Source organism: [Rhizobium] kunmingense (assembly GCF_977018605.1).
On the sequence record NZ_CDRNXG010000001.1, the window covers coordinates 1,500,730 to 1,612,470 of the forward strand.

General features: G+C 62.1%; 109 protein-coding genes, 1 tRNA gene and 1 pseudogene (2 of these 111 cut by a window edge). 65 read left to right on the forward strand and 46 right to left on the reverse strand.

What is annotated here, in order from left to right:
• The 4 genes from AC0JZ4_RS07265 to hemC all read right to left on the reverse strand — a co-directional run.
• Positions 1-989, reverse strand: partial view of a heme biosynthesis HemY N-terminal domain-containing protein gene (locus AC0JZ4_RS07265; protein WP_471885727.1) — the 5' portion only. 655 nt of this gene lie to the left of the window's left edge; 989 of the gene's 1,644 nt are visible here — the first part of the coding sequence; it begins with the start codon at positions 987-989; the stop codon falls past the left edge of the window.
• Between the two features lie 15 nt (positions 990-1,004).
• Positions 1,005-2,336, reverse strand: a complete 1,332-nt coding sequence (locus tag AC0JZ4_RS07270) for a COG4223 family protein (protein ID WP_471885728.1) — start codon at positions 2,334-2,336, stop codon at positions 1,005-1,007.
• Between the two features lie 92 nt (positions 2,337-2,428).
• The gene (locus AC0JZ4_RS07275) at positions 2,429-3,076 is read right to left on the reverse strand and encodes a uroporphyrinogen-III synthase (RefSeq protein WP_471885729.1); all 648 of its coding nucleotides are present in this window, start codon (positions 3,074-3,076) and stop codon (positions 2,429-2,431) included.
• Positions 3,077-3,142: 66 nt separating this feature from the next.
• Positions 3,143-4,072: a hydroxymethylbilane synthase gene (gene hemC, locus AC0JZ4_RS07280; RefSeq protein ID WP_471885730.1), complete on the reverse strand. Its 930-nt coding sequence runs from the start codon at positions 4,070-4,072 to the stop codon at positions 3,143-3,145.
• A gap of 71 nt (positions 4,073-4,143) precedes the next feature.
• On the opposite strand from hemC, the gene tsaD reads away from it, so the two are divergent.
• The 5 genes from tsaD to AC0JZ4_RS07305 all read left to right on the forward strand — a co-directional run bounded on the left by tsaD (position 4,144) and on the right by AC0JZ4_RS07305 (position 7,701).
• Positions 4,144-5,241 (forward strand): tRNA (adenosine(37)-N6)-threonylcarbamoyltransferase complex transferase subunit TsaD, encoded by a 1,098-nt coding sequence (gene tsaD, locus AC0JZ4_RS07285; protein ID WP_471885731.1) that lies wholly within the window; start codon positions 4,144-4,146, stop codon positions 5,239-5,241.
• Positions 5,238-6,221: an NAD(P)H-dependent glycerol-3-phosphate dehydrogenase gene (locus tag AC0JZ4_RS07290; RefSeq protein ID WP_471885732.1), complete on the forward strand. Its 984-nt coding sequence runs from the start codon at positions 5,238-5,240 to the stop codon at positions 6,219-6,221. The genes tsaD and AC0JZ4_RS07290 overlap by 4 nt, the downstream gene beginning before the upstream one ends.
• A gap of 75 nt (positions 6,222-6,296) precedes the next feature.
• Positions 6,297-6,599, forward strand: coding sequence for a YciI-like protein (locus AC0JZ4_RS07295; RefSeq protein ID WP_471885733.1), 303 nt, complete (start codon positions 6,297-6,299; stop codon positions 6,597-6,599).
• Between the two features lie 3 nt (positions 6,600-6,602).
• Complete coding sequence (locus tag AC0JZ4_RS07300; RefSeq protein ID WP_471885734.1) at positions 6,603-7,043, forward strand: EVE domain-containing protein; 441 nt, start codon at positions 6,603-6,605, stop codon at positions 7,041-7,043.
• 10 nt (positions 7,044-7,053) lie between these two features.
• Complete coding sequence (locus AC0JZ4_RS07305; RefSeq protein ID WP_471885735.1) at positions 7,054-7,701, forward strand: class I SAM-dependent methyltransferase; 648 nt, start codon at positions 7,054-7,056, stop codon at positions 7,699-7,701.
• A gap of 24 nt (positions 7,702-7,725) precedes the next feature.
• On the opposite strand, the gene AC0JZ4_RS07310 is transcribed toward AC0JZ4_RS07305, so the two are convergent.
• Positions 7,726-8,142, reverse strand: a complete 417-nt coding sequence (locus tag AC0JZ4_RS07310; protein WP_471885736.1) for a hypothetical protein — start codon at positions 8,140-8,142, stop codon at positions 7,726-7,728.
• Positions 8,143-8,423: 281 nt separating this feature from the next.
• Here AC0JZ4_RS07310 and sdhC point away from each other — a divergent pair, with 281 nt between their 5' ends.
• The 14 genes from sdhC to lpdA all read left to right on the forward strand — a co-directional run bounded on the left by sdhC (position 8,424) and on the right by lpdA (position 24,378).
• Positions 8,424-8,813 carry a succinate dehydrogenase, cytochrome b556 subunit gene (sdhC, locus tag AC0JZ4_RS07315; RefSeq protein WP_471885737.1) on the forward strand — a complete coding sequence of 130 codons (390 nt, stop codon included), beginning with the start codon at positions 8,424-8,426 and terminating at the stop codon, positions 8,811-8,813.
• Between the two features lie 12 nt (positions 8,814-8,825).
• Complete coding sequence (gene sdhD, locus AC0JZ4_RS07320; protein ID WP_471885738.1) at positions 8,826-9,206, forward strand: succinate dehydrogenase, hydrophobic membrane anchor protein; 381 nt, start codon at positions 8,826-8,828, stop codon at positions 9,204-9,206.
• Between the two features lie 6 nt (positions 9,207-9,212).
• Positions 9,213-11,084: a succinate dehydrogenase flavoprotein subunit gene (gene sdhA, locus AC0JZ4_RS07325; RefSeq protein ID WP_471885739.1), complete on the forward strand. Its 1,872-nt coding sequence runs from the start codon at positions 9,213-9,215 to the stop codon at positions 11,082-11,084.
• Positions 11,085-11,102: 18 nt separating this feature from the next.
• Positions 11,103-11,882: a succinate dehydrogenase iron-sulfur subunit gene (locus AC0JZ4_RS07330; protein WP_312406349.1), complete on the forward strand. Its 780-nt coding sequence runs from the start codon at positions 11,103-11,105 to the stop codon at positions 11,880-11,882.
• Between the two features lie 212 nt (positions 11,883-12,094).
• On the forward strand, positions 12,095-12,622 hold the full coding sequence (locus AC0JZ4_RS07335; protein WP_471885740.1) for a protease inhibitor Inh/omp19 family protein: 528 nt from the start codon (positions 12,095-12,097) through the stop codon (positions 12,620-12,622).
• Between the two features lie 30 nt (positions 12,623-12,652).
• The gene (gene zapE / locus AC0JZ4_RS07340) at positions 12,653-13,816 is read left to right on the forward strand and encodes a cell division protein ZapE (RefSeq protein ID WP_471885741.1); all 1,164 of its coding nucleotides are present in this window, start codon (positions 12,653-12,655) and stop codon (positions 13,814-13,816) included.
• A gap of 174 nt (positions 13,817-13,990) precedes the next feature.
• Positions 13,991-14,953, forward strand: coding sequence for a malate dehydrogenase (gene mdh, locus AC0JZ4_RS07345; RefSeq protein ID WP_471885742.1), 963 nt, complete (start codon positions 13,991-13,993; stop codon positions 14,951-14,953).
• Between the two features lie 68 nt (positions 14,954-15,021).
• Complete coding sequence (gene sucC, locus AC0JZ4_RS07350) at positions 15,022-16,215, forward strand: ADP-forming succinate--CoA ligase subunit beta (RefSeq protein WP_471885743.1); 1,194 nt, start codon at positions 15,022-15,024, stop codon at positions 16,213-16,215.
• A gap of 17 nt (positions 16,216-16,232) precedes the next feature.
• Positions 16,233-17,138: a succinate--CoA ligase subunit alpha gene (gene sucD, locus AC0JZ4_RS07355; RefSeq protein WP_432295998.1), complete on the forward strand. Its 906-nt coding sequence runs from the start codon at positions 16,233-16,235 to the stop codon at positions 17,136-17,138.
• Between the two features lie 276 nt (positions 17,139-17,414).
• The gene (locus AC0JZ4_RS07360; protein WP_471885744.1) at positions 17,415-20,414 is read left to right on the forward strand and encodes a 2-oxoglutarate dehydrogenase E1 component; all 3,000 of its coding nucleotides are present in this window, start codon (positions 17,415-17,417) and stop codon (positions 20,412-20,414) included.
• 60 nt (positions 20,415-20,474) lie between these two features.
• The gene (gene odhB, locus AC0JZ4_RS07365) at positions 20,475-21,710 is read left to right on the forward strand and encodes a 2-oxoglutarate dehydrogenase complex dihydrolipoyllysine-residue succinyltransferase (protein ID WP_471885745.1); all 1,236 of its coding nucleotides are present in this window, start codon (positions 20,475-20,477) and stop codon (positions 21,708-21,710) included.
• Between the two features lie 128 nt (positions 21,711-21,838).
• Positions 21,839-22,252: an MAPEG family protein gene (locus AC0JZ4_RS07370; protein ID WP_471885746.1), complete on the forward strand. Its 414-nt coding sequence runs from the start codon at positions 21,839-21,841 to the stop codon at positions 22,250-22,252.
• A gap of 12 nt (positions 22,253-22,264) precedes the next feature.
• A complete protein-coding gene (locus tag AC0JZ4_RS07375) occupies positions 22,265-22,909 on the forward strand; it encodes a LysE family translocator (protein ID WP_471885747.1) in 645 nt (214 codons plus the stop codon).
• 62 nt (positions 22,910-22,971) lie between these two features.
• Positions 22,972-24,378, forward strand: coding sequence for a dihydrolipoyl dehydrogenase (gene lpdA, locus AC0JZ4_RS07380; protein WP_471885748.1), 1,407 nt, complete (start codon positions 22,972-22,974; stop codon positions 24,376-24,378).
• 79 nt (positions 24,379-24,457) lie between these two features.
• On the opposite strand, the gene AC0JZ4_RS07385 is transcribed toward lpdA, so the two are convergent.
• Both AC0JZ4_RS07385 and AC0JZ4_RS07390 read right to left on the reverse strand, forming a co-directional pair.
• Positions 24,458-25,528: a TraB/GumN family protein gene (locus AC0JZ4_RS07385; protein WP_471885749.1), complete on the reverse strand. Its 1,071-nt coding sequence runs from the start codon at positions 25,526-25,528 to the stop codon at positions 24,458-24,460.
• Between the two features lie 93 nt (positions 25,529-25,621).
• Positions 25,622-26,557: a tyrosine recombinase XerC gene (locus AC0JZ4_RS07390; RefSeq protein ID WP_471885750.1), complete on the reverse strand. Its 936-nt coding sequence runs from the start codon at positions 26,555-26,557 to the stop codon at positions 25,622-25,624.
• Between the two features lie 137 nt (positions 26,558-26,694).
• Here AC0JZ4_RS07390 and AC0JZ4_RS07395 point away from each other — a divergent pair, with 137 nt between their 5' ends.
• From AC0JZ4_RS07395 to AC0JZ4_RS07435, 9 genes are all read left to right on the forward strand, one after another.
• Positions 26,695-27,624 carry a GNAT family N-acetyltransferase gene (locus tag AC0JZ4_RS07395; RefSeq protein WP_471885751.1) on the forward strand — a complete coding sequence of 310 codons (930 nt, stop codon included), beginning with the start codon at positions 26,695-26,697 and terminating at the stop codon, positions 27,622-27,624.
• A 36-nt stretch (positions 27,625-27,660) separates the two neighbouring features.
• The gene (locus AC0JZ4_RS07400; protein WP_471885752.1) at positions 27,661-28,815 is read left to right on the forward strand and encodes an AAA family ATPase; all 1,155 of its coding nucleotides are present in this window, start codon (positions 27,661-27,663) and stop codon (positions 28,813-28,815) included.
• A 49-nt stretch (positions 28,816-28,864) separates the two neighbouring features.
• The gene (locus tag AC0JZ4_RS07405; protein ID WP_471885753.1) at positions 28,865-31,102 is read left to right on the forward strand and encodes a primosomal protein N'; all 2,238 of its coding nucleotides are present in this window, start codon (positions 28,865-28,867) and stop codon (positions 31,100-31,102) included.
• A gap of 86 nt (positions 31,103-31,188) precedes the next feature.
• On the forward strand, positions 31,189-31,572 hold the full coding sequence (locus AC0JZ4_RS07410; protein WP_471885754.1) for an AGROH133_08824 family phage infection protein: 384 nt from the start codon (positions 31,189-31,191) through the stop codon (positions 31,570-31,572).
• 262 nt (positions 31,573-31,834) lie between these two features.
• Positions 31,835-32,401 carry a F0F1 ATP synthase subunit delta gene (locus AC0JZ4_RS07415; protein ID WP_471885755.1) on the forward strand — a complete coding sequence of 189 codons (567 nt, stop codon included), beginning with the start codon at positions 31,835-31,837 and terminating at the stop codon, positions 32,399-32,401.
• Positions 32,401-33,930, forward strand: a complete 1,530-nt coding sequence (atpA, locus tag AC0JZ4_RS07420) for a F0F1 ATP synthase subunit alpha (RefSeq protein WP_471885756.1) — start codon at positions 32,401-32,403, stop codon at positions 33,928-33,930. The genes AC0JZ4_RS07415 and atpA overlap by 1 nt, the downstream gene beginning before the upstream one ends.
• Before the next feature lie 33 nt (positions 33,931-33,963).
• Positions 33,964-34,851, forward strand: coding sequence for a F0F1 ATP synthase subunit gamma (locus AC0JZ4_RS07425; RefSeq protein ID WP_471885757.1), 888 nt, complete (start codon positions 33,964-33,966; stop codon positions 34,849-34,851).
• A 23-nt stretch (positions 34,852-34,874) separates the two neighbouring features.
• The gene (gene atpD / locus AC0JZ4_RS07430) at positions 34,875-36,305 is read left to right on the forward strand and encodes a F0F1 ATP synthase subunit beta (protein WP_471885758.1); all 1,431 of its coding nucleotides are present in this window, start codon (positions 34,875-34,877) and stop codon (positions 36,303-36,305) included.
• Between the two features lie 131 nt (positions 36,306-36,436).
• On the forward strand, positions 36,437-36,844 hold the full coding sequence (locus AC0JZ4_RS07435) for a F0F1 ATP synthase subunit epsilon (protein WP_471885759.1): 408 nt from the start codon (positions 36,437-36,439) through the stop codon (positions 36,842-36,844).
• A gap of 195 nt (positions 36,845-37,039) precedes the next feature.
• Here AC0JZ4_RS07435 and AC0JZ4_RS07440 read toward each other — a convergent pair whose 3' ends face one another.
• Entirely contained in the window at positions 37,040-37,936 is an 897-nt protein-coding gene (locus AC0JZ4_RS07440; protein ID WP_471885760.1) for a LysR substrate-binding domain-containing protein, read from the reverse strand.
• Positions 37,937-38,005: 69 nt separating this feature from the next.
• Here AC0JZ4_RS07440 and AC0JZ4_RS07445 point away from each other — a divergent pair, with 69 nt between their 5' ends.
• The 7 genes from AC0JZ4_RS07445 to AC0JZ4_RS07475 all read left to right on the forward strand — a co-directional run bounded on the left by AC0JZ4_RS07445 (position 38,006) and on the right by AC0JZ4_RS07475 (position 46,045).
• On the forward strand, positions 38,006-39,193 hold the full coding sequence (locus tag AC0JZ4_RS07445; RefSeq protein ID WP_471885761.1) for an iron-containing alcohol dehydrogenase: 1,188 nt from the start codon (positions 38,006-38,008) through the stop codon (positions 39,191-39,193).
• 13 nt (positions 39,194-39,206) lie between these two features.
• Positions 39,207-40,706 (forward strand): aldehyde dehydrogenase, encoded by a 1,500-nt coding sequence (locus tag AC0JZ4_RS07450; protein ID WP_471885762.1) that lies wholly within the window; start codon positions 39,207-39,209, stop codon positions 40,704-40,706.
• A gap of 5 nt (positions 40,707-40,711) precedes the next feature.
• A complete protein-coding gene (locus AC0JZ4_RS07455; RefSeq protein WP_471885763.1) occupies positions 40,712-41,836 on the forward strand; it encodes a mandelate racemase/muconate lactonizing enzyme family protein in 1,125 nt (374 codons plus the stop codon).
• A gap of 71 nt (positions 41,837-41,907) precedes the next feature.
• Positions 41,908-42,840: an L-lactate dehydrogenase gene (locus tag AC0JZ4_RS07460; protein WP_471885764.1), complete on the forward strand. Its 933-nt coding sequence runs from the start codon at positions 41,908-41,910 to the stop codon at positions 42,838-42,840.
• Between the two features lie 143 nt (positions 42,841-42,983).
• Positions 42,984-43,880, forward strand: a complete 897-nt coding sequence (locus AC0JZ4_RS07465) for a LysR family transcriptional regulator (RefSeq protein ID WP_471885765.1) — start codon at positions 42,984-42,986, stop codon at positions 43,878-43,880.
• 124 nt (positions 43,881-44,004) lie between these two features.
• Positions 44,005-44,832 carry a formate dehydrogenase accessory sulfurtransferase FdhD gene (gene fdhD, locus AC0JZ4_RS07470; RefSeq protein WP_471885766.1) on the forward strand — a complete coding sequence of 276 codons (828 nt, stop codon included), beginning with the start codon at positions 44,005-44,007 and terminating at the stop codon, positions 44,830-44,832.
• A gap of 166 nt (positions 44,833-44,998) precedes the next feature.
• Positions 44,999-46,045, forward strand: coding sequence for an aldo/keto reductase (locus tag AC0JZ4_RS07475; protein WP_471885767.1), 1,047 nt, complete (start codon positions 44,999-45,001; stop codon positions 46,043-46,045).
• 47 nt (positions 46,046-46,092) lie between these two features.
• Here AC0JZ4_RS07475 and AC0JZ4_RS07480 read toward each other — a convergent pair whose 3' ends face one another.
• From AC0JZ4_RS07480 to AC0JZ4_RS07500, 5 genes are all read right to left on the reverse strand, one after another.
• Complete coding sequence (locus tag AC0JZ4_RS07480) at positions 46,093-47,814, reverse strand: methyl-accepting chemotaxis protein (RefSeq protein WP_471887828.1); 1,722 nt, start codon at positions 47,812-47,814, stop codon at positions 46,093-46,095.
• Positions 47,815-48,050: 236 nt separating this feature from the next.
• On the reverse strand, positions 48,051-48,530 hold the full coding sequence (locus tag AC0JZ4_RS07485; protein ID WP_471887829.1) for a chemotaxis protein CheW: 480 nt from the start codon (positions 48,528-48,530) through the stop codon (positions 48,051-48,053).
• A 204-nt stretch (positions 48,531-48,734) separates the two neighbouring features.
• On the reverse strand, positions 48,735-53,231 hold the full coding sequence (locus tag AC0JZ4_RS07490; protein WP_471885768.1) for a translocation/assembly module TamB domain-containing protein: 4,497 nt from the start codon (positions 53,229-53,231) through the stop codon (positions 48,735-48,737).
• Between the two features lie 16 nt (positions 53,232-53,247).
• Complete coding sequence (locus AC0JZ4_RS07495) at positions 53,248-55,173, reverse strand: autotransporter assembly complex protein TamA (RefSeq protein WP_471885769.1); 1,926 nt, start codon at positions 55,171-55,173, stop codon at positions 53,248-53,250.
• Between the two features lie 176 nt (positions 55,174-55,349).
• A complete protein-coding gene (locus AC0JZ4_RS07500; RefSeq protein ID WP_471885770.1) occupies positions 55,350-55,610 on the reverse strand; it encodes a glycine zipper domain-containing protein in 261 nt (86 codons plus the stop codon).
• A 365-nt stretch (positions 55,611-55,975) separates the two neighbouring features.
• Between AC0JZ4_RS07500 and hemA the strand changes: the two genes are divergently transcribed.
• Positions 55,976-57,190 carry a 5-aminolevulinate synthase gene (gene hemA / locus AC0JZ4_RS07505; RefSeq protein ID WP_471885771.1) on the forward strand — a complete coding sequence of 405 codons (1,215 nt, stop codon included), beginning with the start codon at positions 55,976-55,978 and terminating at the stop codon, positions 57,188-57,190.
• Positions 57,191-57,409: 219 nt separating this feature from the next.
• Here hemA and dxr read toward each other — a convergent pair whose 3' ends face one another.
• A complete protein-coding gene (gene dxr / locus AC0JZ4_RS07510; RefSeq protein WP_471885772.1) occupies positions 57,410-58,597 on the reverse strand; it encodes a 1-deoxy-D-xylulose-5-phosphate reductoisomerase in 1,188 nt (395 codons plus the stop codon).
• 128 nt (positions 58,598-58,725) lie between these two features.
• Here dxr and AC0JZ4_RS07515 point away from each other — a divergent pair, with 128 nt between their 5' ends.
• Together AC0JZ4_RS07515 and AC0JZ4_RS07520 are read left to right on the forward strand one after the other, a co-directional pair.
• A complete protein-coding gene (locus tag AC0JZ4_RS07515) occupies positions 58,726-59,955 on the forward strand; it encodes an FAD-dependent oxidoreductase (protein WP_471885773.1) in 1,230 nt (409 codons plus the stop codon).
• A 41-nt stretch (positions 59,956-59,996) separates the two neighbouring features.
• Positions 59,997-60,596: a hypothetical protein gene (locus tag AC0JZ4_RS07520; RefSeq protein WP_471885774.1), complete on the forward strand. Its 600-nt coding sequence runs from the start codon at positions 59,997-59,999 to the stop codon at positions 60,594-60,596.
• Here the strand turns inward: AC0JZ4_RS07520 and AC0JZ4_RS07525 are convergent.
• A complete protein-coding gene (locus AC0JZ4_RS07525; RefSeq protein ID WP_471885775.1) occupies positions 60,569-61,312 on the reverse strand; it encodes a response regulator in 744 nt (247 codons plus the stop codon). The two genes, AC0JZ4_RS07520 and AC0JZ4_RS07525, sit on opposite strands and share 28 nt — an antisense overlap.
• A gap of 116 nt (positions 61,313-61,428) precedes the next feature.
• On the opposite strand from AC0JZ4_RS07525, the gene AC0JZ4_RS07530 reads away from it, so the two are divergent.
• Positions 61,429-62,154, forward strand: a complete 726-nt coding sequence (locus AC0JZ4_RS07530; RefSeq protein WP_471885776.1) for a Crp/Fnr family transcriptional regulator — start codon at positions 61,429-61,431, stop codon at positions 62,152-62,154.
• Between the two features lie 36 nt (positions 62,155-62,190).
• Positions 62,191-64,113: a hybrid sensor histidine kinase/response regulator gene (locus tag AC0JZ4_RS07535; RefSeq protein WP_471885777.1), complete on the forward strand. Its 1,923-nt coding sequence runs from the start codon at positions 62,191-62,193 to the stop codon at positions 64,111-64,113.
• 74 nt (positions 64,114-64,187) lie between these two features.
• Here AC0JZ4_RS07535 and AC0JZ4_RS07540 read toward each other — a convergent pair whose 3' ends face one another.
• The 4 genes from AC0JZ4_RS07540 to AC0JZ4_RS07555 form a co-directional block, all read right to left on the reverse strand.
• Positions 64,188-64,874 carry a Fic family protein gene (locus AC0JZ4_RS07540; protein ID WP_471887830.1) on the reverse strand — a complete coding sequence of 229 codons (687 nt, stop codon included), beginning with the start codon at positions 64,872-64,874 and terminating at the stop codon, positions 64,188-64,190.
• 5 nt (positions 64,875-64,879) lie between these two features.
• On the reverse strand, positions 64,880-65,074 hold the full coding sequence (locus AC0JZ4_RS07545; protein WP_471885778.1) for a hypothetical protein: 195 nt from the start codon (positions 65,072-65,074) through the stop codon (positions 64,880-64,882).
• Between the two features lie 205 nt (positions 65,075-65,279).
• Positions 65,280-65,356: transfer RNA gene (locus AC0JZ4_RS07550), tRNA-Arg, on the reverse strand.
• Between the two features lie 55 nt (positions 65,357-65,411).
• The gene (locus AC0JZ4_RS07555; protein ID WP_471885779.1) at positions 65,412-66,581 is read right to left on the reverse strand and encodes a M20 aminoacylase family protein; all 1,170 of its coding nucleotides are present in this window, start codon (positions 66,579-66,581) and stop codon (positions 65,412-65,414) included.
• Positions 66,582-66,735: 154 nt separating this feature from the next.
• Here AC0JZ4_RS07555 and AC0JZ4_RS07560 point away from each other — a divergent pair, with 154 nt between their 5' ends.
• Positions 66,736-67,833 carry a D-alanyl-D-alanine carboxypeptidase family protein gene (locus AC0JZ4_RS07560; RefSeq protein WP_471885780.1) on the forward strand — a complete coding sequence of 366 codons (1,098 nt, stop codon included), beginning with the start codon at positions 66,736-66,738 and terminating at the stop codon, positions 67,831-67,833.
• 27 nt (positions 67,834-67,860) lie between these two features.
• Positions 67,861-69,033: a CobW family GTP-binding protein gene (locus AC0JZ4_RS07565; RefSeq protein ID WP_471885781.1), complete on the forward strand. Its 1,173-nt coding sequence runs from the start codon at positions 67,861-67,863 to the stop codon at positions 69,031-69,033.
• Here the strand turns inward: AC0JZ4_RS07565 and AC0JZ4_RS07570 are convergent.
• From AC0JZ4_RS07570 to AC0JZ4_RS07590, 5 genes are all read right to left on the reverse strand, one after another.
• Positions 69,023-69,253 (reverse strand): sulfurtransferase TusA family protein, encoded by a 231-nt coding sequence (locus tag AC0JZ4_RS07570; protein WP_471887831.1) that lies wholly within the window; start codon positions 69,251-69,253, stop codon positions 69,023-69,025. The two genes, AC0JZ4_RS07565 and AC0JZ4_RS07570, sit on opposite strands and share 11 nt — an antisense overlap.
• 17 nt (positions 69,254-69,270) lie before the next feature.
• Positions 69,271-70,572 carry a L,D-transpeptidase family protein gene (locus AC0JZ4_RS07575; RefSeq protein ID WP_471885782.1) on the reverse strand — a complete coding sequence of 434 codons (1,302 nt, stop codon included), beginning with the start codon at positions 70,570-70,572 and terminating at the stop codon, positions 69,271-69,273.
• A 179-nt stretch (positions 70,573-70,751) separates the two neighbouring features.
• Entirely contained in the window at positions 70,752-71,705 is a 954-nt protein-coding gene (locus tag AC0JZ4_RS07580) for an acetyl-CoA carboxylase carboxyltransferase subunit alpha (protein WP_471885783.1), read from the reverse strand.
• A 63-nt stretch (positions 71,706-71,768) separates the two neighbouring features.
• The gene (gene xerD / locus AC0JZ4_RS07585; protein ID WP_471885784.1) at positions 71,769-72,713 is read right to left on the reverse strand and encodes a site-specific tyrosine recombinase XerD; all 945 of its coding nucleotides are present in this window, start codon (positions 72,711-72,713) and stop codon (positions 71,769-71,771) included.
• A 13-nt stretch (positions 72,714-72,726) separates the two neighbouring features.
• Positions 72,727-72,882 carry a hypothetical protein gene (locus tag AC0JZ4_RS07590; protein ID WP_471885785.1) on the reverse strand — a complete coding sequence of 52 codons (156 nt, stop codon included), beginning with the start codon at positions 72,880-72,882 and terminating at the stop codon, positions 72,727-72,729.
• A 147-nt stretch (positions 72,883-73,029) separates the two neighbouring features.
• On the opposite strand from AC0JZ4_RS07590, the gene AC0JZ4_RS07595 reads away from it, so the two are divergent.
• The 4 genes and pseudogenes from AC0JZ4_RS07595 (at position 73,030) to AC0JZ4_RS07610 (ending at position 76,932) form a co-directional block, all read left to right on the forward strand.
• A complete protein-coding gene (locus AC0JZ4_RS07595; protein ID WP_471885786.1) occupies positions 73,030-73,617 on the forward strand; it encodes a shikimate kinase in 588 nt (195 codons plus the stop codon).
• Positions 73,617-74,747 carry a 3-dehydroquinate synthase gene (gene aroB / locus AC0JZ4_RS07600; protein ID WP_471885787.1) on the forward strand — a complete coding sequence of 377 codons (1,131 nt, stop codon included), beginning with the start codon at positions 73,617-73,619 and terminating at the stop codon, positions 74,745-74,747. Before AC0JZ4_RS07595 ends, aroB begins: the two co-directional genes overlap by 1 nt.
• 122 nt (positions 74,748-74,869) lie before the next feature.
• Positions 74,870-75,634 (forward strand): annotated as a pseudogene (locus tag AC0JZ4_RS07605) (transporter associated domain-containing protein); the annotation flags it as partial.
• 122 nt (positions 75,635-75,756) lie between these two features.
• Positions 75,757-76,932, forward strand: a complete 1,176-nt coding sequence (locus AC0JZ4_RS07610) for a GGDEF domain-containing protein (RefSeq protein WP_471885788.1) — start codon at positions 75,757-75,759, stop codon at positions 76,930-76,932.
• A 92-nt stretch (positions 76,933-77,024) separates the two neighbouring features.
• Here AC0JZ4_RS07610 and AC0JZ4_RS07615 read toward each other — a convergent pair whose 3' ends face one another.
• Positions 77,025-77,306: a BolA family protein gene (locus tag AC0JZ4_RS07615; RefSeq protein WP_471885789.1), complete on the reverse strand. Its 282-nt coding sequence runs from the start codon at positions 77,304-77,306 to the stop codon at positions 77,025-77,027.
• A 105-nt stretch (positions 77,307-77,411) separates the two neighbouring features.
• Between AC0JZ4_RS07615 and AC0JZ4_RS07620 the strand changes: the two genes are divergently transcribed.
• The 4 genes from AC0JZ4_RS07620 (at position 77,412) to AC0JZ4_RS07635 (ending at position 82,028) form a co-directional block, all read left to right on the forward strand.
• Positions 77,412-78,050, forward strand: a complete 639-nt coding sequence (locus AC0JZ4_RS07620) for a J domain-containing protein (protein WP_471885790.1) — start codon at positions 77,412-77,414, stop codon at positions 78,048-78,050.
• A gap of 62 nt (positions 78,051-78,112) precedes the next feature.
• Positions 78,113-79,105 carry a cobaltochelatase subunit CobS gene (cobS, locus tag AC0JZ4_RS07625; protein WP_471885791.1) on the forward strand — a complete coding sequence of 331 codons (993 nt, stop codon included), beginning with the start codon at positions 78,113-78,115 and terminating at the stop codon, positions 79,103-79,105.
• Between the two features lie 17 nt (positions 79,106-79,122).
• Entirely contained in the window at positions 79,123-81,042 is a 1,920-nt protein-coding gene (gene cobT / locus AC0JZ4_RS07630; protein WP_471885792.1) for a cobaltochelatase subunit CobT, read from the forward strand.
• Between the two features lie 8 nt (positions 81,043-81,050).
• Positions 81,051-82,028: an esterase-like activity of phytase family protein gene (locus tag AC0JZ4_RS07635; protein WP_471885793.1), complete on the forward strand. Its 978-nt coding sequence runs from the start codon at positions 81,051-81,053 to the stop codon at positions 82,026-82,028.
• A gap of 30 nt (positions 82,029-82,058) precedes the next feature.
• Here the strand turns inward: AC0JZ4_RS07635 and AC0JZ4_RS07640 are convergent, their stop codons facing one another.
• Positions 82,059-82,700, reverse strand: a complete 642-nt coding sequence (locus AC0JZ4_RS07640) for a queuosine precursor transporter (RefSeq protein WP_471885794.1) — start codon at positions 82,698-82,700, stop codon at positions 82,059-82,061.
• A gap of 110 nt (positions 82,701-82,810) precedes the next feature.
• Entirely contained in the window at positions 82,811-83,101 is a 291-nt protein-coding gene (gene rpmB / locus AC0JZ4_RS07645) for a 50S ribosomal protein L28 (protein ID WP_148148213.1), read from the reverse strand.
• Positions 83,102-83,343: 242 nt separating this feature from the next.
• Between rpmB and AC0JZ4_RS07650 the strand changes: the two genes are divergently transcribed.
• The 3 genes from AC0JZ4_RS07650 (at position 83,344) to AC0JZ4_RS07660 (ending at position 85,493) form a co-directional block, all read left to right on the forward strand.
• Positions 83,344-84,117, forward strand: a complete 774-nt coding sequence (locus AC0JZ4_RS07650; RefSeq protein ID WP_471885795.1) for a DUF3108 domain-containing protein — start codon at positions 83,344-83,346, stop codon at positions 84,115-84,117.
• Between the two features lie 58 nt (positions 84,118-84,175).
• Positions 84,176-85,063 (forward strand): aromatic amino acid exporter YddG, encoded by an 888-nt coding sequence (gene yddG, locus AC0JZ4_RS07655; RefSeq protein WP_471885796.1) that lies wholly within the window; start codon positions 84,176-84,178, stop codon positions 85,061-85,063.
• Positions 85,064-85,367: 304 nt separating this feature from the next.
• On the forward strand, positions 85,368-85,493 hold the full coding sequence (locus AC0JZ4_RS07660; RefSeq protein ID WP_471885797.1) for a hypothetical protein: 126 nt from the start codon (positions 85,368-85,370) through the stop codon (positions 85,491-85,493).
• A 7-nt stretch (positions 85,494-85,500) separates the two neighbouring features.
• Here the strand turns inward: AC0JZ4_RS07660 and AC0JZ4_RS07665 are convergent, their stop codons facing one another.
• A complete protein-coding gene (locus tag AC0JZ4_RS07665) occupies positions 85,501-85,938 on the reverse strand; it encodes a cupin domain-containing protein (protein WP_471885798.1) in 438 nt (145 codons plus the stop codon).
• Positions 85,939-85,955: 17 nt separating this feature from the next.
• Positions 85,956-86,726 carry a hydroxyacylglutathione hydrolase gene (gene gloB / locus AC0JZ4_RS07670; protein ID WP_471885799.1) on the reverse strand — a complete coding sequence of 257 codons (771 nt, stop codon included), beginning with the start codon at positions 86,724-86,726 and terminating at the stop codon, positions 85,956-85,958.
• A gap of 89 nt (positions 86,727-86,815) precedes the next feature.
• Here gloB and AC0JZ4_RS07675 point away from each other — a divergent pair, with 89 nt between their 5' ends.
• Positions 86,816-87,565 carry a class I SAM-dependent methyltransferase gene (locus AC0JZ4_RS07675; RefSeq protein WP_471885800.1) on the forward strand — a complete coding sequence of 250 codons (750 nt, stop codon included), beginning with the start codon at positions 86,816-86,818 and terminating at the stop codon, positions 87,563-87,565.
• Here AC0JZ4_RS07675 and AC0JZ4_RS07680 read toward each other — a convergent pair.
• Positions 87,556-87,984 carry a nuclear transport factor 2 family protein gene (locus AC0JZ4_RS07680; protein WP_471885801.1) on the reverse strand — a complete coding sequence of 143 codons (429 nt, stop codon included), beginning with the start codon at positions 87,982-87,984 and terminating at the stop codon, positions 87,556-87,558. The two genes, AC0JZ4_RS07675 and AC0JZ4_RS07680, sit on opposite strands and share 10 nt — an antisense overlap.
• 142 nt (positions 87,985-88,126) lie before the next feature.
• On the opposite strand from AC0JZ4_RS07680, the gene hisC reads away from it, so the two are divergent.
• Together hisC and AC0JZ4_RS07690 are read left to right on the forward strand one after the other, a co-directional pair.
• Positions 88,127-89,233 carry a histidinol-phosphate transaminase gene (hisC, locus tag AC0JZ4_RS07685; RefSeq protein ID WP_471885802.1) on the forward strand — a complete coding sequence of 369 codons (1,107 nt, stop codon included), beginning with the start codon at positions 88,127-88,129 and terminating at the stop codon, positions 89,231-89,233.
• Positions 89,233-90,162: a prephenate/arogenate dehydrogenase family protein gene (locus AC0JZ4_RS07690; RefSeq protein WP_471885803.1), complete on the forward strand. Its 930-nt coding sequence runs from the start codon at positions 89,233-89,235 to the stop codon at positions 90,160-90,162. Before hisC ends, AC0JZ4_RS07690 begins: the two co-directional genes overlap by 1 nt.
• An 81-nt stretch (positions 90,163-90,243) precedes the next feature.
• On the opposite strand, the gene AC0JZ4_RS07695 is transcribed toward AC0JZ4_RS07690, so the two are convergent.
• Positions 90,244-91,248: a DUF2125 domain-containing protein gene (locus tag AC0JZ4_RS07695; protein WP_471885804.1), complete on the reverse strand. Its 1,005-nt coding sequence runs from the start codon at positions 91,246-91,248 to the stop codon at positions 90,244-90,246.
• A gap of 41 nt (positions 91,249-91,289) precedes the next feature.
• Here AC0JZ4_RS07695 and AC0JZ4_RS07700 point away from each other — a divergent pair, with 41 nt between their 5' ends.
• On the forward strand, positions 91,290-91,832 hold the full coding sequence (locus tag AC0JZ4_RS07700; protein ID WP_471885805.1) for a gamma-glutamylcyclotransferase: 543 nt from the start codon (positions 91,290-91,292) through the stop codon (positions 91,830-91,832).
• Positions 91,833-91,890: 58 nt separating this feature from the next.
• Positions 91,891-92,400, forward strand: a complete 510-nt coding sequence (locus tag AC0JZ4_RS07705) for an MltR family transcriptional regulator (protein ID WP_471885806.1) — start codon at positions 91,891-91,893, stop codon at positions 92,398-92,400.
• Here the strand turns inward: AC0JZ4_RS07705 and AC0JZ4_RS07710 are convergent.
• The 4 genes from AC0JZ4_RS07710 to ftsE all read right to left on the reverse strand — a co-directional run bounded on the left by AC0JZ4_RS07710 (position 92,393) and on the right by ftsE (position 95,801).
• On the reverse strand, positions 92,393-93,205 hold the full coding sequence (locus AC0JZ4_RS07710; protein ID WP_471885807.1) for a lysophospholipid acyltransferase family protein: 813 nt from the start codon (positions 93,203-93,205) through the stop codon (positions 92,393-92,395). The two genes, AC0JZ4_RS07705 and AC0JZ4_RS07710, sit on opposite strands and share 8 nt — an antisense overlap.
• 72 nt (positions 93,206-93,277) lie before the next feature.
• Positions 93,278-94,012, reverse strand: a complete 735-nt coding sequence (locus tag AC0JZ4_RS07715; protein ID WP_471885808.1) for a YdcF family protein — start codon at positions 94,010-94,012, stop codon at positions 93,278-93,280.
• Between the two features lie 69 nt (positions 94,013-94,081).
• Entirely contained in the window at positions 94,082-95,032 is a 951-nt protein-coding gene (locus tag AC0JZ4_RS07720) for a cell division protein FtsX (protein WP_471887832.1), read from the reverse strand.
• A gap of 109 nt (positions 95,033-95,141) precedes the next feature.
• The gene (gene ftsE / locus AC0JZ4_RS07725) at positions 95,142-95,801 is read right to left on the reverse strand and encodes a cell division ATP-binding protein FtsE (RefSeq protein ID WP_471885809.1); all 660 of its coding nucleotides are present in this window, start codon (positions 95,799-95,801) and stop codon (positions 95,142-95,144) included.
• Positions 95,802-96,029: 228 nt separating this feature from the next.
• Between ftsE and AC0JZ4_RS07730 the strand changes: the two genes are divergently transcribed.
• From AC0JZ4_RS07730 to AC0JZ4_RS07740, 3 genes are all read left to right on the forward strand, one after another.
• Entirely contained in the window at positions 96,030-96,737 is a 708-nt protein-coding gene (locus AC0JZ4_RS07730) for a hypothetical protein (protein ID WP_471885810.1), read from the forward strand.
• 63 nt (positions 96,738-96,800) lie between these two features.
• Positions 96,801-97,343, forward strand: a complete 543-nt coding sequence (gene hpt, locus AC0JZ4_RS07735) for a hypoxanthine phosphoribosyltransferase (RefSeq protein ID WP_471885811.1) — start codon at positions 96,801-96,803, stop codon at positions 97,341-97,343.
• Positions 97,344-97,495: 152 nt separating this feature from the next.
• A complete protein-coding gene (locus AC0JZ4_RS07740; RefSeq protein ID WP_471885812.1) occupies positions 97,496-97,873 on the forward strand; it encodes a response regulator in 378 nt (125 codons plus the stop codon).
• A 252-nt stretch (positions 97,874-98,125) separates the two neighbouring features.
• On the opposite strand, the gene AC0JZ4_RS07745 is transcribed toward AC0JZ4_RS07740, so the two are convergent.
• The 4 genes from AC0JZ4_RS07745 to argH form a co-directional block, all read right to left on the reverse strand.
• The gene (locus tag AC0JZ4_RS07745) at positions 98,126-100,957 is read right to left on the reverse strand and encodes a TIGR02302 family protein (RefSeq protein WP_471885813.1); all 2,832 of its coding nucleotides are present in this window, start codon (positions 100,955-100,957) and stop codon (positions 98,126-98,128) included.
• A gap of 145 nt (positions 100,958-101,102) precedes the next feature.
• The gene (lysA, locus tag AC0JZ4_RS07750) at positions 101,103-102,371 is read right to left on the reverse strand and encodes a diaminopimelate decarboxylase (protein ID WP_471885814.1); all 1,269 of its coding nucleotides are present in this window, start codon (positions 102,369-102,371) and stop codon (positions 101,103-101,105) included.
• Between the two features lie 15 nt (positions 102,372-102,386).
• Positions 102,387-102,584, reverse strand: coding sequence for an LPS translocon maturation chaperone LptM (locus AC0JZ4_RS07755; RefSeq protein WP_471885815.1), 198 nt, complete (start codon positions 102,582-102,584; stop codon positions 102,387-102,389).
• Positions 102,585-102,687: 103 nt separating this feature from the next.
• Entirely contained in the window at positions 102,688-104,088 is a 1,401-nt protein-coding gene (argH, locus tag AC0JZ4_RS07760; RefSeq protein WP_471885816.1) for an argininosuccinate lyase, read from the reverse strand.
• 25 nt (positions 104,089-104,113) lie between these two features.
• On the opposite strand from argH, the gene tlpA reads away from it, so the two are divergent.
• From tlpA to AC0JZ4_RS07775, 3 genes are all read left to right on the forward strand, one after another.
• On the forward strand, positions 104,114-104,782 hold the full coding sequence (gene tlpA / locus AC0JZ4_RS07765; RefSeq protein WP_471885817.1) for a thiol:disulfide interchange protein TlpA: 669 nt from the start codon (positions 104,114-104,116) through the stop codon (positions 104,780-104,782).
• Between the two features lie 70 nt (positions 104,783-104,852).
• Complete coding sequence (locus tag AC0JZ4_RS07770; protein ID WP_471885818.1) at positions 104,853-105,095, forward strand: type II toxin-antitoxin system VapB family antitoxin; 243 nt, start codon at positions 104,853-104,855, stop codon at positions 105,093-105,095.
• Complete coding sequence (locus AC0JZ4_RS07775) at positions 105,095-105,493, forward strand: type II toxin-antitoxin system VapC family toxin (protein ID WP_471885819.1); 399 nt, start codon at positions 105,095-105,097, stop codon at positions 105,491-105,493. The genes AC0JZ4_RS07770 and AC0JZ4_RS07775 overlap by 1 nt, the downstream gene beginning before the upstream one ends.
• 4 nt (positions 105,494-105,497) lie before the next feature.
• On the opposite strand, the gene AC0JZ4_RS07780 is transcribed toward AC0JZ4_RS07775, so the two are convergent.
• The 7 genes from AC0JZ4_RS07780 to AC0JZ4_RS07810 all read right to left on the reverse strand — a co-directional run bounded on the left by AC0JZ4_RS07780 (position 105,498) and on the right by AC0JZ4_RS07810 (position 110,796).
• A complete protein-coding gene (locus AC0JZ4_RS07780) occupies positions 105,498-106,373 on the reverse strand; it encodes a 3-hydroxybutyryl-CoA dehydrogenase (RefSeq protein ID WP_471885820.1) in 876 nt (291 codons plus the stop codon).
• A gap of 150 nt (positions 106,374-106,523) precedes the next feature.
• Complete coding sequence (locus AC0JZ4_RS07785) at positions 106,524-107,453, reverse strand: electron transfer flavoprotein subunit alpha/FixB family protein (RefSeq protein ID WP_471885821.1); 930 nt, start codon at positions 107,451-107,453, stop codon at positions 106,524-106,526.
• 25 nt (positions 107,454-107,478) lie between these two features.
• Positions 107,479-108,225, reverse strand: a complete 747-nt coding sequence (locus AC0JZ4_RS07790; protein WP_471885822.1) for an electron transfer flavoprotein subunit beta/FixA family protein — start codon at positions 108,223-108,225, stop codon at positions 107,479-107,481.
• A 139-nt stretch (positions 108,226-108,364) separates the two neighbouring features.
• Positions 108,365-109,111 carry a rhomboid family intramembrane serine protease gene (locus AC0JZ4_RS07795; protein WP_471885823.1) on the reverse strand — a complete coding sequence of 249 codons (747 nt, stop codon included), beginning with the start codon at positions 109,109-109,111 and terminating at the stop codon, positions 108,365-108,367.
• A gap of 28 nt (positions 109,112-109,139) precedes the next feature.
• The gene (locus AC0JZ4_RS07800) at positions 109,140-109,712 is read right to left on the reverse strand and encodes a cob(I)yrinic acid a,c-diamide adenosyltransferase (RefSeq protein WP_471885824.1); all 573 of its coding nucleotides are present in this window, start codon (positions 109,710-109,712) and stop codon (positions 109,140-109,142) included.
• A gap of 6 nt (positions 109,713-109,718) precedes the next feature.
• Positions 109,719-109,922, reverse strand: coding sequence for a twin transmembrane helix small protein (locus tag AC0JZ4_RS07805; protein WP_471885825.1), 204 nt, complete (start codon positions 109,920-109,922; stop codon positions 109,719-109,721).
• 40 nt (positions 109,923-109,962) lie between these two features.
• Positions 109,963-110,796 (reverse strand): SDR family oxidoreductase, encoded by an 834-nt coding sequence (locus AC0JZ4_RS07810; RefSeq protein WP_471885826.1) that lies wholly within the window; start codon positions 110,794-110,796, stop codon positions 109,963-109,965.
• A 79-nt stretch (positions 110,797-110,875) separates the two neighbouring features.
• Here AC0JZ4_RS07810 and AC0JZ4_RS07815 point away from each other — a divergent pair, with 79 nt between their 5' ends.
• Positions 110,876-111,741, forward strand: the 5' portion of a protein-coding gene (locus tag AC0JZ4_RS07815) for a YihY/virulence factor BrkB family protein (protein WP_471885827.1). Its footprint extends 127 nt past the window's final position; only the first 866 of its 993 coding nucleotides appear in the window; its start codon is at positions 110,876-110,878; its stop codon lies off the right edge, out of view.

Genomic DNA, 111,741 nt, shown 5'->3' on the forward strand with positions numbered 1-111,741 from the left:
TCGACGTTGTTGGGGCGCATCGCCTCCAGCTTGCTGGCGCGCTTCAGGCGATCGAGCGTGCTGTCGCCGCTTCGGGCGCGGACATAGATGCCGGCTATTTCCGGGTGCGGCGAAAGCTTCCAGACGCTCTCGAGCACCGAGGCTGCCTTGCGGACATTTTCCTGCCGCAGCAGTGCCTTGGCGTCGATGATGGCGGCGGGGACGAGGTCCTTTGCCAGTCTGAGCGCATCGGTCGCGTCCTCGCGCGCACCACTCGGGTCGCTTTCGAGTCGTTCGGTCGCGCGGGCAGTCAGCAGCACGGCCTTGAGGCGATCGGCCTCAGACTTGCTGACGATGTTGGCCGCACGCTGTTGGGCAACCGTTTCCAGTGCATCGCCCCAGCGGCCGGCCTTGCTCTGCGCCTCAAGCGTCGCCTGCGAGGCCCAGGGTAGATAGGGCGCGTGTTCGGCCGCCTTTTCTGCATATTGGCGAGCGGCTTCGCTGGCGCCGAGGCGGCGGGCTTCCATGTAGAGACCGCGCAGTCCGAGCTCGCGGGTCTCGGGATCGTTGACCATACTTTCGAACTTGGCGCGAGCATCGTCATGCCTGCCTTCGATCAGTGCGGCCTGCGCATCGAGCAGCAGGATCAGCGGTTCCTGGTCGGCGCGCAGCAGGCTGCGGCTGCGCACGCTCATCTTGCGGGCGAGAAGCGCATTGCCGGCGCCGGCCGCGATGAGGCCGGTCGACAGCGCCTGATAGCCGCGGTCACGCTTCCGAGCGCGAAAATAACGGCGCACCGAATAGGGCGAGGTCCAGATGACGTTGACGATCCACCAGAGCAGCATCACCACGCCGATCAGCGCCACGATCAGGGTGGCGGCCACCATGAGGCTCGTTTCGATCAGCTGATCCTGCCAGGTGATGGACAGAATGCCCGGACGGTCCGCAAGCCAGGCAAAGCCCCAGCCGAGGCCAAGGACGACGAGAAGGAATATGAAAAGTCTGACCATTCCGATTATCCGTCCTCAGCCTTTTGTGCCGGTGATGGCGCGGGTGAGCGTGCCGCTGATGAGGTTTTCCACCTCGATACGGGCATCGAGTTCCTGCTTGAATTCCTGCGAGGCCGCCTTTGCCGGTTCGGGCAGGGCCGCCCATTCGCCTGCGGCGCCTGTTAAGTCGCCGGAGCGCAGCTTGTTCTCGAAGCGGGCGATATAGGCATCCGGCGTTTCACCCTCGACATCGCCGACCTTGCGGACCTTGACGACCGACATGGCCGAGGCAAGGAGGCGTTCACTGATGCTCAAGTTCGGGTCGGGCTGGGTGACGGCGTCGATCATGGCATTCGCCACGTCCGATGCCTGACGCTGCAACTCGACGCGCGACATGACGCCCCTGGTGGCAAGCGGCTGGAGCTGGACGATCGACGGATCGTCCGCGGCAATCGTCTTGTAGGTCTCAAGCTCGGCCTCGAAGGCGCCGCCGCGATCGATGGCGCTTTTCAGTGCTGCGGCTGCGACAGCGCGGGCGGCCATCTGTTCCGGGCCGCGATCGGCGATCTGGGCTTCGGCCTGTTCCAGACGGCCGGAATTGGATTCCGTTGCCGAACGTATGCCGGAGAGTTCGCCTTCAAGCGCCGCAAGGCGCTGCGTCAGGGCTTCGTCCGGGGCGGAGGAATTTGTGGTGCTGCTTTCCAGCGCGGCTATGCGGCTTGCGAGATCACCGGACTGATCCGCCGGGCGACTGGCAAGAGCTGCAATCTCCTGGCGCAGCGAGGCGAGTTCCGCCGTCACGTCGGCATCGGTCGATGCCGAGGATGAGCCTCCCGGCAGAAAGCCGGCATATTGCATGCTGCCGGCCAGAAGCAGGGCGACGAGGCCGCCGAAAATGCCGGATGCAACCAGAGTGGATGTTGCCGGAGTGCCGCGCTGTCCAGAGGCTGGCCTCGGCGCAGGGTTGGGTTCGAACGGTGGTGGTGGAGGCGGCGCTGCCTTTTCCTCGTATGCCGGCTTTTCGTCGAGGATCGGTTTCTCCTCAATCGCGCCTGCTGATGCCTCGACTTGTGGTCCGGCGGGCTCCGGGTCGTCAAAGCGCGGCGTATCCTGAGCCGATTTCACAGTCTCGGCCTTGGTCTCCGTCTCGGCCGCAAAGGCTGCCGTTTCTGCCGCAGCAGAAACGTCGGTAGCGGGCGCTTCGGCGGTGTCCGAGGCAAGCGCTTCCTTTTCAGCCGGCGTCATTGCCTCATCGGTGTCATTGGCGCGAACCGGTTCTGCTACGGCTGCGGTTTCTTCCGCCGCCAGGTCGATCGTGACCGGTTCCTTGTTTGCCTTGGACCGGCGCGGTGGTTTTTCGGATACCATCTCGACCTCTTTATCTGCCTGTATTCACTAAAACCTAGTCGGTGCCCCCGGTTAAGGAAAGGGGCGGAGCCGGATTTTGGAACAGGTCGCGGTTAAAGAAGCGCCAACAGCGCGTCTTCATCCGGGCTTTTGGCGATCACGACATTGTTGCGCAGGTGGTGGGGCACGGCCGAGGCGGTGCGTTCACTGATGCAGAGGATGCGGGTATCGGCCAGGGCGCTACCGACGGGAGCGGCAAAAGCGAAGAAGCGCAGGGCGGTTTCCTGCGAATAGAGCAATACGGCATCGACGGAAGCTGCGGTGATCGGGGCTGCTATTTCGGCGGCTGAGTAATCAACGGGATGCATCGCGTAGATTACCTGCGTGCGGATCGCGATGCCGCGCTCCATCAGCCGTTCCTCGAAGGCCGGTGAGCGGGGTCTGCCGGCGAGGTAGAGGATCGGGTGGTTGCGGTCATCCGCCGCATCGGCGATCAGGTCGGCGAGGTTCCGGCCGGTGCCTTTTCCTGTCTCGACGGAGCGAAAGCCCAATGCCGTTGCAGCCTCGGCCGTGGCGGGGCCGACGGCGTAGATAGGCGTATCGGCGTCGAGGCAGGGCCGGACCTCCGGTGCCGCCAGCACGCGCACGGCTTCGGCGCTGGTGATGGCGAGGGCCGAATGCGGTTGGCGCAAGGCTTCGACTGCGGCCTGCGGATCATGCACGGCTTCACCGAGCGGCAGGGCCACGGGTGTGTGTCCCATGGCTTTCAGCCGCTCTATGGTTCGAGCGGCCGATATGTGCGGGCGGGTGACGAGGACCCGCAAGGTTCAACTCCAACTGTCGAAGAAATCGGTGCCAGCGGCGGCACGCACGGCTTCACCGGCACGCAGGCCGAGCGCTTCGGCATCCGCGCGGTTGCCCTCGATTTCGATGGCGTGCTCATGCGTCCCGTCCGGCGTCAGGATCAGGCCCGAAAACTTCAGGTGATCGCCATCGCACAGCGCGTAGCCGCCGATCGGAGTGCGGCAGGAGCCATCGAGAGCGGCCAGGAAGGCGCGCTCGCAGCTTACCGCATCATAGGTGGGACAGTCGTTGACCGGTTCGAGAAGCCTGGCGATGCGCTCGTCGCCGATGCGGCTTTCGATGCAGATGGCACCCTGTGCCGGGGCGGGCGGAAAATCTGCCGGGTCGAGCAGTTCGGTCACGACATTTTCCATCGCCAGCCGCTTCAGCCCGGCATAGGCCAGCAGCGTCGCATCGACATGACCTTCATCAAGCTTGCGCAAACGCGTTCCGACCGAGCCGCGGAAGATCACGACGTTGATGTCGGGGCGCAAGCGACGGATCAGCGCCTGGCGGCGCAGTGACGCGGAGCCGACGGTGGCAGCGTCGGGAAGCGCCATCAGTGTCGGTGCCGTGCGGCCGATGACGGCATCGCGAAAATCCTCGCGCGGCAGATAGGCGGCGATATGCAGGCCCTGCGGCAATTTCGTCGGCATGTCCTTGGAAGAATGCACGGCGATATCGAGTTCGCCCGATTGCAGCTGGTCTTCCAGCTCCTGGGTGAACAGGCCCTTGCCGCCGATTTCCGAGAGCGCCCGGTCGGTGATGCGGTCGCCGGTCGTCGACAGGACGACGATCTCGAACATATCCTCCGGCAGATTGTGGGCGGCCATCAGCCGAGCGCGGGTTTCCGCCGCTTGCGCCAATGCCAACGGGCTTCCCCGCGTGCCGATCCGGAAAGGTTTTGTTTGCATCCGCTTCATTCCGTTGTTACCGGAAGCTCTCGTAAACCGGATCATCCGGTATCGCAATCAACGAGAGCTTCATGGCCCCATTTCTGCGCATCCTCGGCATCGAAACAAGCTGCGACGAAACCGCCGCAGCCGTTGTTGCGCGCCACGAGGACGGTCGCGGCGAGGTGCTCTCCGATGTCGTTTTGTCGCAGCTCGATGAGCATAGCGCCTATGGCGGCGTGGTGCCTGAAATCGCCGCGCGGGCCCATGTGGAAGCGCTGGACGAACTGGTCGAGGAAGCGCTCAGGCGCGCCGATGTCACCCTCGATGATGTCGATGCGATTGCCGCGACTTCCGGCCCCGGCCTGATCGGCGGGCTGCTGGTCGGCCTGATGACGGCAAAGGCGATCGCCCGCGTTTCCGGCAAGCCGCTTCTTGCGATCAACCATCTGGAAGGCCATGCGCTGACGGCGCGGATGACCGACGGCCTGTCCTTCCCCTATCTGATGCTGCTCGTTTCGGGTGGCCATACGCAGCTCATTCTCGTACGCGGCGTCGATGATTACGAGCGTTGGGGCACGACGATCGACGACGCTCTGGGTGAAGCCTTCGACAAGACGGCGAAGCTGCTCGGACTGCCCTATCCCGGCGGTCCCGCGGTCGAGAAGGCGGCGCAAACCGGCGATCCGGACCGGTTCTCGCTGCCTCGGCCACTGGTCGGGGAAGCACGGCTGGACTTTTCCTTTTCCGGCCTCAAGACGGCCGTGCGGCAGGCGGCGACCGAAATCGCGCCGCTGACGGAGCAGGATATCGCCGATATCTGCGCCTCCTTCCAGAAGGCGGTGTCGCGCACATTGCGGGATCGCATAGGCCGCGGGTTGGTCCGTTTCAGCCAGGAGTTCGCCGGGCTCGACATCGAGCCTGCGCTGGTCGTTGCCGGTGGCGTTGCCGCCAATCAGGAGCTTCGTCGCACGCTGCAGGCGCTCTGCCTGGAGCATGGTTTCCGGTTCATCGCGCCGCCGCTTCGGCTCTGCACCGATAACGCGGCGATGATCGCCTGGGCGGGGCTTGAGCGACTTGCTCAGGATTTTCCGGCCGATGCGCTGAATGTCGCGCCGCGCTCTCGCTGGCCGCTTGACAAGGATGCGAAGACTTTGCTCGGTTCGGGCAAGAGAGGAGCCAAGGCATGAGCCGCGAGAAAATCGCAGTTATCGGTTCCGGCGCCTTCGGGACGGCACTTGCCTGCGTCTTCGCGCTTGAAGGCCGGCATCCGGTGACGCTGGTCGGTCGTCGTCCTGACCTGATGGCCGACCTTCGCGACGACCGCATGCATGATGCCGCGTTGCCCGGCGTGCCGTTGCCGGACAATCTGGAATTCTCCGCCGAGCCGGATGCGGTGGCGGAGGCGAGCACCGTTCTCTTCGTCATGCCGTCGCGGGCGCAGCTCGATGCGGCAAATCACTATGGGCCGTATCTGAAACAGGATGCTGCCGTCGTCATCTGCGCCAAGGGGCTGGATGCTTCCGAGCGATTGCTGACGCAAGTCGTGTCGTCGAAATTGCCGGAAACCGGCATCGCCGTTCTGTCCGGTCCGGGATTTGCCGCCGATATCGCACGCGGCCTGCCGACGGCCATGTCACTCGGGTCTTCCGATCTGGCGCTCGCCGAACGGCTGGCACATGTTCTTTCCGGCCGCAGTTTTCGCCTCTATGCCTCGCCGGATGTCGTCGGTGTGCAGCTTGGTGGGGCGCTGAAGAATGTGCTCGCCATCGCCTGCGGCATTGTCGAGGGAGCGGGTCTCGGCGAGTCCGCCCGTGCGGCGCTGATTTCCCGAGGGCTGGCGGAAATGTCGCGGCTTGTCGAGGCTATGGGGGGCAATGCGGATACCGTGCGCGGTCTGTCGGGCCTTGGCGATCTCGTCTTGACCGGCACCAGCCATCAATCGCGCAACCTGCGTTTCGGCATCTCGCTCGGCAAGGGCGAGCCGGCGCAGACGGCCGGCGGGCCGCTGGTCGAGGGTGCATTTGCCGCCTCCGTCGCCGCTCGTCTCGGCCGCAAGCATGCCGTCGATCTGCCGATTACGGAGGCTGTCGCCGCCATCATCGATGGCCGGCTCGATGTCCGGACGGCGATGGAGCAGTTGATGACCCGGCCGATCAAGGCCGAATAGTAGATTTTTCAAACGCAATTTTGGACGCGAAGCCGCTGATACTTTCGCTGGAATTGCTTCAAGAGGAGAGACCCGATGCTGTTTGCCTTTCTCTGCACCGACAAGCCCGGACACCTGCAGCTGCGCATGGATACGCGTCCGACGCATCTGGAGCACCTGAACAAGCTGAATGCCGAGGGCACGCTGAAATTCGCCGGTCCCTTCCTCGATGACGAAGGCAAGCCGAACGGCAGTCTCGTGGTCGTCGAGGCCGCCGATATCGCCACTGCCCGCACATTGGCCGAAGCCGATCCCTATTACCTTGCCGGTCTGTTCGAAAAGGTCGAGGTGAAGGCCTGGAACTGGGTGTTCAACAACCCCGCTGCCGATGCCAAGTAATCGATGGCATACTGGCTTTACAAATCCGAGCCGAATGTCTGGTCCTGGGAACAGCAGAAGGCCAAGGGCGCTGCAGGCGAGGAATGGACCGGCGTGCGCAACTATCTGGCGCGCAACAACATGCGTGCCATGAAGATCGGCGACAAGGGGTTCTTCTACCACTCCAACGAGGGGCTGGAGATCGTCGGTATCGTCGAGGTCTGCGCGCTGTCTCACCCGGATAGTTCGGCCAAGGGCGATCCGAAGTGGGATTGCGTCGACATCCGCGCCGTCATGGACATGCCGAAGCCGATCACGCTGAAAGACGTGAAGGCCAATCCGAAATTCGAGAAGATGGCGCTCGTCACCTCGATGCGGCTTTCGGTGCAGCCGGTGACGGACGAGGAGTATTTCGAAATCTGCCGTCTCGGCGGGATCGACAATCCGCCGACATCACCCGCCTGAGCCGTGTGACGTGAAGACCGAGCCGAAGGCTTTCATTCTCGACAATACCGACCTCATGCGGCCGCCGCATGTGCCGGAGATCCTGCTGTATCTGGCAACGGAGGCGCATGATCTGTGGCTGAAGACCGAGGAGGATCTGGAGGCTATCGGACTGCCGCCGCCATTCTGGGCGTTCGCCTGGGCGGGGGGCCAAGGTCTCGCGCGGTATGTTCTCGACAATCCTCGGGCGGTCGCCGGCAAAAGGGTGCTGGATTTCGCCAGTGGTTCCGGGCTCGTGGCAATTGCGGCGAAGCTTGCCGGCGCGGCGCACGTGCTGGCGGCCGATATCGATCCCTGGACTGAAAGCGCGGTGGCGCTCAATGCGAACGAGAATGGCGTCGAGGTCGGTTTTACAGCCGAAAACCAGATCGGCCGTGCAGTGGATGCGGACGTCATCCTTGCCGGCGACGTCTTCTACGATCGCGATTTTGCAGTGGTGCTGGTTCCATGGTTCGCCCGGCTTGCGGGTGAGGGCAAGATCGTTCTGGTCGGCGATCCGGGGCGGAGTTATCTGCCGAAGGACAGGCTGGAACAGCTGGCCGTCTATCAGGTTCCGGTGACGCGGGCGCTGGAGGACAGCGAGGTGAAGAAAACGACGGTGTGGCGGTTCACGGCCTAGGCGGATCCAAGGTTCGCGAACGGCTTACTTGCCGCGGATGACGCAGACGCCGACTTCATAGCTGCAGCCATTGACGGGCCTGAAGCTGTTGTCCACCACGTCCTGGCCAACATCGATGATCTTGGCCTTCGGTGCGATATAGGGCTGCTCCATGCGATCTGCGGCCCGATCGACGAAAATCACCCGGTAGCCGCCGGAATAAACATAGGTCGAACCCGAAAAATAGTCTCCCGGCCCGACGATCGAGCCGCGTTGGCGATTGGCGGAAACGATGCGGCTTGCGCCGCCCAGCGTCCGATCGGACAGCCGTTTCAGGTTTGCATGCGCATGATGGTTATCGCCGCCATAATGATGGCCTGCGTCGCGCGCCGATGCCATGGGGGCGAAGGCTGTCACAAATGCTGCGGCGATGGCGACAGGTCTGATGCGATTCGCGATCATGGCGAACTCCGGAAATCATGGTTAACCAAAGATTAACATGATCGGACGCTTGTCGCCTAGACGGCAACCAAATGTTTGGAATTGATGGTTAACGTGGCGCGACGAAATGTCCGAGGGGTTGCCCCTTGCAAATCACAATCGATTAAATTCGGCCTCACTTGGAATTGTTCTTGTGGTCCATGCAATCGAAGATTAAACCGGGCCGATGATGCAATGCACATTTTCTCGGCATAGTGCATTGCCGGGCGCCCGCCCGTTTCAGACGACGCCGCGAGGTAATGATGGCGAATGTAACGAATAACCGGCCCTTGTCGCCGCATCTGCAAATCTACAAGCCAATTCCCACAATGGTCATGTCGATCGTCCACCGCATCACCGGTGCGGCTTTGGCTGTCGGTACGATCCTGCTTGCCTGGTGGCTGGTGGCCGCCGCTTCGGGCGAAGAGTATTTCAACTGGATCAGCTGGCTGTTCGGCACCTGGATCGGTCTACTTGTTCTGTTCGGTTATACCTGGGCGCTGGTCCACCACATGCTCGGCGGCATGCGCCACTTCATGTGGGACATGGGCCACGGTTTCGACAAGCATTTCACCACCAAGATGGCGATCGCCCTGCCGATCGTTTCGATCTGTCTGACCGTGGTGATCTGGATCGTCGGTCTGGCGATCTGAGGGGGTAGAATCATGGATATGCGTACGCCTTTGGGCAAGGTTCGTGGGCTCGGCTCCGCCAAGGAAGGCACCGAGCACTTCTGGGTGCAGCGGATGTCGGCCGTGGCGATGGTGCCGCTTGCCATCTTTTTCATCATTTTCCTAATCCGTTATGCCGGTGCTCCCTATGAGGAAGTCATCGGCGCGCTGTCGAACCCGATCGTCGCCGTGCTGTTCGGCATGATGGTGATTGCGGGTCTCGTGCACATGCGCATCGGCATCCAGGAAATCATCGTCGACTACGTGCATCACGAGGGCCTGAAGTTCCTCGTCCTGATGCTCAACACATTCTTTGCAATGCTGATCGGTGGGCTCTGTCTTTTCGCCGTTCTGAAAATTGCGTTCGCAGGATAATCCGTCATGGCATCCGTAACACCTATCGCTCCCAACGGAGCAAATCAGAACGGCCATTCTCAGGCTCCCAAGGCATATAATTACGTCGACCACTCCTATGACGTGATCGTCGTGGGTGCCGGCGGCGCGGGCTTGCGCGCCACGCTCGGCATGGCCGAACAGGGTTTCAAGACCGCCTGCATCACCAAGGTTTTTCCGACGCGTTCGCACACGGTCGCGGCACAGGGCGGCATCGCCGCCTCGCTGCAGAACATGACGCCGGATAGCTGGCAGTGGCACCTCTATGACACCGTCAAGGGTTCCGACTGGCTCGGCGACGTCGATGCCATGCAGTACATGGTCATGGAAGCGCCGAAGGCCGTCTACGAACTCGAGCATTACGGCGTGCCGTTCTCGCGTAACGAGGAAGGCAAGATCTACCAGCGGCCGTTCGGCGGCCACATGCAGAATTTTGGCGCCGGCCCGCCGGTGCAGCGCACCTGTGCTGCGGCCGACCGTACCGGCCACGCCATCCTGCACACGCTTTATGGCCAGTCGCTGCGCAACAATGCGGAATTCTTCATCGAGTATTTCGCGCTCGACCTGATCATGTCCGATGACGGTCGTTGCACCGGCGTCGTCGCGTGGAACCTCGACGACGGCACGATCCATCGCTTCACCGCCAAGATGGTTGTATTGGCGACCGGCGGTTACGGTCGCGCCTATTTCTCGGCAACGTCCGCTCATACCTGCACCGGCGACGGCGGCGGCATGGTGGCACGTGCCGGCATGCCTCTGCAGGACATGGAATTCGTCCAGTTCCACCCGACCGGCATTTATGGTTCGGGCTGTCTGATCACCGAAGGCGCACGCGGCGAAGGCGGTTACCTCGTGAATTCCGAGGGCGAACGCTTCATGGAACGCTATGCCCCTTCGGCGAAGGATCTTGCCTCGCGTGACGTCGTCTCGCGCTGCATGACGATGGAAATCCGTGAAGGCCGCGGCGTCGGCAAGAACAAGGATCACATCTTCCTGCATCTGGATCATCTCGATCCGGCCGTGCTGCACGAACGTCTTCCGGGCATTTCGGAATCGGCGAAGATCTTTGCAGGCGTCGATGTCACTCGCGAGCCGATCCCGGTCCTGCCGACGGTTCACTACAACATGGGCGGCATTCCGACCAATTACTGGGGCGAAGTGCTGAACGCGGATGCCAACAATCCGGAGCGCATCCTGCCCGGCCTGATGGCTGTCGGTGAAGCGGGCTGCGCTTCGGTTCACGGTGCAAACCGCCTCGGCTCCAACTCGCTGATCGACCTCGTGGTCTTCGGCCGCGCCGCCGCAATCCGCGCCGGCCAGGTGATCGACCGCGAAAGCCCGATCCCGCCGCTCAACATTGCCGCCTGCGACAAGATCATGGATCGGTTCGACAGCCTGCGTCATGCCAAGGGGCAAACGTCGACCGCCGTGCTGCGTGACAAGATGCAGCGCACGATGCAGGACGATGCCGCCGTGTTCCGTACACAGGAATCGCTGGAATCGGGCTGCAAGCGCATGTCCGCCATCTGGAGTGAACTGCCTGACGTCAAGGTTACCGATCGCTCGCTGATCTGGAACTCCGATCTCGTCGAGACGCTGGAACTGCATAACCTGATGGCGAACGCGATCACGACCGTCTATGGCGCGGAAGCCCGCAAGGAAAGCCGTGGTTCGCATGCGCGCGAGGACTTCACCGAGGGTGCATTCGCCGGTCGCGACGACGTGAACTGGCGCAAGCATACGCTCGCCTGGGTCTCGGAAGCCGGCGACGTGAAGCTCGACTACCGCCCGGTCCATACGGACCTGATCGCCGAGGGTATCGATCCTTACAAGATCGAGCCCAAAGCTCGCGTCTATTGATCGGAAGAGGATTGGACAATGGTTGAACTCGCTCTTCCCAAAAACTCGCAGATGTCCGAAGGCAAGGTCTGGCCGAAGCCGGAAGGCGCCAAGAACCTGCGCGAATACCGCATCTATCGCTGGAGCCCGGATGACGGCAAGAACCCGAGCATCGACACGTTCTATGTCGATCTCGACGATTGCGGCCCGATGGTGCTCGACGGCTTGCTCTATATCAAGAACAAGATCGACCCGACGCTGACGCTGCGCCGTTCCTGTCGCGAAGGCATTTGCGGTTCCTGCGCGATGAATATCGACGGCACGAACACGCTGGCCTGCACCAAGGGCATGGACGACATTTCCGGCACGGTGAAGGTCTATCCGCTGCCGCATATGCCGGTGGTGAAGGACCTCGTTCCGGACCTCAACAACTTCTACGCCCAGCACCGCTCGATCGAGCCATGGCTGAAGACGGTGTCTCCGACGCCGGCGAAGGAATGGAAGCAGAGCCATGAGGACCGCCTCAAGCTCGACGGTCTTTACGAGTGCATCCTGTGCGCCTGCTGCTCGACCTCCTGTCCGAGCTACTGGTGGAACGGCGACCGCTACCTCGGTCCGGCCGTTCTGCTGCAAGCCTATCGCTGGCTGATCGATAGCCGCGATGAAGCCAAGGGTGAGCGTCTCGACAATCTCGAAGATCCCTTCCGGCTTTATCGCTGCCATACGATCATGAACTGCGCCCAGGCCTGCCCGAAGGGGCTGAACCCGGCCAAGGCGATTGCCGAAATCAAGAAGATGATGGTCGAGCGCCGCGTCTGACGAGCTTTCTGCGAGGCCGCAGCCTGATGGTTGCGGCCTCGTGACGTATAAGAATGATGCCTGAGCACGCCATTTTGAACACTGCACCGGCCGTGATTGTGCCGGATTGGCTGGATACCCTTGATTAACCAAGGGCGTTTACGATATTCCCCGCCAAACTGTCGTGCCGCGATACGTGGCGCAATGTGACCAAATCCGGACAGGAGTTTTTGATGCAGTTCAAATATGTGGCAACAGGTCTCGTTCTGACCCTGGCGCTGGCTGGTTGCCAGCGGACATCCTACAGCCCGTATAGCGACCTGCCTTCGCAGCCTGCTCCGCTTCAGGCCCAGCCCGTTCAGGGCGTGCAGGGCGGCCAGCTTCCGCCTCCGGGCGGCGCAACGCAGTATCCGGCAGCGCCGCAGGGTGGCCAGAACATGGCGATGACCGATCCGAACGCTTCTGCGCCAACGACTGCGCTCGACGTGACCAAGGAGCAGATGGTCGGCAACTGGCGCGTTTCCAACGGCGGCGCATCCTGCGACATGTTCCTGACGCTCACCAATCTCGGCAGCGGTTCGCGCGGCGGCACGCGCGGTTGCGCCGGCGAGCTGACGACAATGGGTTCCTGGGAAGTCTCCGGCAAGATGGTTCAGTTCAAGAACCGTTCGGGCGACGTCATCGGCCGCGTCTACAAGAGCGCCGACAACCGGTTCGACGGAACGCTCAATTCCGGCCAGCCGCTCGGCCTTAGCCGCTAATCCCTCACCCTTCATGAAGGGGGCTCCCTCGTGGAACCCATTCCCGAATATACGTCGAGTGTCGGCGAGGAGCTGAAAGCCCTTGCCGCATCCGGCGTTCTGACGCCCGATGCCGCGCAGATGGCGGTTGCCGTGAAGCTCGATCACGTGCTTGCAGCGCTCAAGGAAGCGAAGCCTGCGAAGAAGACCAGCGCGCTCGGCTGGCTATTCGCCAAGGGGGCCGGAAAGCCTCGAAAGATCCGCGGCCTTTATGTCTATGGCAGTGTCGGACGCGGCAAGACGATGCTGATGGACATGTTCTTCAAGAAGGCGCCCACGCTGAAGAAGCGTCGGGCGCATTTTCATGAGTTCATGGCGGACGTGCATAACCGCATCCACGACCATCGACAGAAGCTGAAACGCGGCGAGACGAAGCAGACCGACCCGGTGCCGCCGGTGGCGGCTGCCCTGTTCGCCGAGGCGGAGCTGCTTTGCTTCGATGAATTCACCGTCACCGACATCACCGATGCGATGATCCTGGCGCGGCTGTTTACCGAGTTGTTCGATCTCGGCTGCGTGCTGATCGCCACGTCGAATGTCGAGCCGGGCAATCTCTACAAGGACGGGCTCAATCGCGGTCTGTTCCTGCCGTTCATTGGTCTGCTGACAGAGCATGTCGATGTGGTGACGCTGGATTCTCCGACCGACTACCGGATGGAGAAGAATGCCAATCTGCCGGTCTACATCACGCCGCTCGACGGTCGTGCCGATGCGGCGATCGAGGCGGCGTGGCATCAGGTGACGGATGGCGACAAGGCGGAGCCGATCGCGCTGCCGATGAAGGGCCGCAGCATTCATGTGCCGCAGGCGGCTGGCCGGTCGGCTCGGTTCGCGTTTGCCGATCTTTGCGAAAAACCGCTCGGCGCTTCCGATTATCTGGCGATCGCCGCGCGTTTCGATGTCGTCTTCGTCGAACACGTGCCGCAGCTCAATCCCGAGAAGCGCAACGAAACCAAACGCTTCATCAATCTGGTCGATGCGCTCTATGACCAGTCGGTGCGGCTTTTCATCTCTGCTGCCAGTTCGCCGGACGAGCTTCTGGTGGAGCGACGTGGAACCGAAGGCTTCGAATTCGACCGTACGGTGTCGCGTCTTTTCGAGATGCGGAGCGCGGAATATCTTGCGCTGCACAATGAGAAGCGGCAGCAAGTCTGACATATTTATGACGCAAACGCTTACGTTTACGTAAGTTAATATTTATCTAAACGATTGAAATTATTGGTGCCGAAATAATCGGTTGCCATTTTTACGCGATCGGTCTATCGATGCTGCCGCAAGGAGAGCCTGCGCCAACTTGCCGCAGGTCTGGATTCGAGAGGAAGCATTCCGATGTCGCGTAAGAAGATCGCACTTATTGGTTCTGGCATGATCGGTGGCACGCTGGCGCATCTCGCCAGCCTGAAGGAACTGGGCGACGTCGTCCTCTTCGACATCGCCGACGGCATTCCGCAGGGCAAGGGCCTGGATATCGCCCAGTCCGGCCCGGTCGAAGGTTTCAATGCCAAGCTCACCGGTGCCAGCGACTACGCTGCGATCGAAGGCGCAGATGTCTGCATCGTCACTGCCGGTGTCGCCCGCAAGCCGGGCATGAGCCGCGACGACCTGATCGGTATCAACCTCAAGGTGATGGAACAGGTTGGCGCCGGCATCAAGAAATATGCCCCGAACGCCTTCGTCATCTGCATCACCAACCCGCTCGACGCGATGGTCTGGGCGCTGCAGAAGTTCTCCGGCCTGCCGAAGAACAAGGTCGTCGGCATGGCCGGCGTACTCGATAGCGCCCGTTTCCGCCTCTTCCTTGCCGAAGAATTCAATGTTTCCGTCCAGGATGTCACCGCCTTCGTTCTCGGCGGCCATGGCGACACGATGGTGCCGCTTGCCCGCTACTCGACGGTTGCCGGCGTTCCGCTCACCGACCTCGTCAAGATGGGCTGGACCACCCAGGAGAAGCTCGACCAGATCATCCAGCGCACCCGTGACGGCGGCGCAGAGATCGTAGGCCTGCTGAAGACCGGTTCGGCCTATTACGCTCCGGCCGCTTCGGCGATCGAAATGGCCGAATCCTACCTCAAGGACAAGAAGCGCGTCCTGCCGGTCGCCGCTCACCTTTCCGGCCAGTACGGCGTCAAGGACATGTATGTCGGCGTTCCGGTCGTTCTCGGCGCCGGCGGTGTCGAGCGCATCGTCGAAGTCGAATTCAACAAGGACGAAGAAGCCGCCTTCCAGAAGTCGGTCGGCGCTGTCGCCGGTCTCTGCGAAGCCTGCGTCGCCCTCGTTCCTTCGCTGAAGTAATCCGCGTCCGAAATTTTTGCGCTGGCTTTTAGCCAGCGCTCGCGTCATTCAAATAGGGATCAAGCCCCATGAATATCCATGAATATCAGGCCAAAGCTCTTCTGAAGGGCTATGGTGCGCCGGTCGCCGAAGGCGTCGCCATCCTCAAGGTGGAAGAAGCCGAAGCTGCCGCAAAGCAGCTGCCGGGCCCGCTCTACGTGGTCAAGAGCCAGATCCATGCCGGCGGTCGCGGCAAGGGCAAGTTCAAGGAACTCGGCCCCGACGCCAAGGGCGGCGTTCGCCTGGCCAAGTCGATCGAGGAAGTCGTGGCGCACGCCAAGGACATGCTCGGCAACACGCTGGTAACCGCGCAGACCGGCGATGCCGGCAAGCAGGTCAACCGCCTCTACATCGAAGACGGCGCCGATATCGACCGCGAACTCTACTGCTCGCTGCTGGTCGATCGTTCGGTCGGTCAGGTTGCCTTCGTCGTTTCGACCGAAGGCGGCATGGACATCGAAGCCGTTGCCCACGACACGCCTGAGAAGATCCACACGATCGCCATCGACCCGGAAACCGGTGTCACGGCTGACGACGTTGCCAAGATCTCCAAGGCTCTCGAACTGTCTGGCGCGGCTGCCGAAGATGCCAAGGCCCTGTTCCCGGCGCTCTACAAGGCGTTCGGTGAAAAGGACATGGCTCTCCTCGAAGTCAACCCGCTGATCGTCATGAAGGACGGTCATCTGCGCGTTCTCGACGCCAAGATGTCCTTCGACGGCAATGCCCTGTTCCGCCACGACGACGTCAAGGCGCTGCGCGACGAAACCGAAGAAGACTCCAAGGAAATCGAAGCTTCCAAGTGGGACCTCGCCTATGTTGCCCTCGACGGCAATATCGGCTGCATGGTCAATGGTGCCGGTCTCGCCATGGCGACGATGGACATCATCAAGCTTTACGGCAAAGAGCCGGCGAACTTCTGCGACGTCGGCGGTGGCGCCGGCAAGGAGAAAGTCGCGGCTGCCTTCAAGATCATCACCGCTGACCCGAAGGTCGAGGGCATCCTCGTCAACATCTTCGGCGGTATCATGCGCTGCGATGTCATCGCCGAAGGCGTTGTCGCTGCCGTGCAGGAAGTCGGCCTGAAGGTTCCGCTCGTCGTGCGCCTCGAAGGCACCAATGTCGAGCTCGGCAAGAAGATCCTCAACGAGTCCGGTCTGGCGATCACCGCCGCCGACGATCTCGATGACGCGGCGAAGAAGATCGTCGCGGCGATCAAAGCCTAATCTGAGGAACCTGATACATGTCTATTCTCGTCAATAAAGACACCAAGATCCTCGTTCAGGGCCTGACCGGCAAGACCGGCACGTTCCACACCGAACAGGCACTCGGCTATTACGGCACCAAGATGGTCGGCGGTATCCATCCGAAGAAGGGTGGCGAAACCTGGTCGTCGGGCGTCGATGGCACGGCACTGCCGATCTTCGCTTCGGTTGCCGAAGCCAAGGAACGCACCGGTGCCGACGCGACCGTGATCTACGTTCCGCCGGCAGGCGCTGCCGACGCGATCATCGAAGCGATCGAAGCCGAAGTTCCATTCATCACCTGCATCACCGAGGGTATCCCGGTCATGGACATGGTGCGCGTCAAGGCCAAGCTCGACAAGTCGAAGTCGCGCCTGCTCGGCCCAAACTGCCCGGGCGTGCTTACGCCGGAAGAATGCAAGATCGGCATCATGCCGGGCTCGATCTTCCGCAAGGGTTCGGTCGGTATCGTGTCGCGCTCCGGCACGCTGACCTACGAAGCCGTGTTCCAGACGTCGAACGAAGGCCTCGGCCAGACGACGGCTGTCGGTATCGGCGGCGACCCGGTCAAGGGCACCGAATTCATCGACATGCTGGAAATGTTCCTCGCGGACGACGCCACCCAGTCGATCATCATGATCGGCGAAATCGGTGGTTCGGCTGAAGAAGATGCAGCCCAGTTCCTGATCGACGAAGCCAAGAAGGGCCGCAAGAAGCCGATGGCAGGCTTCATCGCCGGTCGTACGGCTCCGAAGGGCCGCACCATGGGCCACGCCGGCGCTGTCGTTTCCGGCGGCAAGGGCGACGCGGAATCCAAGATCGCGGCCATGGAAGCAGCAGGCATCAAGGTTTCGCCTTCGCCGGCACGCCTCGGCAAGACGCTGGTTGAAGTCCTCAAGGGCTGAACCACATGAATAGCTGTCGCCGCCGGCAAGACTGGCGGCGACAGATGTAATGCCTTTCTTCCCGTACCTTTCCCTGCACGCGGGGCGAGGAAGCTCGCATCAGGCGACATGGCGGGGCCAGGCAGCGGTACGACATGCCTCCTTCGATCCGCTTGCGGAAAGAAGGCGCCGCTCGGCGGACGAGGGGCATGAAGCAGATAGCCAAGAGAATGCGGAACCGTGGAGGTCATCGGTTCCGACCACTGAGGAGGCGGGCGCGGCGCCCGCGATTAAGCCATGTCCCGGCAAGAAGCCAACGAGCAGTTTCTCATCACGTCGTTCCTGGACGGTGCGAACGCCGTCTATATCGAACAACTTTACGCCAAGTACGAAGCCGATCCGAATTCGGTTTCCGAAGAATGGCAGGCCTTTTTCAAAGCACTGGCCGACAGCCCCGAAGACGTGAAGAAGGCGGCGCAGGGCGCTTCCTGGAAGCGTTCGAACTGGCCGATCGCCGCTGGCGGCGATCTCGTTTCCGCTCTCGACGGCAACTGGCCGGTCGTGGAAAAGGCGATCGAGACCAAGGTCAAGGCGAAGGCCGAAGCGGCTGCTGCGGCAACCGGTGCGAGCGTCAATCAGGCCGACGTTCATCAGGCGAGCCGCGACAGCGTGCGCGCCATCATGATGATCCGCGCCTACCGCATGCGCGGCCACCTGCATGCCAAGCTCGATCCGCTGGGCATCGCAAGCCCGGTAGACGATTACAATGAGCTGTCCCCGAAGTCCTACGGCTTCGAAGAGAGCGACTACGACCGCAAGATCTTCATCGACAACGTTCTGGGCCTCGAATACGCGACCGTTCGCGAAATGATCGAGATCCTCGAGCGCACCTATTGCTCGACCATCGGCGTCGAGTTCATGCACATGTCGAGCCCTGAGGAAAAGGCCTGGATCCAGGAACGGATCGAAGGTCCCGACAAGGCGATCGCATTTACCCCGGAAGGCAAGAAGGCCATCCTCTCGAAGCTGATCGAAGGCGAAGGCTACGAACAGTTCCTCGACGTCAAGTTCAAGGGCACCAAGCGTTTCGGTCTCGATGGCGGCGAAGCGCTGATCCCGGCGCTCGAACAGATCATCAAGCGCGGCGGCCAGCTGGGTCTCGAAGAAGTCATCGTCGGCATGGCTCACCGCGGCCGCCTGAACGTCCTGACCAACGTCATGGGCAAGCCGCACCGCGCCGTGTTCCACGAGTTCAAGGGTGGCTCGTTCAAGCCCGACGAAGTCGAAGGTTCGGGCGATGTGAAGTACCATCTCGGTGCCTCTTCCGACCGTGAATTCGATGGCAACAAGGTTCACCTGTCGCTGACGGCCAACCCCTCGCACCTTGAGATCGTCAACCCGGTCGTCATGGGCAAGGCGCGCGCCAAGCAGGATCTTCTGACCAAGGTCTGGGAGAAGGACAACATCATCCCGCTCTCCGAGCGCTCCAAGGTTCTGCCGCTGCTTCTCCACGGCGATGCGGCGTTTGCCGGCCAGGGCGTGGTTGCCGAAATTCTCGGCCTGTCGGGCCTGCGCGGTCACCGCGTTGCCGGCACGATGCACGTCATCATCAACAACCAGATCGGCTTCACCACCAATCCCGGTTTCTCGCGCTCGTCTCCGTATCCGTCGGACGTCGCGAAAATGATCGAGGCGCCGATCTTCCACGTCAATGGCGACGATCCGGAAGCGGTTACCTATGCCGCCAAGATCGCCACCGAATACCGGATGAAGTTCCACAAGCCGGTCGTGCTCGACATGTTCTGCTATCGCCGCTTCGGCCATAACGAGGGCGATGAGCCGTCGTTCACGCAGCCGAAGATGTACAAGGTCATCCGCGCCCACAAGGCCGTGGCCGAGCTCTATGCCGACCGTCTGATCGGCGAGGGCGTTCTGACCGAAGCCGAATTCGACAAGATGAAGGCCGACTGGCGCGCGCATCTGGATGCAGAGTTCGAAGCCGGCCAGGCCTATAAGCCGAACAAGGCCGACTGGCTGGACGGCCAGTGGTCGGGCTTGCGCTCCGCCGACAATGCGGACGAGCAGCGCCGCGGCAAGACCTCGATGCCGACGAAGGAGCTGCGCGAGATCGGTCGCAAGCTGTCGACCATCCCGGAAGGCTTCAACGCCCACCGCACGATCAAGCGCTTCATGGAAAACCGGGCGCAGATGATCGAGACCGGCGAAGGCCTCGACTGGGCGATGGCGGAAGCGCTTGCCTTCGGTTCACTCGCCGTCGAAGGCACCAAGATCCGCCTGTCGGGTCAGGATTGCGAACGCGGCACGTTCAGCCAGCGTCATTCGGTTCTCTACGATCAGGAAACCGAGGAACGCTACATCCCGCTCGCCAACCTGCAGGCTGGCCAGGGCAAGTATGAAGTGATCAACTCCATGCTGTCGGAAGAAGCCGTTCTCGGCTTCGAATATGGGTACTCGCTTGCCCGTCCGAATGCGCTGACGCTCTGGGAAGCCCAGTTCGGCGATTTTGCCAACGGTGCGCAGGTCGTGTTCGACCAGTTCATCTCGTCGGGCGAACGCAAGTGGCTGCGCATGTCCGGTCTCGTCTGCCTTCTGCCTCACGGCTACGAAGGTCAGGGTCCGGAACATTCGTCGGCACGTCTGGAACGCTTCCTGCAGCTTTGCGCCGAAGACAACATGCAGGTTGCCAACGTCACGACGCCGGCCAACTACTTCCACATCCTGCGCCGTCAGGTGAAGCGCGACTTCCGCAAGCCGCTGATCCTGATGACGCCGAAGTCGCTGCTGCGCCACAAGCGCGCCACGTCGACGCTTGCGGAACTGGGTGGCGAAAGCTCGTTCCATCGCCTGCTTTGGGACGATGCGGAAGTCATCAAGGACGGCCCGATCAAGCTGCAGAAGGACGCCAAGATCCGTCGCGTCGTGATGTGCTCCGGCAAGGTCTATTATGACCTGCTCGAAGAACGCGAGAAGCGCGGTATCGACGACATCTATCTGCTGCGTATCGAACAGCTCTACCCGTTCCCGGCCAAGGCTCTGATCAACGAGCTGTCGCGCTTCAAGAACGCCGAAATGGTCTGGTGCCAGGAAGAGCCGAAGAACATGGGCGGATGGGCGTTCATCGACCCGTATCTGGAATGGGTTCTGGCGCATATCGATGCCAAGTATCAGCGCGTCCGCTACACGGGCCGCCCGGCAGCAGCATCGCCTGCGACCGGCCTGATGTCCAAGCATCTGGCACAGCTGGAAGCCTTCCTCGAAGACGCTCTCGGCGGCTGATCTTTCAGCCGTCCCCCATAATTGTTCGAAACGAAATATCGAGAAACACGGAAACAGATCATGGCCACCGAAATCCGCGTCCCTACACTCGGCGAGTCCGTCAGCGAGGCAACAGTCGGCACCTGGTTCAAGAAGGTCGGCGATACGGTCAAGGCTGACGAGCCGTTGGTCGAGCTGGAAACCGACAAGGTTACCGTTGAAGTCCCGGCTCCGGCCTCGGGCGTCCTGACCGAAATCGTCGCACAGAACGGCGAGACCGTCGGTCTCGACGCGCTGCTCGGCCAGATCGCAGCTGGTGCTGCCGGTGCTGCGACCTCGGCCCCGGCTGCCAAGCCCGCCGAAGCCGCTCCGGCGCCTGCTGCCGCTGCTGCTCCGGCACCTGCCGCTCCTGCCGGTGGTTCTTCCATGCCGGCGGCTCCGGCTGCCGCCAAGGTTGCTGCCGACAATAACATCTCGACCGCCGATATCGACGGTTCGGGCAAGCGCGGCCAGGTTCTGAAGGGTGACGTTCTGGCTGCCATCGCCAAGGGCCCGTCCGCAGCCGCGGCACCTGCCGCTCCGGCAGCCCCGCGTCCGGTTTCGTCGGCCGACGATGCGCCTCGCGAGGAGCGCGTCAAGATGACCCGTCTGCGCCAGACGATCGCCAAGCGTCTCAAGGATGCGCAGAACACCGCAGCCATGCTGACCACCTATAACGAGGTGGACATGTCGGCCGTGATGGACCTGCGCAACCGCTACAAGGACGTGTTCGAGAAGAAGCATGGCGTCAAGCTCGGCTTCATGGGCTTCTTCACCAAGGCTGTCACCCACGCGCTGAAGGAACTGCCGGCCGTCAACGCCGAAATCGACGGCACCGACATCATCTACAAGAACTACTGCCACGTCGGCATGGCCGTCGGCACCGACAAGGGCCTTGTCGTTCCGGTCATCCGTGACGCCGACCAGCGCTCGATCGCCGGCGTCGAGAAGGAACTCGGCCGTCTCGCCAAGGCAGCCCGTGACGGTTCGCTCGGCATGGCCGACATGCAGGGTGGCACGTTCACCATCACCAATGGCGGCGTCTACGGTTCGCTGATGTCCTCGCCGATCCTGAATGCGCCGCAGTCGGGTATCCTCGGCATGCACAAGATCCAGGAGCGTCCGGTCGTCGTCGGCGGCCAGATCGTCATTCGTCCGATGATGTATCTCGCGCTCTCCTACGATCACCGCATCGTCGACGGCAAGGAAGCGGTCACCTTCCTGGTCCGCGTCAAGGAAAGCCTGGAAGATCCGGAACGTCTGGTTCTGGACCTCTAAGCCCTGCATATCGAAGCGACGCAAACCCCAGGGACCTGCGTCGCTTCAGTTTCTTTTTTGCCGCATGTCGCCATCGCAAAACCGCTTCACATTTTTGCGCGACATGCTCCGGATTAAGGGAGAGCAACATGGAACCCGCTTCGGCAAATGCGACCCATCTCGTGGTGGTGCTTGCCTTAAGTGTCGTCCTGCTGCTCTTTCATATTCTGCTGCAGGGTTTTCTCGCCACGCGAGAGCTGGGTTCCAAATGGAATGCGGGTCCGCGCGATGAAGATCTGGCACCCAGGAATGCGGCGGCGGGCCGTGCGGCGCGCGCCTCCAAAAATTACCAGGAAACCTATCCGGCCTTTATCGGCCTGCTTCTCGGCCTTGCCTTCATCGGCGATCCGAGCGGGCTTGGCATCGGTGGCGCCTGGGTCTGGCTGATCGCACGGATCGCCTATCTTCCCATCTATCTCGCCGGTATCGCCTATGTCCGTTCGCTCGTCTGGCTGCTCAGCCTTGCGGGTCTGCTGATCATGATGGTTGCGCTGCTGTTCTAAGGGATCCATTCAATGCATGCCTATCTGATCGAACTTGTCTCGCTGATGGCGATCTTCTCCTTTGCGATCGTTTCGCCCGGAGCGGACCTCGCCATGGTGATGCGTCAGGCGATCGTGCATGGCAGGCGTCAGGCGATCGTCACCAGCTTCGGCATCGGCGCTGCGCTGATGTTCCATGTCAGCTACACGATCCTCGGGCTCGGATTGATCATCTCCCAGTCGGTCTACCTGTTCAACATCATCAAGTGGCTTGGCGTTGCCTATCTGCTCTATATCGGCGTCAAGGCGCTGAAGGCGGGCAGGACCGAGATCACCGTTTCGGCGCAGCCCAAGGGCGATGGTGACAAGCGCCGCCAATCGGCGTTGAAGGCATTCACGCTTGGCTTTGCCGCCAATGCGCTGAACCCGAAGCCGGTGTTCTTCTTCCTGTCGATCTTCTCTACCGTCGTCAGCGTGCATACGCCGATAGCGATCAAATTCGGCTACGGGCTGGTCATGGCAAGCTGCCTGATCATCTGGTTCGTGGGCGTCAGCGCATTCATGACGACGCCGCGCATGCGGGCGGCGTTCTCGCGCGCCAGCAAGTGGATCGACCGGACGAGCGGCGTGGTGTTCATTGCGCTCGGGCTGAAACTTGCGACTGAAAAAGCGGCCTGAGGGCCATTCTCGAAATGTCGGCGGGGATGATCCTGCCAAAACCAGGAATTAGGAACTAGAACATGGCTTATGATGTCGTCGTTATCGGTAGCGGCCCCGGTGGTTATGTCTGCGCAATCAAGGCAGCGCAGCTCGGACTGAAGGTCGCTGTCGTCGAAAAGCGCGCCACCTATGGCGGCACCTGCCTCAATGTCGGCTGCATTCCGTCCAAGGCGCTGCTGCATGCATCGGAAATGTTCCACCACGCCGCTCACGGCATGGACACGCTCGGCATCGAAGTGTCTGCGCCGAAGCTGAATCTCGACAAGATGATGGCCCACAAGGATGCGACCATCAAGTCGAACACCGATGGCGTCGCCTTCCTGTTCAAGAAGAACAAGATCGACGGCTTTATCGGCACCGGCAAGATCGTCGCCGCCGGCAAGGTGTCCGTCACAGCCGAAGACGGCAAGGTGCAGGAGCTTGAGACGAAGAACATCGTTATCGCCACCGGTTCCGATGTCGCCGGCATTCCGGGCGTCAATGTCGAGATCGACGAGAAGGTCATCGTTTCGTCGACCGGCGCTCTGGTTCTCGACAAGGTGCCGCAGAACCTGATCGTCGTCGGCGGCGGTGTCATCGGCCTCGAACTCGGCTCCGTCTGGATGCGTCTCGGTGCCAAGGTCACCGTGATCGAATATCTCGACAAGCTGCTCGGCGCCATGGATGCCGACGTGTCGAAGCAGTTCCATCGGATGATCGCCAAGCAGGGCATGGATATCCGCACCGAAGCGAAGGTCACGGCCGTCGAAAAGACGGCAACCGGCGCCAAGGTCACCTATGAGCCGGTCAAGGGTGGCGATGCCGTGTCGGTCGAAGCCGACGTGGTGCTGATCTCCACCGGCCGCAAGCCCTATACCGAGGGCCTCGGGCTGGAAGCTGCGGGCGTTGCGCTCGACGATCGCGGTCGTGTCGAGATCGACCACGGCTTCAAGACCAATGTCGCCGGCATCTATGCGATCGGCGACGTCGTGAAGGGTCCGATGCTGGCGCACAAGGCGGAAGACGAGGGTGTGGCGCTTGCCGAAATCCTCTCCGGCCAGCATGGCCATGTGAATTACGATGTCATTCCGGGCGTCGTCTACACCCAGCCGGAAGTCGCCTCGGTCGGCAAGACGGAAGAAGAACTCAAGGCCGCAGGCATCGCCTACAAGGTCGGCAAGTTCCCGTTCACTGCAAACGGCCGCGCCCGTGCGATGCAGGTGACCGACGGCTTCGTGAAGATCCTGGCCGACAAGGAAACCGATCGCGTTCTCGGCGGCCATATCGTCGGCTTCGGCGCCGGCGAGATGATCCACGAGATCACCGTGCTGATGGAATTCTCCGGTTCGTCGGAAGATCTCGGCCGCACCTGCCACGCGCATCCGACCATGTCGGAAGCGGTCAAGGAAGCGGCTCTTTCGACCTTTGCCAAGCCGATCCACATGTGATCCGGTTGGGCAGGATATGAAAAAGGGGCGGTCCTTGCGACCGCCCCTTTCGCGTTTCCGGTGTTTTTTGGATGCGGGCTCAGTTGACCGCCGTGACCGTGAACCCCTGGCTGCGGAACAGTTCGACCAGGCCGTCCTTGCCCGGCAGGTGCAGCGCACCGACGGCCACGAAAACGTTGCCGTTGGCGAGGATCGGCACTGCGCGCTCTGCCATCGTGTGGTTACGCTTGGTGACGATCAGTTCCTCGAACTCGGCGTAGCCGGCATCGTCGCTTCCATCGGGCGCGACATGCTTGAGAAGCGGCATGGTGAGGCCGATCTCGCCCGTCAGGTAGAGTTCGGTCATCGTTTCGAAGACATCGTTCATCCGGTCGCCGAGCCTGATCGTCTCGATCAGCGATTTCAGGTGCATGTCGATCGGAATGGATGCCATGGCGGCAAGCTGCTCGGCCAGCGTTTCCAGCCCCTTGACGTCCTTGCCGCCGGCAACCGCGTCGAGCGCCAGCTGCTTGTCCAGAAAGGCGGCGTTCTGCGCCTTGCGGGCCAGCTCGCAGGCCGGCAGCGAGACGAGCGACATCAGCATCCAGGGCTGCATGCGCGAGACCGCCGAGAGCGGCACGCCGCGCTTCTTCAGGCCTTCTTCCAGGATGGCCAGATCGTCGGGCTTCAGAAGCTTCTCGATCGAATTGCCATCGGTGAGCATGGTCAGTTCCGGCCGCGTCAGCATGCCGGCCATCGCCTTCTTGTCGTCCAGCACTTCGTCGGATTCGATGACCAGTGTTTTGGCGCTTTCGAACGCCGTATCGGCGCCCGCCGGCATCTTGAGCACGCGCGGGTCGGTGACGTGCATGGTTCCCATAAGCCATGAGGGGGGCAGACCGGGCTTTTCCAGTTTCCAGAAAATGCCCTTGCCATTCGGCACTTTAGCACCTTCCGCCAGAACCGTTTCATAGGCGCTGGGGTTCTCCGCCTTCATCTCATCGAGAAGATTGGCGCCATGGCAGGCGATGTCCTGCGCATTGGCGGTCGTCAGCATGCCGATGACGAGAAGGAGGGATGCCAGGGCGACCACGTGAATGGAGGCTATCAGCCACAGGACGAAGCCCTGCAAACGATCGAGAAGGCGGCTTTCGAGGAGCGTTGGGTTCATCTCACCAATCCGAAATTTTCGATGCGGAGGTTAGCAGCCCGGCTTGCACAGCTGCTTAACGGGGGTGGTTAGCAAATGGTTGCCCTTGTCGATCTAAGCCCGCGGATGGGCGCGATCGTAAACATCGAGAAGCCGTGCAGTATCGACGCCGGTATAGACCTGGGTGGTCGACAGGCTGGCATGGCCGAGCAGTTCCTGGATGGTGCGCAGGTCGCCGCCGCCGGCCAGAAGATGGGTGGCGAAGGAGTGACGCAGCGCATGCGGCGTGGCGGTGTCCGGCAGGCCGAAGGCGCTGCGCATCCTCTGCATCTGCCGCTGGATGATCGCCGGCTGCAATGGCCCGCCGCGCGCGCCGCGAAACAGCGGCTTGTCACCCGTCAGGTGAAACGGGCAGATGTCCCGGTAGCGGGTTACGGCTTCCGATACGACCGGAAGGAGCGGCACGATGCGGGTCTTGCCGCCCTTGCCCCTGATGCGCAGCGTCGTCGTGCCGGGTTCGATTTCGCCCGGCAGCAGGCCGAGCGCTTCGGAAATACGCAGGCCGCAGCCATAGAGAAGCGCCATCACGGCGGCGTCGCGCGCGGCGATCCAGGGCTCCTCGTGCAGCTGGGTCTCGGCCGTGGTGAGGCTGGTTGCCTGACGGTCGGTCAGCGGCTTGGGCAGTGATTTCGGCTGTTTCGGCGCCCGCACTGCGCTGGCGGCCGCTGCATTGATCAGGCCCTGGCGCTCCAGGTAGGACAGCAGCGAACGCAATCCGGCGAGATGCCGGCCGAGCGAGCGGGCGCCGGAGCCATCACGGCGGCGCTGGGCCAGAAATGCACGCAGATCCGCGGGGCGCAGCGTGTGGATGTCGGCGATTTTCGGCGGCCCAGCGAGGTGGCCGGTGAGAAAGGTGAGGAACTGGCGGGTGTCGCGCTCATAGGCGTCGAGCGTGTTTTTCGACAGTCGTCGCTCGCCCTTGAGGCTTTCCAGCCATTCGTGGCGCTTGGCTGCAAGCTCGGGTGAGGCGATGATCAGCAGTTCGTTCAAAGGCTTTAACCGTTGATTTTGGTGGAAAGCCGCACCAGATTGCTATCGGCAGCGTTGTGGAGATCCTAAACCGCGATGGTTGCCAAAGTTTTATCATACAGGGCTGCGACAAGAGCTGCCTTGCCCAAGGAGTACGTATGGCCCGCCGTGATAGTTCGACGACGCTCAGTCAATTCGCGGAGACCATGACCCTGAACTCCCGCGGCCGCCCCGGCCATATCGTCGATACGCTGATTGCCGAGCGGGGACAGCGCATCGTCGGAAGCCCGCTGTGGCCGGTCATGCGGCCGTTTCTCTATACACTTTTGCGCTATGGACGGGCCATCGAATTTGCCGATGACATCGCGCCGAAAAGTGGCTTCCAGTGCTTCGAATACATGAGCGATCTGTTGAGGCTCGAAATCGGGGCGAAGAATGTCGAGCGCATACCGGAAAAGGGCGGTTTCATCCTGGTCTCCAACCATCCGACCGGCATTGCCGACGGTGTCGCCGTGTTCGATCTTCTGAAGGCGACGCGGCCGGACCTGATGGTGTTTGCCAATCGCGATGCCGTGCGCGTCAATCCGCGTTTTGCCGAGATGATCATTCCGGTCGAATGGCGTGACGAGCACAAGAGCAAGCTGAAGACGCGCGAGACGCTGTTGCTTACCAACAAGGCGGTCGAGGAGGGCAAGGTGATGGTGCTGTTCCCCTCCGGCCGCATCGCCTACTGGGAAAACGGCAAGCTCAACGAGCGGCCGTGGAAGACATCGGCCGTCAGTCTGGCGCGCAAATACAATCTGCCGATCCTGCCGATCCACATCACGGCCCGCAATTCCGGTCTGTTCTACTGGCTGGCCAAGTGGTCGACGGAACTGCGCGACATGACGGTATTTTACGAGCTGCTCAACAAGAAGGGCAATCGCTTCGACTTCACCGTCGGCAACATGATCCTGCCGGAGCAGCTGGAAGGCGATCCGGCCGAAGTGACGAAGGCCCTGGAGCATCACACCGTCTTTAACCTGGCGGCGGATGGCGACGCTGAATTCTCCGGCCTGACCAAACCGGCGGTGGTTTCTGCAGCCTGACCGCTTGTCCTTATTGCTTGCGCATGGAGGTCCGGCATGCTTCTGCGTTCCATGTCAGCCCAGAATTATCGATCGCTCAAGGCGATCGGCATGGACCTTGCCGACGTCAATGTCTTCATCGGCGAAAACGGGGTCGGCAAATCCAATCTCTACCGGGCGCTGCAGCTGATCCAGGCCGCAGTCAGGGGCACGCTGGCATCGGAAATCGCGGCGGAAGGCGGCATGGCTTCGGCGCTATGGTCGGGCCATCGGCGCAACGAGAAGAATTTCCGCATCAGGCTGAATGTCGAGGTGCTGGACGAAGAGCGCGCCATTACCTTCCGCTACCGCGTCGAAGCGGGCCTGAGGCCACCCAAGGCCGCCGCGGGTTTTGCCTTCGAGCCGCAGATCAAGGAGGAGGAGCTGACGATCGAAACCGGCCGGCGACCGGTGACGATGATGAAGCGGGCAGGACCCGGCATCATGGTGCGCGGGCCCGAGGGGCGGATGGTGGAATATCCCGAGCGCGCCATGACGTCGGAGACGGCCATCGCGCTTCTGGGTGATGCCGGACACTATCCGGAAATCGGCGCTTTCCGGCGGATGGTGGAAAGCTGGCGCTTCTTCCACGGGTTCCGCACCGATCGGGACTCTCCGATGCGTCAACCATGTCTTGCGGTTACTTCGCCGCTGCTGAACGAGGACGGAGCGAATATCGCTGCGGTCTTCGCGACACTTGCACATATCCGCGGCGACGTGATCGAACTCAACAGGGCGATTGCGACGGCCTTCGAAGGGGCAAGGCTTAATGTTCCCGAACCCGGAGAATATGCCGAATTCGGTCTGGTCTTCCCGCATCTGCCGCTCAGGGTGTTCAAGCCGCAGGAATTGTCCGACGGGCAGATACGCTTCCTCGGGCTGGCCGCGGCGCTGATGTCATACCGTCAGCCGCCATTGATCGCGCTCAACGAGCCGGAAGCCAGCCTGCATCCTGATATGCTGGAACCGCTGGCCGACATGATCGCGGAAGCGGCGCAGTCGAGCCAGATCTGGATCGTCACCCATTCCGAACAGCTGGCGGCAGCGATACGGGATCGTTGTGGCGCAAGGCCGAAACGCGTCATCCGCAGGGACGGCGCGACATGGCTGGAAGGCATGCGGGCGACCGGGGTGATGGACGAGGATGACGAGGACGAGGACGAGGGTGCGTGAGCCATAAAACAGTTCACTTTTGTTCTCTTCCGATGCATGGTCGCGCCGCATGGCCAAAAATTCTTCTGACATGATGGATTCGCTGTTCGGCGACGCGCTTGCGCCGTCGCGGGCGCCGGTGCGCGTCGTGCCGGTTCTGGTGCCGTTGCCGGTGCCGGGGGCCTACAGCTATGCCGTGCCGGATGGCATGCATGTGGAGCCGGGTTCGGTCGTGCAGGTGCCGGTCGGGCCGCGCCAGCTGATCGGTGTCGTCTGGGATGGCGATAACGACGAGCGGCTCGATCCGAAGAAACTGCGGCCGATCACGCTTGCCTTCGACTGCCCGCCGCTTTCCAAGGACATGCGCGATTTCGTCGACTGGGTGTCGGCCTATACGCTATCGCCGCCCGGTCTTGTCGCGCGCATGGCGATCCGCGCCCCGGCGGCGCTCGATCCGGAGCCGATGGTTGAGGGACTGCGCTATCTCGGTGGCGCGCCGGATCGGCTGACGCCGGCCAGAACGCGTGTTCTCGACATGGCGAAAGAGCAGGACGTGCCGTGGACGCGCAGCGGGCTTGCGCATGCCGCCGGCGTATCGCTCAGCGTCATCGACGGTCTGATCAAGCAGGGCATGTTCGACACGATATTTCTTCCGCCGCCGCCGGTGGTGGCAAGGCCCGACCCGGATTACATCGCGCCGCGTATAGAAGGGCCGCAGAAACACGCGGCCGAGGAAGTCGTCGCTTCGATGCGCGAGGGAGGCTTTGCCGCCTCGCTGATCGACGGGGTTACCGGTTCGGGCAAGACCGAGGTCTATTTCGAGGCGGTCGCCGAGGCGCTGCGGAGGGATAAGCAGGTGATGATCCTGCTGCCCGAGATCGCGCTGACGCCGGCCTTCCTGGAGCGTTTCGAGCAGCGCTTCGGGGCAAAGCCTGCCGAATGGCATTCCGATCTTTCGCCGCGCATGCGCGAGAAGGTGTGGCGCGGGGTGGTGACCGGCGAGGTTCGCGTTGTGGCCGGCGCCCGCTCGGCGCTGTTCCTGCCTTTCGAGGAACTCGGCCTCATCATCGTCGATGAAGAGCATGACCCTGCCTACAAGCAGGAGGACCGCGTCTTTTACAATGCCCGCGACATGGCGGTGGTGCGGGCGCGGATCGGTGATTTTCCGATCGTTCTCGTATCGGCCACGCCCTCGGTCGAAAGCCAGGTCAATGGCCTGTCCGGTCGCTACAATCTGGTGCAATTGCCGACCCGTTTCGGCGATGCGGCACTGCCCGACCTGCATCTCGTCGACATGCGCCGGCATCCGCCCGAACGCGGCGGCTTCCTGTCCCCGGTTCTGGTGAGGGCGATCGCGCGGACGATTGAGAAGAAGCAGCAGGCGCTGCTCTTTCTCAATCGTCGCGGCTATGCGCCTTTGACGCTCTGCCGTGTCTGCGGCCATCGTTTCCAGTGCCCGCAATGTTCCAGCTGGCTCGTCGAGCACCGGTTCAAGAGCCAGATCCAGTGCCATCAATGCGGCTATCACCAGCACACGCCGGAAGCCTGCCCGGAATGCGGCACGTTCGACCATCTGGTCGCCTGCGGGCCGGGCGTGGAGCGGATTGCCGAAGAGGTGGAAAAGCATTTCCCCGACGCCCGCACCATTGTCATGTCGTCGGACATCCTCGGCGGCGTCAAGCGCATGCGGCTGGAGCTGGAGGCGATCGCCAAGGGCGATGTCGATATCGTCATCGGCACGCAGCTCGTCGCCAAGGGGCACAACTTCCCGCTGATGACGCTGGTCGGCATCGTCGATGCGGATCTCGGCCTGTCGAACGGCGATCCACGCGCCGCCGAGCGAACCTTCCAGCTGCTCAGCCAGGTGACGGGCCGCGCCGGGCGAACCGGCTTGAAGAGCCATGGCCTGATCCAGACTTTTCAGCCGATGCATCCGGTCATGCAGGCGATCGTGTCCGGCGATTCCACTGCGTTCTATGAGCGCGAGATCAACGAGCGTGAAAAGGCGCTGCTGCCGCCTTTCGGCCGGCTTGCCTCGCTGATCGTCTCGGCGGATACGCGGGCGGATGCGGAAAATCACGCGCGCGGGCTGCGCGCTGCCGCGCCGCATGTCTCCGGCATCGCCATCCTCGGCCCGGCGGAGGCTCCGATCGCACTGGTGCGTGGCCGTCACCGTTTCCGGCTCCTCGTGCACGGAAGGCGCAATTCCGACATGCAGGCCTTCCTGCGGGCGATGATCGGCAGCGGACCGAAGCCGCGCGGCACGATCCAGGTTCAGCTCGATGTCGATCCGCAGAGCTTTCTCTAGCGCCGCCACGCATTCTCCGACGCCGCCTTTGCGACTTGTTTACCCTGTTGGCTAGAATCGTGGGCGATTCGAAGGGAAACAGCGCCATGGAATTCTACTTTCCGACTGAACTGAACGAGCAGGTGGCTTTCGTCGCCTGCGCCATCACTGCCGTCATCGGCCTTGTCATCCTGCTTTTCCCCGGCGCTTGCCTGCGGCTTTCGGCATTTCAGATCGGCGAGGTCCTGCCGGAGGGGTATGGCTCGATCCGCGCTGCCGGCGGTCGCTATCTCGGCCTCGGCGTGCTGCCGATCCTGCTTGCCCAGGACTGGTTCTACATGGCGACCGGCGTGGTTCTGGCGCTCGGCGCCGCGGGGCGTTTTATCTCCTTCCTCGCCGATCGGGGGCTGACGGCCCGAAATGGCCTGTTTTTCCTACTGGAGGTTGTTTTGGCCGCGGGCCCGCTCGCTTACGTTCTCGGGTACATCTGAGCGCGCAAATCGACGCGGGCGGCGAGCGATACCCGGCAAATGAAGGCGCGGGGCGTAAAAATCTGCGCATCCCCTTGAATGCCGGGCTTTTTCGGTGCCGAGTCGTGTTGCGAGTCCCTACATCCTATGCTAGACGGACCCCGAACGTCGGAATGGGTGGGGTGGAGGCCTTATCGGTTTCGGTCGAAAATCAATATTTTTCAAGACTTTGTCCGATCTCACGGGTTCGGGTGATGCGCTTGGATGGCAATTCAGGGAAACTGTGCCTGTGGCTGACACGTCCCCGCTTATTTCCGGTGTTGCGGAGCGCTATGCTTCGTCGCTCTTCGAATTGGCTTTGGAAACCGGTTCTATCGACGCTGTTGGTGCCGATCTTGCTCGTTTCGAGGCGCTCCTGGCGGAAAGCGAAGACCTGCGGCGCCTCGTGGCAAGCCCGGTCTTTACTGCCGAAGATCAGCAGAAGGCCGTTGTTGCCGTTGCTGAAAAGGCCGGTATCTCCGGTGTCGTCGTTAATTTTCTGAAGGTGGTTTCTGGCAATCGGCGCCTGTTTGCGCTGCCGGGCATGATCCGCGCCTATCGCGAAATCGCTGCGGAACACCGCGGTGAAGTTACCGCCGAAGTTACTTCGGCCCATGCGTTGACCGCAACGCAGGAAAAAGAACTCAAGTCGGCGCTGAAGGGCGTGACCGGCAAGGACGTGACCATTGCCGTCACGGTCGATCCGTCGATCCTCGGTGGTCTGATCGTCAAGGTCGGGTCCCGCCAGATCGATACGTCCCTTCGCACCAAACTTTCCACCCTTAAGCTTGCATTGAAAGAGGTCGGCTGATGGATATCCGTGCAGCGGAAATTTCCGCAATTCTCAAGGACCAGATCAAGAACTTCGGCCAGGAAGCTGAAGTCTCGGAAGTCGGCCAGGTTCTCTCCGTCGGCGACGGTATCGCCCGTGTCTACGGCCTCGACAATGTCCAGGCCGGCGAAATGGTCGAGTTCCCCGGCGGCGTTCGCGGCATGGCGCTCAACCTTGAAGCCGACAATGTCGGCGTCGTGATCTTCGGTTCCGACCGTGGCATCAAGGAAGGCGACACCGTCAAGCGTACCGGCGCCATCGTTGACGTTCCGGTTGGTCCGGAACTGCTCGGCCGCGTCGTCGACGCGCTCGGCAACCCGATCGACGGCAAGGGCCCGATCAACTCGACCCGCCGTTCGCGCGTCGACGTCAAGGCTCCGGGCATCATTCCGCGCAAGTCGGTTCATGAGCCGATGTCGACCGGCATCAAGGCCATCGACGCACTCATCCCGGTTGGCCGCGGCCAGCGCGAGCTCGTCATCGGCGACCGCCAGACCGGCAAGACCGCCATCATTCTCGATGCGTTCCTGAACCAGAAGCCGATCCACGACAACGGCCCGGAAAACGACAAGCTGTTCTGCGTCTACGTCGCAATCGGCCAGAAGCGTTCGACCGTTGCCCAGTTCGTCAAGGTTCTGGAAGAGCGCGGCGCACTGCCGTACTCGATCGTTATCGCCGCTACCGCTTCGGATCCGGCTCCTATGCAGTATCTCGCACCTTTTGCGGGCGCTGCCATGGGCGAATACTTCCGTGACAATGGCCAGCACGCGCTGATCGCATATGACGACCTTTCCAAGCAGGCTGTCGCCTATCGTCAGATGTCGCTGCTTCTGCGCCGCCCGCCGGGCCGCGAAGCCTATCCGGGCGACGTTTTCTATCTCCACTCGCGTCTTCTTGAGCGCGCTGCAAAGCTCTCCGACGAGCGCGGCGCCGGTTCGCTGACGGCTCTGCCGGTCATCGAAACCCAGGGTAACGACGTTTCTGCGTTCATCCCGACCAACGTGATCTCGATCACCGACGGCCAGATCTTCCTCGAAACCGACCTGTTCTACCAGGGCATCCGTCCGGCCGTTAACGTCGGTCTGTCGGTTTCCCGCGTCGGCTCGGCCGCTCAGGTCAAGGCGATGAAGCAGGTTGCCGGTTCGATCAAGGGCGAGCTTGCCCAGTATCGCGAAATGGCCGCCTTCGCGCAGTTCGGCTCCGACCTCGATGCCTCGACGCAGCGCCTGCTCAACCGCGGTGCACGCCTGACGGAACTCCTGAAGCAGCCGCAGTTCTCGCCGCTGAAGACGGAAGAGCAGGTTGCGGTAATCTTCGCTGGCGTCAACGGCTACCTCGACAAGATCGCGGTTGCCGAAGTCGGCAAGTTCGAACAGGGTCTGCTCTCCTACCTCCGTTCGGAAGGCAAGGCAGTGCTGGACACGATCCGCACCGAAAAGCAGATCTCGGACGACACCAAGGCAAAGCTGAAGTCGGCTATCGACGCCTTCGCAAAGTCTTTCGCCTAAGAAGTACGGATCAAGCTCAAGGACCGATAACGGATGCCTTCACTTAAGGATCTGAAAAACCGGATCGCCTCCGTCAAGGCGACGCAGAAAATCACCAAGGCGATGAAAATGGTCGCCGCGGCGAAGCTGCGTCGCGCGCAGGAAGCTGCCGAAGCTGCCCGTCCCTACGCCGAGCGTATGGACAAGGTGCTGGCTGGCCTTTCGGCCGCCAATGCCGGCAACGCCGACGCGCCGCTGCTGCTTTCGGGCACGGGCAAGGACAAGGTTCACCTTCTGGTCGTTGCGACCGGAGAGCGTGGCCTTGCGGGGGGCTTCAACTCCTCGATCATCCGCCTGGCACGCGATCACGCCCTGAAGCTCCTTTCCGAAGGAAAGACCGTCAAGATCCTGACGGTCGGCCGCAAGGGCAATGACGTTCTGCGTCGTTCGTTCAAGGACAACATCGTCCATTACATCACCTTCCGCGAAGTGAAGCAGCTTGGTTTCGTCCAGGCTGACGAAGTTGCTGGCAAGGTGCTGGACATGTTCAACGCCGGTGAGTTCGACGTTGCCACGCTGTTCTTCGCGCGCTTCCAGTCGGTGATCGCGCAGATCGCGACCGCGCAGCAGATCATCCCGGCGAAGTTCGACGTTGCCCCGGGTGGCGAGCCGGCCCAGACGGGCGGCGCGCTTTACGAATACGAGCCGAGCGAAGAAGAAATTCTCGAAGACCTGCTGCCGAAGAATGTCGCAGTGCAGATCTTCAAGGCTCTGCTGGAAAACAACGCTTCCTTCTACGGTGCGCAGATGTCCGCTATGGACAACGCGACGCGCAACGCCGGTGACATGATCAACAAGCTGACGCTGTCCTACAACCGTCAGCGCCAGGCACAGATCACCAAGGAACTGATCGAAATTATTTCGGGCGCGGAAGCGCTCTGATCGACAAGAAGAGGGTAAAAAACATGGCTACCGCAACGGGCAAGTCCCTCGGCAAAGTGACCCAGGTTATCGGCGCAGTCGTCGACGTCGCTTTCGATGGCGCACTGCCGCCCATTTTGAACGCACTGGAAACCGAGAACAACGGCAACCGCCTGGTTCTCGAAGTCGCCCAGCATCTCGGTGAAAACCGGGTTCGCACCATTGCCATGGACTCGACCGAAGGTCTGGTTCGCGGCCAGAAGGTCAGCGATACCGGCGCTCCGATCTCGGTTCCGGTTGGCGAGCAGACGCTCGGCCGCATCATGAACGTCATCGGCGAGCCGATCGACGAAGCCGGTGCGCTCGACACGTCGAACCTGCGCTCCATCCACCAGGACGCTCCTCCTTATGTCGAGCAGTCCACCGAAGGCCAGATCCTGGTCACCGGCATCAAGGTCGTCGATCTTCTGGCTCCGTATTCCAAGGGTGGTAAGGTCGGTCTGTTCGGCGGCGCCGGCGTTGGCAAGACGGTTCTCATCATGGAACTGATCAACAACGTCGCAAAGGCGCACGGCGGCTACTCGGTATTCGCCGGCGTTGGCGAACGTACCCGCGAAGGCAACGACCTCTATCACGAAATGATCGAGTCGGGCGTCAACAAGCACGGCGGCGGCGAAGGCTCCAAGGCTGCCCTCGTCTACGGCCAGATGAACGAACCGCCGGGTGCACGCGCCCGTATCGCTCTGACGGGTCTGACCATCGCTGAAGACTTCCGCGACAAGGGCCAGGACGTTCTGTTCTTCGTCGACAACATCTTCCGCTTCACCCAGGCTGGCTCGGAAGTGTCGGCTCTGCTCGGCCGTATTCCTTCGGCCGTTGGTTACCAGCCGACGCTGGCGACCGACATGGGCGCCATGCAGGAACGCATCACCACCACGACCAAGGGTTCGATCACCTCGGTTCAGGCCATCTACGTTCCCGCCGACGACTTGACCGACCCGGCTCCGGCCGCTTCGTTCGCCCACCTGGACGCAACGACGGTTCTGTCGCGTTCGATCGCCGAAAAGGGCATCTACCCGGCCGTCGACCCGCTCGACTCCACCTCGCGCATGCTCGACCCGATGATCATCGGCGAAGAGCATTACGAAGTTGCCCGTAAGGTTCAGACGACGCTGCAGCGCTATAAGGCCCTGCAGGACATCATCGCCATCCTCGGCATGGACGAACTGTCCGAAGAGGACAAGATGACCGTTGCCCGCGCCCGCAAGATCGAGCGCTTCCTGTCGCAGCCGTTCTTCGTTGCAGAAGTCTTCACCGGTGCGCCGGGCAAGCTGGTTGCTCTCGAAGACACGATCAAGGGCTTCAAGGGCCTGGTCAACGGCGAGTACGACCACCTGCCGGAAGCAGCCTTCTACATGGTCGGTTCGATCGAAGAAGCGATCGAAAAGGCCAAGAAGCTGGCAGAAGCCGCTTAATCACAAGCAAAGTATGGCGCGTCGTTCAAATCGGCGCGCCTCTCATCTCGTAAGATCTCGAATTTTCACGCAAGTCCGCATGCCGAGCCAACAAGGCGCCTTGCCGGAATTGCCATAGGAAGTGGACCATCATGGCCGACGCTTTCAACTTTGAACTGGTTTCGCCCGAACGCCTTCTCGTCTCCGAAAAGGTCACCGAAGTGGTGATCCCTGCGACGCTTGGCGAAATGACGGTGCTTGCCAAACACGCGCCGACCATGACGACGATCAAGCCGGGCGTGGTTTCCGTGAAGCTCGCTTCCGGCCAGGTCACCAAGTATGTCGTCTTCGGCGGTTTCGTCGATATCCTGCCGGAAAGCTGCACGCTTCTCGCCGAAGCCGCCGTTCCGGTCGCCGAACTGACCCGCGACACGCTGCAGAAGCGTATCGACGCGACGCAGGCCGATATCGGCAAGGCAAACAACGACGAACACAAGACCAAGCTCGAACAGTTCCTCAACGAACTGACCCAGCTGAACGGCATCGTCGTCGCCGCGTAATTTGCAAGACCCAGCAGTATTGATGAAGGCGGCCTTTGGGCCGCCTTTTGCGTTTCCGAGTTGCCCCGTCGTAAAACGCGGCCTAAAGCGAATCGCGATCTTTCAGATTCGCTCTACACGCTTTAGCTTTTTTTGCGCGTGTCTTAGCTCGAAACCGGCAGCCACTTTCGAGCGACACGCTCTAGTGTCTCACCCTCAGGCCGCCGAAATCAGATGCTGGTGCAACCGTATTGCGCCCGGTGTCAGTGAGCGATAGCGCGGCATGCCGAGGTAGTAGCCGTAGCCCGTCTCCAACCTTTTGTCACCGAGCTCAACCAAGGCGCCAGAGGCCAGTTCGTCGGCGATCAGTCCCCGGCTGCCGAGCGTCACCCCTTCTCCCCGCAAGGCGGCGTCGATCGCCAGCGAATAGGTGGAGAAGGATAGGCGGGGAGCGATGCGCGCCTTTGGCGGTTGCGGAAGACGGGCGAACCACTGGCGCAAGGAAATCCAGTGCGCATTGAACCGTTCGTAGTCGATCAGGTCCAGGCCCGCGATCACCTCGGGTGAGAGGACCGCGGCGGCCAGCTCATGACGGTCGAGATAGCCGGGTGACGCGACCGGCACCAGATCCTCCTTCATCAGCAGACTGAGGTTCCAGCGGGGATGTTCGCCTGTTGTGTAAAGGATGACGAGATCGTTGGCCTCCGAGGCAAGCTCCGATGGAGCATCGGTCGTCAGCAGGCGAACGGAGACAGACGGGCGTTCGTTGTCGAAATCCTTCAGGCGCTTGGCGAGCCACAGGTGCGAGACGGAGCCGCTCGCCGCAATCGAGATCGTTTCGCGACCGCCGCCGCGAAAAGGCTCGAGGCTTTCCTCCAGATAGTCGAGCGTGGCGCGCACGCGCTGGGCAAGCCGCTCGCCGTCCGGCGTCAGCGTCAGGTTGCGGCCGCGTCTTGTGAAGAGTTTTGCGCCGAGCTGGTCTTCCAGTCCCTGAATGCGGCGGCTGACGGCGGCCTGGGTGATGTGCAGTTCGCGGCCGGCACGGGAAAAATTCATGAAGCGGCAGGCGGCGTCGAAGACACGGAATGCTTCCAGCGGTATGCGGTCCAGCATCGGGCTCTCCATGATCTGATGTTATCAACTATGCCGATATTTCGATGGATTTGAAGCGCTGAGATTGTGATGCAGACTGTGCGCATCGACCTCTCATCCGGTGGTGCTGTCTTGAAATTCGCGACCTCCTCCATTCCGCAAATCGAGTTCGGCCCCGGTTTATCGAACAGTCTCGCCAATGCGGTCCGCAGCTTCGATGAGATTTCCGATGTGCTGATCGTCATGGATGCCTTCCTCGCCCGATCCGGCATGGGGGCGCAGATCACCGAGGCGCTTGGGCAGAGGGGTATCGGGGCCGTCGTCTATGCCGATTTTTCCGGCGAGCCGAAACTTGCGCATTTGCGGGCGGCGAGCCGCATGGCGGTCGACGCCGACATGGTGATCGGCGTCGGCGGCGGTTCGGCGCTCGATATCGCCAAGGTGGCGGCGTGCTGTGCCGCCTCCGGCGAGGATCCGATGTTTTACGCGCTGGCGGCCAATCCGCTGCCAGATCGGCCGCTGCGAAAGATCATGGTTCCGACCACGGCCGGTACGGGGTCCGAGACATCCGCCACCAACATATTCACCGGGCCGGAAGGTAAGAAGCTCTGGATCTGGGGACCGGAGACAAAGGCGGATCTGGTGATCCTCGATCCCGAGCTGACGATCACGCTTCCGCCGCAGCTGACCGCCTGGTGCGGCATGGATGCCTTCATTCACGCCTTCGAGGCCGCGACCAACCGCAATGCCCATGCCGGGGCAAAACTCTACGCGCACGAGGCAATGCGGCTGGTCGCAGGCGCGCTTGAGGCGGCAGTCCGATCACCCGACAATATAGAGGCGCGGGGCAATGTCCTGCTCGGCTCCTGCTATGCCGGTATCGCCATCGACAATTGCGGCACGTCTGTCGCCCACAATATCAGCCATGCGCTCGCAGGACTTGCGCCGGTTCATCACGGCCTTGCCACCGCGCTCGGCTTCGAGGCGACGCTCGAATGGCTGGTGGAGGCGGATACGGCCGATCTCAACGAGGCGGCGCGCGCCGTCGGGCTTGGCGCTGCGTCGGCGCTGCCGGGTTACGTCAGCGGGCTGATGGATCGCTGCGACGTCCGGCGTGCCTTGCCTCCGGCGTTTGCGGCTTTTGGTGCGCAGGATCTTGCCGCTGAGATGCGCGCGCCGGAAAACCAGCCGATGCGCCGCTCCTGCATACGCGAGATTTCCGATGCCGATATCGAGTGCTTCGCCGGAACGATCATGGCTTTGCCGAAGACGCTTTGAAGAGGGGTGTGCGATGACCAGGACCTATAGCCGCGACTATTGGGAGGCGGCACTTACTGCTATTGCACCCGAGGGCCGTCACTTCATCGATGGCGGGTACCGCGATGCCGTTTCCGGCCAGACCTTCGGGCGCGACCGGCCGATGGACGGACAGCCGGGGCCGCAGCTTGCTCGGGGTGGGCAGGCCGATATCGACCTGGCCGTCGCATCTGCGCGATCGGCATTCGAAAGCGGCATCTGGCGAAGACGGGAACCGCTCGAGAAGAAGAAGATCATGCTCAAATGGGCGGAGCTGATCCGCGTCCATGCCGAGGAACTCGCGCTTCTCGAAACGCTCGATGTCGGCAAGCCGGTTCTCGCTTCGCTGAATGTCGATGTCAGGCTCTGCGCCGATGGCATCCAGTTCTACGGCGAGATGATCGACAAGATGTATGACGAGGTCGCGCCGACCGGGCCGAATGCGCGCGCACTGGTGCGCAAGGTGCCGCTCGGCGTCATCGGCGCGATCACGCCGTGGAATTATCCGCTGATCATCGATGCGTGGAAGCTCGGCCCGGCCATTGCCGCCGGAAACTCCGTGGTGCTGAAGCCGGCAGAGCAATCATCGCTCTCGGCGATCCGGCTTGCGGCGCTGGCCATCGAGGCGGGACTTCCGGCTGGCGTGTTCAATGTCGTTACCGGCTACGGCGAGGAGGCGGGAAAGCCGCTGGCGCTGCACATGGATGTCGACATGATCGCCTTCACCGGCTCCACCGAGGTCGGCAAGCTGATCATGGGATATGCGGCACAATCGAACGTCAAGCGCGTGGCGCTGGAACTCGGCGGCAAGTCGCCGCTCGTCGTGTTCGCCGATGCCGATCTCGATGCGGCTGCATCTGCCGTTGCCTGGGGCTGTTTCTACAATTCGGGCGAAACCTGCCACGCCTCTACGCGGCTTCTCGTGCAGCGCTCGGTTCAGGATGCTCTGATCGAAAGGATCGAGGCGGTAACCCGACGCGATATCGTGCTGGCGCATCCGTTCGAGCCTGAGGCGCAGATCGGCGCGTTGATCGAGGAGGCGCATATGACGAAAGTGCTCGGCATGATCGCCGACGGGGAGAGCGAGGGCGCCAGACGCGTGTTCGGTGCCGAGCAGGTTCTGTCCGAGACGGGCGGCTACTATGTCTCGCCGGGTGTGTTCGTCGACATGACCAACGACATGAGCCTGGCGCGCCAGGAAATCTTCGGTCCGGTGCTGGCCGCAATTCCCTTCGATACGGAGGAGGAAGCCCTGCGCATGGCCAATGACACGATCTACGGGCTGGCGGGGGCGGTCTTTACCCGAGACATGGACCGCGCGCACCGCTTTTCCGAAGCCCTTCATGCGGGCACGGTGTGGATCAACACCTATGACATGGCGAATTTTTCCACCCCGTTCGGCGGCTTCAAGCAATCCGGTTTCGGCCGCGACCGGTCCGTCCATGCGGTGGACAAGTATTGCGACTACAAGACCATCTGGCAGCAGTTCGGGTGAATGTCATGAGCAAGATCACATCCATCGAGATCACTTACCATCGTCTTCCTCTGGATCCGCCGTTCAAGGCGAGCTGGGACGGCCGGCCGCGACAGCATTTCGATGCGACGATCGTGCGGGTCAGGGATGACGAGGGGCGGGAGGGGATCGGGTCCGGCGATCTGATGAAGGGTTTCGAAGGTCACGAGGACCTGTTCATCGGCCACGATCCGCGCCATCTGGAACGGCATTACGAAGTGCTCTCGCATATCAACTTTCACTATGGCCGCTGCTGGCCGATGGACCTGGCGCTCTGGGATCTTTCCGGCAAGATAACCGGCGAGCCGGTCTGGCGGATGCTCGGCGGGCGCTCGGACAGGGTGCGTCTCTATGCATCGTCCGGTGTCCTGCGGGATGCTCCGGCCATGGCCGATCAGGCGGAACGCTACATCGACGAGGGGTTTGCGGCGATGAAGGTGCGCTTTTCCTCCTCGGCCGGCGGTCGATCCGGCTGGCGTGATGACGTCAAGGCGCTGGAGGCGATCCGGGCTCGGGTCGGAGACCGCCTGGCACTGATGGTCGACTGTAACCAGGGCTGGCGCATGCCTTGGGACACGACGCTCGCCTGGACCTTCAAGGATGCGCTTGCCGTGGCGAAGGAACTGGAACGTCTCGATATCTTCTGGATGGAGGAACCGCTGCATCGCTCCGACCGCAAGGGCATGAAGGCGCTGAAGGACGCAACGTCGGTCAGGATCGCCGGCGGCGAGATGACACGCGAACTTTACGAGTTCCGCGACATCATCGAGGAGCGCGCCTTCGACGTCATCCAGCCGGATGTGGCGCTGGTCGGCGGCATTACCGGATGCCGCCGCCTTGTATATCAGGCGCGGGAGGCGGGTGTCACGTTCACGCCGCATAGCTGGACGAACGGGATCGGCGTGCTCGCCAACGCCCATCTGACCGCCGGCGTCGGTGACGCTCCCTTTCTCGAATACCCTTACGACAATCCCGAATGGAGCGAGGCGCGTCGGGATTATCCGATGGCATCGCCGCTTGCGCATAGCAATGGCTGGCTGGAACTGGGCGAGACGCCCGGCCTCGGCGTGGCGCTGGACGAAGCGCGACTGAAGGCCACACGGATCGGCTGATTTCACCGGATTTCGTCATGGCGGGCTACGCACGACCTGCTATCCTCCCAGCTTTCACGGAGCGATTTGCCATGAAGATCGGGATTGTCGGTGCGGGCATGGTGGGCAGTTCGGCGGGCTTTGCGTTGGCGATAGCCGGCTATGCCACTGAAATCGTGTTCGTCGATCGCAACGAGGCTTTGGCCGTCGCCCAGGCGGAGGATATTTCCCACGCCGTGCCGTTCATGTCCGCAACGCGGGTCAGGGCCGGCGGATATGCCGATCTGGAAGGCGCCGGCATCGTCGTCCTGTCGGCCGGCGTCAGTCAGAAGCAGGGCGAGACGCGCATCGAGCTTCTGGAGCGCAATGCTGTCGTCATCCGCGAGATCGTCGGGAAGATCCTGGCCGTCGTGCCGGATCCGATCCTGCTTGTCGCGGCCAATCCGGTCGACATCATCACCCATATCGCCACGAATATCTCCGGTTTGTCGAAGGAGCGGGTGATCGGCTCCGGCACGATCCTCGATACGGCGCGGTTTCGCAGCCTGCTTGCCCGCCACATGCGGATCGCGCCGCAGTCCATCCCCGCCTTCGTCATCGGTGAACATGGCGATAGTGAAGTTCTCGCATGGTCGGGGGCGATGGCCGGGTCGGCGGACCTCATCTCGTTCGCCAGCCAGCTCGGCCGGCCGATTACGCAAGAGGTGCGCAAGGCGATCAATCATGACGTGCGCAATGCCGCCTACAAGATCATCGAGGGCAAGGGGGCGACCTATTATGGCATTGGTGCCGGTATTGCCCGCATCGTCAGGGCGATCGCACGCGACGAAGGCTCGGTCCTGTCTGTCTCCATCCTGACCGACCACGTCGCCGGCATCGACAATGTCACGCTGTCTCTGCCGCGGGTCGTTGGCGCCCGTGGTGTCACCGCGGATCTGCTGCCGGATCTCGATGATGAAGAGAGCGCCGCGCTTGCCCGCAGTGTCGGCATACTCAAGGACCTTTCCAGCTCCCTTGGCCTCTGATTTTCCGGTCCTTGATTTTCGGCTGCATTCGGCCGGATTTGCCACTTAAGGATTTGTGCGACAACTCGTCGCGGGTTATAGGATGCCGCCCGCCGGACACTCGGTCGGCGGCATTCCTTTCCGTGATCCCCGCAGGCTTCCGCATGATCGACAAGCTCGAATTCTTCATCGTTCTGGCACGCGCCGGGCATTTCGGTCGAGCAGCCGAGGAATGCGGGGTCGCGCAGCCTTCGCTTTCCGCCGCCATCCGGCATCTGGAAGAACAGCTCGGTGTGCAGCTCGTCGTGCGCGGTTCGCGCTATCAGGGGTTGACGCCCGAGGGGCAGCGGGTGCTGGAATGGGCCAAGCGCATCGTCGGTGATACCCGCACGATGCGGGAAGAGATGCGGGCGGCCCGTAAGGGCCTGACAGGGCATGTGAAGCTTGCCGTCATCCCCACCGCGCTCGCCATGGTGCCGCTGTTGACGGCGCCGTTCCAGGAAGCGCATCCCGACGTGACTTTTTCCATCGTGTCGCGCACATCGCTGCAGATCCTGGCGCAGCTCGACAGTTTCGAGATCGATGCCGGCATCACCTATCTCAACAACGAGCCGCTCGGCCGGGTTACCAGCGTACCGCTCTATGAGGAGGATTACACGCTCGTCACCGTCGAAGGCTCGCCCCATGCCGACCGAGAGACGATCCGCTGGTCGGAGCTGGCGGATATCCGTCTCGGCCTGCTGACGCCGGACATGCAGAACCGCCGCATCATCAACCAGCAGCTGGCCAATGCGGGGGTCACCATCATCCCGGCGGTGGAATCCAGCTCGATCGTGGCACTGCTCTCCTATGTGGTCACCGGCAAGCTGTGCAGCATCATGCCTCGCAGCCTTTCCAAATCCTTCGGCTTTGCCCCGAGCGTCCGCATGATCCCGATCGTCGAGCCGGAAGTGCGGCATACGGTCGGTCTCGTCGCCTACCATCGCGAGCCGTTCACGCCGCTCGTCTCGGCCCTGCTGCACGAGGCCAGAAGCCTGGGGATGGATACGGCCCGGGGGTAGTCTGGATAGTCGCGGTCGGCGCCTATCCTGGCGATTTCGGCCCGATCATTTGAGCACTGGGCAATCGTCGTCCGGGCCACTACATGAGTTGTTGAATACACCTTCGATCAGGCAAGGAGAGCCGATGTCCGGCTTCAAGACGACGGCAGTCGCCGAGGAAATCATCCGCCGCAACGGCGTCGTGAGAACTGCCACGCGCATGGTGCCGGAAGAGGTGGCTATCGCCTTTTCCTATGGCGGCTCCAGCCATGCGGTGATGATGGGCACGCCGGCCGATCTGGAGGATTTCGCCGTCGGCTTCAGCCTGACCGAGGGCATCATCTCCTCCATGGCCGAGATCGAGGACATTTCGGTTCTGGAGGGGGATCAGGGCCTCGACGTGCAGGTGCGCCTTGCCGAGGACAAGGAAGATGCGCTTCGCGCCCGCCGGCGGCATATGGCCGGCCCGGTCGGGTGCGGGTTGTGCGGCATCGAGTCCATCGAGCAGGCAATGCGCGTCGTGCCCGACGTTTCCCATGTCGGCATGCGTCTTTCTCCCGAGGACATCACCGGCGCGATCGCTGCGCTCAACGATGCCCAGCCGCTGCACGCGCAGACCCGTGCCGTTCACGGTGCCGGCTTCTTCATTCCCGGTGAGGGGCTGATTGCCGTGCGCGAGGATGTCGGGCGTCACAACGCGCTCGACAAGCTCTCGGGTGCGGTGATCCGCAAGGGGCGGGCGGGACGTGAGGGTATAGTTGCGGTCACCAGCCGCATCTCCGTCGAGATGGTCCAGAAGACGGCCATCCTCGGCGCCTCGACGCTGGTTGCGATCTCGGCGCCCACCGCGCTGGCGATCCGCACGGCGGAAGAGGCCGGCATGACGCTGGTGGCGTTGACGCGGGGCGATGATTTCGAGATCTTCACCCGGCCGGAGCGGATCGAGATCGGTCCCGACGCCGACGTCGCCTGAGGGTGCCGGAAAAATATTAATCGGAGGAGCCTCCGATTATATTGCCAAGCGCGCGGCGCTGGGCTAATGATGTGTCGTGCCTTTCGGGTTGCGGCGGCTCATGCCGTGGCCGGGTACCCATTTATCCATCTCATCACACATCATTTCTCCCTGGATGGAGCATCTCATGCGATACAATCAATTGGGCAATACCGGCCTGTTCGTCTCCGAACTGTGCCTCGGCACGATGACATTCGGTGAGGCGGGCGGGACCTCGTTATGGGGCAAGATCGCTGGCGTCGATCAGGATGCGGCCGATGCCATTCTCGACAGGTCCATCAAGGCCGGGGTCAATTTCATCGATACGGCCGATGTCTATTCCTCGGGCAATTCGGAGCGCATTCTCGGCCAGGCGATCCGCAATGTCGGCGTGGCGCGTAAGGATCTGGTGATCGCGACGAAATTTCTCGGGCAAACGGGTGACGGGCCAAACGATCGCGGTGCCTCGCGCGGGCATATCATGGATTCGGTCGAGCAGAGCCTCGAGCGGATGCAGCTCGACTATATCGACCTCTACCAGATCCACGGGACCGATACGGTCACGCCGATCGAGGAGACGCTTCGGGCGCTCGACGACCTCGTGTCACGCGGGCTCGTTCGCTATATCGGTCTTTCCAACTGGGCGGCATGGCGGATCGCCAAGGCGCTCGGCATATCGGAGCGTCGCGGCTTTGCCCGGTTCGAGACGGTGCAGGCCTATTACTCCATCGCCGGCCGTGACCTGGAGCGTGAGATCGTGCCGGTCATGCAGGAGGAAAAGCTCGGGCTGATGGTGTGGTCGCCGCTTGCCGGCGGTTTGCTGTCGGGCAAGTATGGCCCCGGCGCGCCGGGCAATGGCGAGGGGCGCCGGCAGGAGTTCGACTTTCCGCCGGTCGATACCTATCGCGCCTGGGCCTGCGTTGCCGCCATGCGCGAGATTGCCGCCAAGCATGAGGCCAGCGTCGCCTCGGTGGCGCTTGCCTATATCCTTCAAAAGCCCTTCGTCATGAGCGTCATCATCGGTGCCAGGCGGATCGAGCAGCTGGAGGATAATCTCAAGGCTGTCGGCCTGCATCTCGATGCAGACGACATGGCGCGGCTGGATGAGGTGAGCGCGCTTTCGCCGGAATATCCGGGCTGGATGCTCGAGCGTCAGGGGGCCGGTCGCCGGCCTGCGCCGTTCGAGCCGTCCTGATCGATATTGCCGGGCGGCGGAGATGATCCGCCGCCCGGCCCCTTCTTTCAGAAGTCTTCCCAGCCGACCGCCTGTTTGAGATTGGCATGGGCTGCCCGCAGCGGTGCGGTGTTGACCGCAACCTGTTGAGGTGCCGGGCGATAGGTCGGTGTCCTGCCGGTGCCGTTGCCGATGTCGAACTGGGCGAGAAGGCCGCGCAGGCTTTCCGCCTCGTTGGCGAGCGAGTGGCTGGCCGCCGTCGTCTCTTCCACCATCGCGGCATTCTGCTGGGTCGCCTGGTCCATATGGTTCACCGCCTGGCTGATTTCGCGCAGGCTCGCCGCCTGTTCGCGCGAGGCCTCGACGATCGCCGATATGTTGTCGTGGATACTGCCGACCTGGGTGAGGATATCGCGCAGTGACGAGCCGGTGCGGCCGACAAGCTCGACGCCGCCGGTCACCTGCTGGCTCGACGTGTTGATCAGAGTCTTGATCTCCTTGGCAGCCTTGGCCGAGCGCTGGGCCAGTTCGCGGACTTCCTGAGCGACGACCGCAAAGCCCTTGCCGGCTTCACCGGCACGGGCTGCCTCGACGCCTGCATTCAGCGCCAGAAGGTTGGTCTGGAAGGCGATGTCATCGATGACGCCGATGATATTGGTGATCTCGTTCGACGATCTGGAAATGCCGTCCATGGCGGAAATCGCCTGTTCGACGACGAGGCCCGACTGTTCGGCATTCTGCCGTGTCGTGGTAACGAGCCGTCCCGCTTCCTCCGCCCGGTGGCTGCTGTCGCCGACGGTGCGGGTGATCTGTTCGAGTGCCGCTGCCGCCTCCTCCAGCGAGGCCGCCTGCTGCTCGGTGCGCTTGGCAAGCTCCTGCGAAGCGTCGCGGATCTCGCTCGATGCCGAGGCAATGCCGGACGCGTTCTGGGCGACGACCTTCATCGCCTCCTTGAGCTTGTCGGCCACCGCGTTGAAATCCTGTCGGGTGCCTTCCATGCTCGGCACGAAGCGGGTGTCGATCTGCTGGTCGAGCTTGCCGTCGGACAAGTCGCGCAGGCCCTTGCCGAGCAGCGCGATGGCACTCATGCGCGGGGTCACGTCGGTGGCGAATTTCACCACTTTGGTGACCTTGCCGTTCATGTCGGTGATCGGGTTATAGGCGGCCTGGATCCAGATTTCCTTGCCGCCCTTGCCGAAGCGGACGAATTCGTCGGCGATGAATTCACCGGCGGCAAGCCGTTTCCAGAAGTCGGCATATTCCACTGTGGCCGCATAGGCCGGATCGCAGAACATCCGATGGTGCCTCCCCTTGATCTCCGAGGGGTCGTAGCCGAGGCCGGCGCAGAAATTGTCGTTGGCCTGAAGGATGGTGCCATCGGGCAGAAACTCGATCACGGCCTGCGAGCGGCTGATGGCCGAAAGTTTCGCCGCATCTTCCGTTGCCTTGATCTTGGCGGCGGTGATGTCGGTGGCCAGCTTCACCACCTTGTAAGGCTTGCCGCCGCGCGACACCGGGTTGTAGGAAGCCTGTATCCAGATCTCCTTACCCGACTTGGTGATGCGCTTGTATTCCTGCGCATCGAACTTTCCGGCGGCGAGATTGGCCCAGAAGGCCTTGTACTCGGCCGATGCGGTATAGTCCGCTTCGCAGAACATGCGGTGATGCTTGCCCTTGATCTCGGCAAGTGAATAACCGAGCGCTTCGCAGAAATTCTCATTGGCGTTGAGAATCACGCCCGTTAGATCGAATTCTATGACTGCCTGTGATTTCGATATGGCGGCCAGCATATCCGTTGCACTTGCCGCCTTGCCCAGTCCCAGCATGGAATGTCCCTCAGACGTAACCGGTGGGGTTACTGCCATTTTTCAGGAAGTCATGTACGCACTCGCTAAAGTGCTCAACTTCCATTTATATTAGGACATTAAAAAATTAATGCGATCTTTATTCAAAGTGCAATTATTCGTCGATAAAGAAAAAGGGCCACTCGCGCGGCCCTTCATCGTTCAAATCGGCTTTCGGCGTGTTATGCCGCGAGATCTTCCAGGTCTGCGCCCTTGAACATCTTGGAGAGATTGAGGAAGCAGATCATGCCTGCCTCGTTGGCGATGATGCCTTCGGAGAAGGACTTGTCGAAGGAGGCGGATACTTCCGGAACCGGCTGAACCTGGCTCGACGGAATCGTCAGGATGTCCGACACGCGGTCGACCAGCATGCCGATGACCATGTTGTGGACTTCGGCAACGACGATGGCGCTGCGCTCGTTGGCGACCGTGCTCTTCATGCCCAGCTTGTAGGCCAGATCGATGATCGGAATGACCGAGCCGCGCAGGTTCATGACGCCGATGACGTCCTTCGGTGCGTGCGGAAGCGGCGTCGAGGGCGCCCATCCGCGGATTTCGCGGATCGTCGTCGTCTTGACGCAGAATTCCTGATCGTGAAGGCGGAACGCGATGATTTCCAGCACTTCGCCGCTATAGATTGTCGAGTTGATCGGTGTCGCCATCACAGCCTTTGCCCCAAGTTCCGTTGCCCGCGCGACAGCTGCAGAAATACATCTCGTCACGTCGCGTTCCGGTGCCGCCGCATGGCCAGAATCAGATCGCGCATGGTCATGATAGGCAAGGATTATTGCTCAAACCTAAATGCGTTCCGCGTTTGCCGACGGAAAATACTGCGGCAGGCAATCATTCAGGCGGAAGTCGGCGGATCAATACTCGCGTTCGTAGAAGATGCCGGCCTTGCCGCCTTCCGTGCCGGCGCCGGCCTTCAGCTTCACGCCGCGACCGACATCGAGATTGATCGTCGCTTCGGCGCCGCCCTCACCGCCCTGTTCGACCTGCAGGTAGGTGCGGTTGTTGATGTAGCGGCCGACGGAAACGGTCGTCTGGCCGGTGGCATCGGTGCTGACATCGAGATCGTCGACGCCGAGATTGCTGCGCAGCGTCTGCAGCAGCGAGGTGGAACCGCCGCCGGCAAGCTGGCTGACCGCGTCGGCAAGCTGGGCGATCTGCAACGGCGAAAGGCGCGACATGGACTGGCCGAAGATGAGCTGGGCCAGAACTTCGTCCTGCGGCAGGGACGGCGAGGAGGTAAATCCGATCGTCGGGTCATCCGCCATGCCGGTGACGCCGACGGTGATCGTCGTCGTGCCCGAGGTCGTATCGGCCGACATGTTGAGAACCGGGATCAGGCCGCCGCCGAAGGTGATGTCGCCATTGGTGAAGTCGAGACGCTTGGTGAGGATAATGATGCGGCCGCGGCGCATTTCGAAGCCGCCGGAAACCTGAGGCGCAACGGCAGTTCCGGCAACTGCAAGTTCGCCGCCAAGCTCGGCATCGATGCCGCGACCGCGAACGAAAATGCCGTTCGGGGCGCGGACGCGCAGGTTGAGCTGGATCGGGTTGGAGCTGCCGGATGCCTGTTTAGGGCGGATCTCTTCCATTTGGCGCAGCACGTCTGCCGGCGCATTGCGGTGACGGATGTCGATCGAGCGCAGCGAGGTGGGCAGTTTGGCCGGAACGGTGATGGATGCCTTGGTCAGCACGATCTCGCCGCCGAGCATGGGGCCGGACATTACCGGACCCTGTAGCGTCAACGTGCCGTCGGCGGTGACGGCAAACAGGCTGCCGTCGGCATAGCTTGCCTGATCCAGCCTGACGGTGATGTCGGCCGGGAAGCCGGAGCCGGGTTCGATGCCGACCGTGCCGTCGATCGAAACGCGCCCGCCGCCCGAAAGCGTGCCGGAGATGTTGGAGAGCCGCGCGGTGCGCCCGTCGAGTGCAATATTGGCCGTCAGCGCCGAGATGGCGAGGTTGCGGCGCACATCGATGAGGCGCGAGCCGGATGTCGTCAGCGTGCCGGTGATGGCAGGAGAAGTGGCCGGGCCGCTGACCGCGATATCGACATTGCCGGTGCCTTCCATCACGAAGCCCTGGGCCGCCAGCTGGCCGGCGAGGATCGAGAAGGGGACGTTGCCGGAGAATTTCAGATCGAGTGGGCGATCACCGTTGATCACGGCCGAGCCGCCGCCGGAAAGGGCAATGCCGCCGCCGCCGGATAGTCTGGTGTCGACGGTGACGCGGTTGTCCTGGAAGCTGCCGGTCGCCGTGATGTCGACGGCCGCGACGCCTGCGCCGGTCGTCTGGCTGATGGCGGCGCCATCCCAGCGCAGGTCGTAACGGACCGCGGGTGCCTGCGGCGTGCCGGTGGCCGTCACCGTGCCGGAGATAATGCCCTGGGCGCCGAGGTTGGGTACGAAAGCGTTGGCGATCGCTGCCGGAACTGACCGGGCGCGGGCATTGACGTTAAGTGCCGGGCCGCCGTTGTCGTTCAGCAGAACACGGCCATCCGCGGTGATCTCAAGGCCGCCGCCGCCGGAAACGCGGGTTTCCTCCAGTGTAACCGCGCCATCTGCGAAGGTGCCGGTCGCATTGATGCGAAACGGACTGATGCCAGCATCGCGCATCTGGCGAAGCTGGGCATCACTCCATTCCAAATCGTAGCGAATTGCCGGTGCCGCACTCGTGCCCGTGGCGTTGATCGTACCGGAAATATTGCCGGCGGCGTGGATCGCCGGCAGGAAGGTGTTGAGAAGGCTCGCCGGGAGCGCTTTGATGGTTGCCGCGAGGTCGAGCGTCGAGCCTGCCGTGCCGTTGACCGAGACGCTGCCGGAGCCGGTGGCGAGCGTCAGGTTGGACAGACGCGCGCCGCCGTTCTCGATGACGATACGGGTCGGATCGACCAGACGGACCGGGATGTTGCGTGGGGTTGCCTCGAATGTGTCGAGGCCGATGGCAAGCCCTTGCGCGGTATCGATCGTGGCCCGCGTCGTCAGCGGCGCATTGTCATAACGGGCGTCGAGCGCGATCGATGTGGTGGTGCCGTTGTGGTTCAGCGCGACATTCAGCCCTTCGAGGAAGATGGCATTGGTGCCGAGCCGCGCGGCGCGGATCGTGCCTTCGGCTGCAATCGTCCTGATATCGGGAATGGTCAGGTCGATATTCGGTTCGACGAGGCCGGCATTGCCCTGGCGGATGGCCGAGCCGCTTGCCTTGATGACCGCGCCGGTCGTTTCGCCCTGACGGTTGAATACGACGGAGCCGCGCAGATCTCCCTGCGCCTGTTGTGCGGCGAGTGCTGCGAGGAGTGCGACGTCCGGGAAGTCGAATTCGATCTGGCCGGAGGGGGTGAAGTCGGGCGAGAAGGACAACGCCCCGTTCAGCCGGTTCGGGCCGATCTCGGCATTGATCGCCGGGGCGCGCGTCTCGCCATTCGACGAGGCGAGGTCGGCATTGATGCGGATCGGCTTGCTGTCGAGCGACCCGTTGACCGCAACGCGACCTTGCGGCGCCTGCGGGTTGGCGATGCCGTCGAGAACGAAGCTCAGGTCTTCCAGCCTGCGGCCGACGAGGCGCGCCTCGGCTGAATTGACGACAGCCCTGATGGTGGCGCCGGTCAGGGGGCCCTTGGCGGAGATGTCGAAGCCGGCCGCCCCCTCGGCGTCTTTCAGCCAACGCTTGATATCGGGCAGGCGGCCGGCGATGCGGCCGGAGACGTTGCCGTTTTCGACCACGGCATTGCCATGCGCTTCGACGGCGTTCGACTTCACCACCAGGTTCTCAAGGCTCATGCGGCCGCCCTGCACGACGTCGACATAGCCTTCGGCGGCAATCGCGCCCTCGAAGCGGGAGGCGACTGCGGGGGGCAGGATGCTCGGATTGGCGGAGAGGCGGAAATTGCCCTGGATTGCCTGTTTCGATGTGTCGTACGCGCCACTGACGGTGCCGTTGAAGCCTGCGCTTTCGAAGGTTGCGGCATCGAGACCGATTGCCGGCGGCGCCAGTCGAAGAGGCGCGTCGAGGGTTATCGGTCCGCGGAGCGTGCGGGCGAGGTCGGCATTGACGAAATTGAGTTCGTTCACCGTCAGGCGGCTGCGGATGCTGCCGGTCCGGTCGAGGAGATTGAGATCCTCGCTTTCGGCCTGCAGCCTGACCTGACGGAACCGGCCTTGCGGCAGTTCGGCAAAGGGCAGGGCGGCCGTTGCGTTGAAGCGTGCGGCGGCGGCGGCACCGGTGAGGGTGAAGTTCAGCGTCTCGATGGAGAAGCGGCTCGGCTGGCCGTTGATAGGCCACGCGATGTCCACCGGGCCGTTGGTGCCGGCAAGGCTCGCTGTCAGGCTGTTGTCGCCCTGCGGGTCCCATGCGCCCTTGGCGGCAAGGCGCACCGCGCCGGAGGTGAGCTGGCCGCGCTGGAAATCGACGCGGCCGGAAGGGGAATAATTTGCGGCGATGTCGATATCGGTCGTGCCGTCGAAAAGCGCGCGCAGTGCCGGCGGCATGAGGGTTGCCAGCTGGCCGCCGCCCTTGACCTCGATACGATGGCTGCCGTTGTCGGACAGGACATGCCGCCCGTCGACGGAAATCACCGGGCTGTCGGCCACTTCACCGGTCAGCCGTCCCGCCCAGTTGGACAAGGGACCTTCGCCATCGAGCGCCAGTTCCACCGACGGCGCGCCGGGCAGGCGCAACAGGTTGGCGAGAAGGCCACCTTCCGGTTCTGAGACCGACGCCTTCAGGGTCAGGCGGTTTTCCGAGGGGGCATAGACGATATCGGCGAGCGCCCGTGCATCCGGCTCATCCTTGCGGGTCGCCTGCAGATCGAGCGCGATATTCGGCCCCGTCGCATCGATCGAGCCTTTCAGCGCCAGCGCGAAATCGCGGCCGGAAAGGCCCTGCGCAAGATTGATGTCCGGCAGGTCGAGCTGCGCCACGCGCACGCCGATCGGCAAGGGAGAGCCGGTGTTCGATGTGCCGGTCGATGCCGCCTGCACTTCTGCAGGCTCCGGCGCGCGATACACGTCGATTGCGCCGGCGGTGATGCGGTCGGCGCGGAACTCGCCGGTGATCAGCGCCATCGGTGACCAGTCGATCTCGATGCCGTTGACCTGGGCGTAAGGGCCCTTGCTGTCGGACAGTGTCAGCGCGCCGACGCGCAGGTCGCCGGTCAACAGGCCTTCCGGCCTGGAGAAGGAAATGCCGCGATCCGGCGTCGATACGAGTGAGGAAATACGGGTCGCCGCCATGTTGCCGCCGGCCGATGTGAAGGCGACAAAAAGGACAACGCCAAGCGCCATGACGAAAAGGACGCCGACTGCCGCGATGGCAGCCTTCAATGTCCATTTCAAAAGGCGGACGAGGAAAGTCATTTTGGATTGCGGTCCTTCAGAAAGCCTGGCCTATGCCAGCATAAATAGCGAACGAATTGCTGTCGTCATAGGGCCTCAACGGTACCGCGAAATCGAGACGAATCGGTCCGAAAGGTGTTGCATATCTTAGTCCGATGCCTGCGCCAGCACGAATATCAGAGAAATCGGGCACGATTTCGGTTGTGACTGTTCCGACATCGATAAATGGCACGATGCCGATGCTTTCCGTCACCTTGAAGCGGGTCTCGAACGAGGCCAGGGCGTATGATCTTCCACCGAGCGCGTCGTCATTATCGTTATAGGGCGAGATTTCGCGATAGCCATAACCGCGCACCGAGCCGCCGCCGCCCTGATAGAAGCGGCGGGTGACGGGAATGTCCTGCAGGTCACCCGTGCCGACGACGCTGCCTGCTGCAACGCGTGCGGCGAGCACGATCCGGTCTTCCGCGCCAAGACCGTAATAACCGGCAAGCGAACCTTCGAACGAGGAGAAGACATTGCTGTTCAGCGCCTCGTAGCTCGGCTTGACGGCAGCCGTCGCGTAATAGCCTTCGGTCGGGTCGAGCTTGTTGTCACGCTTGTCGCGCTCGTAGGTGAGCGGCAGGCTGACGGTCAGGTAATCGTTGTTGCCGAAGGCGTCGTTGGCATGGATATAGGCGATCTCGCCGCCGGCCGAGACCTTGTCGGTCTCGTTGAGTTCGTAGGTAAAGCCGGCCGAAAACGTAAAGGACTGGGCTTCGTAGATATCGTCCGGGTTTTCGCTCTTGGCTTCCAGCTTGGAGATGAACGTTGCTTCCGGCACGAAGGCGCCGGGCTTGGTGAAGGTGATGCCGGCGGAGTAATCGAAGGTGGTCACGTCGGTGGTGGCGCCGATGCCTGAGACGGCGCCCTCCAGGCGCAGCGATTCCGCTTCACCGAACAGGTTGCGGTGGCCCCAATAGCCCTGAACGCCTGCGCCGTCGGTCGAGGCGTATTCCAGGCCAAAGCCGAAATAGCGATGCTTGCCTTCGGAAACCTCGATCATCAGCGGCAGAGAGCCATCGGGCGCAAGTTCGTCGGGCTCCTGGATTGTGATGCTTGAGAAGACGCCCAGTTCGCGCAGACGCTCGGATGCCTTTTTCAGCTGCGTCGGCGAATATTGCTGGCGGCGGTCGAGGCGCGAATAGCGCTCGATGAAGGCCGCATCGACCGTACGGGCGCCTTTTACGGTCACCGTGCCAAAAGGCGCGACGGGGCCGCCGACGGCGCCAAGCACGACGTCGACCGTCTGGTTTGCGTGGTTGGCAGTGACCTGCCGCTGCAGCGGATGCGCGAGCGGGCGGCCTTCCTCCTTTAGGTCCAGAACGATCTTCTCGCCGGCTCTGAGGATCGCCAGCGATCCGGCCTTGCCGCCTGGCTCAAGATCGTAGTCGGCAGGATTGCGTCCGGCCGCATCGCCTTCGAAGCGGATCGCGCCAAGCTTGAATTCCGGGCCTGGCCTGACATTGATCGCGACCGGCACAGGGGCCGAATGATCGAAGGTCGGGTTGGGCGGAAGCCGGTCAATCGGGGTGCCGGCGATCGAAATGTCGACGATGCCGCCATAGCGGGCTTCTTCATACAGGATCGCCACCAGGCGGTCGCGGTCTTCGCGAGCCTTGACGACGATTCCGAGGTCGCCGGAGACCGGCTCATCCTTGTCGCTGACGAGCGCCGAGGTGGATTCCAGCCGATCGGCGAGGTTGCCGTCGGCTTCGCCGGTTTCGATCGTCGCATCATAGCGAACGGGATCGATAACCTCGACGGTTTCCTCGTCGCTGCCGAAAATAGTGATGCCGAAGAGTTTGAATGCGTGTGCTTCAGTCGCGGTCAAAGGGGAAAGGACGAGAGTCGTCGTGAGCAGGCATGCCAGGCTGTGCCGGCTGCTCCAGTTGCCCATCCTCCCCGCTTTTGTCTTTTCCATACGCAGACTTAAGTATCGCAGCTTTCCGTCCTACCCGTCATAGGCTCCGCCATTCTCTCTACCCGCAAAATGGCGGCAGGGGTACCCTTGATCTCGACTGTATGATGATTTGTTGAAATAAAAGGCCCCGAAGCTGGCTTCGGGGCCACATATTTGAAAACGTGAGCTTATATCAATTAGCCGCGCGGGCAATTGTCGATATAGCGGCGGCCGTAGCGGTCGCGGTAGTAGCACTGGCCCGGCTGTTCGTTCACACGGCCGATAAGCGCGCCCGCTACACCGCCGACGGCAGCGCCAACCGCTGCGCCGCGAACATTGCCGGTGGCGATGCCGCCGATCACGGCGCCCGATGCCGCGCCGATGCCGGCACCCCGTTCGGTGGCGGAGCAGCTGGCAAGAGCTGCGCCAACCATCATGATCATTATTGCCTTCTTCATGGTTTTCTCCCGTTGAAAACGCATCCTGCTGCGCCACCACGACGAATCTTCGATGCTTCCAGCAGGAAAATAGGCTGCGGGTCCGGTGTGTCCAGATCGCCAGCGGTGTTTTATTGTCGAGGCCGCAACCCTTGCGCTACGGCTGATGCCAGCCAGATGGTGGTGGCGACAGGGATGCGAAAGCGAACGGGTGGTTTTCGCCCGTGCTTGACGTGAATCAATTTTCACATCTTGGCGAGCGGGCATATTTGGTTTGGAACGATTCAAAAATGGGCCTATTGCCGCAGGCAGTGTCGAGTCGCGTGTTTTAGGCTTGACGAATGGAGCGGCCGGACCCAATACCGGGTCAGGTTTTGGAGTTTGAAATGGATTTCGAGGCATTTTTCAAAGGCGAGCTGGACTGTCTTCATCAGGAGGGCCGCTACCGGGTGTTCGCCGATCTCGAACGGCATCGCGGCAGTTTTCCGCGCGCTACCCATCACGCTGCCGATGGTACCAGGGACGTGACCGTCTGGTGTTCCAACGATTATCTCGGCATGGGCCAGCACCCCGCTGTGCTTGCCGCGATGCATCAGGCCATCGATCACTGTGGCGCGGGTGCGGGAGGCACCCGGAATATTTCTGGCACCACCCACTACCACGTTCTGCTTGAGCGCGAGCTCGCAGACCTGCATGGCAAGGAGCAGGCGCTGGTCTTCACCTCCGGCTATGTCTCCAACTGGGCGACACTCGGCACGCTCGGCCAGAAAATCCCCGGCCTGGTGATCTTTTCCGATGCGCTGAACCATGCCTCGATGATCGAAGGCATCCGCTACGCCAAGTGCGACCGCGTCATCTGGAAGCACAATGATCTGGAAGACCTGGAAGCCAAGCTCGCCGCCGCGGATCCGGCTGCGCCGAAGCTGATCGCCTTCGAGAGCGTCTACTCGATGGACGGCGATATCGCGCCGATCAGGGAAATCTGCGATCTCGCCGACAAATATGGCGCGATGACCTATCTCGACGAAGTTCACGCGGTCGGCATGTACGGTCCGCGCGGCGGCGGCATTGCCGAGCGCGAGGGGCTGATGGACCGCCTGACGATCATTGAGGGCACGCTCGGCAAGGCGTTTGGCGTGATGGGCGGCTATATTGCGGCGTCAGCGGCGCTCTGCGATTTCATCCGCTCGTTCGCCTCGGGCTTCATCTTCACCACGGCCATTCCGCCGGCGATTGCCGCCGGTGCCGTTGCCTCGATCCAGCATCTGAAGACGAGCCAGCTGGAACGCGCCCGTCATCAGGAGCGCGTGCGCACGCTGCGCGGCATGCTCGACAAGCACGGCATTCCGCATATCCCCAACCCCAGCCATATCGTGCCGGTGATGGTCGGCGATGCGTCGAAGTGCAAGTGGATCTCGGATATCCTGCTCGACAGCTGCAATGTCTATGTGCAGCCGATCAACTATCCGACCGTGCCGCGCAAGACCGAGCGTCTGCGCATCACCCCGACGCCGCTGCACAGTGACGCCGATCTCGAACACCTCGTCTCGTCGCTGCATCAGATGTGGGCGCAATGCGCGCTGGCGCGGCATGTAGCCTGAGGCGGGGGCAGGAAGTCCCCTCGGGGAGAAATCCCCTCACCAACAAAATCTAGCACTTAGCTTTCGCTAAGATGCTGATTTTGTATCCTCTCCCACAAGGGGAGAGGTAGGGCGCCGAGGTTGCCGCAGCGTATCTCTCCCCTTGTGGGAGAGAAAGCGATTTCAACATCTTAGCCGAAGGCTAAGTGTTAGAAATCGCAAGTGAGGGGATCAACCGCCTCACGCCGCCATTCCCACACGCACAATCGCATCCGCTGCCCGTCGGCGGGCTTCCGCATCGGCGGCAAACACGTCCTCCATCGTGGCGGCGGCGCCAAAGCCGACCATCTCGTCCATCACCTGTTCGGCGATGTCGGCCATCTGCAGAAAGCCGATGCGGGCGTCGCAAAAAGCGTGGAAGGAGACTTCCTCGGCAGCGTTCATCACTGCGCCCTGCACGCCGCCGCGATCCATCGCCGTGCGGGCAAGCCGCAGGGCCGGGAAGCGGACTTCGTCCGGCGCTTCGAAATCAAGCCTTGCGAGCCTGGCGAAATCGAGCCGTTCGACCTCCAGTTTCGGGCGGTCCGGATAGGTCAGCGCATAGCCGATCGCGGTGCGCATGTCTGGGCAGCCGAGCTGGGCGATAACCGAACCGTCGCTATAGCCGACCATCGAGTGGATGATCGATTGCGGGTGGACGATGACCTCGATCTGGTCCGGCCGGACGCCGAACAGATGCTTCGCCTCGATCATTTCCAGCGCCTTGTTGAACATCGAGGCGCTGCCGATGGAAATCTTCAGGCCCATCGACCAGTTGGGATGGTTGCGGGCGATCTCGGCGGTGACGCCTGCCATCTCGTCTCGCGACCATGTGCGGAAGGGGCCGCCCGAGGCGGTGATGACGATGCGCTCGACCGCATGGCGCTGGTCGTCCTCAAGCGACTGGAAGATGGCGCTGTGTTCGCTGTCGACCGGAATGAGCCTGCCGCCGCCTTCCGCAACCGCCCTGACGAACAGGTCGCCTGCCGAGACGAGGCATTCCTTGTTGGCGAGCGCGATATCGGCGCCGCGCTCTGCGGCGGCCAGCGTCGGGGCAAGGCCGGCGGTGCCGACGATTGCTGCCATTACCCAGCCGACATCGCGCCGGCCAGCGTCGATCACGGCCTCGCGCCCGGCGGCCACCTCGATGCCGGTGCCGGCCAGCGCGTCCTTCAATTCTGCGTAACGGTTTGCGTCCGCCGTCACTGCCAAACGTGCACCACAGGCTTTGGCCTGCTCGGCAAGCAGGGCGATGTTGCTGTGGCCGGTAATGGCGACGACATCGAAGGCATCGCGGCCGCCAAGCTGGCTGACGACATCGAGCGTGTTGACGCCGATGGAGCCGGTGGAGCCCAGAATGCTGATGCGACGTCTCTCGTTTTCTGCCATGCGATATCCAATCAAGTTCCGGCAGGTGGTCTACAAGTGAATGCCGCCTCTCACAAGAGCGGGACATATGCCGGCATATGTGATCGCGGGCCGCTTGATCGGCCGGCGAATGAGAGCGAAATGAGCGCATGGACAAGACGAGCACGATCGAAACGACATGCGTGATTGCCGGAGCCGGCCCGGCTGGCCTGATGCTGGGCTATCTTCTGGCGCGGGCCGGCGTGGATGTTACGGTTGTCGAGAAACACGCGGATTTCCTGCGTGATTTTCGCGGCGATACGATCCATCCCTCGACATTGCAGGTGATGGACGAACTTGGACTGATCGACGATTTTCTCGCCCTGCCGCATACGCGGGCCGGGAAGCTCTCCGCCGAAATGGGCGGGCGGACGGTCACGATCGCCGATTTTTCAAGGCTGCCGGTAAAGAACCGCTTCATCGCCTTCATGCCGCAATGGGATTTCCTCAACTTCCTCAGCGAGCGGGCGCAGGCCTTTGCGAATTTTCGCCTCATCATGCAGGCGGCGGTAAAGGATGTCATCGAAGTGGACGGCAGGGTGGCGGGAATCGTCGCCGCCGGTGCCGATGGGGATGTCGTCATCAATGCGGATCTTGTGGTTGGCGCCGATGGACGCAACTCGGTCGTGCGTGACAAGGCGGGACTGGTGGTCGAGACATTCGGCGTACCGAGCGAGGTCGTCTGGATGAAGCTTTCCAAGCAGGCGGGCGATCCGAACGAGGTCATGGGCCATGCCGGGCCGCGCCAGGGTTTCGTGCTGATCGACCGCGGCGACTACTGGCAATGCGGCTATGTCATCCGCCGCACGACATTTGCCGATATTCGCGCGAAGGGGATCGAGGCATTCCGGCGGATGGTCGCCGATGTCTCGCCATTGCCGGCGGATCGGGTTGAGGAGTTGCTCTCCTTCGACGACACCAGCCTCCTGACGGTGCGTATCGACCGGTTGAAGCAATGGTGGCGGCCGGGGCTGATCTGCATCGGCGATGCGGCCCATGCCATGTCGCCGATCGGCGGCGTCGGCGTCAATCTCGCCATTCAGGATGCGGTGGCGACCGCCAACATTCTGGCGTCTCCATTGCGCGAAAGGCGTCTTGCCGATGCCGATCTGGTTGCCGTCGAAAGGCGCCGCAGTTTCCCGACCCGTGCAACGCAGAAACTGCAGCTGATGATGCGCAGCAGTCGACGTTCCGACGAGACGGACGAGACGAAGCGCAAGGGACCGCCCGCCTTCATTCGCGGTATCGCCCGCTGGCCGCTGCTTGCCCATCTTTCCGGCCGGCTGATCGGGCTCGGCTTTCGCATGGAGCATGTGAAACTGCCCTTCGGTCGGCGCTGATCGTCGGGGCGGTTTCCGCTCCCGTCATGATGGGGCGGGGGGTGTCCTTGGTGCAGCTGGCGGTGATGCTGTTGCCGATGACGGAATTGACCCGCCTCAATGTATCGCAGGTGATTTCGAGCGACGGTGATCGAACATTTTTGTTCAATCACCGCGCCCGGTTCGGGCAAGCAGGCTCCATGGGCTACAGGATCGGCATTCTCCACGTTCGCGACGCGATGCGCGCCTATGCCGTGATCGAGCGGGTCATGCCGGGGCTCGATCTGGAGCAATGGACAGCGCTTACAGCGACGGCCGCTCTCTGCAGGCTCTGGTTCGTGGCGAAGGACATGCGCGGCTATATTCGCGGCATCTGCCATATGGCCGTCCGGCAGGGCGACGCCCGGCGGCAGATGGAGGTGCCGCTGATTGCCTCGGTCAGCCTGCGCGACAGCGAGGAGGTTCTGGGTCTTCTCTTTTCCGCCGTCAGGGATGTGGCCATCAGGGAGCGATGTCAAACCATCCATATCTGGACCGCCGTGCCGCCTGACTGGCCGGCGCTCGTAGATTATCTCGACCATGGGCCGTGGGAGCACGGCCTGGTTTACGGTGCCGACGGCACGATGCTATCCGGTCAGCCGATCTTGCCGGTGAAGATGTAGCCGACGCCGCGCACGGCCTTGATGAAGTGCGGATGCTTGGCGTCCGCCTCTATCTTGCGCCGCAGGCGAACGATCTGGGCATCGATCGTACGGTCGAATGCTTCCAGCTGGCGGCCACGGGTCAGGTCCATCAGCATGTCGCGGGTCAGGACCCGGCCAGCATGGGTGAGAAAGGCAGCCAGCATGTCGAACTCGCCGGTCGTCAGCTCGATCTGGCGCTCATCGGCGGAGGCAAGCTCGCGGCGGGACAGGTTGAGCGTCCAGCCCTCGAAGCGGATGATCTGGTCCTCTTCCTGCTGCACGGCCTTGGGTGCGGCCGGCTGGCGGCGTCTGAGGATTGATTTCAGCCGGGCGTGGACCTCACGCAGGTGAAACGGCTTGGCGATATAATCGTCGGCGCCGATCTCGATGCCGATGATGCGGTCGACGACGTCGTCGCGGCCGGTCAGCATCATGATCGGCACATCCGACGTGCTGCGGATATCGCGCGCGAGATCGAGCCCGTCGCGACCGCCGGGAAGCGACAGGTCGAGCAGGATCGCATCGAAGCCATTCGATCTCATGGCGACGTTCATCTCGACGCCGTCGCCCGCCGTGGTAACCTTGTACCCCTCGCCCTCGAAATAACGGGTAAGCATCTGGCGGATGCGGGGGTCGTCGTCGACGACGAGTATGTGCGTCTCTATGCGCGCCACCGGGGCTGTTTCAATCGACATTCATTAAGCCAGGCTGTTACAATCTGTCACCAAATCGAACCGTCTTTAACAGTTGTAGCATTCGCGCGTTACGTGAGCAGGGTCAACTGCCCCCATCAAACGACGGGGCCAAGAGCATGTTTCTCACCAGCTATAATCGCGAACGCGCTGCACTCAATGTCATTGCCAATATCGAGCCGGAGACGCTGAACGGCCTGTTCACGCGTCAGCCCGCCGAGTTCGTCCAGTCCGGTCAGTCGCTGTTTTTCGAAGGTGACGAGGCAAAGCACGTGTTCGAAGTGGTGGAAGGCGCGATGCGCATCTTCCGGATCATCTCGGACGGTCGCCGGGTGATTACCGGTTTCGTCTATGACGGTGACCTGCTGGGTGTTTCGCTGAAGGGCAATTATCTCTACAGCGCTGAGGCGATCGTGCCGACCAGGGTGCGCCGGCTGACCCGCCGGGCCTTCGATGCGGCTGTCGAACAGTCGGACGAGCTTCGTCCGCAGATGTTCGAGCGCGTCTGCGACGAAATGGCGGCGGCGCAGGACCAGATGGTGCTTCTGTCGTGCAAGAGCGCCGAGGAGCGCTTCTGCACCTTCCTGATGAAGCATGCGCGCCGGGCGGAAGCAAAGAGTGGCTCGCAATCGCTGGTCCATGTGCCGATGACCCGCCAGGACATGGCCGATTACCTCGGCCTGACGATCGAAACCGTCTCGCGCACCATCACCAAGCTTGCCGCGAAGGGCGTCGTGGAAAGTGTCGGTCGCCATTCGATCAAGATTTTCAAGCCGATGCTGCTTGCGCAATTGGCCGGAGACGAGGATGAATGCAGCTGGGGAGAAAGCCTTTCGCGCCATTAAGGCGCGGGGTGTAGCAGGAAGCAGCCAGGACAGTTGATGCAGAATATTATCGCCACGGATCTCACCGCTCAGGACCAGCTCGATGCCGCCATCCGCCTCCTGAACGATGCCAATATCATCGTCCATGGCGCTGACGGCATCATCATCCGCTGGAGCGCGGGCTGCGAGGCGCTTTACGGCTGGTCGCGCGAGGACGCCATCGGCCAATCGGTCCACGGACTGCTCGAGACGCGCTTTCCCGTCCCCCTGGAGGAGATCCGCCGGCATGTCGCGCTTCACCATTCCTGGGAGGGAGAGGTGGAGCATCGCCGTCGCGACGGCCAGCCGGTTTTCGTGGCGACACGCTGGGTTCCGGTCTCTCTTTCCGATGAAGGTGCGCCGGCCATCATCCAGACCAACAATGACGTGACCGAGATGAAACGGGTACAGAACGATCTGGCGGAACGGGAGGCACATCTCCGCTCGATCCTCGATACGGTGCCGGAATCGATGATCGTCATCGACGACACGGGCGTGATCAACTCGTTCAGCGCCGCGGCGGAGCGCCTGTTCGGCTACCGTTCGGCGGAGGTATGCGGCAAGAATATCAAGGTTCTGATGCCGGACCCGGACCGCGCGGCGCATGACGGCTACATTTCCAACTACCTCTCCACCGGCGAACGCCGCATCATCGGCTATGGCCGCGTCGTCACCGGGCTTCGCAAGGATGGCTCTACCTTTCCGATGGAACTTGCCGTCGGCGAGGCGCGCACCAATGGCAAGCGCATCTTCACCGGCTTCATCCGCGACCTGACGAGCCGCCACAAGATCGAGGAGGAGCTGCGCCAGAGCCAGAAGATGGAGGCGATCGGCCAGCTGACCGGCGGTCTGGCGCATGATTTCAACAATCTGCTGACCGTCATCAGCGGCAATCTGGAGATGATGGAATACAAGCTGAGCGACCCGAACCTTCGGGTTCTTCTGCAGGAGGCGCAGTCGGCAGCGGAAGACGGTGCCAAGCTGACAGGCCAGTTGCTGGCCTTCGGCCGCCGCCAGCCGCTCAACCCGAAACTGGTGGATGTCGGCCAGCTGGTCTCCAGCTTTTCCGGCCTGTTGAAACGCACCGTCGGCGAAGCGGTCGAATTCCGCACCGTGCTCAGCGGTGCGCCGAACGAGGCTTTGGTCGATGCCTCGCAGCTGCAGAACGCGCTTTTGAACCTCGCCATCAATTCGCGCGATGCGATGCCGCGCGGCGGCAAGCTGACGATCGAGATTTCCCGCGTCAAGCTCGATGTCGACTACGCCCGCATGTATGCGAATATGAGAACCGGAGATTTCGTGCTGATCTCGGTGACGGATACCGGAGCCGGAATGTCGCCGGATGTGAAGGAAAAGGCGTTCGAGCCCTTCTTCACCACGAAGGGGATCAGTGCCGGAACGGGGCTCGGCCTCTCCATGGTCTATGGCTTCGTCAAACAGTCCGGCGGCAATATCCAGCTTTACAGCGAACCGGGGCAGGGCACGTCCGTGCGCATGTTCCTGCCGGTTGCACGGCGTGCGGCGGAAGATGTCGCGGCCACGGCCCCCGCCGATCCGCTGCCGGCACCCTTGCCGGGCGGCAGCGAAAAGATCCTCGTCGTCGAGGACGATGCGCGTGTCCGGCGTGTCGCCGTTTCCCGACTGACGAGCTTCGGCTATCAGGTGGTGGAGGCCGAAAACGGCACCGAAGCGCTCGCCCAGCTCGATCGGCATGACGATATCGCGCTGCTCTTCACCGATGTCGTCATGCCCGGCGGCATCACCGGCGACGAACTCGCCGACGTGGTGCGCCAGGAGCGCCCGCATATCCGCGTCCTGTTCACCTCGGGCTACGCCGAACCAGCCATCGCCGGCCGCGAACTGGCGCTCTCCGGCAGCTGGCTGAAGAAGCCTTATACGGCGAGGGAACTGGCTGTGAGGCTGAGGGAATTGCTGGATTGAGACAAGGCAAAATGATGCTGACAGATTTTAACAGTGCAGTGGTTGGGCCCGCCAACGGCTATCTTATAAGATTGCTACGCATCGGACGGTCCGTCATCAAGATAGTGTTTGCCGGTAGCAGTTTCCATGACTACAGCCAACTGTACCGCAAGCATCTGCTCAATGAGCGTTTCCATTTCTCCGAGATCAATTTTGTCCTCGGCTGCCGCCGTGTCGGCCGCCTCAAGCGCGCTGAAATATGGTTTTCGGTTGTCTACGATTTGGTCCGGTATCGTGTTTCTGCCCGGTAGAAGCATGCCGATTTTTACTGAAAGCACCAAGTACGAGACCATACGCGACGTTCGTCCATTGCCGTCGCTGAAGGGGTGTATCCAGTTCAAGCGCCACATTATGTAAGACGAGAGGTGGACCGCAGTTTTGGATGCCCAGTTGTCATTGACATAGTCACATAGATCTTCAATCAATTCCGGCACGAGGAATGCATCGACCGGAACGTGCTCGCTCCCTTGAATGGATACGCTGGCAGGCCGGAAATTTCCGGCATATGGGCTAATTCCGTCAAGTGCAGCACGATGTAGATTAAGGATCGTAGAAGGTCGAAGCTTCCAGGCTCCGCCTTTCTCTATAGCGTCCATAATCATCCGGCATGCAAGATCGAACTGAATAAGGCCATTTTTGGCCTCCGCTTCGGCACGGGCTATATCGTCATTGATCAGGTAGGCTTCACCAGCAACGCTATGGCGGCGATCTTCCTCTGTCATCTGGCTCAACGAGCCTTTTTGCCTAAATCGCCGGTAAACGGCATTTCGTCGGCGATCTTGTCGACCATTTCACGCGTAATTTTGCTGTTTTCGAAATGAGTGTTTCCATACGCGAAGCTGCGGCGCTGAACTTCGATGTCACTCTTCGTCTGCGGTGCTGTTCGCGCAATCTCGATGAGTTTCTTGAGTGGTTCATTCATGCCGGTAGTCCTTTCACTGTCGGCCCCATAAAACCAGCTTTGCGATTCCTGGCAATCGCAATTCTTCTATCCCTGCATTGCGTCAAGCTGGTGGGGTTTGTTTGCCACATATAGGAGACCATTGCATGGCGACAACCTTGGCCAACTTCGTCGACGCAGAGCACGTTGAAGTTGGACAAGGTAATGCCATTTGATAATGATAATATGGTGATCCCAGATGGATTCGAACCATCGGCCTCAGGATTAGGAATCCTGCGCTCTATCCGACTGAGCTATGGGACCACTTGCGCCCATCCATACAAAAGCCGTTTGGATTAGCCAAGCCCTTTTCCGGCGATCAGTCCGACAGACGTTTTTCCGCGAGCTTTACCCAGTAGGAAATGCCGAATGCGATCGATTCGTCGTCGAAATCGTATTTCGGGTTATGCAGCGGGGCGGTGTCGCCGTTGCCGATGAAGATGAAGGCGCCGGGGCGTTCCTTCAGCATGAAGGCAAAGTCCTCACCGGCCATGGTCGGCTCGACATTGGCATCGACATTCGCCGGGCCGACGATCTCGGTTGCCGCCTCGACTGCGTGGTCGGTCTCCAGGTCGTGGTTGAAGGTGACGGGGCACTGGCGATAGTAATCGATCCTCGCCTCCGCACCGTGGGCGGCGACCAGTCCGTCGACGATCTGGCGGATACGATTCTCGGCAAGGTCGCGGGTGTCTTCGGACAGCGTGCGCACCGTGCCCATGATCGTTGCCGTGTCGGGGATGATGTTGTGGGTCGTGCCGGCATCGAAGCGGGTAACGGAGATGACCACGGACTGGACCGGATCGGCATTGCGGGCGGCGATCGCCTGCAGGTTGCCGACGAGCTGCGAGCCGATGAAAATCGGGTCGATCGTCTTGTGCGGCTGGGCCGCATGGCCGCCGCGGCCGGTGATGGTAATGGTGAAGCGGTCCGGGGCTGCCATGATGCCGCCCTTGCGGATGGCGAATTTTCCGCGTGCGATCCCCGGCATATTGTGCATGCCGTAGACTTCCTGGATGCCGAAGCGATCCATCAGGCCGTCCTCGACCATGGCCAGCGCGCCGGCGCCGCCTTCTTCGGCCGGCTGGAAGATGACGGTGACCGAGCCGTTGAAGTTGCGGGTTTCAGCCAGATATTTTGCGGCACCCAGAAGCATCGACGTGTGGCCGTCGTGACCGCAGGCATGCATGGCGCCGGGCGTCTGCGAGGCATAGTCCTTGCCCGTCACTTCCGTCAGCGGCAGAGCATCCATGTCGGCGCGCATGCCGATCGTGCGGCCGCTCTTGCCATTTCCTTGGCCGTGGATCACCCCGACGACGCCGGTGCGGCCGATGCCGGTCACCACTTCGTCGACGCCGAATTCGCGCAGCTTCCCGGCAACGAAGGCTGCGGTGTTGTGAACGTCATAGAGAATTTCGGGGTTCTGGTGGAGAAATCGTCGCCAGCCGGTCACTTCGCCCTGAAGCTCGGCTGCGCGGTTCAAAATGGGCATACTATTTCCTATCGACAGTCTTCACGTGCTTATGACACTCCACCCGTCAGGCATAGTGCCTGTCCCGATTGACGTAATCAATCTTCTTTGCCATTGCTTCGACATATAGGCCATCTAATGGCCCAACTCGTTAACATCCGGACGAGGATCCATCTTGCCACATTCGACCTTCCGCCACCGCACCTCAAGTCGGGTCGCCTGCCTCGTGGCGGCATTCGGCATCCTCGCTTCGGCAACTTCGGCATCCGCCAATCCGCGCATGCTGATCGATGCCAATACCGGCCGCGTGATCGCCCATCAGGATGCGTTCCGCAAATGGTATCCGGCTTCGCTCACCAAGCTGATGACGGCTTACGTCACTTTCCGGGCGATCAGCAGCGGCCGCCTGTCGCTCGACAGCACCGTGACGATGAGCAAGAAGGCGACGGACGAGCCGGCGAGCAAGATGTATTTCCGCCCCGGCGCGCAGCTGACGCTCGACAGCGCGATGAAGATCCTGCTGGTAAAATCTGCCAATGACGTCGCCGTTGCCGTGGCCGAAACCGTCGGCGGTACGAGCGATCAGTTCGTGGCGATGATGAATGCGGAAGCGCAGCGTCTCGGCATGTCGTCGACGCATTTCATCAACCCGCATGGCCTGCCCGGCAAGGGGCAGTATACGACGGCACGCGATCTTGGCATTCTGGCGCTGCATATCCGCGCCGAATATCCGCAATATGCCGGCTATTTCACCATCGAGGGCATTGATACCGGCAAGCAGAAATATCCGAACTTCAACACGCTGATCGGCCGTTTCGATGGCGCCGACGGCATGAAGACGGGCTTTATCTGCGCCTCCGGCTTCAATCAGGTGTCGTCCGCCACCCGCAATGGCCGCACGGTGATTTCCGTCGTGCTCGGCGCCGACAGCCTTGCCGGACGTGCGGACGATTCCGCCAACCTTTTGCAGCAGGGCCTCACCACGGCTGCCGGCCAGGGCGCGCCGCTTTCGTCGCTTCAGCCCTATGGCGATACCGCCGTCGTCAACGATATCAGCCTGGACATCTGCAATCCGAAGGCGGCGAAGGTGCGCAGCGAAGGTCGCGACGATGCCGGCCGCACCGTGCTGCATTCGCCCTATATCCATGAGATGACCCGCCCGCCGGAATATTCGTTTGCCGGCCTCATTCCGGGCAGCGAGCCGCAGCCGACGACGATCGGCAACCGCACCTATGCGAATATCCCGGTTCCGGTGCCGCGCCCCACCTTTTAACGGGGCAGCTTTCTGATTGGATAAGACATGGCCTTTGGTCAAAACCGCATCCCGGTCTCCATCATCACCGGGTTTCTCGGTGCCGGCAAATCGACGCTGCTGAACCGCATGCTGCGCGATCCCGAAGCGCGCGATATCGCGGTGATCATCAACGAGTTCGGCGAGGTCGGCATCGACAATCTGCTCGTCGAAACCTCCGGTGACTCGCTGGTCGAGCTGTCGAACGGCTGCCTCTGCTGCACCGTGCGCGGCGAGCTGGTCGATACGCTGGCGAACATGATCGACGCGATCCAGACCGGCCGCAACAGGCCGATCACCCGCGTGGTGATCGAAACGACCGGCCTTGCCGATCCCGCACCCGTCATGCAGTCGGTGATGGGCAATCCCGTCATCGCGCAGAATTTCGAGCTTGAGGGCGTCATCACCGTCGTCGATGCGGTCAACGGGCTTGCAACGCTCGACGCGCATCAGGAAGCGGTGAAGCAGGTCGCGGTCGCCGACCGGCTGATCGTCTCCAAGCAGACGCTCGCGACGGTGCAAGAGGTTGCGGCACTGCGCAGCCGGCTCGCCGCGCTCAACCCGCGCGCGCCGCTTATCGATGGCGATGACGAGGCGGCGGGCGGTCTGTCGATCCTCCTGAACGGACTTTATGATCCGGCCACCAAGATCGCCGATGTCGACCGCTGGCTGCGGGCGGAAGTGGCGGCAGATGCTCATCACGGCCACGACCACCACGATCATGACCACGGACATGGCGACCATAACCATGATCATCATCATGGCCACGGGCACCATCATCACCACCATGATGTGACGCGCCATGGGCATGACATCCGCTCGTTCTCTATCGTCCACGACCGGCCGATCGATCCGATGGCGATCGACATGTTCATCGACCTCCTGCGCTCCGCCCATGGCGAGAAGCTTCTGCGGATGAAGGCGATCGTGAAACTCTCCGACAATGTCGAGCGGCCGCTCGTGCTGCATGGCGTGCAGGCGATCTTCCACCCGCCGCAGCGTCTGGCCGGATGGCCGGCCGGGTCGGACCGCAAAACCCGGATGGTGCTGATCACCAAGGGGTTGCCGGAAGAGTTCGTCGCGGATCTTTTCTCCGCCTTTGTGGGCGAGCCGCGCCTCGACCGGCCGGATCGTGCGGCGCTGGAGGATAATCCGCTCGCGGTGCCGGGTTTCAGCCGATAACGGCATCGCCTTTGCGAATGACGAAGCGGTGGCCGTCCGTCGTCCGCTCGTTTGCCAGAAGTTCGTGGCCTTCCTGACGGCAGAAATGCGGAATGTCGATGCCGGCGAGAGGATCGCTGGTTTCGATCGTCAGGATTTGTCCGGGGATGAGGCTCATGAGGCGCTTGCGCGTCTTCAACACCGGCAATGGGCATTTGAGGCCCCGCAGGTCATAGATCATTGCAGTGACGTCAACGGTCACTGCTTGTCCTTGTCCCAGAATTTCCAGAACGGCTTCTTGGCGTCGCTCACCGGTGCCGCTGGTGCGGTGTAGGCAAGCGGGTTCTGCTCGGGAACCGGCACGGCGGCGGTGCGGCCCTCGGCGGTCTCGACGACCGGGGTGGCCGCGGTTGCGACAGGCGTCGAGCCTGTGGTGGCCGGCAGACGGTCGCCGCGCATGCGCTCGGCGGCGGTTGCCGGACGCGGGGAAGACGAAACGGACGCGAGCTGGGTCGTTGCCGGCTTCGGCTGGCCGGCGCCTGAGCGCTTGTCCATCATCGCCTGGAATTCGGACTGGCTCATCAGCTTGCCGGCGGCAAGCGAGGTTCCGGTCGGAGCATAGGCCAGATCGCGGCCCTTGCGCTTTTCGGCGACGACAGCCTTGCGCTCGGCCTCGGACGGCTCGTACCAGACCTTGTTGCCGAGCTTGTCGACAGCCTTTTCGAAGGCAAGGTCATAGGTCTTGTTATGCGTGGCAAGCGCCGAGGCGAGTGCCGGCGGCGTCGACATGTCCGGGCAGGCGGCAGCGGCGCTCACCGGGCCTGCGGCCTGCTGGTTGAAGACATATTTCCTGCCACAGACGGCCACTTCCGGCGGACGCTTGGTCACTTCGAAATTGTCGTAGCCGACCTTGATCATCTTCCAGAAGTCACTGTGCTCGCTGTCGCGATGGCGCGCCATGTTTTCCGCCGTCATGCGGAAGGGATAGGCCTGCAGCTGCACCGCGGTCTGGCCGCCCTTGAAGGCGTCGCGGGCAAAGGCGTAGATCTCCAGGATCTGCTCGTCGGTCATCGAGTAGCAGCCGGACGACGAGCAGGCACCGTGGATCATCAGGTTGGAACCGGTGCGGGCGTTGGCCGCATCGTAACGGTTCGGGAAGCCGGTGTTGATCGCCAGATAGTATTTCGAATTGGGGTTCAGATGCGCCGGCGTCAGGCTGTAGAAGCCTTCGGGTGCCTGGCGGTCGCCTTCCTTCACCTTCGGGCCGAGCTTACCCGACCAGGCGCAGATGTCGTAGCTGCGGATCATGTCGAAGCGGCTGTCCGCCTTCGCCTTCCAGATCTCGAGCTTGCCTTCTTCCTTGTAGATGCGGATCATGATCGGCGACGTGCGCGGCATGTTCTTTGCCTGCATGTCCGCGACGACCTTGGCCGAAAGCGGCTGCTCGACCTTGTTCTTGACCTTGGATATGTCGACCCCGGTGGCGGAATCGAGGGTGTCGTTGCAGCCTGTGAGGACTGTTGCAACCAGAAGCGCGAGGGCGATGTGTTTCAGACGCATCGTAACGGACCACATATCGAGTTCGGCATCAAACCAAGGGTATGGGTGTGCTATAATCAAGCGGTAAGCTTTACATTTTCTTAACCGCTCGAATTCGCCTGTCCAGCAAAACCCGCCGCCCGCGCATTTATGCCCAAAATGGCCGAAGTTGGCAATGTCTTTACCAACCTGGCGGGCTGTTACAGATTGCGGCCGATTTCGAGGAATTTCTGCCGGCGCGCAGCGCGGACTTCGTCGCCCGACAGCTTGCCGAGATCCTTGAGTGCCGACGAGATCACCTTGCCGGCAGCATTCATGACCGTCACCGGCTCGCGGTGAGCGCCGCCGTTCGGTTCCGGAATGATCTCGTCGATGATGCCGAGGCCCTTCAGGTCCTGCGCGGTGATCTTCATGTTGGTCGCGGCTTCGCGGGCGCGCGTCGAATCGCGCCACAGGATCGAGGCTGCGCCTTCCGGCGAAATGACCGAGTAGATCGAATGTTCGAGCATGTAGACGCGGTTGCCGGTGGCGATCGCGATCGCACCGCCCGAGCCGCCTTCGCCGATGACGATCGAAACCATCGGAACCTTGACGCCAAGGCACATTTCCGTCGAGCGTGCGATGGCTTCCGCCTGGCCGCGCTCCTCGGCGCCAACGCCCGGATAGGCGCCTGCGGTATCGATGAGGCTGACGATCGGCAGGCCGAAACGGTCGGCCATTTCCATGACGCGGATCGCCTTGCGATAGCCTTCGGGGCGCGGGCTGCCGAAATTGTGCTTCAGGCGGGTCTTGGTGTCGCTGCCCTTTTCCTGGCCGATCAGCGCCACAGGCATGCCGTTGAAGCGGGCAAGGCCTGCCTGGATCGCCGCATCCTCGCCAAAGTTGCGGTCGCCGGCGAGCGGCGTGAACTCGGTAAAGAGGTGGGCGGCATAGTCGACGAAATGCGGGCGCTGCGGGTGGCGGGCTACCTGCGTCTTTTCCCAGGCGCCGAGCTTGGAATAGATTTCGCGGGTGGCTTCCTTGACGCGCACTTCAAGGCGCGAAATTTCATCCGAGGTATCGATGCTTTCGTCTTCGGCAGCGAGCTTTTTCAGCTCGTGAATCTTTCCCTCGAGGTCCGAGATAGGCTTTTCGAAATCGAGATAAGTCTGCATCAGGTCCGGTTTCCCGTTGTTTTTGCGTCAGGAACTCTGGGTTCCTATTTTCATTTGGGGCTTCTAATCCCGGTTTTTAGCCTCTTTTGCAAGAGGGTGATGCATTTCCACCAGCTGTCGAAGCCGTTCTTCCAACACATGTGTGTATATCTGCGTGGTCGAAATGTCGGAATGGCCGAGCAGTTCCTGCACCACGCGAAGGTCGGCGCCGTGGGCCAGAAGGTGGCTGGCAAAGGCGTGGCGCATCACGTGCGGCGAGATTGCGGAGGTTTTGAGGCCGGCGCGGGCCGCCAGTCCCTTGAGGTCGCGGGCAAAGACCTGGCGCGGCAGATAACCGGCGCTGCCATAGGAGGGAAACAGCCATGTGCTTTCATCGTCTTCCGTGCGTGCGGCTTCCATTGCCGCGCCATAGGCCTGCAGGGCGGCGATCGCCGAGCGAGAGAGCGGAACGACCCGTTCCTTGTTGCCCTTGCCCCTGATCATCAGGAAGCGACCTTCCTGTTCCAGCACCTTGACCGGCAGAGACACCAGTTCGCTCACCCGCATGCCGGTGGCGTAAAGCAGTTCCAGCAATGCCAGCATGCGCAGCCGCGACAGGCGACCATCACCGGGATCCGCGGCCTCCAGTGTCGCCCGCTCCAGCAGGCGGGTAACATCTTCCTCGCTCATGTTCTTCGGCAGGGTACGGGCCTTTTTCGGCGCGTCGAGAACCGAACTCGGATCGTCGACGCGCAGCCCTTCCGCATAGAGGAACTTGTAGAACTGTCGCATGGCGGAAAGCCGCCTTGCCTGCGAGGAGGCGGCAAAGCCGCGACGGCCGAGTTCCGAAAGATAGGCGGAAAGATCCTTGCTTTCGGCGCCGAGCGGCGTCGCCTTGGTCGAGATCAGGAAGTCGTGAAGGTCGTCGAGATCGCGCCTGTAGGACAGAAGCGTGTTTTCCGCCGCCCCGCGTTCGGCGCTCAGCATTTCCAGAAAGGCTTCGATATGGGCGCCGGACAGATCCCTCATGGCAAGGCCTTCGCTATTCCTGTGCCGGCGGGTTGAGCTTTTCGGAGGGCACGCGGACGGTGATCTCGCGCTCCTTCGGCTCGACCAGCACCACGAGTGCGACCATGCCACCATAGATGATGCCGACGATCATCGCGATTATGAAGAGAAAGCGGAAGAGTGTCGGCATGCGAGAGGCTCCGTATCGATCCGGCGCACTATAGCGGTAATGGTTTACAGATCGAAAAGATAGGTTTCATAGCCGTGATGTCTGGGGCCGCGTGGCTTGACGCTGGATGAACATTTGTTGATACCGGTTGCAAGAACGGACGACATCATGAGTGAAGCAGTAACAGTCGAGCGAGAGACATTAAGGGACCAGGCGCAGAAGGCTCTCGCCGGACGCAACCTGATCTTTGTCGGGCTGATGGGGGCAGGCAAATCGGTCATCGGCAAGCTGGTAGCCCAGACGCTCGGCGTGCCGTTTGTCGATACCGACGCGGAAATCGAATCCGTATCGCGCATGTCGATCTCCGAGCTTTTCGCCCAGTATGGCGAGACGGAATTCCGGGCGCTGGAGACGCGCGTTGTCGAACGTCTGCTTAAGCAGGGGCCGCGCGTCGTCTCCACCGGCGGCGGCGCCTTCATCAACGAGGCGACGCGGGCGCAAATCAAGCAGGGTGGCGTTTCCGTCTGGCTGAAGGCCGATCTCGATGTGCTGTGGGACCGGGTCAACCGCCGCGACCACCGGCCGTTGCTCAAGACGGAAAACCCCAGGCAGACGCTGGAAAACCTGATGAACCAGCGCTACCCGATCTATGCCGAGGCGGATATCACGGTGATCTCGGGCAATGTCCGCAAGGACGTTATGATGCATGAAGTGCTGCAGGCCGTCGCCCGGCTTGCCGAACAAGGTGACGCGTAATGACTGTGCAATCCCGCTCTCCCGAACGTCTGGTCCATGTGCCGCTCGGCGAGCGTGCCTATGACATCCTGATCGGACCGGGTCTTCTGTCGCGTGCCGGCGGCGAGATCACTGCGCGGCTCAAGGGCCGCAAGGCGGCGATCGTCACCGACGAGCATGTCGCGCCGCTTTATCTCGAAGCTTTGATGGATGGGTTGCAGACCGACGGTATCGAGGCCGTCTCGCTGACGCTTCCCGCCGGCGAGAAGACCAAGAGCCTCGAGCATCTCTCGACCGTCTGCGACATGGTGCTTTCGGCGCGTATCGAGCGCAACGACGCCGTGATCGCGCTCGGCGGCGGCGTGATCGGCGATCTGGCCGGCTTTGCCGCCGGCATCGTGCGTCGCGGCGTCCGCTTCGTGCAGATCCCGACCTCACTCCTGTCACAGGTGGACAGTTCCGTCGGCGGCAAGACGGGCATCAATACCCGCCACGGCAAGAACCTGCTCGGCGTCTTCCATCAGCCTGATCTTGTGCTGGCCGACACATCCATCCTCGACACGCTGTCGCCGCGCGAATTCCGTGCCGGCTATGCGGAAGTCGCCAAGTACGGACTGATCGACAATCCGGCCTTTTTCGAATGGCTGGAGAAGAATTGGAAACAGGTCTTCGAAGGAGGGCCGGAGCGGATCGAGGCGATTGCCGTCAGCTGCCAGTCGAAGGCCGATGTGGTCGTCGAGGACGAGCGCGAGACGGGGCGCCGGGCGTTGCTCAATCTCGGCCACACGTTCGGCCATGCGCTGGAAGCCGCCACCGCCTATGACAGCAAGCGACTGGTGCATGGCGAAGGCGTTTCGATCGGCATGGTGCTGGCGCACGAATTTTCCGCCCGCCTCAACCTGGCAAGCCCGGATGATGCAAGGCGTGTCGAGGCGCATCTCAAAGCCGTCGGCCTGCCGACGAAGATAAGCGAAATTCCGGGCGAACTGCCGGGTGCCGAGGTGCTTCTCGATGCGATCATGCAGGACAAGAAGGTGAAGGGCGGCAAGCTGACCTTCATCCTCACCCGTGGCATCGGCCAGACCTTCGTCGCCGACGATGTTCCATCCTCGGAAGTATCAAGCTTTCTCCGGGGGAAGCTGGCAAAATGACGACGCCCGGCGACGGTCTTCTCTCGCGCTTCGTCAATGCGGTCATTCGCGGGATGATGCGCGCGACGGGGGTGTCGCTCAACGGCCGAACGTTGGAACGCTGCGATCACGACACGCTGCATGCGGCGCTCGACATTCTTCATCGTGACGGCGACTACGGCGCCAAGGATCGCGACCGGCTGAGTGATCTGTTCGAGTTGACCGAACTCGAAGTCTCCGACGTCATGTGCCACCGCATGGCGATGGTGGCGGTCAATGCCGACGAGCCGGCGGACGTCATCGTCCGCACGGTACTCGAAAGCCCCTATACGCGCATGCCCGTCTGGCGCCACTCGACCGAAAACATCATCGGTGTCCTGCATGCCAAGGATCTTCTCCGGGCGCTGCTGGAGCCGGGTGTCGCGCCGGCAGATGTCGATATCGCCAAGATCATGCAGAAGCCGTGGTTCGTGCCCGACAGCACCAGCCTCAGGGACCAGCTCGCCGCATTTCTCAAACGCAAGCTGCATTTCGCCCTCGTCGTCGACGAGTATGGCGAGATGCAGGGCCTCGTGACGCTCGAAGACATCATGGAAGAGATCGTCGGCGATATTGCCGACGAGCACGACGTCGAACTGTCGGGTGTGCGGCAGGAGGCGAACGGGTCCATCGTGGTCGAGGGCTCGGTGCCGATCCGCGACCTCAACCGTGCTCTCGGCTGGGACCTGCCGGATGGCGAAGCAACGACGATCGCAGGACTGGTGATCAACGAGAGCAAGCTCATCCCGGAAGAACGCCAGGCCTTCACCTTCTACGGCAAGCGCTTCATCGTGATGAAGCGTGAGAAAAACCGGATCACCCGCCTGAGGATCAGGCCGGCTGAGGAGACGGTGCTGCCGGCCGAGTGATGCCGGCCTCACGTCTCTGGCAAAGGGCTGGCTGGCAATGGCCAGAATGCGCGCTGCCGCCTTAGATCTATCTTCAGCTTTTCCCTTTACCTCGGAGCCATATTGTCTATCGAGGTATTTTTATGGGTATCATCACGTTGGAACAGGTGGAGGTCCAGATTGCGCATCGTTTCCCGTTTCTGCGTTTTACCCCTGAAATCGAGGCGCCGTTTCGGCAAAGCAATATAGAAGAGCGCATTCGCCTGATCGTCATCTGGGGTGTGATCGGCCTTTCGATCTACAATCTTGTCTATTTTGCCGATAGCGCGATGATCCCGGACGTGTTGCCGCAAGTGGCCGCGTCACGATTTTTTGTATTCACGCCCTTGGTCATCGCCAGCATCTTCGCTGTGCGCCGATGGCCAGGGCCGCGGCTATACGACGGCTTGTGCGTCACCATCGCAGTGCTCGGCGTATATTTGCCGATGGCTGCTGCGGTGCCCAGCAACAGCTCATATCTGCTGGCCTACCAGAACTACAATTCTGCGACCTTTCTCTTCTTCGTCATCGCCCTTCGGCCGGGATTTCGAGCGCTTGTCGTCGGGCTGGCACTAATGTGCCTCGCGCATTTTTGGGCTGCCTACCAGACTGGTGCCTTCGATGCGGTCACCTATGGCGGCATTGTCAGCTTTTACCTGACCCTTTCGGTGTTCCTGGCGGCCAGCGCGTATTTTCTGGAGCGCACCGACCGGCGCAATTTTCTCAACCAGCTGCGTGGCAGCCTTCTCTACCAGCGGCTTGAAGCCAATGCCGAGCGTGACGAGTTGACGGGCCTCTTGAACCGTCGGTCTCTGTCGCGTGTCGGTCAGGAAATCTGGGGCGACGGTGCGGGTCACGCGATCGTATCCGCCATCCTGCTCGATATCGACCATTTCAAGCGCTTCAATGATCTTCATGGCCATTTGAATGGCGATGCCTGTATCTGCGCCGTTTCGCTCCGCATCTGCGAGACGGTCGGCGAAGACTGTTTCGTGTTCCGTTTCGGTGGCGAGGAGATCCTGGTTCTCCTGCCTGGCAAGGAACCACCGAAGGCGCTGAACGTGGCGGAACAGATACGCAAGGCAATCGAGGAGCTGGAGATCGCCCATGATCGGGCAGAGTTCGGCAGCGTGACTGCAAGTCTCGGCGTCGCATCGGCATCACCGGCACAGCTGACGCTCGAAAAACTCCTGCATCAGGCGGATGCGGCTCTGTACGAGGCCAAGCGTGGTGGCCGAAACATGGTTGCCGTTGCCGAGGGGACGCAGATCGCCGCCTAGAACCTTGCCTGACTAAATCGAAGCGCTCTGCCGAGACAAGCTTCCGGCGCGGGGCTTGGCATCTGAGGTGGCCGTCCCCATTTGTGGCCGTCTTACCAGCGCGTGGGTTCGCCCGGTGCCGATGCTTCAACTGCCAGCGCATGCAGGCCGGCATCAAGCTCCGCCTTCAGGAGTGCGTTCACGGCGCGGTGGCGGTCGATGCGGCTCAGGCCTGCAAATTTTCGTGAAACGATACGGACCCGCATGTGGGTCTCGCCTTCGCCGGTGATATCCGGGTGGTGGCCGGCGTGGTGATGGCTCTCGTTGATCACCTCGAGCCGTTCGGGCGCAAGGTTCTCACGCAGCGTGGCTTCGATGCGGGTCTGGATGGACATTTTTCGGCTCCGGTGTTCGGCGCAAGAGGGGAACCCAAAAACCAGTAACAAACCGCTTTGTCAATTCTTGTTCGGCCCTGCCGACGGCCCCATAATGAGTGCCTCATGAAACTCGATTCAAAATATTTCGACCGTATCCGGACGCGCCGGAAAAGGCAGCAAGATGCCCCGCCGCAGGCCCCGACCTGCCAATGGGACGGTTGCGACAAGCCGGGCGTGCACAAGGCGCCTGTCGGCCGCAATGCCGAAAACCAGTTCTTCCTGTTCTGCTTCGAGCATGTGAAGGACTATAATAAAGGCTATAATTATTTCTCCGGCCTGTCGGACGGCGAGATCGCGCGCTACCAGAAGGAAGCGATTACCGGTCACCGTCCCACCTGGACGGTCGGCGTCAACAAGTCCGCCAAGGATGCACCTCTGCATTCGACGGCGCGCTCGGGTTCGGCCGGTTCGGCCTATGCCCAGCAGCGCTACAAGGACCCGTTCGGCTTCGTCTCCGAAGGGCGGGCGGCAAGCGGCGGGCGTTTCCAGACCCAGGGACGCAAGCTGAAGACGCTGGAGGCAAAGGCGTTCGATACGATGGGGCTTGCCGGAAATGCGAGTTCCACCGACATCAAGAGCCGCTACAAGGAACTGGTCAAGAAGCACCATCCGGATGCCAATGGCGGCGACCGCGGATCGGAAGAGCGTTTTCGTGCCGTGGTGCAAGCATATCAGTTGTTGAAGCAGGCGGGTTTCTGCTAAGCCGTAGAAACCTATGGCAGCGAGGATGACGGCCGGGCGGCTGCCCGTGCCCTGGAGTGATGATGAGCAAGATTGATTTGGACATTACCAACCTTCCCGATACGACCGTTTCCGTCCGGGAAGTCTTCGGCATCGATACCGATCTCAGGGTCCCTGCCTACAGCAACAGCGACCCTTACGTGCCGGATCTCGATCCGGACTATCTCTTCGACCGCGACACGACGCTCGCCATTCTTGCAGGCTTTGCCCATAACCGACGCGTCATGGTTTCCGGCTTCCACGGCACCGGCAAGTCCACCCATATCGAACAGGTCGCGGCCCGCCTCAACTGGCCCTGCGTGCGCGTCAACCTCGACAGCCATGTCAGCCGTATCGACCTCGTCGGCAAGGACGCGATCGTTCTGAAAGACGGCAAGCAGGTCACCGAATTCAAGGACGGCATCCTGCCTTGGGCCTACCAGCACAATGTCGCGCTCGTGCTCGACGAATACGATGCCGGCCGCCCGGACGTGATGTTCGTCATCCAGCGCGTTCTGGAGAGCTCCGGCCGCCTGACGCTGCTCGACCAGAGCCGTGTCATCCGTCCCCACCCCGCATTCCGCATCTTCGCCACCGCCAACACCGTGGGCTTGGGCGATACGACCGGCCTCTATCACGGCACGCAGCAGATCAACCAGGCGCAGATGGACCGCTGGTCGATCGTCACGACGCTGAACTATCTGCCGCACCAGAAGGAAGTCGATATCGTCGCCGCCAAGGTCAAGTCGTTCGGCAAGACGGCAGAAGGTCGCGAAACCGTATCGAAAATGGTGCGCGTTGCCGACCTTACCCGTTCGGCCTTCGTCAACGGCGACCTGTCGACCGTCATGAGTCCGCGTACCGTCATCACCTGGGCTGAAAATGCCGAGATCTTCGGTGACGTCGCGTTTGCCTTCCGCATTACCTTCCTCAACAAGTGCGACGAGCTGGAGCGGACCCTGGTGGCCGAGCAGTATCAGCGTGCCTTCGGCGTCGAGCTGAAGGAAAGTGCTGCAAACATCGTACTCGGAGCATAAAGCAGGAAGCGAAGCCAATGGCAGGTCGCGGAGACAATTCCCAGGGTAAGCCCGCCGGTCCGGTCGATACCGAACCGATGCGGCGGGCAATCACCGGCTGCGTACGCTCGATCGCCGGCAATGGCGAGGTGGAGGTCTCCTTCGCCAACGAGCGTCCCGGTCTTGCCGGCGACCGCATCCGCCTGCCGGAAATCTCCAAGCGGCCGACGGCGCATGAGCTGGCGGTGACGCGTGGTCTCGGCGATTCCATGGCGCTACGTCTCGCCTGCCATGACACGAATGTCCACGCGACGCTTTCGCCGCAAGGGTCGGACGCCCGCGCCATCTTCGATGCGGTCGAGCAGGCGCGTGTCGAATCGATCGGTTCGCTGCGCATGGCTGGCGTCGCCGCCAACCTCGCCTCGGTGCAGGAAGAGAAATACGCCAAGGCGAATTTCTCCGGCGTCGAGCGCCAGGAAGACGCGCCGATCGGCGAAGCCATGGCCATGCTGGTGCGCGAAAAGCTGACCGGCCAGAAGCCGCCGGCAAGCGCCGGCAAGGTGCTCGACCTGTGGCGGCCCTTCATCGAACAGAACGCCTCCGGCGATCTCGACAACCTCAGGGGCGTCATCGAGGACCAGCAGGCCTTCGCCAAGGTCGTCCGTCACATGCTGTCTTCCATGCAGATGGCAGAGGATCTTGAGGGCGACGAAAACGAGCCGGAAGAGATCGAGAACCAGTCGGAAGAAGATCAGCCGCAGAGCGGCGAGACCGAGAACGAGGAAGTCGAGGAAGAGGCCGGTTCCGACGCCGCCCCCGCCGAGCAGAGCGAAGCGGCCGACGAGGAGATGGACGAAGGCGAGATGGACGGCGCCGAAATGTCGGACGACGAAATGTCCGACGAGGCCGACGACCATTCCGAAACGCCCGGCGAGACACGCCGCCCCAACAGCCCGTTCGACGATTTCAACGAGAAGGTGGATTACCACATATTCACGCAGGAATTCGACGAGGAGATCACCGCGGAAGAGCTGTGCGACGAGGCCGAACTCGACCGCTTGCGCGCCTTCCTCGACAAGCAGCTTGCCCATCTGCAGGGTGCAGTCGGTCGCCTGGCGAACCGCCTGCAGCGCCGCCTGATGGCGCAGCAGAACCGCTCGTGGGATTTCGACCTGGAGGAGGGCTATCTCGACCCGGCCCGTCTCGTGCGCCTGATCATCGATCCGATGCAGCCGCTCTCCTTCAAGCGCGAGCGGGATACGCAGTTCCGCGATACGGTCGTCACGCTCGTCATCGACAATTCCGGCTCCATGCGCGGCCGGCCGATCACGGTTGCCGCCTCCTGCGCCGACATCCTGGCGCGTACGCTGGAGCGCTGCGGCGTCAAGGTCGAGATTTTGGGCTTCACGACGAAGGCGTGGAAGGGTGGTCAGAGCCGTGAACAGTGGCTCGCCAGCGGCAAGCCTGCCGCCCCCGGTCGCCTCAATGACCTGCGCCACATCATCTACAAGTCGGCGGATGCCCCGTGGCGTCGTTCGCGCCGCAATCTCGGCCTGATGATGCGCGAGGGACTGCTCAAGGAAAACATCGACGGCGAGGCGCTGATGTGGGCGCATAACCGCCTGATCGCCCGCCCCGAACAACGCAAGATCCTGATGATGATCTCGGATGGCGCGCCGGTGGACGACTCGACCCTGTCGGTCAATCCGGGCAATTATCTTGAGCGGCACCTGCGCGCCGTCATCGAACAGGTCGAGACGAAGTCGCCGGTCGAGCTTCTGGCGATCGGTATCGGTCATGACGTGACGCGCTACTATCGCAACGCCGTGACGATCGTCGATGCCGACGAGCTGGCCGGTGCGATGACCGAGCAGCTGGCCGAACTGTTTGCCGACAAGGCGGCCGGAGGAGCTGCCTCCCGTGGTGCTGGACGCGGCCGTATGCGCCGCGCCGGCTGAGCCTCTCCTTGCGTCTGGTCCGCCTTCTCCTCGCCGGTGTCGTGATCTTCACGTTTCCGGCGCTGGCGGATGCCGTGCCCGTCACGGCCAAGCCGATATCACAATTCAGGACGGGGTCCGACGAGCGGCGTTTCGGACCGCTCGAATTTCTGGGCGGTATCGAGTTCACCTCCGATGACGGGCGTGTCCAGTCGCTCTCGAGCATCCGTTTCCGCCCGGACGGGATGCATTTCGTCTCCGTTCTCGATACCGGAGACTGGCTGACGGGGCGTATCGAACGGGATGGCGCCGGCAGGTTGTCCGGTCTCTCTAACGTTTCTGTCGCTTCCATCCTGATGCAGAACGGCGCGGCCGGGTCGAAAGTGGCTGCCGATGCGGAAGGCCTCGCGCTGCGCGGCAACGAGGCCTATGTCAGCTTCGAGCAGAACCACCGCGTCGATGTTTATCCCGATCCCGGTTTCCAGATATCCGGCCCCTTGCGCAGCATCGATTTCGGCATTCCGCGCCGGGAGCTACGGCGCAATGCCGGGCTGGAGACGATCGTTGCCTCACCTTCATCCAGTCCCTTGCAGGGCGGGCTTGTCGTGGTCGCAGAGAGCAGTCGTGACGACAGGGGCAATCTGCTGGCCGCGATCGTCGACGGGCCGCTCAAGGGCGCCTTCACGGTCGTGCGGCACGATCCCTATGACGCCACCGACGGCGCATTCCTGCCGGATGGCGATCTGCTTATCCTGGAGCGACGTTTCAGTGTCTTCGGTGGCATGGGCATGCGGATCCGGCGCATCAAGGGCGCGGATATAAGCCCCGGTGCCGTCGTCGATGGCGAGGTGCTGATCGATGTCGGCATGAGCCACGAGATCGACAACATGGAAGGGATCGATGTGATCGCCGGGCCGGACGGGCAGCCGCATGTTATCCTCGTCTCGGACGACAACGGCCTTTTTCTCCAGCGCAACCTGATGCTTGAATTCAGGCTCGGCCAATAAAAAAAGGGAGCCGAAGCTCCCTTTGATCTGTCAGGCCGTCTTGGGTTCTGCCTGCGGCATAGGCTTCAGTACGTTCATCAGTGCGCCGTAAGGCAGAAGAAGAACGACGCCGACGACGATCTTGACCACGAGGTCGCCGAGTGCCCAGGAGATCCAGCGGGGGGCTTCTGTGGCGAATACACCGAGGATCGGGGCAGGGGCGACGGCGAAGTCGATATTCGGGCCGATGAAGGCGAAGAGCGGGGCGAAGGCCAGCGAGAAGAACAGGACCGTGTCGATGACCGTGCCGACCATCGAGGCGGCAAGCGGTGCCTTCCACCAGGTCTGGCGGCGCAGCTCGTTGAACACAGAAATGTCGAGCAACTGGCCGATCAGGAAGGCCGTGCCGGAGGCGATGGCGATGCGCGGGTCGGACAGCCAGAAGGACAGCGCCACGCCGACAACGAAGCCGACAAACACGATACGGCGTGCAATCGCCGGGCCGAACTGACGGTTGGCAAGGTCGGTGACGAGGAAGGCGACCGGATAGGTGAATGCACCCCAGGTTAGAATATCGCCAAGGGCGATGCCCCAAAGCGTGCCCGTCAGGTGAAACTGGACGAGGATGTTGGAGGCGACGACGATCGCGGCCATGGCGAGCGCGTAGAGAGAGGTATAGCGTGCGACTTGCATTTTTTTATCCTGGGGTATGCCACCAGTTGCGGATAGGCCAAGAGAAAAGGCTTGCCCGGAATTAACCGGTCAAGCCTTCTCCAAAGCCGGTGAAGTAGTTGGAAGCGCTATTAAGCGGCTTCTGCAGTCTTCTTGGCGATCTGGCGACGCAGAAGACGGGCGCGCATCGACAGTTCTGTCTCGTCGGACTTGAGGAGGAAGGCATCAAGGCCACCGCGGTGTTCAACCGAACGGAGAGCGTGCGCGGAAACGCGCAGACGGAAACGCTGGCCGAGAGCGTCGGAAATCAGCGTGACCTGGCACAGGTTCGGCAGGAACCGACGACGGGTCTTGTTGTTGGCATGGCTGACGTTATTGCCGGTCATTACGCCCTTGCCGGTCAGTTCGCATACACGAGACATGGCATTCACCTTTGTTTTCTTCTGCAGTCGGAGGCTCATCCGGACAATGCCCGTCACGCCGATCCAACTGGTCCTGATTGGAAAGTTGCGGTTCTATAGTCAGTGAGCTTGCGCCCGTCAAGCCAAAACCTTGCCTTCCGGCACGCTTTGCAGCTTGAGTGGTTGTCCGCTCCGCTATTTTCTCGCCACGATGCACGTCTTATATGACTATTCCAGAAGCCTCAAACCATTGTGGGCACGCCATGTTTCGTATCAGCCGATTGCTTGCCGGAGCGCTGTTGCTTCATTTTGCCGGATTCGCGCCAGCTCACGCGGAGCCGGTCAAAAACGTCACCGAGTACGATATCAGCCTGGGGATACTGCCGGTCGGCAGCGCGCGCTTTTCCAGCACGTTCAACGGCGACGACTACAAGATAACCGGCCTGTTCACCTCCGGCGGCATCGCCAAGATCCTCAAACGGGTTTCGGCGGAGACGAATGTGGTGGGACGGGTGCAGCGGGATCGGCTGCAGGCGGATAGCTACAATCTCGTCTACAAGCTCGGCGACCGTACGCGTGTCTATGACGTCGCCTTCCGCGGCGGGAATGTCTCCAGCTCCACGATCAAGCCGCCGCCGCGGCGCAATTCGGAAAACTGGGTTCCGGTCAGCCCGCGGGATCTGACCTCCGTGCTCGATCCGTTGAGCGGGCTGATCTTTCCCGAGGGGGCGAAAGTCTGCTCGGGCAGGGTGCCTGTCTATGACGGGGAATCGCGCATGGATCTCGTCCTGAGCGAGGCCGGCACCAAGCCATTCGAGGCGAGAGGTTTCAAGGGTGACGCGATCGTCTGCAATGTTCGGTATGTGCCGAAATCCGGCTTCCGTCGCGGTCGCAGCGATATCGAATATCTGAAGAAGACGCCGATGGAAGTCTGGTTTGCCAAGGCCGACCGCGGCACTGTATATGCCCCCGTCTATGCGCGCATCCCGACGCGGATGGGGCCGCTTCACATCACAGCCGTGCGTTTCGGCGAGTGAGGCTTTGCCCCGGCGGGACGGAGCGCCAATAAAAGCGCCGGGGAAAAGGGGACTTGGGTTGAAATTACGGGGTACTTTGATCGGCTTTGCGGCGATCCTCATGTGGTCGCTTCTTGCCTTGATGACGGCTGCATCCGGCAGCGTTCCGCCATTCCAGATGAATGCGATGACATTCGCGATCGGCAGCCTGCCGGGGCTGGTTCTCCTGGCGTTCAGGCCAGAGCGCATCGCGCTTTTGAAGCAGCCGGCCAAAGTATGGATCGTCGGCATTGCCGGCCTGTTCGGCTATCACTTCCTCTATTTTACGGCACTTCGCAATGCGCCGGCCGTCGAGGCGGGGCTGATCGCCTATCTGTGGCCGCTTCTGATCGTCGTCGGCTCGGCGCTTCTGCCAGGCGAGCGGTTGCGCTGGTATCACGTCGCGGGTGCGCTGGCCGGGCTTTGCGGCACGGTGGCGATCGTATCGCGCAACGGTGTGTCCTTCGACCAATCCTATCTCATGGGCTATGGTGCAGCGCTTCTGTGCGCCTTCACCTGGGCGGCCTATTCGCTTGTGACGCGCAGTTTCGATCGGGTGTCGACAGATGTGGTGACAGGCTTCTGCCTTGCCACCTCGCTCCTGTCGCTCGTCTGCCACCTGGCGCTCGAAACCACCGTCTGGCCCGCCGACAGCGGTGAATGGCTCGCCGTCGCGGGGCTCGGCCTGCTGCCGGTCGGCGCGGCCTTCTATGCCTGGGATTTCGGGGTCAAGAATGGCGATATCCAGGTGATCGGCGCCGCCAGCTACGCGGCGCCGCTTCTGTCCACCGTCATGCTGTTGATCACCGGCTTTGCCGAACCGAGCTGGCGGATTTTGATCGCCTGCATGCTGATAACCGGCGGCGCGCTTTTGGCGGCGAAGGAGATGATCCGGCCGAGCAAGGCCGCCGAGACATCTTTGGGGTGACAACTTTAGCGCGATAATCGGTTGCGGTTCGAGAGTGCCTGCTGTTAGCCTGCATCAGGGTTTCAGCGGGCCTTTCAATCATGCCGATCGTTCACAACGAGCGCACCAAATACATCGCCAACGCCTTCGACCGGGCCTCGACGTCCTGTCTCACGGTCGGTGTTTTCGCACCGATCGCGGCAGCGCTTTACACGTCTGCCGGGGCGGGCATCAGTGCGCTACAATTTATCGGTGCGGTCGTTGCTTGGCTTTTCTGCGCCTCGATATTACATTGGTTGGGAAGGGTGCTGCTAAGGAGACTGCAATGACCAGTCTGCAGATATTTGCCTTTTATGTACTGCCGCTCTGCATCGCGGCCGGTGGCTCGCTGTATGCCTACTTCGTCATTCGCGCCATAGACCGCAAATACGGCAAGCCGCCGCGCGACTGAGCCGTTGTCAGCCCGGCTGCCAGCCGGGTTCCGCCATCTCGAAGCTTGAAAACGTGAAGCCCGGTGCCACCGTGCAGCCCACGAGCGTGAAGGCGCCGAGCGGCTCTGCCGCTTGCCAGACATCGGGCGGGACAACGGCCTGAGGGCGTTCGCCACTCGCCAGATCGATGCCCAGCCGGATTTCCTCGACCGAAACTCCGTCCGAAATCTTCAACAGCAACGGATCGCCCGCGTAAAAGTGCCAGACTTCGGCGGCATCGCGCACCCGGTGCCAGTGGGAGCGTTCCCCGGCTTGCAGCAGGTAGTAGATTGCCGTCGAGGCGCCTCGATCCTGTCCCTGATCCAGTCCGGCGCCATCGCGAAACGTTTCGACATACCATCCTCCTTCCGGGTGGCGCTGCATGCCGAGCGTTTCGATGATCTCTTCCGCGGTCTGTTTCGTCATGTCGCATCTCCGCATGCTCAGAAATTGTCCTTGCGCTTGCGGATCTCGGCAAAGACCTCTTCGTTGGTCCTGCCTTCCATGATCAGGTTGCGGCGGATCGCCGGGTCGTTGGCGCGCAGGAAAGGGTTGGTCTCCTTTTCCAGACCCATCATCGTCGGAATGGTGAACTTTCCGTCGGCCCGCATCGCCTCGATCTCTCCCGCCCGGCGCTGCAGCGCGACGTTATCGGGATCGATCGTCAGCGCGAACCTGGCGTTGGAGAGTGTGTATTCATGGCCGAAATAGATCGCCGTCTCATCCGGCAGCACGGCAAGCTTCTGCAGCGAGTGCCACATGTCCGACGCCGGTCTCTCGAACAGGCGGCCGCAGCCGAGAGCGAAGAGCGTGTCGGCGGCAAACAGGATCTTGTCTTCGGGAAAATGGAAGCAGATATGGCCGGCCGTGTGGCCGGGGGTCTCGATAACGCGCACCGGATGTTTGCCGAACAGGAATTCGTCGCCATCGGCGACGCTCCGGTCCAGACCTGGAATGGCGACCGCCTCGTTGACCGGGCCGATGATTTCCAGCCCGAACCGCTCTTTCAGCGCAAGGTTCGCCTCCACATGGTCGGTGTGGTGGTGGGTGGTGAAGATGTGGGTGATTTTCCAGCCGCGCCGTGCCGCCGCCTCGATGATCGGCTTTTCCTCCGGGGCATCGATCGATGCGGTCAATCCGCTTTCAAGGTCGTGGACCAGAACCCCGTAATTGTCGCTGCGGCAGGAAAAAACTTCAATTTCAAGCGGCTTCATCCGAAAACACCTATTGCTCAATGTCTGTTTCGAAACAATGTAGAGGCAGGTTCTTCTTCGTCCAACCACCGAACACGAGCATTTGCGCATTGTCAGTCGATATCGTCGATCTCCGTGAATTCTACCATTCGCCGCTCGGGCACCTTGCCGAGAGGTCGATCGGCATGGCGCTGTCCTCGCTCTGGGCGCGGCTGCCGGAGGAGCGGCTCGTCGGTCTCGGCTATGCCGTGCCCTATCTCGATCGCTTCCGTACCGACACCGAACGCACCTTCGCCTTCATGCCGGCAGGGCAGGGGGCGGTGAACTGGCCGGTCGGCGAATTGTCGTCGACGGCGCTGGTGTTCGACGAGGAACTGCCGTTGCCGGACAGTTCCATCGACCGCGTGCTGATGGTCCATTCTCTGGAGTTCGCCGAGAACCCGCGCGAAAGCCTCAAGGAGATCTGGCGGGTGCTGGCGCCCGGTGGTCGGCTCGTCATCGTCGTGCCGAACCGGCGCGGGGTCTGGGCGCGCATGGAACATACGCCCTTCGGCTCGGGGCGCCCCTATTCGCGCAGCCAGCTGATCACGCTTCTGCGCGAGGCGAATTTCACCCCCGGCGCATCCGCCGAGGCGCTGTTCTTTCCGCCGTCGAAAGTGCGCGCCATCCTGCGACTGCGGCATGTTTTCGAGCGCATGGGCCGGCGCTTCTGGCCGGTCTTTTCCGGCGTCCTCGTCATCGAGGCGCAGAAGCGGCTCTATCAGGGTCTGCCGGTCGCCGCACGCGCCTCGCGACGCGTCTTCGTGCCGGTGCTCGCGCCGCAGGGGGTGAGAACCATGCGTGACGTCGATCAGGGCTGAAGGTCGAAAAGACCGAGCGGTGCGCCGTCCATCGCAAAGGGGACGGATTCGTGGGTGTGGACGATCATCCATCGGCCGTCCTCGCGGGCGAATGCCATGGTCAGGCGAAGCCAGAAGCCGCTCTTTTCGCCGCCTGTCTTCGTGCCGCCAAGCCAGGCAAGCATCGCGCACCAGCCGGTATCGCCGCCGAGCCGCAGGTCCGTGTCGCGGATGTTGAACTCCAGCGGACCTTCCCAGCCGTCCAGCCATTCCTGCAGCCCTGCCCGGTCGTTACCGCTCTCCTGCAGCGGCGGAGCGAGGGTGAACTGGCGAATGGTCGCAGACTGGCAGCGGATCATGCCATCGGCATCCTTTTGCCGCAGCGCCTCAATCCATGTGTCGATGAGCGCCTTGATGTCGTCGTGATCTCCGGTCGGCATGTCATTCTCCATTCACTTTACGTCCACTGAAAGACATATACGTGGCGTTCGTTCCGCCGCGCACTCTCGACAAGCATCGCTTTCAGCTTTAATCCCTCTCAATCCTTGCCTTAGCATGCATTTTTCCGAAAAGGTCGATCCGATGAGCATCGTTGTGAGTGAGCCCGTTCCGCGTCCAGGTATTCTGGATATCGCCGCCTATGTGCCCGGCAAGGAACATGCTCCCGGCGTTGCGCGGGTGTTCAAGCTTTCCTCCAACGAAACGCCGCTCGGCGCCAGCCCAAAGGCCATCGAGGCCTTCCGCCAGTCCGCCGGCCATCTCGAACTCTATCCCGACGGTCAGGCGCATGCGCTGCGCGAGGCGATCGCCTCCGTCCACGGGCTGAATGCCGCCAACATCATGTGCGGCAACGGGTCGGATGAGCTTCTCGGCCTCATCTGCCACGTCTATCTCGGCGCCGGTGACGAGGCGATCATCACCCAGCACGGGTTCCTCGTCTACAAGATCCAGATCATGGGCGCGGGTGCTGCGGCGATCGAAGTGCCGGAGAAGGATTACACGGTCGATGTCGACGCGATTCTCGCGGCCGTCACCGACAAGACCAAACTTGTCTTCATCGCCAATCCGGGTAATCCGACCGGCACTTACGTCCCGGTCACCGATATCCGCCGCCTGCATGCCGGCCTGCCGAAGAACGTCATCCTCGTTCTCGACGCAGCTTACGCGGAATATGTCCGCAAGAGCGATTACGAGGCAGGTGTCGAACTCGTCTCGCAGAACAAGAACGTCGTGATGTGCCGCACCTTCTCCAAGGCCTATGGTCTTGCGGCGCTTCGCATCGGCTGGATGTACGGCCCGGCCGGCATTCTGGATGCGCTCAACCGCGTGCGCGGCCCGTTCAACATGAACGCGCCCGCAATCGCTGCCGGCTCCGCCGCCATGCGTGATCAGGAATTCATCGCTGAGGCGGTCGAGCACAACACGCTGTGGCTCGACAAGCTCAATCATGCCTTCGAGGCGATCGGCCTCAAGGTCACGCCTTCGGTCACCAACTTCGTGCTGATCCACTTCCCTGATATCGACGGCAAGCGGGCGCCGGATGCCGATGAATTCCTCACCAGCCGCGGTTATATCCTGCGCATGGTCAAGGGTTACGGTCTGCCGAATGCGCTGCGCATGACGGTCGGTTCGGAAGAGGCAAACCGCGGCGTCATCGAAACGCTCGGCGAGTTCATGGGACGGAAATGATGAAGGACGGTCATTTCGAGCGGATCGCGCTGATCGGTATCGGCCTGATCGGATCGTCGATTGCCCGCGATATCAAAGCGCTCGGCCTTGCCGAGCACGTCGTCGTCTCGACGCGCAGCGAGGATACGCTGAAGCGGGCGGAAGAGCTGGAGCTGGGCACCGAATACACGGTCTCGGCCGCCGATGCGGTGAAGGACGCCGATCTCGTCATCGTTTCGGTGCCGGTCGGTGCATCGGAAGCGGTCGCGAGGCAGATTGCCGGCTCTCTGAAGCCCGGCGCCATCGTCACCGATGTCGGTTCGACCAAGGCTTCCGTCATCGCCCAGATGGCGCCGCATATGCCAGACACCGTGCATTTCATCCCCGGTCACCCGCTGGCGGGTACGGAAAAATCGGGTCCCGACGCCGGCTTTGCCGGCCTGTTTCGTGACCGCTGGTGCATCTTCACGCCGTTGCCGGATACGGATCAGGCGGCGCTCGAGCGCCTCAAGGCGTTCTGGATTGCACTCGGCTCGCGGGTGGACGACATGGACCCCGAACACCACGACAAGGTGCTCGCCATCGTCTCGCATCTGCCGCATATCATCGCCTACAATATCGTCGGCACGGCCGATGATCTGGAGACGGTGACGGAATCGGAAGTGATCAAGTATTCCGCTTCCGGTTTCCGCGATTTCACCCGTCTTGCGGCGTCGGACCCCACCATGTGGCGCGACATCTGCCTGCATAACAAGGATGCGATCCTGGAGATGCTGGCGCGGTTTTCCGAAGATCTCGCCTATCTGCAACGGGCGATCCGCTGGGGCGAGGGCGACAAGCTGTTCGAACTGTTTTCCCGCACCCGCACCATCCGCCGGTCGATCGTTCAGGCCGGTCAGGACGTGGACGCACCGGATTTCGGCCGCCACGCGCTGGATACGAAGAAGTAATCTCGGTCAGTCGCGTTGACCCGAGGCCGAAGCTGCCTCGGGTTCACCAATCAGAGCGCTTCAATTTAATCAGGTAAGGCTCTAGATCGGCGGGATTTCCCCGATCGGGATCAAACCACCGGCAAACACCCTGCCGCGGCGGATCGTCAGATCGATGGAGGCATCGCTGCCGCCGCCGAGCGCCTGCAGCATGTTGGCGGCGGTGCCGATTGCCGAGCGGAAGTCCGGCAGCGCCGTGCCGAGGCTTTCCTCCCAGGCATCGATATCCTCCACCCGCAGTTTCAGCCGACCGGAAAGGCGGCCGTCATCGTCGAAGGAAAACGGGCCGGACAGCGTCAGCACCTGGCCGTTGCCCAGGTCGGCACGGAATTCCCGCAATTCGCCTTCCGAGCCTTGAAGCGCGATGTCGCTGCGGTCGCTGCCGTCCAGCATGCCGGCACGTCCCGCAAGCATCACGTCGATGCTGGCATTGGTGGCGGGCAGAAGCTGCGCCAGACCCTGCGCGGTGGTCGAAGCCTGCTGCAGCTGGATCGCGGCCTCCAGATCGGCGCCGTTCTGGCGCAGCTGGATTTCGGAATGGTCGGCGCTGATGTCGAATGTCTGGCCGCTGACGGAAGAGACGATCGTCGTCTTCGGTTGCTCGAGCACGAGCGAGGCACGCTCGACGCCCTTCAGCTTGGTGACGAGACTCGACTGCAGGCTTTCCCAGGTGGTGGAGGCCGAGAGGCCGTGGCTGGTGCGCAGTTCGGACGGCGCATCGAGTTCCCAGACGATGTGGCGAGGATTGTATATCTGTGCCGCGGAGCGCAGCGAGCCGAAGGCGGCCGATATGCCGTTCCTCGTATCATCCAGTTCCACCTTGGAGCAGAACAGGCCGATGCGGAAGGGAAAGCCGCGGTATTCGGCATTCTCGCAGGCGGCGGCGATGCCGGCATCCTTCTGGCTGCCGAGCAGGATAAGCGTTCTTTCGCGCAGCAACGATGCGGCATAGAACCAGCCGGCAGTATAGAGAGCGATCGCCACGACGACGGCGCTGGCGAGCCACCATAATTTTCTGCTGATGCCGGTTCGGCTTGACGCTGGCATGTAGTTCTCCCATTGGTGCCGCTCCAGACGAAGGTAACGGCATGGCGTGCGATATGGACGAATTTTGGGTCTTTGGCTATGGATCGCTGATGTGGAACCCCGGTTTCCCCTATGTGGAGCGGCAGACGGCCCGCGTCCACGGGTTCCGGCGCTCGCTCTGCATCTGGTCCACCGCCCATCGCGGCACGCAGGAAGCACCCGGCCTGGTCATGGGCCTCGACCACGGCGGCTCCTGCCGCGGCGTCGCCTTCAAGGTGTCGGATGCCGAGCGCGACGATGCGCTCGATTACCTGCGCAAGCGCGAACTGATCACCAATGTCTACAAGGAACGGATCGTACCGCTGTCGCTGGCGGATGGCCGGCGGGTGAGGGCCGTGACCTATGTGGTCGATCGCGCCCATGTGCAATATGCCGGCAGTCTCGGCGTCGAAGAGGCCGCCCGCATCGTGGCGCGCTCGCACGGCCAGTCTGGGCCGAATGATGCCTATGTACTCAATACGGTCGAGCATCTGCGGCAGATGGGGATACGGGATGTGTGGCTCGAGGCGGTCGGCGCGGCGCTGGCTGCGGCTAGACAGAATTAGGCTCCCCTGCTTTTGTGTCCGATAAATTCTCTAAGAATAGAATCGATGGGATACAAAGATGGTGGATGAGGTGGCGCCAGCAGAGTCAGATGAAGAGATGGGTCGTCGTCTATTCTTTGAAGAGATTCAAAGGATGAATGAGCGTGGACAAGCCACGTCGGCACTCGTTGCTGCCGCTGCACTCGACGACTTCTTGGATAAGGCTATCAGATCGCTGATGCCTAATTTAGACAAGGAGCTTCGGGCTAAGCTTTTTGATGGCTATGGGCCGCTATCAACATTTAGCGGGAAGATCGACATGGCTTACGCCTTGGGGCTTATCGATCGGTCGGTTCACAAAGACATCCACATAGTTCGGGCAATCAGAAATGAATTCGCACATCCGAACGGCGCGAAAATTGTTACCTTTTCTGACCCGGTCTTCGACCGCCTCTTTTCGAAATGGCCAGATTACCGGAAGAATATAGATAAGGGTATGTTTTTACAGGTTAAATTCCGGGGGATTTTGGAGGCTATGAAAGAGGCTATCTTTCGAGGCGCACACGCCTTTCCCCGTGACGCTAACTAGGATGCGATATGCCTTGAGTTAAGTCCTTTGCTCGCAGTTCCGCCAGCCTCTTTGCCGCCGTGGGCGGCAGTGGCAGATGCGGGTTGGCTTCCACCGTCTCGATCAGCAGCTGGTCGCTGGCCGTTTCCAGCGTCTCGATCAGGTGGGCATAGAAGGCGTCGGGCTCCATGCCGGGCTGGATTGCCGGCAGGATCTTCACCTTGAAATGGCCGGGATGCTTGATCAGCTTGCGGCGGCCCCAGAACAGGCCCCAATGGGCGACGACCGGCACGACCGGCACCTGCATGTCGCGGTAGATGCGGGCGATGCCGTACCGGTATTCGGGCGTGTCGCCCGGCGCACGCCGGGTACCTTCCGGGTAAATGATCAGCTGCCGGCCGGCATCCATCTCTTGCCTGGCACGCCTCATTACCTCGACCATCACCTTGCCGCGGGCGCCGCGATTGACCGGGATCATCCGCTGCTTGGCCACATACCAGCCGAAAAGCGGGATCCACATCAACTCGCGCTTCAGGATATAGACCGGGTCGCGCTGGTAGGGCAGCAGCGCGAACGTATCCCAGGCCGACTGGTGTTTCGGCGCGAAGATGCAGCCGCCTTCCGGAATGTTTTCCAGTCCCTCGATCTCGAAGCGCGCGCCGACGATCTTGTCCATCAGCCAGTTGTTGGTCCTCGCCCATTCCTTGGGGATCGCCATGGAGGCCTTGCGCGGCATGAGGAAGTAGATCGGCGACAGCACGATCATCCGGACGAAGAGGTTGAGATAGAAGGCGGTGTTGAACAGCACCGAACGCACAAGCAGCATGAGCAAATTCCTTGAAGACAGGCGTTGCCTACACGAGATTGCCCGCCGACAAAAGAGCCAAGCCTGTTGCCGTCAGGGGCGTGGCGGAGGGGCCGCGTCCGGTGTGTCTTCCTCGGTGCGCAGGCCGCTCCAGCGTGCCATGCCGATCCAGTCACGGAAGGAGGCGAGCACCACCTTGCCGTATTCCGACAGCATGGTGCGCAGCGTATCCGGCTCCATGAACCAGGCGCGGCGGGCAAGATCGGCGTTGATCACCGGGTAGGCGATGAAGTCCGTCAGCGGGTCGGCCTGGCGCAGCTCATGCAGGCTGCGGATCATGTGGTAGTTGTTGGTGACGACGAGAACCGACTTGTAACCGTGACCCCTGATCCAGCGGGCGATCTCGTTGGCATTGCCGATCGTGTCGATCGCGTCGTAGCCGATGTCGACGCAACACTTGAACAGATCGGCCGACCCTTGCGTCACCTTGCGGATCTGGGTCGGTGTGGTCGAGGGATGGGCGCCGGAGATCAGAAGTCGCTTGCCGGCGCCGTCGCGCAGAAGGCCGACCGCCTGCTCGATGCGCAGGTAACCGCCGGTCAGAACGACGATCGCATCCGCCTTCACCCCATCGGGCGCGCGCAGCGAAGTGACCGAATCGGCAAACCACAAAAAACCGCCGCCCAGGATCGCAATGCCGATGAAGGCGAGCATGATCAGGCGGCGCAACAGGCGGCGCAGCAGGCTATGGCGCGAAAGCAGGCCGATCCCCTTGCGGCCCGGTGGCCGGTCATCAGGCGTCCAGCGATTGATCTTGCCGAATGTCATGAGCCGTCATTAGTCTCAGATTGAAGCCGTGCCTAGAGTTTTTCCCCATAGCGGGAATCTGACTGTTTGTCATGACGATGGCATGCCATCGGTGCGGGAGGGATCGGAGCGGACGATGTCGATCTCGTCGATCGTCCGCATGACCGTGAAACGCGCCGTCAGCGTTGTCAAAAGCGCGATCACCAGCATGGTGGCGAAAATGCCGAGATAGCCGCTCCAGCCGATGGTGAACGAGCCGAACAGGGCCATGGCCTGCTCGCTTTCCGGCGTGGCGCGCGAGTTCGATTGCCAGATGTTGGCGGTGGCGAACAAGAGCGCCGCCAGCGCTCCGCCGATCGCCGAACCCTTGAGGCTGATCTTGAGAAAGTGCTTCTGGAATTCGTGGGCGACGAAGCCGCGCTCGGCGCCGACGAAATGCAGCACCTCAACGATATGCCTGTTGCCCGAAAGCGCGCCGCGGGTGGCGAAGATGACGGTCAGGATCATCGCCGTGAAGACGAGGATGAGGATGCCCATGCCGATCCACACCGTCGTGCGCGCCATCGAGACGAGCCGGTCGACCCAGGTGCGGTGGTCGTCGAGGAAGGCCTGCGGCACTTCCGTCTTCAACAGTTCGCGCATGCCGGCGAAATCCGGCGGATTGCTCTCGTCGATGGTGACGATGACGAGACGCGGCACGGGCAGGTCGTCGAGCTGCAGGTCGGAGCCGAGCCAGGGTTCCAGTAGGCGTGCCGTCGCGTCATCGTCCATGATCGTGCCGGTGCGGGTGCCGACGAAGGTCAGTGCCAGATCGCGCGCCTTCGTCAATGCGGCGTTCATGTCCAGCCCGTCATCCGGCTTGATCTGGATGGTGATCTCGCGGGAAATCTGGCTCTGCCAGCCGGCGGCCGTCGTGCGCACCATGCTGACCGCACCAAGCGTCAGACAGGCGAGGAAGGCCATGATCGCAATGACCACCATCAGCGCATTGCCCTGAATGTTCGACGGCGGCAGGATCGGCGCGGTCGGGCGCACGCGCATTTCCACGCGCCGCGAGTGACCATCCTTCCGGCCGTCGTCGCGGGCGTCCTTGCCGCCCGGCCGCTGCCGTTCCTCTTGTCTTGCCGCTGGTTTCCTCAAACGGAATACCTCATTCATAGATGTCCAGCCGGCCTTCACTCAGGATCATGCGTCTGGCGTCGATCTGGTCCATCAGGGCCAGGTCGTGCGTGGCGATGACGACGGCGGTGCCGAGCCGGTTCAGCTCCATGAACAGGCTGAGCAGGCGCCGCGCCATGGGTGGGTCGACATTGCCAGTCGGTTCGTCGGCAAGCAATATCTCCGGCCTGTCCATCAGTGCGCGGGCAATCGCCGCGCGCTGCTTCTCGCCGCCCGAAAGTACAGCCGGCAGCACGTTTATCCGCTCTCCAAGCCCGACCCATTTGAGAAGGTCGATCACGTCATTGCGATAGGACGCCTCGTCCTTGCCGCGCACGCGCAGCGGCAGGGCGACATTCTCGTAGGTCGTCAGGTGGTCGAGAAGACGGAAATCCTGAAAGACGATGCCGACGCGCCGGCGCAGCATCGGAAACTCGCCACGCGGGATCTGCGACAGATCGCGGTCAAACATGCGGATGATGCCGCGGGTCGGGTTGAGCGACATGAACAGCAGGCGCAGAAGCGTCGTCTTGCCGGCGCCGGACGGGCCGGTCAGAAACTGGAAGGACCGTTTCGGGATGTCGAAGGTCATGTCCCGGAGGATTTCCGGTCCCATGCCATAGCGCAAACCGACATTTTCGAAATGGATCACCGGAAATCTTGTCCTGGCTCTTGGTCTTGGCGAACGGTGTCTAGGCGAACAGTCATTTCTTAACGTTGCGGGTAAAGAAAGGGTAAATCAGGCGGCAAAAAGGCCTTCATGCAGGCCTGATTTGGAAAGTGTTAACCATTCCAATTTACGTTTTGCCGCAGTTTGTTTCAATGCCTGACCATCCGATACCCACGGTGGCGATCGGGAAGGCCATGCGGAAAGGGCACCATGAGCACCTTCCACGACCGTCGGCAAGCCCGCGCCAGCGCCGCAATCGATATTCTCCCGCCGGAAGAGGCGAGGGGCAAGGTCATCCATTTCCGCAAGCCGGTCGAGGTGTTCGACGCCCATTTCGAGACGCTGCAGCGTGACGGCGTCCGTCGCCGTCGTGCGGAGGCCACCGACGCTCGCGCCGCCTCCCCCAATTCTTCGAGCGCCCGCATGGCCGCAAACGATTCCCGCAGGCAGGCGAAAACCCTCGGCGCTTCGTTGAAGGCGAGCGCCATGTCGGTTGTCGATGCGGGCGAGCGCAAGCTCATGAAACTGTCGCCCGATGCCTTCGTCGCCATGCTGGCGGCGGTCATCGTTGCCGTCTTCACCGCCTGCGGCGGCTTCTCGCTCATCCCCGATGCCGGTGCGACCGACACCGGCCCGGCGATCGACATCACCCATGTGACCATGACCCCGCAGGATGCCAACGGCATGCGCGTGCTGCTGATCAACGGCATCGTCGAAAACCGCACGGACGATCACCACGCCATGCCGGCCATCCGCGCCGAGCTGATATCGGGCGAGCAGGTGGTGGCAAGCACGCTGATCACCACCGAGGCGACACGCATCGGTGGCCGACAGGCTTACGGTTTCTACGCCCGCGTGCCGCATCCCGGTGGAAAACTGCCCGATCTCAAGCTGTCGCTGGCCGAACGGGGCGCGTAACGCTTCCGTTGGCGGCCCCTGTCATGCTATCGCGGCTGCTTGAAACCCAGGCAGGAGAGAACCATGCCCATCGTGCGCGGCAAGCAGATCGAACCGCTATTCACCGCTGAACAGATTGCCGTGCGCAACCGCGAGATCGCAGCACAGATCGCAGCAGGCCCGACCAAGGACCTGCTCGTCATCGCGGTACTGAAAGGTTCCTTCATCTTCGCCGCCGACCTTCTGCGCGCGTTGCACGAGACCGGCCTTGCGCCCGAGGTCGAGTTCATCACGCTCTCGAGCTACGGCACCGGCACGGTCTCGCAGGGCGTACGGATCGTCAAGGACATCGACAGCGACGTGCATGGCCGCGACGTACTGTTGATCGACGACATTCTGGAATCCGGCCGGACGCTGAAGTTCGCCAAGGAACTGCTCTACGAGCGCGGCGCCAACCACGTGTCGCTCGCGGTGCTGCTCGACAAGAGCGTCAAGCGCAAGGAAGACCTGGAGGCCGATTATGTCGGTTTCGAATGCCCCGACTATTTCGTCGTGGGTTACGGCATGGATGTCGCCTATGCCTTCCGCGAACTGCCTTTCGTCGGTGTGGTGCAGGGCGACGCCTGATTTGTAACACCATGGCGGTGCGGGAAATCGCACCGCCATGGTGGCAAGCCGTTAACCATGGCAAGCCGCAGCCTCGCTGCCGTTTACTCCTCGCAAAGAAAAGTCTGGTCATTTGCTCCCGGAATGAAACATGCGTGGGAGCGATGATCGCTATGGCCAAGATCCTGATTACCGAAGACGAAGAATCGCTGCGCCGCTTCGTGGCGCGCGCGCTTCGTCTGGATGGTCATGAGACCCACGAAGCCGGCGACGGTGCCGAAGGGCTCGAGAAGCTCGACGAGGGCGCCTACGACCTTTTGCTTTCCGATATCCGCATGCCGGTGATGGATGGCATCGAACTCGCCCACCAGGCGGCTGCCCGCTTCCCGGCGATGAAGATCCTGCTGATGACCGGCTATGCCGAACAGCGCGAACGCGCCGACGACCTGGCTACCAAGATCGTCGATGTGGTGCCGAAGCCGTTTGCACTGCCGGATATCCGCAAGGCAGTCGCCATGGCGCTCGCCGGGGTGACCTCTCAGGCCGCTTGATTGGCAAGTTGACTTGGTGGGGAAAATTCCCCTCACCAACAAAATCTAAGACTTAGCTTCTCTAAGATCTTGATTTTGTATCCTCTCCCACAAGGGGAGAGGTAAAGCGTCGAGGGTGCCGTACCCGCCAGTATCTCTCCCCTTTGTGGGAGAGAAAGCGATTTCAGCATCTTAGCTTTAGCTGAGTGCTAGAAATCGCAAGTGAGGGGATTTTTCCGCAGCGGATCGTCTCTCATCCCCCCCCAAAAAAACTCACCTGATTTCCAACAACCGTTCCAGATACTGCCGCTCCGCATCTCCCGACAGCGCGCCGCCGAGTTTTTCGCGAATGGCATCGAGGATTTCGCGGGCGCGCTGCACGTCGATCTCGTCCGGCACTCTCACCTGATCGCCGAAATCCGGGCCTGACGTCGCGCGCGGGCGGCCAAGCGGGTCGCGGCCGTTCTGGCCGCCCTGGTTGGCCATGCCTTCGCCCTCGCCATTCTCCTGGCCCTGCTGGCCCTGACCCTGCTGCATGGCCTGCATCATCTGCTGCATCATGTTCTGGGCGCCCTGGCGCAGAGCGTTCAAGGCATTGCCCTGACCCTGCACGGCCTGCTCGCCTTCACCCTGACCGAGCGCTTCACCGGCATTGCCCATTTCACGCTCTGCCTGGCCAAAGCCCTCGCCGGGCTGCATGCCCATGCCCTTCAGCGCTTCCTGCAACTGCTGCAGCTGCTGGCCAAGGCCACGCTGCTGGGCCTGAAGATTGCGCAGCGCCTCGCGCAGCTGTTCGGCCGTCATCTGGTCGGTATTCTGCTGGCCACCCTGCTGCCCCTGACCCTGCTGGCCCTGGCCTTGCTGACCCTGTTGGCCCCGCTGCCCCTGACCCTGTTGACCTTGCTGGCCTTGCTGCGATTGCGACTGCTGCTGTTGGCCCTGCTGTCCTTGCTGGCCCTGTTGAGACTGCTGCTCGCCCTCGCCACCCTGTTCGGGGTCGCCGCGCTGCATGCGGTCGCGCAGTGCCTGATCAAGCTGGAATGTCTGGTCCATCAGCCGCTGCTGCTGCTGCATGATCTCACCCAGCTTGTCGATCTGCTGGCGCATCTGGCTGTTCTGCTGCTGTTGCTGCCCCTGCTGACCGCGCTGCGGGCGCCCTGCCTGCAGGTTGTTCATCATCCGCTGCATTTCAGACAGCATCTGCTGGGCGGCGTCGCGGTTGCCGGAACGAGCCAGGTTTTCGATCTGGTCCATCATGTTCTGCAGGTCGCGCTGGCGGATGGTATTCTGCGCCTGCATGTTCTGCTGGCCCTGCGGCGCGTTCTGCATGCGCTGGGCAAGTTCGCTCATGAATTCCTGCATCGCCTCGCGCATTTCCTGCATCAGGCGGGCAATCTCCTGATCGCTGGCACCGTTCTCCAATGCCTCGGAAAGATTGCGCTGCGCATCGCGCAGGCGGCGCTCGGCTGCGGAAAGATCGCCGTCCTCGATGCCGAGGGCGATTTCCCATAGATAGTCGGCGGTTTCCCGCAGTTGCTCCTCACCGCGCGCAAGCTGCATGCGCCCACGGGCGGATTCGATCAGCAGAAAATGGCCGAGATTGGGGATCGTCTCATCGGGGCGGATGGTCAGCGCCTCGTTGAGCGCGATTGCCCTCGGCATCTGCCGCGTATCGAGCGAGAACACCTGGCGCTGCTCGACGATGGCGGCCGCCAGCGGTTCGGAGAAGCCCCGGCCGGGCATGATCATTTCATGCGCCGGGCTGCGGCCGGTCTGGCCGGCGCCGTCGGTCGCGACAAGCGTCACGCGGACGCGTTTGCCGGCAAGCGGATGCTCGATCAGGCTGCGGCTCGTCAGGCCCTTGATCTCCTGGCCGCGCGTCTGGCGCGGCAGGTCGAGGCGGTATTCCGGCGGCGGATAGAGCGGCGTTGCACCAGGCTCCTGCGGCTCGACCGGTTCGATCAGCGCATGGGCCTCGCGAATGCCGTAGTCATCCTTGGCGCGAAAGCCGACTTCGAGCGCGCCATTGACAGAACGTTTCGGCTGGCCGTCGAAGGCGATTTCCGGCGCACGGTCGGGAATGATATTGAACGTCCAGTTCTGGCCGTTGACGGCAAGCGCACCGCTTTCCCCGACCGCCATGGCATAGGTACGCGGGGCCATCGGCTGGTTGGTGGCCGGTGTGGCCGGCGGCGGGGCGGGACTCGTCGCCTGCCGCTCGCCTTCGGGCTTGTCCACAGCTGCGGCCTGCTGCGCTTCGGCAGCCTTGCGGGCAGCCTCCTTCGCCTCTTCTGTCTCGAGCGTCACGGCTTCGCCGCTTGCCTCCGGGGTAAAGACGACGGCTTCTCCGCCTTCGCCACCGGTTACGCGCACGGTCAGAGCCGAATTCTGCGGCAGCGAAATCGGCCCCGTACCACCCTCGGCCTGTTGCGCCTGCGCCTGCGGGCCGGTCAGGAAGATCGGCGCGCGGCCGGTATAGGAGGGTGGCGTCAGCCAGGCATCGATCCTGAGATCAGGATTGACGCTTGCCGCTTCCGGTGCGGGCTGGAAGGCGTCGCCGATGGTGCCGCCGCCGTTGGAAAAGGAATAGCTGAAGGCAATCGCGAAGATCAGCGCCGGCACGGCGCGCAGGGCAAACCGGTCATGGCCGGCGATGTCGGGCCTCGGCATGCCCGCATCGAGGGCGGCAATGCGCTCCGCCATGCGGATCTGGTGTTCTTTCCACAGCGCGCGGGAGAAGGGGGTCTCGAAGGCGGGCTCGTCCTCCTGCACGCCGACAGGCTGGTGGGGCAGGTTGTTGCGCTGTTCCAGCAGCCGATCCGCCTCACTGGGCGAGGGCCAGCGGACCCGGGCCATCGGGATGAGTGCCGCGATGAGACCAAGCGTGAAGACTGCGATCAGGATCATCCGCAGCCAGTCGGGAGACAGGCGGAAAATGCCGAACCATGAGGCGGAAAGGAAAAGCGCCAAAACCGCGAGCGGCGGAATGGCCAGCGGCAGGATGCGTTCGAAGAACAGGACGATGCGCGCAAGCGAGCGTTTCAGCGCCACGCGGCGGGCGAGCGTCAGCCGTGTTTCGAAAGCACCTTTGCGGGTCAAGCTCATGCGGTCCGTCTCCAGTCGTGGCGGCGCGAACAGTAACCCAAGATAACAGTCTTTGTGGCGAAGACGAGGGCAGGCTGATGCCGGCCCCCATATTTCGGGCCTATTCCCGCAATCGTGAAGATCGCGTCAGAGGCGCAAACCGTGCTCAGTCGAGCCAGGCGGGCACGGAATCCAGGCCGATCAGCTCGTCATAGGTGCCGCGCGGGCGGATGACGTGGAAGTCCGACCCGTTGACCAGAACTTCGGGCACGAGCAGGCGGGAATTGTAGGTTCCGGCCTGAACGGCGCCATAGGCGCCGGCGGAAGAGACGGCGATCAGGTCGCCCGGCTTCGGTTCCGCCATCTCGCGGTCGAGCGCCAGATAGTCGCCGGTCTCGCAGACCGGGCCGACGATGTCGCCCTTGATGCGGGGCGTATCCGCCGCCGGCATGACGACCGGGCGGATCGCGTGATAGGCCTCATAGAGCGTTGGGCGGATCAGGTCGTTCATCGCGCCGTCGACGATGATGAACGTCTTTTCGCCCGCGTCCTTCACGAAAATGACCTCGGTCACCAGAATGCCGGCATTGCCGACGATCAGGCGGCCCGGCTCGGTGACGATCTTGCAATCGAGCGAGCGCAGCTGCTGCTTGACGATATGCGCATAGGCATCCGGCAAGGGCGGCGGATTGTTGTCGTCCTTGTAGGGAATGCCCAGGCCGCCGCCGATATCGACATGGTCGATCGCATGCCCATCGCCGCGCAGCGTGTCGACCAGCTCGCGCAGCAGGCGGAAGGCATCCTCGAAGGGCTGCAGCTCGGTGATCTGGCTGCCGATATGCATGTCGATGCCGGTGACATCGATACCGGGCAGGGTGGCGGCGTGGGCATAGACGGCGCGGGCGCGCTCGTAGGAAATACCGAACTTGTTTTCCTTCTTGCCCGTCGAAATCTTGGCGTGCGTACGGGCGTCGACGTCCGGGTTGATGCGGAAGGAGACGTGCGCCTTCTTGCCCGCCTTCACCGCGCGCAGGTTCAGCACTTCCAGTTCCGGCTCGGATTCGACGTTGAAACAGTAGATGCCGGACTCAAGCGCCAGGTCCATCTCGGCGACCGTCTTGCCGACGCCGGAAAACATGATGCGGCTTGCCGGAATGCCGGCGGCGATCGCACGGCGCAGCTCGCCACCCGAAACGACATCGACACCGGCGCCGAGGCGGCCAAGGGTCTTCAGCACAGCCTGATTGGAATTTGCCTTCATCGCATAGCAGACCATCGTGTCCACGTCGGAAAAGGCTTGCGAAAACACCTTGTAGTGGCGCTCCAGCGTTGCCGTCGAATAGACGTAGAAGGGCGTGCCGACCGCCTTGGCGATTTCGGGAATGGCGACGTTTTCGGCGTGAAGCACGCCGTCAATGTAATGGAAATGGTTCACGGCAGGTCTCGGGGCTTACAGAAGCGGATCAAGCAGGAAAGGGCGGTCGGCGACCGGTTCCTTTTTCTGTGCGTCGGATTTGCGGATGTTCTGCTGCTCCACCGGCGTGCTCGGACGATCGAGTTCGCCCTTGCGGCCGCAACCGACAATCACGATGCCGGACAGGCCGAGCACCAGGGCGATGCGGGCGGTATTGATCAGCGTCTTCGACATTTCATTCTTTCTCCGGCACGGACAGGCGGAACTTTCATAGCGAAGTTCCCGCCACTTGTGCAGATCATTTCCTCAAATCAATTGGCGATCGTCGGCATGCCGTTCAATTGCGGCCGCGCCAATAGGCGATCTGCTTCCTGACTTCCGAGGGTGCCGTGCCGCCAAAGCTCTGGCGGCTGGCCACCGACGCATCGACGGTCAGTACGTCGAAGACGTCCTGCGTGATCGCGGGATTGATCGCCTTCAATTCGTCGAGCGAAAGCTCGGCCAGTTCGCAGCCCTTCTTCTCGGCCAGCGCCACGGCATGGCCGGTCGCATGGTGGGCGTCGCGGAAAGGCAGGCCCGCCTCGCGCACCAGCCAGTCGGCAAGATCGGTCGCGGTCGAGTAACCGGAGCCTGCGGCGGCGCGCATGCGGTCGGTGCGGATCGTCATGTCGCGCATCATGCCGGTCATGGCGGCAATCGCCAGTTCCAGGTTCTCGGCGCAATCGAAGACCTGTTCCTTGTCTTCCTGCATGTCCTTGGAATAGGCGAGCGGCAGGCCCTTCATGATGGTCAGAAGCGCCACCAGCGAGCCGTTGATGCGGCCTGTCTTGGCGCGCACCAGTTCGGCCGCATCCGGGTTCTTTTTCTGCGGCATGATCGACGAGCCGGTGGAGAACGCATCCGACAGGCGCACGAAGCCGAATTGCGGTGTCGACCAGATTACAATCTCTTCGGCGAGGCGCGACAGGTGCATGGCGCATATCGCCGCGACCGAGAGGAATTCCAGCGCGAAATCGCGGTCGGAGACGGTGTCGATCGAGTTGCGGGTCGGTTCGCGGAAGCCGAGCGCCTTGGCCGTCATGTGGCGGTCGATCGGGAAGCCGGTGCCGGCAAGCGCTGCGGCGCCGATCGGGCTTTCGTCCAGGTGGTCGATCGCGTGGCGTACGCGGGCGCGGTCACGGCCGAACATCTCGACATAGGCCATGCAGTGATGGCCGAAGGTGACCGGCTGAGCGGTCTGAAGGTGGGTGAAGCCGGGCATCACCGTTTCGGCATGCTCTTCGGCGCGATCGAGAAACGCCGCGATCAGGCCGGTCAGCATCTTCTCGGTCTTCTCCAGCTCTTCCTTCACCCAGAGGCGGAAGTCGAGCGCCACCTGGTCGTTGCGCGAACGGGCGGTGTGCAGGCGACCGGCGGCCGGGCCGATCAGCGTTGCAAGGCGGGCCTCGATATTCATGTGAATGTCTTCGAGCTGGCGGGAGAACTGGAACTCGCCGCTTTCGATCTCTGACATGATCGTGTTCAGGCCTGTGACGATCTGGTCTTTATCTTCGCTCGAAATGATGCCTTTTTCGGCCAGCATGGTCGCATGGGCGATCGAGCCGCGAATATCCTGGGCGTAGAGCTTCTTGTCGAAACCGATCGAGGCATTTATCTCCTCCATGATCGCATCCGGCCCGGAAGCGAAGCGCCCGCCCCACATCTGGTTGGAAGATGTCGCGTCCTTCGTGTCGGCCATGAGATATCAGTCCTGGAGTTAAGTGATGACGTCCAAAAGACCGCTTGGTCTTCCTTCCGCCCGATTGATCCTGATCGCCGCCGTCGCAGGTGTTCTGGCCGGCGCCGTGGCGGTATACGTGACGAACATGGGGTCTGGCAATGGCGAGACGGCCCCCGAAATGGCTTCCGCCGGCCAGTGCGACGGCGCGGTCGAACTGGCGAAGTCCGTTTCCGAATTTTCCAGGGGCGAGGTGGCGGCGATGGCTGCTACCCAGCCGCCACGCCCGCTGCCGCTCGCCTTCAAGGGGCCGGAAGGACAGGATCTCAAGACAGCCGATTTCGCCGGCAAGACGGTGCTGCTCAATCTGTGGGCCACATGGTGCGTGCCCTGCCGCGAGGAAATGCCGGCGCTGAACGGATTGCAATCGGCCATGGGCGGCACTGACTTCGAGGTCGTCGCGGTCAATATCGATACCGGCGGCGACCAGAAGCCGAAGACCTTCCTTACCGACTACAAGATCGACAAGCTGGCCTTCTACCGCGACAGCTCGATGGGCGTGTTCAACGCGCTGAAGAAGGAAGGCCTCGCCTTCGGCCTGCCGGCCACGCTGATCCTCGACAAACAAGGCTGCCTGATCGGCTCGATGAACGGTCCGGCGCATTGGGACAGCGACGATGCCAAGGCGCTGATCACGGCGGCCAAGGGGGCGTGACCCCTAATTATGTATGGATGACGCCTCGCATCGGTAATGATATTATTCCGCATGATGCTGGAGCAATATCATGACGCTGCAAATCCGTGATGAACGTGCCCGGGAACTCGCCGAAAAGCTCGCTCGCAAACGCAATGTCACCATGACTGCAGCCGTCATTCAGGCGCTGGAAGGCGAGTTGCGTCGTGAAAACGCTGCTGTGCCGCTTTCGACGCGTGCAGCGGACATTGCGCGGGACTTGAAGGCAAAGGCCGGCCCGAATGGACATGCGCTCAGCAAGCAGGACGTCGATGACATGTGGGGGCAGCGCTGATGTTCGTCGACACATCGGTGATCGTTGCGATTCTTGCCGACGAAGCCGATGCTGCCGATTACGCTCAACGTATAGAACAGGCGCCGAATTGCGTGACCTCCGGCCTCGTCATGCTTGAAGCGTCGATGCGCCTTGCGACGATGCTCGACGCTGATCCCGTCTTCGTCGAAGAGCGTGTCCGCCTGCTGCTCGACGAGGCCGAAATTTCCGTTATGCCGATCGATGGGGCGATTGCCACCATCGCCGTCGAAGCCTTCGCCTTATATGGCAAGGGGCGCGGTCATCCGGCGCAGCTCAATCTGGCTGATTGCATGTCCTACGCCTGCGCCAAGTCGGCTGGCGTACCTCTGCTGTTCAAGGGCAATGATTTCTCGCAGACCGATATAGCGGCTGGCTGAGCGCTTACCGCGTCGGAACCGGCACCTCACCGCGATAATCATAGAAGCCTCGGCCGGACTTGCGGCCGAGCCAGCCGGCCTCGACATATTTCACCAGAAGCGGGCAGGGGCGGTATTTGCTGTCCGCCAGGCCGTCATACAGGACCTGCATGATCGACAGGCAGGTGTCGAGGCCGATGAAGTCGGCGAGCTGCAGCGGGCCCATCGGGTGGTTCGCGCCGAGCTTCATCGCCGTGTCGATCGCCTCGACCGAGCCGACGCCTTCATACAGCGTGTAGATCGCCTCGTTGATCATCGGCAGCAGGATGCGGTTGACGATGAAAGCCGGAAAATCTTCCGACACAGTGACCGTCTTGTCGAGGGTGGCGACATATTCCTTGGCGGCGCGGAAGGTCGGCTCGGCGGTGGCTATGCCGCGCACCAGTTCGACCAGCTTCATCACCGGTACCGGGTTCATGAAGTGGATCCCCATGAAGCGCTCGGGGCGGTCTGTCGCCGAAGCTAGGCGGGTGATCGACAGCGAGGACGTGTTGGTGGCGAGCAGCGCTTCAGGTTTGAGAACTGGACAGACCTGCGCATAGATCTTGCGCTTGACGCTCTCGTCCTCGGTTGCCGCCTCGATGACAAGGTCCATCGGGGCGAGATCGTTGAGATCGGCGGAGCCGGAAATCTTGGCCAAGGCCGCCGTGCGGTCCTCGTCGGAGAGTTTGCCGGCGGTCACCTGGCGCGCCAGCGTGCCGTTGATCGTCGCAAGAGCGGCCTGCACCCGGTCGGGTGCCACGTCGTAGATCTGCACCGTGTAGCCGGCGAGGGATGAAACATGAGCGATGCCGCAGCCCATCTGACCCGCGCCGATGATGCCGATATTTTTCATCTCCATGCCGCTCACTCCACTCCCTGAAAGGCACGTCCTTCGAAAACGTGCTTATTATTTGAAAATGCCGGCCCGCTTGGCAGCGGCCCGGCACAATTTTTATTCATCTGGCCATCGTTTTGCCAGCTTTTTTCGCAGCTGCGAAATCAACGCCCGTTACAGCGCCTTTTCGAGCTTCGGCAGGATGTCGAAGAGATCGCCGACGAGGCCGTAATCGGCCACCTGGAAGATCGGTGCTTCCTCGTCCTTGTTGATCGCGACGATGACCTTCGAATCCTTCATGCCGGCCAGATGCTGGATCGCACCGGAAATGCCCACCGCGATGTAGAGGTCGGGGGCAACGACCTTACCGGTCTGGCCGACCTGCCAGTCGTTGGGGGCATAACCGGCATCGACGGCTGCGCGTGATGCGCCGACGGCGGCGCCCAGCTTGTCGGCGACCGGAAGGATGACCTCCTGGAATTTCTCGGACGAGCCGAGTGCACGGCCGCCGGAAATGATCACCTTGGCCGAGGTCAGTTCCGGACGCTCGGAAGATGCCAGCGCGTCGGAAACGAAGCTCGACACGCCCGGATTGCCGGCCGCGGCAGCGGCTTCGACCGGGGCCGAGCCACCTTCGCCGGCTGCGGCAAAGGATGCCGTACGCACGGTGATCACCTTCTTGGCGTCGGTCGACTGCACGGTCTGGATGGCGTTGCCGGCATAGATCGGGCGCTTGAACGTGTCGGCCGAAACGACTTCCACGATTTCAGACACCTGGGCGACGTCGAGCAGGGCTGCGACGCGCGGAAGCACGTTCTTGGCCGAGGTCGTCGCCGGGCCGATGATGACGTCGTAGGACGCGCTGAGCGAAACGATCAGGTCGGCCAGCGGTTCGGCGAGATTGTTGGCGAGGCTCGCATCGTCTGCGACCAGAACCTTGGCGACGCCGGAAAGCTTTGCGGCAGCATCGGCAGCAGCCTTGGCGCCTGCGCCGGCGACCAGAACGTGCACGTCGCCACCGATCTTCGAGGCGGCCGTCAGGGCTTTGGCGGTCTGGTCAGAGAGGCCGGAATTGTCGTTTTCTGCGAGAAGAAGAATGGTCATGATTGTTGTCTCCTGTCCTGCCTGCTCAGATCACGCCGGCGGTCTTGAGGCTCGATACCAGCTCCTCAACCGAACCGACCTTGATGCCCGCCTTGCGGCCACCCGGCTCCTCGGTCTTCAGAACCTTGAGGCGCGGCGCGGTGTCGACGCCGAAATCGGCCGGCGTCTTCTTGTCGAGGGGCTTCTTCTTCGCCTTCATGATGTTCGGCAGCGAGGCGTAGCGTGGCTCGTTCAGACGCAGGTCCGTGGTCACGACGGCCGGAAGCTTGACCTCGATCGTCTGCAGGCCGCCGTCGACTTCGCGGGTGACGGTCGCCTTGTCGCCGGCAAGCTCGATCTTTGAGGCGAAGGTCGCCTGCGCGGAGCCGAGAAGCGCCGCCAGCATCTGGCCGGTCTGGTTGCTGTCGTCATCGATCGCCTGCTTGCCGACGATGATCAGGCCCGGCTGTTCGGCATCGACGACGCCCTTCAGGATCTTGGCGACGGCGAGCGGCTCGACCATATCGTCGGTCTCGACGAGGATGGCGCGGTCGGCGCCCATGGCAAGCGCCGTGCGCAGCGTTTCCTCGGCCTTTGCCGGGCCGATCGAGACGACCACCACTTCTTCCGCCTTGCCTGCTTCCTTCAGCCGCAGAGCCTCTTCGACGGAGATTTCGTCGAACGGGTTCATCGACATCTTCACATTGGCAAGCTCGACGCCCGTGCCATCCGGCTTGACGCGGATCTTCACGTTGTAATCGACAACTCGCTTAACAGGCACCAGGATCTTCATGGGGTCCTTCCTTGACGTTTATCGACGGAAAATTGCGACATTTGCCGTCTTCTCAATGGTCAGTGTGCGACATGGATACGCATTTTTCACCCGATTACAACGGCGATTGCGCCTTGCTGCTTGCGCATTTCTCATATCCCTATTCGGGCCTTGAGCGGACCTGCGGAACACTGGTCCGGTGAAAGACGGCGCGCGGGGTGACGATCTGCCGGTCGAACAGCGGAACACCCGGCCGGCGCATGACGAGAACCAGAAGAGCGCCGGTGACGATGCCGCCGACATGGGCTGCCCAGGAGACCGCGCCGTCGAGGTCCAACGCCAGCATGGCAAATTGCTGGGCAATCCACAGCGCCAGTGGAATGAAGGCCGGAAGCGGTAGCGGAATGCGGAACAGCACCAGCGCCCAGACCCGCACTTTCGGGTGCAGCAGCAAATAGGCGGCAACGATGCCGGAGACGGCGCCGGACGCGCCGATCAGCGGTCCTTCCGATGTCTGCCCGACCAGCCCATGAAGCGCCGCGCCGGCGGCCGCGCAGAGCAGGTAGAAGACGAGAAAGCGGAAGTGCCCGAGCGCATCCTCGACATTGTCGCCGAAGACCCAGAGGAACAGCATGTTCGGGGCCAGATGCCAGAAATCGATATGCAGGAAGGCGTAGGTCAGGAAGGTCAGGTCTTCCGGCACGATCACCAGCGACGGATCGAGCACCGCATGGTCGAAGATCAGCGCCGGAATGAAGCCGAGCCCGAACGAGGCCCGCTCTGCCTCTTCCACCGGGGCCAGCGTGGTGAACAGCCATGCCGCAACATTCAGCGCGATCAGGCCGATCGTGACATACTGGACGCGAATGAATTTCAGTTCGTTCGTGTCATGCAGCGGGACGAACATGCGCCGGTCTCTCCCTTTGTCTCGCGTCTCACCGGTGCTTGCCCGGCACCCACAGAATATCCGCCTGCCCGCGATCATTGGCAAAGCGTGCGGCGACGAAGAGAAAGTCGGAAAGCCGGTTGATGTATTTCAGCGACGCCGCGCCGAGCGTCTCCTGCCGCGACAGTTCCACCATCAGCCGTTCCGCCCGTCGGGCAATGGTGCGCGCCATGTGCAGATGCGCGGCCGCCGGTGTGCCGCCGGGCAGGACGAAGGATTTGAGCGGATCAAGCTCGCCGTTCAGCGCATCGATCTCCCGTTCCAGCCGGTCCGCCTGCGCCTCGATGATGCGCAGCGGTTCGTAATCCAGCGTCTCGCCGGTGTCGGGCGTGGCCAGATCCGAACCGAGATCGAAGAGATCGTTCTGGATGCGCATCAGCATGACATCAAGTTCGTCGACGCCTGCCGTGTGCAGTCGGGCAAGTCCGACCGCCGAATTCGTCTCGTCGACCGTGCCATAGGCCTCGACCCTCAAGTCGAATTTTTCGCGACGCGGGCCCGACACGAGGCCGGTCGTGCCGTTGTCGCCGGTGCGGGTGTAGATCCTGTTGAGTTTTACCATTTTTCCTCAGCTGGGGCGTCCGCCGCCGGTAATCCACAATGTCAGCATGATCAGCGCGATCGCCACGGCCTGAAGCACGAGGCGCAGCTGCATCAGCTTGTTGGACCGGTTGGCGTCCTTGCCCTTCATCATGGTGAACAGGCCACGGATGAGGACGAGCACGACGAGGCCCATCACGATCACCGTGAGAATGGTGGTGAATGTGGACATCAGGCTCCTCCCATGGCGTCCCGGTCGATATTGCGCATTGCTAATCGATCCTGCGCATCAAACTGTAGAAGAGCGAAGCCGGAAGCAACCTCTTCAGCAATGCACCCTGCTTCGCCGGTCTGGTTACCAGATAATGCGGGTTTGGACGAGGCGCGTTCAAGGCGTGATCGAGCACCTGATAGACAGCATCCGGCCCGAGCTTGTGACGGTTGACCGGCCCGCTGCCGTCGAGCCGCGCCAGCTGGCGCCGGTAATCTTCCGCATGGGCTGAGGTTTCGAGGTCGATATTCTCGCTGATCTTGATGAGCGCATTGGCGGTGAAGCGGCTCTCGATCGGGCCGGGCTCGATCAGGCTCACCTTTACCCCTGAGCCTTCCAGCTCCATCCGCAGGGTCAGCGTCAGGCCTTCGAGCGCATATTTCGAGGCGGTATAGGCACCGCGGTAGCGATAGGGGATGATGCCGAGGATCGACGAGCAGTTGACGATGCGACCGTGACCCTGCCGACGCATCACCGGAATGATCTGCCGCGTCAGCTCGTGCCAGCCGAACAGATTGGCCTCGAACTGCTGGCGCAGCACGTCGGTCGACAGATCCTCCACCGCGCCGGGCTGACCGTAGGCGCCGTTGTTGAACAGCGCATCGATCCGCCCGCCGGTGCGCGCCATTACCGTCTTCACCAGCGCGTCGATCGTCTTCTGCTTCGTGTAATCGAGGATCAGCGCTTCGATGCCATCGGCCTCCAACGCGGTGAGGCCCTCCGGCCGACGCACTGTGGCAAATACCCGCCATCCGTCTTTCCTCAATGCCCTTGCGCAAAAGGCGCCGATGCCCGAGGAACAGCCGGTGACGATGATCGTTCTTGTCTCAGTCATTCGAAACAGTTCCCGGCCCAACCTTTTCAACTGGTGCCGTTCCTCCCATATTCCAGCGCAAGTCACAACGGAGTCTCCCTTGAGCCAAGAAATCCGCCGGCCGCGATGGCACCGATTGGCCTTCAAGGTGTTGTGGGATGCCTATTGGCATTTCTCGGAGGATGACGGCTGGGCGATGGCAAGCCATGTGGCGCTGTCCGGCCTTCTGGCACTGTTCCCGTTCCTGATCTTCGGCACCGCCCTTGCCGGCTTTCTCGGCGCCGGCGGATTTGCCGAGACCGCCATCCACCTGATGTTCGATGCCTGGCCGGCCGACATCGCCAATCCGATCGCATCGGAAATCCAGCGGGTGATCGACATGCCGCGCGGCGGGCTGCTGACGATCTCGGTGCTTGCTGCCGCCTATTTCGCCTCCAACGGGGTCGAGGCGCTCAGGATCTCGCTCAACCGCGCCTACCGGGTCACCGAAACGCGACCGTGGTATGTGACGCGGCTTGCCAGTCTCGGCTACGTCATCGTCGCGGTGGTCATCTTCGCCGTCATCAGCATCGTGCTTCTCGCCGTGCCGGTTGCGCAGCGCTTTGCCGAAACCCGCTTTCCCTGGCTGATGAGCGATCTCAATGCGCTCGCCAACTGGGGTCTGATCGGCACCGGTCTCATCCTGATGATCGGGCTTCTCTTTTCGCACAAATGGCTGCCGGCCGGCGACCGGCGGATCATCGACGTTCTGCCGGGCGTGGTGCTGACGGTTGCCATCTGGACGCTGTTCGGCTTCGGCTTTGCCGCCTATCTGTCGACATTCGCCAATTATGCCGCGACCTATGCGGGGCTGGCCTCGATCATGATCGTGCTGGTCTTTCTCTATATGGTCGGCGTCATCTTCATGCTCGGCGCCGAGCTCAATGCCGCGATCCTCAAGTACCGGGTCTATTCGGTCGTCAAGCA

Bases quoted from the DNA above. Each gene is read 5' to 3' on its own strand.
- AC0JZ4_RS07270 (WP_471885728.1), bottom strand. From the start codon at position 2,336: ATGGTATCCGAAAAACCACCGCGCCGGTCCAAGGCAAACAAGGAACCG.
- AC0JZ4_RS07275 (WP_471885729.1), bottom strand. From the start codon at position 3,076: ATGGGACACACACCCGTGGCCCTGCCGCTCGGTGAAGCCGTGCATGAT.
- hemC (WP_471885730.1), bottom strand. From the start codon at position 4,072: ATGCAAACAAAACCTTTCCGGATCGGCACGCGGGGAAGCCCGTTGGCA.
- tsaD (WP_471885731.1), top strand. From the start codon at position 4,144: ATGGCCCCATTTCTGCGCATCCTCGGCATCGAAACAAGCTGCGACGAA.
- AC0JZ4_RS07290 (WP_471885732.1), top strand. From the start codon at position 5,238: ATGAGCCGCGAGAAAATCGCAGTTATCGGTTCCGGCGCCTTCGGGACG.
- AC0JZ4_RS07295 (WP_471885733.1), top strand. From the start codon at position 6,297: ATGCTGTTTGCCTTTCTCTGCACCGACAAGCCCGGACACCTGCAGCTG.
- AC0JZ4_RS07300 (WP_471885734.1), top strand. From the start codon at position 6,603: ATGGCATACTGGCTTTACAAATCCGAGCCGAATGTCTGGTCCTGGGAA.
- AC0JZ4_RS07310 (WP_471885736.1), bottom strand. From the start codon at position 8,142: ATGATCGCGAATCGCATCAGACCTGTCGCCATCGCCGCAGCATTTGTG.
- sdhC (WP_471885737.1), top strand. From the start codon at position 8,424: ATGGCGAATGTAACGAATAACCGGCCCTTGTCGCCGCATCTGCAAATC.
- sdhD (WP_471885738.1), top strand. From the start codon at position 8,826: ATGGATATGCGTACGCCTTTGGGCAAGGTTCGTGGGCTCGGCTCCGCC.
- sdhA (WP_471885739.1), top strand. From the start codon at position 9,213: ATGGCATCCGTAACACCTATCGCTCCCAACGGAGCAAATCAGAACGGC.
- AC0JZ4_RS07330 (WP_312406349.1), top strand. From the start codon at position 11,103: ATGGTTGAACTCGCTCTTCCCAAAAACTCGCAGATGTCCGAAGGCAAG.
- AC0JZ4_RS07335 (WP_471885740.1), top strand. From the start codon at position 12,095: ATGCAGTTCAAATATGTGGCAACAGGTCTCGTTCTGACCCTGGCGCTG.
- mdh (WP_471885742.1), top strand. From the start codon at position 13,991: ATGTCGCGTAAGAAGATCGCACTTATTGGTTCTGGCATGATCGGTGGC.
- sucC (WP_471885743.1), top strand. From the start codon at position 15,022: ATGAATATCCATGAATATCAGGCCAAAGCTCTTCTGAAGGGCTATGGT.
- sucD (WP_432295998.1), top strand. From the start codon at position 16,233: ATGTCTATTCTCGTCAATAAAGACACCAAGATCCTCGTTCAGGGCCTG.
- AC0JZ4_RS07360 (WP_471885744.1), top strand. From the start codon at position 17,415: ATGTCCCGGCAAGAAGCCAACGAGCAGTTTCTCATCACGTCGTTCCTG.
- odhB (WP_471885745.1), top strand. From the start codon at position 20,475: ATGGCCACCGAAATCCGCGTCCCTACACTCGGCGAGTCCGTCAGCGAG.
- AC0JZ4_RS07370 (WP_471885746.1), top strand. From the start codon at position 21,839: ATGGAACCCGCTTCGGCAAATGCGACCCATCTCGTGGTGGTGCTTGCC.
- AC0JZ4_RS07375 (WP_471885747.1), top strand. From the start codon at position 22,265: ATGCATGCCTATCTGATCGAACTTGTCTCGCTGATGGCGATCTTCTCC.
- lpdA (WP_471885748.1), top strand. From the start codon at position 22,972: ATGGCTTATGATGTCGTCGTTATCGGTAGCGGCCCCGGTGGTTATGTC.
- AC0JZ4_RS07385 (WP_471885749.1), bottom strand. From the start codon at position 25,528: ATGAACCCAACGCTCCTCGAAAGCCGCCTTCTCGATCGTTTGCAGGGC.
- AC0JZ4_RS07395 (WP_471885751.1), top strand. From the start codon at position 26,695: ATGGCCCGCCGTGATAGTTCGACGACGCTCAGTCAATTCGCGGAGACC.
- AC0JZ4_RS07400 (WP_471885752.1), top strand. From the start codon at position 27,661: ATGCTTCTGCGTTCCATGTCAGCCCAGAATTATCGATCGCTCAAGGCG.
- AC0JZ4_RS07405 (WP_471885753.1), top strand. From the start codon at position 28,865: ATGGCCAAAAATTCTTCTGACATGATGGATTCGCTGTTCGGCGACGCG.
- AC0JZ4_RS07410 (WP_471885754.1), top strand. From the start codon at position 31,189: ATGGAATTCTACTTTCCGACTGAACTGAACGAGCAGGTGGCTTTCGTC.
- atpA (WP_471885756.1), top strand. From the start codon at position 32,401: ATGGATATCCGTGCAGCGGAAATTTCCGCAATTCTCAAGGACCAGATC.
- AC0JZ4_RS07425 (WP_471885757.1), top strand. From the start codon at position 33,964: ATGCCTTCACTTAAGGATCTGAAAAACCGGATCGCCTCCGTCAAGGCG.
- atpD (WP_471885758.1), top strand. From the start codon at position 34,875: ATGGCTACCGCAACGGGCAAGTCCCTCGGCAAAGTGACCCAGGTTATC.
- AC0JZ4_RS07435 (WP_471885759.1), top strand. From the start codon at position 36,437: ATGGCCGACGCTTTCAACTTTGAACTGGTTTCGCCCGAACGCCTTCTC.
- AC0JZ4_RS07440 (WP_471885760.1), bottom strand. From the start codon at position 37,936: ATGCTGGACCGCATACCGCTGGAAGCATTCCGTGTCTTCGACGCCGCC.
- AC0JZ4_RS07445 (WP_471885761.1), top strand. From the start codon at position 38,006: ATGCAGACTGTGCGCATCGACCTCTCATCCGGTGGTGCTGTCTTGAAA.
- AC0JZ4_RS07450 (WP_471885762.1), top strand. From the start codon at position 39,207: ATGACCAGGACCTATAGCCGCGACTATTGGGAGGCGGCACTTACTGCT.
- AC0JZ4_RS07455 (WP_471885763.1), top strand. From the start codon at position 40,712: ATGAGCAAGATCACATCCATCGAGATCACTTACCATCGTCTTCCTCTG.
- AC0JZ4_RS07460 (WP_471885764.1), top strand. From the start codon at position 41,908: ATGAAGATCGGGATTGTCGGTGCGGGCATGGTGGGCAGTTCGGCGGGC.
- AC0JZ4_RS07465 (WP_471885765.1), top strand. From the start codon at position 42,984: ATGATCGACAAGCTCGAATTCTTCATCGTTCTGGCACGCGCCGGGCAT.
- fdhD (WP_471885766.1), top strand. From the start codon at position 44,005: ATGTCCGGCTTCAAGACGACGGCAGTCGCCGAGGAAATCATCCGCCGC.
- AC0JZ4_RS07475 (WP_471885767.1), top strand. From the start codon at position 44,999: ATGCGATACAATCAATTGGGCAATACCGGCCTGTTCGTCTCCGAACTG.
- AC0JZ4_RS07480 (WP_471887828.1), bottom strand. From the start codon at position 47,814: ATGCTGGCCGCCATATCGAAATCACAGGCAGTCATAGAATTCGATCTA.
- AC0JZ4_RS07485 (WP_471887829.1), bottom strand. From the start codon at position 48,530: ATGGCGACACCGATCAACTCGACAATCTATAGCGGCGAAGTGCTGGAA.
- AC0JZ4_RS07490 (WP_471885768.1), bottom strand. From the start codon at position 53,231: ATGACTTTCCTCGTCCGCCTTTTGAAATGGACATTGAAGGCTGCCATC.
- AC0JZ4_RS07495 (WP_471885769.1), bottom strand. From the start codon at position 55,173: ATGGAAAAGACAAAAGCGGGGAGGATGGGCAACTGGAGCAGCCGGCAC.
- AC0JZ4_RS07500 (WP_471885770.1), bottom strand. From the start codon at position 55,610: ATGAAGAAGGCAATAATGATCATGATGGTTGGCGCAGCTCTTGCCAGC.
- hemA (WP_471885771.1), top strand. From the start codon at position 55,976: ATGGATTTCGAGGCATTTTTCAAAGGCGAGCTGGACTGTCTTCATCAG.
- dxr (WP_471885772.1), bottom strand. From the start codon at position 58,597: ATGGCAGAAAACGAGAGACGTCGCATCAGCATTCTGGGCTCCACCGGC.
- AC0JZ4_RS07515 (WP_471885773.1), top strand. From the start codon at position 58,726: ATGGACAAGACGAGCACGATCGAAACGACATGCGTGATTGCCGGAGCC.
- AC0JZ4_RS07525 (WP_471885775.1), bottom strand. From the start codon at position 61,312: ATGTCGATTGAAACAGCCCCGGTGGCGCGCATAGAGACGCACATACTC.
- AC0JZ4_RS07530 (WP_471885776.1), top strand. From the start codon at position 61,429: ATGTTTCTCACCAGCTATAATCGCGAACGCGCTGCACTCAATGTCATT.
- AC0JZ4_RS07535 (WP_471885777.1), top strand. From the start codon at position 62,191: ATGCAGAATATTATCGCCACGGATCTCACCGCTCAGGACCAGCTCGAT.
- AC0JZ4_RS07540 (WP_471887830.1), bottom strand. From the start codon at position 64,874: ATGACAGAGGAAGATCGCCGCCATAGCGTTGCTGGTGAAGCCTACCTG.
- AC0JZ4_RS07545 (WP_471885778.1), bottom strand. From the start codon at position 65,074: ATGAATGAACCACTCAAGAAACTCATCGAGATTGCGCGAACAGCACCG.
- AC0JZ4_RS07555 (WP_471885779.1), bottom strand. From the start codon at position 66,581: ATGCCCATTTTGAACCGCGCAGCCGAGCTTCAGGGCGAAGTGACCGGC.
- AC0JZ4_RS07565 (WP_471885781.1), top strand. From the start codon at position 67,861: ATGGCCTTTGGTCAAAACCGCATCCCGGTCTCCATCATCACCGGGTTT.
- AC0JZ4_RS07570 (WP_471887831.1), bottom strand. From the start codon at position 69,253: ATGATCTATGACCTGCGGGGCCTCAAATGCCCATTGCCGGTGTTGAAG.
- AC0JZ4_RS07575 (WP_471885782.1), bottom strand. From the start codon at position 70,572: ATGCGTCTGAAACACATCGCCCTCGCGCTTCTGGTTGCAACAGTCCTC.
- AC0JZ4_RS07580 (WP_471885783.1), bottom strand. From the start codon at position 71,705: ATGCAGACTTATCTCGATTTCGAAAAGCCTATCTCGGACCTCGAGGGA.
- xerD (WP_471885784.1), bottom strand. From the start codon at position 72,713: ATGAGGGATCTGTCCGGCGCCCATATCGAAGCCTTTCTGGAAATGCTG.
- AC0JZ4_RS07590 (WP_471885785.1), bottom strand. From the start codon at position 72,882: ATGCCGACACTCTTCCGCTTTCTCTTCATAATCGCGATGATCGTCGGC.
- AC0JZ4_RS07595 (WP_471885786.1), top strand. From the start codon at position 73,030: ATGAGTGAAGCAGTAACAGTCGAGCGAGAGACATTAAGGGACCAGGCG.
- aroB (WP_471885787.1), top strand. From the start codon at position 73,617: ATGACTGTGCAATCCCGCTCTCCCGAACGTCTGGTCCATGTGCCGCTC.
- AC0JZ4_RS07610 (WP_471885788.1), top strand. From the start codon at position 75,757: ATGGGTATCATCACGTTGGAACAGGTGGAGGTCCAGATTGCGCATCGT.
- AC0JZ4_RS07615 (WP_471885789.1), bottom strand. From the start codon at position 77,306: ATGTCCATCCAGACCCGCATCGAAGCCACGCTGCGTGAGAACCTTGCG.
- AC0JZ4_RS07620 (WP_471885790.1), top strand. From the start codon at position 77,412: ATGAAACTCGATTCAAAATATTTCGACCGTATCCGGACGCGCCGGAAA.
- cobS (WP_471885791.1), top strand. From the start codon at position 78,113: ATGAGCAAGATTGATTTGGACATTACCAACCTTCCCGATACGACCGTT.
- cobT (WP_471885792.1), top strand. From the start codon at position 79,123: ATGGCAGGTCGCGGAGACAATTCCCAGGGTAAGCCCGCCGGTCCGGTC.
- AC0JZ4_RS07640 (WP_471885794.1), bottom strand. From the start codon at position 82,700: ATGCAAGTCGCACGCTATACCTCTCTCTACGCGCTCGCCATGGCCGCG.
- rpmB (WP_148148213.1), bottom strand. From the start codon at position 83,101: ATGTCTCGTGTATGCGAACTGACCGGCAAGGGCGTAATGACCGGCAAT.
- AC0JZ4_RS07650 (WP_471885795.1), top strand. From the start codon at position 83,344: ATGTTTCGTATCAGCCGATTGCTTGCCGGAGCGCTGTTGCTTCATTTT.
- AC0JZ4_RS07660 (WP_471885797.1), top strand. From the start codon at position 85,368: ATGACCAGTCTGCAGATATTTGCCTTTTATGTACTGCCGCTCTGCATC.
- AC0JZ4_RS07665 (WP_471885798.1), bottom strand. From the start codon at position 85,938: ATGACGAAACAGACCGCGGAAGAGATCATCGAAACGCTCGGCATGCAG.
- gloB (WP_471885799.1), bottom strand. From the start codon at position 86,726: ATGAAGCCGCTTGAAATTGAAGTTTTTTCCTGCCGCAGCGACAATTAC.
- AC0JZ4_RS07680 (WP_471885801.1), bottom strand. From the start codon at position 87,984: ATGCCGACCGGAGATCACGACGACATCAAGGCGCTCATCGACACATGG.
- hisC (WP_471885802.1), top strand. From the start codon at position 88,127: ATGAGCATCGTTGTGAGTGAGCCCGTTCCGCGTCCAGGTATTCTGGAT.
- AC0JZ4_RS07690 (WP_471885803.1), top strand. From the start codon at position 89,233: ATGAAGGACGGTCATTTCGAGCGGATCGCGCTGATCGGTATCGGCCTG.
- AC0JZ4_RS07695 (WP_471885804.1), bottom strand. From the start codon at position 91,248: ATGCCAGCGTCAAGCCGAACCGGCATCAGCAGAAAATTATGGTGGCTC.
- AC0JZ4_RS07700 (WP_471885805.1), top strand. From the start codon at position 91,290: ATGGCGTGCGATATGGACGAATTTTGGGTCTTTGGCTATGGATCGCTG.
- AC0JZ4_RS07705 (WP_471885806.1), top strand. From the start codon at position 91,891: ATGGTGGATGAGGTGGCGCCAGCAGAGTCAGATGAAGAGATGGGTCGT.
- AC0JZ4_RS07710 (WP_471885807.1), bottom strand. From the start codon at position 93,205: ATGCTGCTTGTGCGTTCGGTGCTGTTCAACACCGCCTTCTATCTCAAC.
- AC0JZ4_RS07715 (WP_471885808.1), bottom strand. From the start codon at position 94,012: ATGACATTCGGCAAGATCAATCGCTGGACGCCTGATGACCGGCCACCG.
- AC0JZ4_RS07720 (WP_471887832.1), bottom strand. From the start codon at position 95,032: ATGCGCGTGCGCCCGACCGCGCCGATCCTGCCGCCGTCGAACATTCAG.
- AC0JZ4_RS07730 (WP_471885810.1), top strand. From the start codon at position 96,030: ATGAGCACCTTCCACGACCGTCGGCAAGCCCGCGCCAGCGCCGCAATC.
- hpt (WP_471885811.1), top strand. From the start codon at position 96,801: ATGCCCATCGTGCGCGGCAAGCAGATCGAACCGCTATTCACCGCTGAA.
- AC0JZ4_RS07740 (WP_471885812.1), top strand. From the start codon at position 97,496: ATGGCCAAGATCCTGATTACCGAAGACGAAGAATCGCTGCGCCGCTTC.
- AC0JZ4_RS07745 (WP_471885813.1), bottom strand. From the start codon at position 100,957: ATGAGCTTGACCCGCAAAGGTGCTTTCGAAACACGGCTGACGCTCGCC.
- AC0JZ4_RS07755 (WP_471885815.1), bottom strand. From the start codon at position 102,584: ATGTCGAAGACGCTGATCAATACCGCCCGCATCGCCCTGGTGCTCGGC.
- argH (WP_471885816.1), bottom strand. From the start codon at position 104,088: ATGGCCGACACGAAGGACGCGACATCTTCCAACCAGATGTGGGGCGGG.
- tlpA (WP_471885817.1), top strand. From the start codon at position 104,114: ATGACGTCCAAAAGACCGCTTGGTCTTCCTTCCGCCCGATTGATCCTG.
- AC0JZ4_RS07770 (WP_471885818.1), top strand. From the start codon at position 104,853: ATGACGCTGCAAATCCGTGATGAACGTGCCCGGGAACTCGCCGAAAAG.
- AC0JZ4_RS07775 (WP_471885819.1), top strand. From the start codon at position 105,095: ATGTTCGTCGACACATCGGTGATCGTTGCGATTCTTGCCGACGAAGCC.
- AC0JZ4_RS07780 (WP_471885820.1), bottom strand. From the start codon at position 106,373: ATGGAGATGAAAAATATCGGCATCATCGGCGCGGGTCAGATGGGCTGC.
- AC0JZ4_RS07785 (WP_471885821.1), bottom strand. From the start codon at position 107,453: ATGACCATTCTTCTTCTCGCAGAAAACGACAATTCCGGCCTCTCTGAC.
- AC0JZ4_RS07790 (WP_471885822.1), bottom strand. From the start codon at position 108,225: ATGAAGATCCTGGTGCCTGTTAAGCGAGTTGTCGATTACAACGTGAAG.
- AC0JZ4_RS07795 (WP_471885823.1), bottom strand. From the start codon at position 109,111: ATGTTCGTCCCGCTGCATGACACGAACGAACTGAAATTCATTCGCGTC.
- AC0JZ4_RS07800 (WP_471885824.1), bottom strand. From the start codon at position 109,712: ATGGTAAAACTCAACAGGATCTACACCCGCACCGGCGACAACGGCACG.
- AC0JZ4_RS07805 (WP_471885825.1), bottom strand. From the start codon at position 109,922: ATGTCCACATTCACCACCATTCTCACGGTGATCGTGATGGGCCTCGTC.
- AC0JZ4_RS07810 (WP_471885826.1), bottom strand. From the start codon at position 110,796: ATGACTGAGACAAGAACGATCATCGTCACCGGCTGTTCCTCGGGCATC.